Annotated in this window: 106 protein-coding genes, 3 tRNA genes, 1 other RNA gene and 1 pseudogene (1 of these 111 only partly in view); 56 read left to right on the forward strand and 55 right to left on the reverse strand. The window is 73.5% G+C overall.

What is annotated here, in order from left to right; all coding sequences use genetic code 11:
- A pseudogene (locus tag AC1DXT_RS07965) lies at positions 1-3005 on the forward strand (hypothetical protein); the annotation flags it as partial.
- 2 nt (positions 3006-3007) lie between these two features.
- On the opposite strand, the gene AC1DXT_RS07970 reads toward AC1DXT_RS07965, so the two are convergent.
- The 3 genes from AC1DXT_RS07970 to upp form a co-directional block, all read right to left on the reverse strand.
- A complete protein-coding gene (locus tag AC1DXT_RS07970; RefSeq protein ID WP_477060830.1) occupies positions 3008-3673 on the reverse strand; it encodes an SDR family oxidoreductase in 666 nt (221 codons plus the stop codon).
- A gap of 50 nt (positions 3674-3723) precedes the next feature.
- The gene (locus tag AC1DXT_RS07975; RefSeq protein ID WP_477060831.1) at positions 3724-3990 is read right to left on the reverse strand and encodes a hypothetical protein; all 267 of its coding nucleotides are present in this window, start codon (positions 3988-3990) and stop codon (positions 3724-3726) included.
- Positions 3991-4183: 193 nt separating this feature from the next.
- Entirely contained in the window at positions 4184-4819 is a 636-nt protein-coding gene (upp, locus tag AC1DXT_RS07980; protein ID WP_477060832.1) for a uracil phosphoribosyltransferase, read from the reverse strand.
- A 40-nt stretch (positions 4820-4859) separates the two neighbouring features.
- On the opposite strand from upp, the gene tadA reads away from it, so the two are divergent.
- Positions 4860-5339 carry a tRNA adenosine(34) deaminase TadA gene (gene tadA / locus AC1DXT_RS07985; RefSeq protein WP_477060833.1) on the forward strand — a complete coding sequence of 160 codons (480 nt, stop codon included), beginning with the start codon at positions 4860-4862 and terminating at the stop codon, positions 5337-5339.
- Here the strand turns inward: tadA and AC1DXT_RS07990 are convergent.
- Positions 5327-6163, reverse strand: coding sequence for an NAD-dependent protein deacetylase (locus AC1DXT_RS07990; protein ID WP_477061622.1), 837 nt, complete (start codon positions 6161-6163; stop codon positions 5327-5329). The genes tadA and AC1DXT_RS07990 overlap by 13 nt on opposite strands.
- Positions 6164-6251: 88 nt before the next feature.
- Here AC1DXT_RS07990 and AC1DXT_RS07995 point away from each other — a divergent pair.
- The 4 genes from AC1DXT_RS07995 to AC1DXT_RS08010 all read left to right on the forward strand — a co-directional run bounded on the left by AC1DXT_RS07995 (position 6252) and on the right by AC1DXT_RS08010 (position 10408).
- Positions 6252-6341 (forward strand) — tRNA-Ser (locus AC1DXT_RS07995).
- A 554-nt stretch (positions 6342-6895) separates the two neighbouring features.
- Positions 6896-9103 carry an anaerobic ribonucleoside-triphosphate reductase gene (gene nrdD / locus AC1DXT_RS08000; RefSeq protein WP_477060834.1) on the forward strand — a complete coding sequence of 736 codons (2208 nt, stop codon included), beginning with the start codon at positions 6896-6898 and terminating at the stop codon, positions 9101-9103.
- A gap of 2 nt (positions 9104-9105) precedes the next feature.
- Positions 9106-9723: an anaerobic ribonucleoside-triphosphate reductase activating protein gene (gene nrdG, locus AC1DXT_RS08005; RefSeq protein ID WP_477060835.1), complete on the forward strand. Its 618-nt coding sequence runs from the start codon at positions 9106-9108 to the stop codon at positions 9721-9723.
- Between the two features lie 64 nt (positions 9724-9787).
- On the forward strand, positions 9788-10408 hold the full coding sequence (locus AC1DXT_RS08010) for a hypothetical protein (RefSeq protein WP_477060836.1): 621 nt from the start codon (positions 9788-9790) through the stop codon (positions 10406-10408).
- Positions 10409-10448: 40 nt separating this feature from the next.
- Here AC1DXT_RS08010 and AC1DXT_RS08015 read toward each other — a convergent pair whose 3' ends face one another.
- From AC1DXT_RS08015 to AC1DXT_RS08025, 3 genes are read right to left on the reverse strand one after another with little or no spacing between them, the layout of a single operon-like run.
- Positions 10449-11072, reverse strand: a complete 624-nt coding sequence (locus AC1DXT_RS08015; protein ID WP_477060837.1) for an FMN-binding negative transcriptional regulator — start codon at positions 11070-11072, stop codon at positions 10449-10451.
- A gap of 24 nt (positions 11073-11096) precedes the next feature.
- Complete coding sequence (locus AC1DXT_RS08020; RefSeq protein ID WP_477060838.1) at positions 11097-11972, reverse strand: RNA polymerase sigma-70 factor; 876 nt, start codon at positions 11970-11972, stop codon at positions 11097-11099.
- 10 nt (positions 11973-11982) lie between these two features.
- Positions 11983-12573, reverse strand: coding sequence for a carboxymuconolactone decarboxylase family protein (locus AC1DXT_RS08025; protein ID WP_477060839.1), 591 nt, complete (start codon positions 12571-12573; stop codon positions 11983-11985).
- A gap of 159 nt (positions 12574-12732) precedes the next feature.
- On the opposite strand from AC1DXT_RS08025, the gene AC1DXT_RS08030 reads away from it, so the two are divergent.
- On the forward strand, positions 12733-15891 hold the full coding sequence (locus AC1DXT_RS08030) for an eCIS core domain-containing protein (protein WP_477060840.1): 3159 nt from the start codon (positions 12733-12735) through the stop codon (positions 15889-15891).
- 152 nt (positions 15892-16043) lie between these two features.
- Here the strand turns inward: AC1DXT_RS08030 and AC1DXT_RS08035 are convergent, their stop codons facing one another.
- From AC1DXT_RS08035 to AC1DXT_RS08135, 21 genes are all read right to left on the reverse strand, one after another.
- Complete coding sequence (locus AC1DXT_RS08035; RefSeq protein ID WP_477060841.1) at positions 16044-18653, reverse strand: DUF6519 domain-containing protein; 2610 nt, start codon at positions 18651-18653, stop codon at positions 16044-16046.
- A 1-nt stretch (position 18654) separates the two neighbouring features.
- Entirely contained in the window at positions 18655-20751 is a 2097-nt protein-coding gene (locus tag AC1DXT_RS08040) for a phage tail protein (protein ID WP_477060842.1), read from the reverse strand.
- Positions 20748-23168, reverse strand: coding sequence for a baseplate J/gp47 family protein (locus AC1DXT_RS08045; RefSeq protein ID WP_477060843.1), 2421 nt, complete (start codon positions 23166-23168; stop codon positions 20748-20750). The genes AC1DXT_RS08040 and AC1DXT_RS08045 overlap by 4 nt, the downstream gene beginning before the upstream one ends.
- Positions 23165-25684 (reverse strand): baseplate J/gp47 family protein, encoded by a 2520-nt coding sequence (locus tag AC1DXT_RS08050; RefSeq protein ID WP_477060844.1) that lies wholly within the window; start codon positions 25682-25684, stop codon positions 23165-23167. Before AC1DXT_RS08050 ends, AC1DXT_RS08045 begins: the two co-directional genes overlap by 4 nt.
- On the reverse strand, positions 25681-26064 hold the full coding sequence (locus AC1DXT_RS08055; RefSeq protein WP_477060845.1) for a hypothetical protein: 384 nt from the start codon (positions 26062-26064) through the stop codon (positions 25681-25683). Before AC1DXT_RS08055 ends, AC1DXT_RS08050 begins: the two co-directional genes overlap by 4 nt.
- A complete protein-coding gene (locus tag AC1DXT_RS08060) occupies positions 26061-26393 on the reverse strand; it encodes a hypothetical protein (RefSeq protein WP_477060846.1) in 333 nt (110 codons plus the stop codon). Before AC1DXT_RS08060 ends, AC1DXT_RS08055 begins: the two co-directional genes overlap by 4 nt.
- A 1-nt stretch (position 26394) precedes the next feature.
- Complete coding sequence (locus tag AC1DXT_RS08065) at positions 26395-26877, reverse strand: phage baseplate assembly protein V (RefSeq protein ID WP_477060847.1); 483 nt, start codon at positions 26875-26877, stop codon at positions 26395-26397.
- Positions 26874-27977 carry a contractile injection system protein, VgrG/Pvc8 family gene (locus AC1DXT_RS08070; protein ID WP_477060848.1) on the reverse strand — a complete coding sequence of 368 codons (1104 nt, stop codon included), beginning with the start codon at positions 27975-27977 and terminating at the stop codon, positions 26874-26876. Before AC1DXT_RS08070 ends, AC1DXT_RS08065 begins: the two co-directional genes overlap by 4 nt.
- Complete coding sequence (locus tag AC1DXT_RS08075) at positions 27970-28245, reverse strand: hypothetical protein (protein WP_477060849.1); 276 nt, start codon at positions 28243-28245, stop codon at positions 27970-27972. The genes AC1DXT_RS08070 and AC1DXT_RS08075 overlap by 8 nt, the downstream gene beginning before the upstream one ends.
- The gene (locus AC1DXT_RS08080) at positions 28242-28862 is read right to left on the reverse strand and encodes a hypothetical protein (protein ID WP_477060850.1); all 621 of its coding nucleotides are present in this window, start codon (positions 28860-28862) and stop codon (positions 28242-28244) included. The genes AC1DXT_RS08075 and AC1DXT_RS08080 overlap by 4 nt, the downstream gene beginning before the upstream one ends.
- Positions 28856-29062 (reverse strand): hypothetical protein, encoded by a 207-nt coding sequence (locus AC1DXT_RS08085; RefSeq protein ID WP_477060851.1) that lies wholly within the window; start codon positions 29060-29062, stop codon positions 28856-28858. Before AC1DXT_RS08085 ends, AC1DXT_RS08080 begins: the two co-directional genes overlap by 7 nt.
- Positions 29059-31005 (reverse strand): ATP-binding protein, encoded by a 1947-nt coding sequence (locus AC1DXT_RS08090; RefSeq protein WP_477060852.1) that lies wholly within the window; start codon positions 31003-31005, stop codon positions 29059-29061. Before AC1DXT_RS08090 ends, AC1DXT_RS08085 begins: the two co-directional genes overlap by 4 nt.
- Entirely contained in the window at positions 31002-32201 is a 1200-nt protein-coding gene (locus AC1DXT_RS08095) for a Pvc16 family protein (protein WP_477060853.1), read from the reverse strand. Before AC1DXT_RS08095 ends, AC1DXT_RS08090 begins: the two co-directional genes overlap by 4 nt.
- Positions 32198-33151: a hypothetical protein gene (locus tag AC1DXT_RS08100; RefSeq protein WP_477060854.1), complete on the reverse strand. Its 954-nt coding sequence runs from the start codon at positions 33149-33151 to the stop codon at positions 32198-32200. Before AC1DXT_RS08100 ends, AC1DXT_RS08095 begins: the two co-directional genes overlap by 4 nt.
- The gene (locus tag AC1DXT_RS08105; RefSeq protein WP_477060855.1) at positions 33148-33828 is read right to left on the reverse strand and encodes a hypothetical protein; all 681 of its coding nucleotides are present in this window, start codon (positions 33826-33828) and stop codon (positions 33148-33150) included. The genes AC1DXT_RS08100 and AC1DXT_RS08105 overlap by 4 nt, the downstream gene beginning before the upstream one ends.
- Before the next feature lie 40 nt (positions 33829-33868).
- Positions 33869-34372, reverse strand: a complete 504-nt coding sequence (locus AC1DXT_RS08110; RefSeq protein WP_477060856.1) for a phage tail protein — start codon at positions 34370-34372, stop codon at positions 33869-33871.
- Position 34373: 1 nt separating this feature from the next.
- Positions 34374-36272 carry a phage tail sheath family protein gene (locus tag AC1DXT_RS08115; RefSeq protein WP_477060857.1) on the reverse strand — a complete coding sequence of 633 codons (1899 nt, stop codon included), beginning with the start codon at positions 36270-36272 and terminating at the stop codon, positions 34374-34376.
- A gap of 209 nt (positions 36273-36481) precedes the next feature.
- Complete coding sequence (locus AC1DXT_RS08120; RefSeq protein WP_477060858.1) at positions 36482-37246, reverse strand: AfsR/SARP family transcriptional regulator; 765 nt, start codon at positions 37244-37246, stop codon at positions 36482-36484.
- Positions 37247-37393: 147 nt separating this feature from the next.
- Positions 37394-38128, reverse strand: a complete 735-nt coding sequence (locus AC1DXT_RS08125; protein WP_477060859.1) for a phosphatase PAP2 family protein — start codon at positions 38126-38128, stop codon at positions 37394-37396.
- A complete protein-coding gene (locus AC1DXT_RS08130; protein ID WP_477060860.1) occupies positions 38128-38805 on the reverse strand; it encodes a phosphatase PAP2 family protein in 678 nt (225 codons plus the stop codon). Before AC1DXT_RS08130 ends, AC1DXT_RS08125 begins: the two co-directional genes overlap by 1 nt.
- 44 nt (positions 38806-38849) lie before the next feature.
- Complete coding sequence (locus AC1DXT_RS08135; RefSeq protein ID WP_477060861.1) at positions 38850-39725, reverse strand: L,D-transpeptidase; 876 nt, start codon at positions 39723-39725, stop codon at positions 38850-38852.
- Between the two features lie 178 nt (positions 39726-39903).
- On the opposite strand from AC1DXT_RS08135, the gene AC1DXT_RS08140 reads away from it, so the two are divergent.
- The 5 genes from AC1DXT_RS08140 to AC1DXT_RS08160 all read left to right on the forward strand — a co-directional run bounded on the left by AC1DXT_RS08140 (position 39904) and on the right by AC1DXT_RS08160 (position 45263).
- Positions 39904-40290, forward strand: coding sequence for a YciI family protein (locus AC1DXT_RS08140; protein ID WP_477061623.1), 387 nt, complete (start codon positions 39904-39906; stop codon positions 40288-40290).
- Positions 40291-40309: 19 nt separating this feature from the next.
- Complete coding sequence (locus AC1DXT_RS08145; protein ID WP_477061624.1) at positions 40310-41506, forward strand: RNA polymerase sigma factor; 1197 nt, start codon at positions 40310-40312, stop codon at positions 41504-41506.
- 5 nt (positions 41507-41511) lie between these two features.
- A complete protein-coding gene (locus tag AC1DXT_RS08150; protein ID WP_477060862.1) occupies positions 41512-42306 on the forward strand; it encodes a tyrosine-protein phosphatase in 795 nt (264 codons plus the stop codon).
- A 130-nt stretch (positions 42307-42436) separates the two neighbouring features.
- Complete coding sequence (locus tag AC1DXT_RS08155) at positions 42437-44323, forward strand: AAA family ATPase (RefSeq protein WP_477060863.1); 1887 nt, start codon at positions 42437-42439, stop codon at positions 44321-44323.
- A 10-nt stretch (positions 44324-44333) separates the two neighbouring features.
- Positions 44334-45263 carry an Fpg/Nei family DNA glycosylase gene (locus AC1DXT_RS08160; protein WP_477060864.1) on the forward strand — a complete coding sequence of 310 codons (930 nt, stop codon included), beginning with the start codon at positions 44334-44336 and terminating at the stop codon, positions 45261-45263.
- Between the two features lie 10 nt (positions 45264-45273).
- Here AC1DXT_RS08160 and AC1DXT_RS08165 read toward each other — a convergent pair whose 3' ends face one another.
- From AC1DXT_RS08165 to AC1DXT_RS08175, 3 genes are all read right to left on the reverse strand, one after another.
- On the reverse strand, positions 45274-46797 hold the full coding sequence (locus AC1DXT_RS08165) for a vWA domain-containing protein (RefSeq protein WP_477060865.1): 1524 nt from the start codon (positions 46795-46797) through the stop codon (positions 45274-45276).
- Between the two features lie 207 nt (positions 46798-47004).
- On the reverse strand, positions 47005-47823 hold the full coding sequence (locus AC1DXT_RS08170; RefSeq protein WP_477060866.1) for a hypothetical protein: 819 nt from the start codon (positions 47821-47823) through the stop codon (positions 47005-47007).
- A complete protein-coding gene (locus tag AC1DXT_RS08175; RefSeq protein WP_477060867.1) occupies positions 47820-48461 on the reverse strand; it encodes a DUF1684 domain-containing protein in 642 nt (213 codons plus the stop codon). The genes AC1DXT_RS08170 and AC1DXT_RS08175 overlap by 4 nt, the downstream gene beginning before the upstream one ends.
- A gap of 55 nt (positions 48462-48516) precedes the next feature.
- Here AC1DXT_RS08175 and AC1DXT_RS08180 point away from each other — a divergent pair, with 55 nt between their 5' ends.
- From AC1DXT_RS08180 to AC1DXT_RS08195, 4 genes are read left to right on the forward strand one after another with little or no spacing between them, the layout of a single operon-like run.
- Complete coding sequence (locus AC1DXT_RS08180) at positions 48517-49440, forward strand: LLM class F420-dependent oxidoreductase (protein ID WP_477060868.1); 924 nt, start codon at positions 48517-48519, stop codon at positions 49438-49440.
- Positions 49441-49459: 19 nt separating this feature from the next.
- Positions 49460-50044 (forward strand): CDP-alcohol phosphatidyltransferase family protein, encoded by a 585-nt coding sequence (locus AC1DXT_RS08185; RefSeq protein ID WP_477060869.1) that lies wholly within the window; start codon positions 49460-49462, stop codon positions 50042-50044.
- Positions 50041-50913, forward strand: coding sequence for a phosphatidate cytidylyltransferase (locus AC1DXT_RS08190; RefSeq protein ID WP_477060870.1), 873 nt, complete (start codon positions 50041-50043; stop codon positions 50911-50913). Before AC1DXT_RS08185 ends, AC1DXT_RS08190 begins: the two co-directional genes overlap by 4 nt.
- Positions 50910-52133: a lysophospholipid acyltransferase family protein gene (locus AC1DXT_RS08195; protein WP_477060871.1), complete on the forward strand. Its 1224-nt coding sequence runs from the start codon at positions 50910-50912 to the stop codon at positions 52131-52133. Before AC1DXT_RS08190 ends, AC1DXT_RS08195 begins: the two co-directional genes overlap by 4 nt.
- Here the strand turns inward: AC1DXT_RS08195 and AC1DXT_RS08200 are convergent.
- From AC1DXT_RS08200 to AC1DXT_RS08215, 4 genes are all read right to left on the reverse strand, one after another.
- On the reverse strand, positions 52076-53323 hold the full coding sequence (locus AC1DXT_RS08200; RefSeq protein WP_477060872.1) for a glycosyltransferase 87 family protein: 1248 nt from the start codon (positions 53321-53323) through the stop codon (positions 52076-52078). The genes AC1DXT_RS08195 and AC1DXT_RS08200 overlap by 58 nt on opposite strands.
- A 155-nt stretch (positions 53324-53478) precedes the next feature.
- A complete protein-coding gene (locus tag AC1DXT_RS08205; protein WP_477060873.1) occupies positions 53479-53661 on the reverse strand; it encodes a hypothetical protein in 183 nt (60 codons plus the stop codon).
- Positions 53662-53740: 79 nt separating this feature from the next.
- Positions 53741-54373 (reverse strand): LytR C-terminal domain-containing protein, encoded by a 633-nt coding sequence (locus AC1DXT_RS08210; protein ID WP_477060874.1) that lies wholly within the window; start codon positions 54371-54373, stop codon positions 53741-53743.
- Positions 54370-54666 carry a type II toxin-antitoxin system VapB family antitoxin gene (locus tag AC1DXT_RS08215; protein ID WP_056087555.1) on the reverse strand — a complete coding sequence of 99 codons (297 nt, stop codon included), beginning with the start codon at positions 54664-54666 and terminating at the stop codon, positions 54370-54372. The genes AC1DXT_RS08210 and AC1DXT_RS08215 overlap by 4 nt, the downstream gene beginning before the upstream one ends.
- A gap of 270 nt (positions 54667-54936) precedes the next feature.
- On the opposite strand from AC1DXT_RS08215, the gene AC1DXT_RS08220 reads away from it, so the two are divergent.
- Complete coding sequence (locus AC1DXT_RS08220; protein ID WP_477060875.1) at positions 54937-57534, forward strand: rhamnogalacturonan lyase; 2598 nt, start codon at positions 54937-54939, stop codon at positions 57532-57534.
- A gap of 180 nt (positions 57535-57714) precedes the next feature.
- Positions 57715-58188, forward strand: coding sequence for a hypothetical protein (locus AC1DXT_RS08225; RefSeq protein ID WP_477060876.1), 474 nt, complete (start codon positions 57715-57717; stop codon positions 58186-58188).
- 173 nt (positions 58189-58361) lie between these two features.
- Here the strand turns inward: AC1DXT_RS08225 and AC1DXT_RS08230 are convergent, their stop codons facing one another.
- On the reverse strand, positions 58362-59441 hold the full coding sequence (locus tag AC1DXT_RS08230) for a fatty acid desaturase family protein (protein WP_477060877.1): 1080 nt from the start codon (positions 59439-59441) through the stop codon (positions 58362-58364).
- A 147-nt stretch (positions 59442-59588) separates the two neighbouring features.
- The gene (locus AC1DXT_RS08235) at positions 59589-59792 is read right to left on the reverse strand and encodes a cold-shock protein (protein ID WP_028049733.1); all 204 of its coding nucleotides are present in this window, start codon (positions 59790-59792) and stop codon (positions 59589-59591) included.
- A gap of 274 nt (positions 59793-60066) precedes the next feature.
- Here AC1DXT_RS08235 and AC1DXT_RS08240 point away from each other — a divergent pair, with 274 nt between their 5' ends.
- Positions 60067-60474 carry a YchJ family protein gene (locus AC1DXT_RS08240; RefSeq protein WP_477060878.1) on the forward strand — a complete coding sequence of 136 codons (408 nt, stop codon included), beginning with the start codon at positions 60067-60069 and terminating at the stop codon, positions 60472-60474.
- On the opposite strand, the gene AC1DXT_RS08245 is transcribed toward AC1DXT_RS08240, so the two are convergent.
- Positions 60471-61154: an NUDIX hydrolase gene (locus tag AC1DXT_RS08245; RefSeq protein WP_477060879.1), complete on the reverse strand. Its 684-nt coding sequence runs from the start codon at positions 61152-61154 to the stop codon at positions 60471-60473. The two genes, AC1DXT_RS08240 and AC1DXT_RS08245, sit on opposite strands and share 4 nt — an antisense overlap.
- An 86-nt stretch (positions 61155-61240) precedes the next feature.
- Here AC1DXT_RS08245 and AC1DXT_RS08250 point away from each other — a divergent pair, with 86 nt between their 5' ends.
- Genes AC1DXT_RS08250 through AC1DXT_RS08260 form a run of 3 tightly spaced genes read left to right on the forward strand, consistent with a single transcriptional unit; the run spans position 61241 to position 64694 of the window.
- Entirely contained in the window at positions 61241-62245 is a 1005-nt protein-coding gene (locus AC1DXT_RS08250) for an SPFH domain-containing protein (RefSeq protein WP_477060880.1), read from the forward strand.
- A gap of 1 nt (position 62246) precedes the next feature.
- The gene (locus tag AC1DXT_RS08255) at positions 62247-63134 is read left to right on the forward strand and encodes a diacylglycerol kinase catalytic domain-containing protein (protein ID WP_477060881.1); all 888 of its coding nucleotides are present in this window, start codon (positions 62247-62249) and stop codon (positions 63132-63134) included.
- Positions 63135-63173: 39 nt separating this feature from the next.
- Complete coding sequence (locus AC1DXT_RS08260; protein ID WP_477060882.1) at positions 63174-64694, forward strand: ATP-dependent DNA ligase; 1521 nt, start codon at positions 63174-63176, stop codon at positions 64692-64694.
- Between the two features lie 4 nt (positions 64695-64698).
- On the opposite strand, the gene AC1DXT_RS08265 is transcribed toward AC1DXT_RS08260, so the two are convergent.
- Positions 64699-65973 (reverse strand): ABC transporter substrate-binding protein, encoded by a 1275-nt coding sequence (locus tag AC1DXT_RS08265; RefSeq protein ID WP_477060883.1) that lies wholly within the window; start codon positions 65971-65973, stop codon positions 64699-64701.
- Positions 65974-66126: 153 nt separating this feature from the next.
- Here AC1DXT_RS08265 and AC1DXT_RS08270 point away from each other — a divergent pair, with 153 nt between their 5' ends.
- The 4 genes from AC1DXT_RS08270 to AC1DXT_RS08285 are packed head-to-tail and all read left to right on the forward strand — an operon-like array spanning position 66127 to position 67927.
- The gene (locus AC1DXT_RS08270; protein ID WP_477060884.1) at positions 66127-66699 is read left to right on the forward strand and encodes an NADPH-dependent FMN reductase; all 573 of its coding nucleotides are present in this window, start codon (positions 66127-66129) and stop codon (positions 66697-66699) included.
- A gap of 19 nt (positions 66700-66718) precedes the next feature.
- Positions 66719-67063 (forward strand): hypothetical protein, encoded by a 345-nt coding sequence (locus AC1DXT_RS08275; protein WP_477060885.1) that lies wholly within the window; start codon positions 66719-66721, stop codon positions 67061-67063.
- Positions 67060-67512, forward strand: coding sequence for a helix-turn-helix transcriptional regulator (locus AC1DXT_RS08280; RefSeq protein ID WP_477060886.1), 453 nt, complete (start codon positions 67060-67062; stop codon positions 67510-67512). The genes AC1DXT_RS08275 and AC1DXT_RS08280 overlap by 4 nt, the downstream gene beginning before the upstream one ends.
- Positions 67513-67522: 10 nt before the next feature.
- Entirely contained in the window at positions 67523-67927 is a 405-nt protein-coding gene (locus AC1DXT_RS08285) for a VOC family protein (protein ID WP_056087586.1), read from the forward strand.
- Positions 67928-67930: 3 nt separating this feature from the next.
- On the opposite strand, the gene AC1DXT_RS08290 is transcribed toward AC1DXT_RS08285, so the two are convergent.
- On the reverse strand, positions 67931-68572 hold the full coding sequence (locus tag AC1DXT_RS08290; protein ID WP_477060887.1) for a hypothetical protein: 642 nt from the start codon (positions 68570-68572) through the stop codon (positions 67931-67933).
- 163 nt (positions 68573-68735) lie between these two features.
- Between AC1DXT_RS08290 and AC1DXT_RS08295 the strand changes: the two genes are divergently transcribed.
- Both AC1DXT_RS08295 and AC1DXT_RS08300 read left to right on the forward strand, forming a co-directional pair.
- Positions 68736-69974 carry a BaiN/RdsA family NAD(P)/FAD-dependent oxidoreductase gene (locus AC1DXT_RS08295; RefSeq protein WP_477060888.1) on the forward strand — a complete coding sequence of 413 codons (1239 nt, stop codon included), beginning with the start codon at positions 68736-68738 and terminating at the stop codon, positions 69972-69974.
- A 251-nt stretch (positions 69975-70225) separates the two neighbouring features.
- The gene (locus AC1DXT_RS08300; RefSeq protein ID WP_477060889.1) at positions 70226-71608 is read left to right on the forward strand and encodes an MBL fold metallo-hydrolase; all 1383 of its coding nucleotides are present in this window, start codon (positions 70226-70228) and stop codon (positions 71606-71608) included.
- Between the two features lie 23 nt (positions 71609-71631).
- On the opposite strand, the gene AC1DXT_RS08305 is transcribed toward AC1DXT_RS08300, so the two are convergent.
- Genes AC1DXT_RS08305 through sqr form a run of 3 tightly spaced genes read right to left on the reverse strand, consistent with a single transcriptional unit; the run spans position 71632 to position 73738 of the window.
- The gene (locus AC1DXT_RS08305; RefSeq protein ID WP_477060890.1) at positions 71632-72147 is read right to left on the reverse strand and encodes a DsrE/DsrF/DrsH-like family protein; all 516 of its coding nucleotides are present in this window, start codon (positions 72145-72147) and stop codon (positions 71632-71634) included.
- A gap of 27 nt (positions 72148-72174) precedes the next feature.
- The gene (locus AC1DXT_RS08310) at positions 72175-72489 is read right to left on the reverse strand and encodes a TusE/DsrC/DsvC family sulfur relay protein (protein WP_477060891.1); all 315 of its coding nucleotides are present in this window, start codon (positions 72487-72489) and stop codon (positions 72175-72177) included.
- Positions 72470-73738: a type III sulfide quinone reductase, selenoprotein subtype gene (gene sqr, locus AC1DXT_RS08315; protein WP_477060892.1), complete on the reverse strand. Its 1269-nt coding sequence runs from the start codon at positions 73736-73738 to the stop codon at positions 72470-72472. Before sqr ends, AC1DXT_RS08310 begins: the two co-directional genes overlap by 20 nt.
- 334 nt (positions 73739-74072) lie before the next feature.
- Between sqr and AC1DXT_RS08320 the strand changes: the two genes are divergently transcribed.
- Entirely contained in the window at positions 74073-75035 is a 963-nt protein-coding gene (locus AC1DXT_RS08320) for a patatin-like phospholipase family protein (protein WP_477060893.1), read from the forward strand.
- 60 nt (positions 75036-75095) lie between these two features.
- Here AC1DXT_RS08320 and AC1DXT_RS08325 read toward each other — a convergent pair.
- From AC1DXT_RS08325 to AC1DXT_RS08345, 5 genes are all read right to left on the reverse strand, one after another.
- Positions 75096-75180: transfer RNA gene (locus AC1DXT_RS08325), tRNA-Ser, on the reverse strand.
- 74 nt (positions 75181-75254) lie between these two features.
- Positions 75255-78455, reverse strand: a complete 3201-nt coding sequence (locus AC1DXT_RS08330) for a beta-phosphoglucomutase family hydrolase (RefSeq protein WP_477060894.1) — start codon at positions 78453-78455, stop codon at positions 75255-75257.
- A gap of 130 nt (positions 78456-78585) precedes the next feature.
- Positions 78586-79149, reverse strand: coding sequence for a DUF2510 domain-containing protein (locus tag AC1DXT_RS08335; protein WP_477060895.1), 564 nt, complete (start codon positions 79147-79149; stop codon positions 78586-78588).
- Between the two features lie 38 nt (positions 79150-79187).
- Positions 79188-80651: a Si-specific NAD(P)(+) transhydrogenase gene (gene sthA / locus AC1DXT_RS08340; protein ID WP_477060896.1), complete on the reverse strand. Its 1464-nt coding sequence runs from the start codon at positions 80649-80651 to the stop codon at positions 79188-79190.
- Positions 80652-80719: 68 nt separating this feature from the next.
- Positions 80720-81541, reverse strand: a complete 822-nt coding sequence (locus tag AC1DXT_RS08345; protein ID WP_477060897.1) for a DeoR/GlpR family DNA-binding transcription regulator — start codon at positions 81539-81541, stop codon at positions 80720-80722.
- Positions 81542-81613: 72 nt separating this feature from the next.
- Here AC1DXT_RS08345 and melA point away from each other — a divergent pair, with 72 nt between their 5' ends.
- Both melA and AC1DXT_RS08355 read left to right on the forward strand, forming a co-directional pair.
- A complete protein-coding gene (gene melA / locus AC1DXT_RS08350) occupies positions 81614-82915 on the forward strand; it encodes an alpha-galactosidase (RefSeq protein WP_477060898.1) in 1302 nt (433 codons plus the stop codon).
- Positions 82912-83763 carry a class II fructose-bisphosphate aldolase gene (locus AC1DXT_RS08355; RefSeq protein WP_477060899.1) on the forward strand — a complete coding sequence of 284 codons (852 nt, stop codon included), beginning with the start codon at positions 82912-82914 and terminating at the stop codon, positions 83761-83763. Before melA ends, AC1DXT_RS08355 begins: the two co-directional genes overlap by 4 nt.
- Positions 83764-83770: 7 nt before the next feature.
- Here AC1DXT_RS08355 and AC1DXT_RS08360 read toward each other — a convergent pair whose 3' ends face one another.
- Positions 83771-84838, reverse strand: a complete 1068-nt coding sequence (locus AC1DXT_RS08360; RefSeq protein ID WP_477060900.1) for an amidohydrolase family protein — start codon at positions 84836-84838, stop codon at positions 83771-83773.
- Positions 84839-84975: 137 nt separating this feature from the next.
- Between AC1DXT_RS08360 and AC1DXT_RS08365 the strand changes: the two genes are divergently transcribed.
- From AC1DXT_RS08365 to ffs, 7 genes are all read left to right on the forward strand, one after another.
- A complete protein-coding gene (locus AC1DXT_RS08365) occupies positions 84976-85860 on the forward strand; it encodes an SIS domain-containing protein (RefSeq protein WP_477060901.1) in 885 nt (294 codons plus the stop codon).
- Between the two features lie 43 nt (positions 85861-85903).
- Entirely contained in the window at positions 85904-87226 is a 1323-nt protein-coding gene (locus AC1DXT_RS08370) for an ABC transporter substrate-binding protein (protein WP_477060902.1), read from the forward strand.
- Positions 87227-87228: 2 nt separating this feature from the next.
- The gene (locus AC1DXT_RS08375) at positions 87229-88197 is read left to right on the forward strand and encodes a carbohydrate ABC transporter permease (protein ID WP_477060903.1); all 969 of its coding nucleotides are present in this window, start codon (positions 87229-87231) and stop codon (positions 88195-88197) included.
- A complete protein-coding gene (locus AC1DXT_RS08380) occupies positions 88197-89072 on the forward strand; it encodes a carbohydrate ABC transporter permease (RefSeq protein ID WP_477060904.1) in 876 nt (291 codons plus the stop codon). Before AC1DXT_RS08375 ends, AC1DXT_RS08380 begins: the two co-directional genes overlap by 1 nt.
- A complete protein-coding gene (locus tag AC1DXT_RS08385) occupies positions 89069-89980 on the forward strand; it encodes a carbohydrate kinase family protein (protein WP_477060905.1) in 912 nt (303 codons plus the stop codon). Before AC1DXT_RS08380 ends, AC1DXT_RS08385 begins: the two co-directional genes overlap by 4 nt.
- Positions 89977-90906 (forward strand): 1-phosphofructokinase family hexose kinase, encoded by a 930-nt coding sequence (locus AC1DXT_RS08390; RefSeq protein ID WP_477060906.1) that lies wholly within the window; start codon positions 89977-89979, stop codon positions 90904-90906. Before AC1DXT_RS08385 ends, AC1DXT_RS08390 begins: the two co-directional genes overlap by 4 nt.
- Positions 90907-90914: 8 nt before the next feature.
- Positions 90915-91011: signal recognition particle sRNA small type (gene ffs / locus AC1DXT_RS08395), an RNA gene on the forward strand.
- On the opposite strand, the gene AC1DXT_RS08400 is transcribed toward ffs, so the two are convergent.
- On the reverse strand, positions 91010-91435 hold the full coding sequence (locus tag AC1DXT_RS08400; RefSeq protein ID WP_477060907.1) for an Lrp/AsnC family transcriptional regulator: 426 nt from the start codon (positions 91433-91435) through the stop codon (positions 91010-91012). The two genes, ffs and AC1DXT_RS08400, sit on opposite strands and share 2 nt — an antisense overlap.
- A 79-nt stretch (positions 91436-91514) precedes the next feature.
- Between AC1DXT_RS08400 and AC1DXT_RS08405 the strand changes: the two genes are divergently transcribed.
- The 7 genes from AC1DXT_RS08405 to AC1DXT_RS08435 all read left to right on the forward strand — a co-directional run bounded on the left by AC1DXT_RS08405 (position 91515) and on the right by AC1DXT_RS08435 (position 98253).
- The gene (locus AC1DXT_RS08405) at positions 91515-92129 is read left to right on the forward strand and encodes a LysE family transporter (protein WP_477060908.1); all 615 of its coding nucleotides are present in this window, start codon (positions 91515-91517) and stop codon (positions 92127-92129) included.
- 172 nt (positions 92130-92301) lie between these two features.
- On the forward strand, positions 92302-92994 hold the full coding sequence (locus tag AC1DXT_RS08410) for an ABC transporter ATP-binding protein (RefSeq protein WP_477060909.1): 693 nt from the start codon (positions 92302-92304) through the stop codon (positions 92992-92994).
- The gene (locus AC1DXT_RS08415) at positions 92991-94349 is read left to right on the forward strand and encodes an FtsX-like permease family protein (RefSeq protein WP_477060910.1); all 1359 of its coding nucleotides are present in this window, start codon (positions 92991-92993) and stop codon (positions 94347-94349) included. The genes AC1DXT_RS08410 and AC1DXT_RS08415 overlap by 4 nt, the downstream gene beginning before the upstream one ends.
- Positions 94350-94383: 34 nt before the next feature.
- Positions 94384-96639, forward strand: coding sequence for a DNA polymerase III subunit gamma and tau (locus tag AC1DXT_RS08420; protein ID WP_477060911.1), 2256 nt, complete (start codon positions 94384-94386; stop codon positions 96637-96639).
- Positions 96636-97064, forward strand: coding sequence for a VOC family protein (locus tag AC1DXT_RS08425; RefSeq protein WP_477060912.1), 429 nt, complete (start codon positions 96636-96638; stop codon positions 97062-97064). Before AC1DXT_RS08420 ends, AC1DXT_RS08425 begins: the two co-directional genes overlap by 4 nt.
- A gap of 10 nt (positions 97065-97074) precedes the next feature.
- Positions 97075-97674 (forward strand): recombination mediator RecR, encoded by a 600-nt coding sequence (recR, locus tag AC1DXT_RS08430; RefSeq protein ID WP_056087653.1) that lies wholly within the window; start codon positions 97075-97077, stop codon positions 97672-97674.
- Between the two features lie 12 nt (positions 97675-97686).
- Positions 97687-98253, forward strand: a complete 567-nt coding sequence (locus AC1DXT_RS08435; protein ID WP_477060913.1) for a DUF5063 domain-containing protein — start codon at positions 97687-97689, stop codon at positions 98251-98253.
- Positions 98254-98329: 76 nt separating this feature from the next.
- On the opposite strand, the gene AC1DXT_RS08440 is transcribed toward AC1DXT_RS08435, so the two are convergent.
- Genes AC1DXT_RS08440 through AC1DXT_RS08450 form a run of 3 tightly spaced genes read right to left on the reverse strand, consistent with a single transcriptional unit; the run spans position 98330 to position 101563 of the window.
- Entirely contained in the window at positions 98330-99394 is a 1065-nt protein-coding gene (locus AC1DXT_RS08440; protein WP_477060914.1) for a hypothetical protein, read from the reverse strand.
- 55 nt (positions 99395-99449) lie between these two features.
- Entirely contained in the window at positions 99450-100583 is a 1134-nt protein-coding gene (locus AC1DXT_RS08445; RefSeq protein ID WP_477060915.1) for an ABC transporter permease, read from the reverse strand.
- Positions 100580-101563 carry an ABC transporter ATP-binding protein gene (locus AC1DXT_RS08450; protein WP_477060916.1) on the reverse strand — a complete coding sequence of 328 codons (984 nt, stop codon included), beginning with the start codon at positions 101561-101563 and terminating at the stop codon, positions 100580-100582. Before AC1DXT_RS08450 ends, AC1DXT_RS08445 begins: the two co-directional genes overlap by 4 nt.
- 172 nt (positions 101564-101735) lie before the next feature.
- Between AC1DXT_RS08450 and AC1DXT_RS08455 the strand changes: the two genes are divergently transcribed.
- From AC1DXT_RS08455 to AC1DXT_RS08505, 11 genes are all read left to right on the forward strand, one after another.
- Positions 101736-103010: an aspartate kinase gene (locus AC1DXT_RS08455; RefSeq protein ID WP_477060917.1), complete on the forward strand. Its 1275-nt coding sequence runs from the start codon at positions 101736-101738 to the stop codon at positions 103008-103010.
- Positions 103011-103014: 4 nt separating this feature from the next.
- The gene (locus tag AC1DXT_RS08460) at positions 103015-104064 is read left to right on the forward strand and encodes an aspartate-semialdehyde dehydrogenase (protein ID WP_477060918.1); all 1050 of its coding nucleotides are present in this window, start codon (positions 103015-103017) and stop codon (positions 104062-104064) included.
- Positions 104065-104349: 285 nt separating this feature from the next.
- Positions 104350-104709, forward strand: a complete 360-nt coding sequence (locus tag AC1DXT_RS08465) for a GntR family transcriptional regulator (RefSeq protein ID WP_477060919.1) — start codon at positions 104350-104352, stop codon at positions 104707-104709.
- A complete protein-coding gene (locus AC1DXT_RS08470) occupies positions 104706-105605 on the forward strand; it encodes an ATP-binding cassette domain-containing protein (RefSeq protein ID WP_477060920.1) in 900 nt (299 codons plus the stop codon). Before AC1DXT_RS08465 ends, AC1DXT_RS08470 begins: the two co-directional genes overlap by 4 nt.
- A complete protein-coding gene (locus tag AC1DXT_RS08475; RefSeq protein ID WP_477060921.1) occupies positions 105602-106342 on the forward strand; it encodes a hypothetical protein in 741 nt (246 codons plus the stop codon). The genes AC1DXT_RS08470 and AC1DXT_RS08475 overlap by 4 nt, the downstream gene beginning before the upstream one ends.
- Before the next feature lie 69 nt (positions 106343-106411).
- Entirely contained in the window at positions 106412-107314 is a 903-nt protein-coding gene (locus AC1DXT_RS08480; RefSeq protein ID WP_477060922.1) for an ABC transporter ATP-binding protein, read from the forward strand.
- Positions 107311-108072, forward strand: coding sequence for an ABC transporter permease (locus AC1DXT_RS08485; protein WP_477060923.1), 762 nt, complete (start codon positions 107311-107313; stop codon positions 108070-108072). The genes AC1DXT_RS08480 and AC1DXT_RS08485 overlap by 4 nt, the downstream gene beginning before the upstream one ends.
- Positions 108073-108318: 246 nt before the next feature.
- Positions 108319-111597, forward strand: a complete 3279-nt coding sequence (locus AC1DXT_RS08490) for a glycoside hydrolase family 48 protein (RefSeq protein ID WP_477060924.1) — start codon at positions 108319-108321, stop codon at positions 111595-111597.
- 130 nt (positions 111598-111727) lie between these two features.
- Entirely contained in the window at positions 111728-113068 is a 1341-nt protein-coding gene (locus tag AC1DXT_RS08495; RefSeq protein WP_477060925.1) for a sensor histidine kinase, read from the forward strand.
- Positions 113056-113724: a response regulator gene (locus AC1DXT_RS08500; protein ID WP_477060926.1), complete on the forward strand. Its 669-nt coding sequence runs from the start codon at positions 113056-113058 to the stop codon at positions 113722-113724. The genes AC1DXT_RS08495 and AC1DXT_RS08500 overlap by 13 nt, the downstream gene beginning before the upstream one ends.
- Positions 113721-114584, forward strand: a complete 864-nt coding sequence (locus AC1DXT_RS08505; RefSeq protein WP_477060927.1) for a DUF4097 family beta strand repeat-containing protein — start codon at positions 113721-113723, stop codon at positions 114582-114584. Before AC1DXT_RS08500 ends, AC1DXT_RS08505 begins: the two co-directional genes overlap by 4 nt.
- Positions 114585-114641: 57 nt before the next feature.
- On the opposite strand, the gene AC1DXT_RS08510 is transcribed toward AC1DXT_RS08505, so the two are convergent.
- A tRNA-Pro gene (locus AC1DXT_RS08510) sits at positions 114642-114715 on the reverse strand.
- Positions 114716-114763: 48 nt separating this feature from the next.
- On the reverse strand, positions 114764-114843 hold the 3' portion of the coding sequence (locus AC1DXT_RS08515; RefSeq protein ID WP_477060928.1) for a metallophosphoesterase. It continues 871 nt past the right edge of the window; only the last 80 of its 951 coding nucleotides appear in the window; its start codon lies beyond the right edge, outside the window — the gene reads right to left on this strand; its stop codon occupies positions 114764-114766.

Raw genomic sequence — 114843 nt, forward strand, 5'->3', positions numbered from 1 at the left:
GTGCGGGAGCTGCGGGAGCCGGCGGTGCAGCGGGTGGCGGCGCCGCGGCGGCCGGCTCGGCGGCGACGGCCGGGGTCGGCGCAGCGGCGACCGGGGCGGTCGGTGTGGTCGGAGCCGGCGCGGCGGGCGGTGCGGCAGCCGCCGGAGGCGTTGCGGCGTTCCTGGCCGCGATCCCGCTCGGCGCCGCCGCGATCACCGTGGGCGGGGTCGCGCTCGCGGCCGTGGCGGTCATCAGCGTGGCCACGCTGCTCAGCTCGCCGGACGGCAGCACCGCCACGGCGACGACCTCTCCGAGCGCCAGCCCGAGCACCCCGACGCCCGAGCCGTCGGCGTCGGCCGGGGCCGGGGTCGTACCTCAGCCGACGGACATCCCGACGCCGGAGCCCACCGAGCTGCTGCCCGACGAGATCGTGCTCGACGAGGACGCCGGGGAACCCGACGGCGCGCTGACCGCGAGCGTCCCCGGCTCCACGGACTCCACCGACCCGACGGATCCCACCGACCCGACCGATCCCACCGACCCGTCGGATCCCCCGGCTCCGACGCCCGCCGACGTGGCGGTCGAGCTGCCGACCGGCGGTCTGGCGCTCGAGGCCGGCCTGGGCGGTCAGGAGCTCGCGGTCGTCGTCCGCAACAACGGCGGGACGGCGGCGACGGACCTCGTGGCCGAGGTGACGCTCCCGGAGGGTGTCGTGCTCGACGGCGTCGCGTCCGCCGCCTTCTCCGGGCTCTCGGCCGGGCGGTTCGCCGTGACGGCGTCTGCCGGCTGGGTGTGCGTGGCAGGCGACGGGACGAACCTGGCGCGCTGCACGCTCGACGCCCTGCCGGCGCGGTCGACGTCGGTCCTGCCGCTGCGCGTCTCCATCCACGAGTCGTTCGACCGGTCGGACGGCGAGATCGGTCTGCGTGTCCTGGGCGCCGGCATCCAGTACGTCGCGCCGCCGATCCGGCTGGTCATCGCCGCGTCGCCCGCCCGACTGACCCTGCGCACCGCGCCCGCCACGATCCCGCTGGTCGCCGGACGGACCCGGCAGCTGGACCTCCCGGTGGCCAACGTGGGCGGCACCGGCCTGCCCGCCGGTGCGGCTGCGGTGTCCGTCGTCCTGCCCACGGGTGTCACCGGCGCCGCCGCACCCGGCTCGGCGTGGACCTGCAGCGGGACCACCGCGCTCGACTGCCGGACGGTCGCCGTCGGTGCTCGCGCGGACGCACCCCTGTCCCTCCGCCTCACGGCGGGCTCGCCCGACGTCCTGACCGCCCGCTCGCTCGTGCTCCAGTTCGCGCCGAGCGGTCGACTGTCGTCGGAGACGGTGACCGTGCCGTTCACGCTGCAGCGTCCTGCCGCTCTGGCGGTCAGCGGCCAGCATGCGGCGGTCGTCGCGCTCGGCACCCCCACCACCGTGCCCCTGACGGTCACGAACACCGGCGAGCTGCCGGCCGAGGGCGTGCAGGTGACGCTGCGACCGGACGGCCTCGGCTTCGGCTCGCCGGCGACTGTGAGCGGCGCATGGAGCTGCTCGGCGGGCACGGCCCCGACCGTCGTGTGCACGGCGGCGCGGATCGACCCCGGTGCCACGCTCCAGCTGCCCCTCACCGTGCAGGCCGTCGCGGGTGCGTTCCCGGCAGGTGGCGGTGTCGTCACGGTCCAGGCTCAGGCGCCCGACGCTGACGCTGCCGCCCCGTTCCTGGTGGCGGTCGCCGTACGCGGGCCCGTCCTCGCCCTCGGCCAGCACGATCCCGAGGTGCTCCTGCGGACCGGCGGCACCGGTGAGGCGACCTTCACGGTGACGGCGACCGGCGCCGACGCCGCCGGGACGGTCGCCACCCTCCGCCTGCCCGTCCAGGTCTGGGCCGTACCCGGCGCCGCCGCGGATACCGGGTGCACCGTGTCGCCGAACCGACGCACGGTCACCTGCGCCCTGGGCACGGTGGAGGTGGGCACGCCCGTCCAGGTGACCGTCCGCGTCACGTGGCAGGGGAGCGCCAGGGAGAACGCCTCGGTCACGGTCACCGCCGCCGGCGCCGCGGAGGTGCGGGCAGAGAAGCCGGTGCAGACCGCGTCGGCCGGGCTGGACGTCCGTGCGAGCTTCGCGCACGCCGACGTGACCGAGATCGGTGCACCGCTGCTGTCCTGCAACCCGGCCGCGCCGGAGTGCGTCTCGGCACTCACCAAGGGCGACCGCGACAACAACTCGCTCACCATGGTGCCGCTCGACGAGGCACCCCCCGCCCCGAAGACGCCACGCACGAAGGTGCCGGTGTCGTCGACCGCGCGGCTCGTCGTCCCGGCCGGACGAGAGATCGTCTTCGCGGGGCTGTACTGGTCGGCCAACGTGGGCGAGCACGACAAGTTCAGCGACCCGCTGGAGTCGGCCCGGCTGCGCGGACCCGGAGGGACGTACACGGATGTCACCGGCACGGTGATCGCCCAGCCCACCGACAACGCGAGCCGGCAGTACTACCAGTCGTTCGCGGACGTGACGGACCAGGTCAAGCGCGGCGGCGCGGGCGACTGGTCGGTGGCCGACGTGGCCGTCAGCAAGACCGCGACCGACAAGGACCGGACCTACTACGCCGGCTGGTCGATGGTCGTCGTCTACTCCGACCCCGGCTCGGCCGCCTCGGTGACGGTGTACGACGGCGGTAAGTGGATCGGGACGTCGGCCGCGGCGGCCGCGTTCGAGTTCGCCGCCGAGGCGGGCAGCACCGCCCGGATCGGCGTCGTGGCGTGGGAGGGCGACCGCACCAGCGGCGGTGACCGTCTCGTGCTGGGCGACACGTGCCTGGGGAGCGCGCACCCCCTCGTGCCGTCCGGTGGGGTGAGCGGCAACGCGTTCGACTCCACCGCGACGGGCTGGCGAGCGGCCAACTCGCTGGGCACCGATGCCAAGGGCTTTGCCGAGGTGACGCTCGCGTGCGACGTCAGCTCGTTGACCGCCACGACGACCGGGGACCAGTACCTCATCGGCGCGATCACCCTGCGGTCCGCGCCCCCGGTCGGCTGACCTCAGACGGAGCTGTCGGTGACGGCGGCGACGGCCGCGTCGACGGGCACGACGCCCCCGACCAGCTCCAGGGTCAGCCCCGCCGACCGCGTCTCGTGCAGGAGGGCCACCAGCACCGCGGCCACGTCGGCTCGGGTGACGGAGCCGCGCGGGACGGACGAGTCGAGGAGGACCGCACCCGTCGGGTGCTCGTTCGTGAGCGCACCGGGGCGCAGGATCGTCCAGTCGAGGTCGCGCGTCCGCAGGTCGATCTCGGCGGCGCGCTTGGCGACGAGGTACGCCGCGAACACCTCGTCGGTCCCCGCCGGTGGTGGTGCACCGGCTCCCATCGACGAGACGAGGACGTAGCGGCGCACGCCCGCCTGCTCGGCGCCGTCGGCCAGCAGCGCGACGGCGGCACGGTCCACGGTGTCCTTCCGCGCGGCGCCGCTGCCCGGTCCGGCCCCTGCCGCGAACACGACGGCGTCCGCACCGGAGATCGCCTCGGCCACGTCCAGCGCGTTGGCGCGCTCGAGGTCGAGGACGACCGCCTCGGCACCGTCCGCGGAGACGTCGTCGACGTGCGCGAGCTGCCGGACCAGCGCGACCGGGACGTCCCCCCGCGCGGTGAGCCCGCGGGACAGGAGTCGCGCGATCTGACCGTGGCCCCCAGCGATCGCGATGCGCATGCCCTCCACGGTAAGGACAGGTGCTCCGACCTGCGACCGGGGGAGTGTGCTCAGCCGGCGTCGCCCGAGTCGGCGAGGACGTCGAGGAGCCGCAGGTGGCTGAGCCGGTCGCCCAGGCGGTGCACGTCGTCGGAACCGGCCGGCGCCAGCGAGAGGGCGGTGTAGGTGTCCGCGCCGGGCAGCATCTCGGTGGCGAACTCGCGCAGCACCTCGGCCACCTCGGCCAGGTCACCGGGCGCGCGGCTGGTCCCCTCGGGCAGGCTCACGTACAGGAGCAGCCCGGGTTGGGGGCGGGGCAGCGGGGTGGGCAGTGCCATGAGACGTCTCCGGGTGCGCAGTGCGCGGCTGGTCGGGCCACGCTCGGGGTCAGGGCCTGGGGGATCAGGACCGATGACACGCGCACGGATACGCGGCGACGAGGCGCAGCGCAGACGTGGTCATGGGGCGACTGTCGCACGCCCGCTCGTCGTCACCAAGGAGGATTCGTCGCCGTCCCAGGGAGTGGACGCCTCAAACGACGCCGTACAGCCGGTCGCCCGCGTCGCCGAGCCCCGGGACGATGTACGCCTTGTCGTTCAGGCGCTCGTCGACGGCCGCGACGACGATCGACACGTCGGCCCGGTCACCGACCGCCTGCTCGACCACGGCCAGGCCCTCGGGCGCGGCCAGCAGGCACACCGCGGTGACGTCCCGGGCGCCGCGCGCCAGCAGGAAGTCGATGGCGGCGACCAGGGTGCCGCCGGTGGCCAGCATGGGGTCGAGCAGGAAGCACTGGCGGCCCGACAGGTCGTCCGGGAGCCGGTTGGCGTAGGTGATCGCCTCGAGGGTCTCCTCGTCGCGCTGCATGCCCAGGAAGCCGACCTCGGCGGTGGGCAGGAGGCGGGTCATGCCGTCGAGCATGCCCAGCCCGGCGCGCAGGATCGGCACGACGAGCGGGCGCGGGTCGGCCAGCTTGACGCCGGTGGTCGAGGTGACCGGGGTGACGATGTCGACCGACTCGACGTGCACCTCCCGGGTCGCCTCGTAGGCGAGGAGCGTGACCAGCTCGTCGACCAGGAGCCGGAAGGTGGGCGACGCGGTGTGGACGTCGCGCAGGACGGTGAGCTTGTGGGCGACCAGGGGGTGGTCCGCGACGTGCAGGCGCATGGGCTCAACCTACCGGCGTCGGGTGCGCCATGATGCCTCCATGATCGAGCCCCGCCGTCCGGAGCAGACGGCCGACGCCTGGGCGATGGGCCGCGCGCTCGACGAGGCGCGCCGCGCGGTGCTCACCGGCGACGTCCCGGTGGGTGCCGTGGTCCTCGGGCCGACCGGGGACGTCGTCGGCCGAGGACGCAACGTGCGCGAGGCCCGGGACGACCCGACGGGGCACGCGGAGATCATCGCGCTCCGCGCGGCGGCCGAGACGCTCGGGCGGTGGCGGCTGGACGACTGCACGCTCGTCGTCACCCTGGAGCCCTGCCTCATGTGCGCCGGCGCCACGGTGCTCGCGCGGATCCCGCGGCTGGTGCTCGGCGCGTGGGACCCGAAGGCGGGGGCGTGCGGGTCGCAGTGGGACGTGGTGCGCGACCGGCGGCTGAACCACCGCGTCGAGGTGGTCGGTGGCGTGCGGGCCGAGGAGTGCGGGCTGCTGCTGCAGCGCTTCTTCGAGGCTCAGCGCGACTGAGCGGGCGTCGGCAGCGTCTCGGCCAGGTCGGTCAGCGTCTCCGAGGTGCCCGCGTCGAGCGTCACCGCCGCGTACTTGTCCCCACGCGTCGCCCCGCGGTTCACGACGACCACCGGCTTGCCCGTCTGAGCCGCGTGCCGCACGAACCGCAGCCCCGACTGCACGCTCAGCGATGACCCGGCCACGAGCAGGGCATCGGCCCCGTCGACCAGCGCGTACGCCCGCTCCACCCGCTCGCGCGGCACGTTCTCCCCGAAGTAGACGATGTCCGGCTTGAGCATCCCGCCGCAGGCGCTGCAGGCCGCGACGACGAACCCGCTGGTCTGCTCGATGACGGCATCGGCGTCCGGGGCGATCTCGATGTCGGCGACAGCCTCCGTGAACCCGGGGTTCAGCGTGTCCAGCCGGTCGGCCAGCTCCGCGCGGGAGATCACCGTGCCGCAGGACAGGCACCGCACCCGGTCGTAGCGCCCGTGCAGGTCGATCACGTGCCGGGAGCCCGCCGCCTCGTGCAGCAGGTCCACGTTCTGCGTGATCAGCCCGGCGACCACCCCGCGGTGCTCCAGGGCGGCCAGCGCGCGGTGGCCGGCGTTCGGCATGGTCCGGTGCACGTGCCGCCAGCCGACGTGGTTGCGGGCCCAGTAGTGCCGGCGGAAGGCCTCGTCCGACGTGAACTGCTGGAACGTCATCGGGGTGCGCGGCGGGGAGTCGGGGCCGCGGTAGTCGGGGATGCCCGAGTCCGTCGACACCCCCGCGCCCGTGAGGACCGCCAGGCGGTGGCCCGCGAGCACCTCGACGACGTCCGCCAGGGATCCGGCAGTCATCGGGACGGCGTCGTGCGCGGTGCTCACCCGACCACCGTACGACGCCGATTCGGAGGACAGGCTCCCGACCAGGTACCGTTCTCCCCGAGGTAGCGTGTCCGAGCGGCCTAAGGAGCACGCCTCGAAAGCGTGTGTGGGTGAAAGTCCACCGTGGGTTCAAATCCCACCGCTACCGCCAGCCGAAGGGCCCCACCCGCGTGATCATGCGGACGTGGGGCCCTTCGTCGTTCCCGATCCTCCGTCTTCGCGCGCGTCGCCGATCGAGGCCACTCCTGGAGCTCGTCGAGAAAGTGGGGCGGTCGGGCTTCGATCGGGCTCGACACGGTGGTCGGCGACGACCGTCACGTGCGTCGCCATCCGCGACGTCGTGGTCGACTCTCCACACGGGGACAGAGAGTCGGACGGGCGCTTCTCGAGCACGTGCTCGGCCTGTGCCGGCGGCAGGCGAGGGCCTGCGCGCGACACGCCGCGACCAGAGAGTTTCACCCGCCCTGACGTGCCCGGACGCGACCCGCGCCCACGTCGCACGCGCCGGCCCTCGGCAGGATCGGCACCCCGTCTGACCTCGGCAAGGACACCCATGCAGATCCCACATCTTGTGCCGTGCCACCGCGTCGGACACCACAGGTTGTGTCGCGACCCCCCGGCGTAGGCCCTTCGTCCCAGCTGCCGGGCGAGACGGCCAGCACGCTTGCGCCCAACGCCGCCCACCAGGACCAGGAGCCGTTCGACATGACCACCTTGGACCCCGCGCCCGTCGTCGCCTCGGCCGCCACCAGCACCTTCGTGGTCCTCAAGCGGGACGGCCGGGCGCTGCCGTTCGAGACCTCGCGCATCCACGCCGCGCTCACCAAGGCGTTCGCGGACGTGTACGGCGAGATCGGACCGCTGCACGAGCTGCACCTCGTCGAGCTCGTCGACCAGGCGATCTCCGAGCTTGCCGCACGGTTCACCGGCGAGGTCAAGATCTACGAGATCCAGAACGTCGTCGAGCACACCCTGCTGGAGTCCGGGCTCGGCGAGGTCGCCAAGTCCTACATCGACTACCGCGTGCAGCGTGACCTCGCCCGCAGCAAGGCGCGCGACGTCAACCACTCGGTCGGCCAGCTCGTCGCCAAGGAGCACTCGGTCGTCAACGAGAACGCCAACAAGGACTCCGACGTCTTCAACACCCAGCGCGACCTGACGGCCGGCGCCGTCGGCAAGGCGATCGGGCTGCGGATGCTGCCGCCGCACGTGGCGAACGCCCACCAGAAGGGCGACCTGCACTACCACGACCTGGACTACCACCCGTACGCGCCGATGACGAACTGCACGTTGATCGACTTCAAGACGATGCTCTCGGGCGGCTTCCGGATCGGCAACGCGCAGGTCGACCCGCCCCGCTCCATCCAGACCGCGACCGCACAGATCACGCAGATCATCGCGAACGTCTCGTCCAGCCAGTACGGCGGCTGCTCGGTCAACCGGATCGACGAGCTGCTCGCTCCGTACGCCGAGCAGAACTTCGCCAAGCACCTCACGGATGCCGACAGGTGGATCGAGGACGAGGCGCGCCGACGCGAGTACGCACTGGAGAAGACTCGCAAGGACATCTTCGACGCGATGCAGTCGCTCGAGTACGAGATCAACACCCTGTTCACGTCGAACGGCCAGACGCCGTTCACGTCGGTCGGGTTCGGCCTCGGCGAGGGCTGGTTCGAGCGCGAGATCCAGCGGGCCATCCTCCAGATCCGCATCATCGGCCTGGGCGCCGAGCGGCGCACCGCGATCTTCCCCAAGCTCATCTTCACGCTGCGTCGCGGAGTCAACCTGGCTCCGACGGACCCGAACTACGACATCAAGCAGCTGGCGGTCGAGTGCGCCACCAAGCGCATGTATCCCGACATCCTCAGCTACGACAAGATCGTCGAGATCACCGGCAGCTTCAAGGTCCCRATGGGCTGCCGCTCGTTCCTGCAGGGCTGGTCGGACGAGACCGGTGCCGACGTCGTCGAGGGGCGCATGAACCTCGGAGTCGTCACCCTGAACATCCCCCGCATCGCGCTCGAGACCCGTGGCGACACGGCCGCGTTCTGGGCCCTGCTCGACCAGCGTCTGGCGACCGTGCGCGACGCTCTGCTGTACCGGATCGAACGCTGCAAGCAGGCCATCCCCGCGAACGCCCCGATCCTGTACGTGCACGGCGCGTTCGGTCAGCGCCTCGCGCCCGACCAGGACGTCGACGCGCTGTTCCGCGGCGGCCGCGCGACCGTGTCCCTGGGGTACATCGGGCTGTACGAGGCTGCCGCCGCCTTCTTCGGCGGCGCATGGGAGTCGAACCCCCAGGCGAAGGAGTTCACGCTCGAGATCCTGCGCACGCTGGGCGCCCACGCGAAGTCGTGGACCGCGACGCACGGTTACCAGTTCAGCGTGTACTCGACCCCGAGCGAGTCCCTGACCGACCGGTTCGCCCGGCTCGACAAGGCGAAGTTCGGGCCGGTCGCGGACATCACCGACAAGGACTACTACACGAACTCGTTCCACTACGACGTGCGCAAGGCGCCGACCCCGTTCGAGAAGCTCGACTTCGAGGCCGCGTACGCGCAGCACACGTCGGGCGGCTTCATCCACTACTGCGAGTACCCGGTGCTGCAGCAGAACCCGAAGGCGCTCGAGGCTGTCTGGGACTACGCCTACGACCGTGTCGGGTACCTCGGCACGAACACGCCCATCGACCACTGCCTCGAGTGCGACTTCAGCGGAGACTTCCTCCCGACGGAGCGCGGCTTCCGCTGCCCGGCCTGCGGCAACGAGGACCCTCGTACGTGCGACGTGGTCAAGCGCACGTGCGGCTACCTCGGCAACCCGCAGCAGCGCCCCATGGTCCGCGGGCGGCACGTCGAGATCTCCTCGCGGGTCAAGCACATGGACGACGACGATTCCCGGGTGGCGCACTGACCATGGCCAGAACTCCGCGGCCAGGGCAGTGGCGGTCGGACCTGCTGAGCCAGGACCGCGTTGCCGACTACAAGCCGTTCGTCATGGTCGACGGCGAAGGGGTCCGCTGCAGCCTGTATACCAGCGGATGCCCGTTCGCGTGCGTCGGCTGCTTCAACGAGGCCGCGTGGAGCTTCCGGTCCGGGCAGGTGTTCGACGAGCTGCTCGCCGACCGGATCGCGGACGACCTCGCCCATGAGGCCGTGCAGGGTCTGTCTCTGCTCGGCGGGGAGCCGTTCCTGAACACCGACGTGTGCCTCCGGGTGGTACGCCGGCTGCGCCGCGAGCACGGCCGGGCCAAGGACGTGTGGTGCTGGACGGGGTACACGTTCGAGGAGCTGCTCGGCGAAGCCGACGCGGGCCAGGACGACAAGGCTGCGCTGCTGGCCGAGCTCGACGTCCTGGTCGACGGCCGGTTCGAGATCACGCAGAAGGACCTCACGCTCGCATTCCGCGGATCCCGCAACCAGCGGGTCCTGGACGTGCCGCAGTCCTTGGTGCAGCGGCGCGCCGTCCACCGGGAGGGGCTGGCCGACGGCGCAGTCCTCGCCCCGGTGGTCGAACGCCGAGCGATGATCTGAGTCGCGCCGGTTCCACGGCGGTGGCAACCCGGCGGGCCGCGCGCCAGCGCGCCAAGATGGCCGCGTGATCCTCTACGCGCAGACCCCGGGGCGCCGTGCCCGCCAGATCGTCAGCGACCTGCTCGTCGTCTGCTGGGTGGTCCTCTGGGTGCGGGCCGGGCTGTGGGTGCACGCGGTGGTCGGTCGGCTCGGTGCTCCCGGGCGGACGCTCGAGGCCGCCGGGTCGTCGCTGTCGGACAGCCTGACCTCGGCCGGGGACACCGTCGCGCGCGTCCCGCTGATCGGCGACGACGCGCAGGCCCCGTTCACCGCGGCGGGTGGCGCCGCGGACTCGATCGCACGGGCCGGTGTCGAGGTCCAGGACGGGGCCGACCAGCTCGCGCTGCTGCTCGGGCTCACGATCGCCGCGGTCCCGGTCCTGCTCGTCGTGACGCTCTGGCTCGTCTCCCGCATCCGGTTCGTCAGCCGTGCACGGGCGGCCACGAGCATCCTCGACTCGGCCGCGGACCTCGACCTCTTCGCCCTGCGGGCGCTCGCGACCCAGCCGGTCCGCGCGCTCGCCCGCGTGAGCGACGACCCGGCGGACGCGTGGCGGCGTGGGGATGCCGAGGTCGTGCGTGCGCTGGCGTCGCTCGAGCTGGGCGCGCTCGGCCTGCGAGCACCCGCGGAGGCGACGGCGTCCTAGCCACCAGCTTCCGGCGTGGGATCAACCCCTGCGACGGCGCTCAGTCGCGGCTGTCCAGCGCTCGACGCATCTCGGCCGCCAGGGCGGCGTGCAGGTCGAACGGATGCCGGTCCAGCTCGTCCGCCACCGCGGCCACCACCTCGGGTGCCTTGTTCTGGCTCAGCTTGCGCAGCATGCGGACGCCGCGCACGTGCAGCCGGAGCCCGACCGTTCCCCGCGCCACCGCGCGGGCGGACTCGTCGTAGGCGGGCAGGAGCCGCGCGCCCTCGTCGGCCCCCTCGAAGTGCTCGACCAGGCGGCAGAGCACGGCGTAGTTCTCCTCCGGCGACAGCACCTCGGGCCGGCACGTGAGGTGCGCGGTGACGTGGTTCCACGTGGGGACGAACTGGCCCTCCGGGTACCACCGGGTGGAGACGTACCCGTGCGGGCCCTGCAGGATCACCAGGACGTCCGAGCCGTCGAGCCGGTGGTTCTTCTCGTCCGGCCGACCGAGGTGGGTGACCAGTGCGAGCTCGTCGTCGCCGGTCTGGTCCCACAGGACCGGGTAGTGACTCGCGGACAGTCCCGACTCCGTCGAGGTGACGAGGGCCGCCCAGGGGTACTCCTCGACCAGCCGCCGGAGCTCGGAGCGGTCGGTCGAGGTGAACGCCGGGTTCTGGAGCACGTGCCGATGATGGCACGGCGCCCGTCACCGGCCGAGGGAGGTCTCCTCGTCGAGCCGGCCGAGCTTGTCGGGGTTCGCGACCGAGTAGACGTGCGTCACGCGCCCGTCGGCGACCGTGACGCCGGCGACGCCGACGAGGTGCCCGTCCAGCTCCATCCGGACGGCGGGCTGCCCGTTCACCCAGGTCAGCGAGGCGCGCAGCGCGCCACCCGCCTTCGACATCCCTCCGACGAGGTAACGCGCGAGCCGGTCGGCCCCGACGATCGGCCGCCGGGCCGCGCCGCGAACCTTCCCGCCGCCGTCGGCGACCGCGACGACGTCGGGCGCGAGGACGTCCATGAGCCCCTGGAGGTCGCCGGTGTTGAGCGCCGTGACCAGCTGCCCCACGACGTGCTCGTGCTCGGAGCGGACGACGCGCACCCGGGGCCGTCGTGCGGCGACGTGGCCCTTGGCCCGGTGCGCGATCTGCCGGACCGCCGCAGGGGTCTTGTCGACGACCTCGGCGATCTTGTCGTATGGCACGTCGAAGACCTCACGCAGCACGAACACCACGCGCTCGGACGGTCCCAGCGTCTCCAGCACGGTGAGCATCGCGAGGGACAGGCTCTCCGCGAGCTCGACATCGTCCGCCACGTCGGGGCTCGTCAGCAGAGGCTCGGGCAGCCACTCGCCGACGTAGTCCTCGCGGCGGCGGGCCACCGTCCGGAGGTGGTTCAGGGCCTGCCGCGTCACCACCTGGACGAGGTAGGCGCGGGGCTCGCGGACGTCCGAGCGATCCACCGACGCCCACCGGAGCCAGGACTCCTGCAGCACGTCCTCGGCGTCTCCGGCCGAGCCCAGCAGCTGGTACGCGACCGTGAACAGCAGGTTCCGGTGCACCACGAAGGGGTCGCTGGCCACGTGCGCGAGCCTACGGCGCGCCCTGGACGGAGGACCGGACGCCGAGCGGCGGCAGCCCGCACGCCGCCGCGAACTCCTCCGAGTGGATGCCGAGCGCGAGGTTCATCCGCGCCGACATGTTCATGAACGCCACTCGCGCGGCGAGCTCGACGAGCGCCGCGGGACCGAGCTCGGCCAGCAGGGCGTCCGAGAGCTCGTCGGTGACGGCGGGCGGTGTCAGGCTCGCTGCCTCCGCATACTCCATCACCCTGCGCTCCCGCGGGCTGAACAGGGACGACTCCCGCCAGCGGGGCACCTCCCGGACCTTCGCCTCGTCGAGCCCGTGGTTGTGCGCGAGGAAGTAGTTGAAGTCGAGGCAGAAGGTGCAGCCGACCGTCGCGGCGGCGGCCATGGCCGCGTACGACGCGAGGTCCCGGTCGAGCTCGCGCCAGCCCTCGACCTTGCGCCCGACGCCCATGGTGTCCTTCAGCACCCGCTGGTGGTGCCACAGCACTCCCAAGGAGTCGGGCACCTGACCCAGCATCTTGCGGGCGGCGAGCTTCACGACCGCACCGTAGGCGCCGGTGATCTCGGTCGGGGGGACACGGTTCTGGGGGGTCATGGCTGCTCCTTGGTCGATGGTTCGACATGGAGACACCGACCGGTGCGTGCGTGTGACACCCCGCCTCGGTTCGCCGCCCCCGCTCGTCGGCGGAACCCCTGACCGTTGTGCCGCGACCTGTGCAGCGGGACGATGGGTCGGGACAGGACGGAGCTCTCCGTGGCCTACTCGCACGCAGTCGCGACGCCGGAGCCGAGCACCGCGCGCGACGCCCGGCAGCCGTCGCACGAGCGTGAGACCTCCCCGACACCCCACCGCCGGCACGGGCAGGAGCACGAGCTCGACCGGTTCGCCGCCCGCGCCGTCTCCGGGCCCGGCCGACCGGTCGACCCGACGGCCCGCGCACGCGTCGAACGGGCGACAGGCGCCGACCTCTCCGCAGTCCGGCTGCACACCGGTCCGCTCGTGCGCGTCGCCGCTCGCGCGGCCGGCGCCTCGGCCTTCACGCTCGGTGACGACGTGGCCGTCGCCGTCGGGCCGGGGCAGGAGGTGCCGCAGCGGCTTCTCACGCACGAGCTGGTCCATGCCGCCCAGCAGGCGCGACCGGGTGCCGCGACGCCGACGCAGGCGGAGCACCAGGCCCGCGGGTTCGACGCCGGCACCGCGGCGCCCGGAGCGCTCCTGGGGACGGGTGCGGCCTACGTGGCCCACGCGGCGACGGACTGGCTCCAGTCGACCCCCGACGTCCGCGCCTACGGCTACAGCGAGCTGCTCGACGAGCTCAACGCGGTCGACGAGTGGCTGGGTCGCCAGGTCGAGAGCTCCCCCGAGGACGACCGGATGCGCGAGGCGAAGGAGGCGATCACCGCCGAGCTGCGCCGGCGTCAGGGCGCGATGCAGGCGCCGGACCGGCCACGGCCGCGCGGCAGGCGAGGACGCGGGCGAGCGGGCGCCGCACCCGACCAGCTGCCGGCGCAGACCGAGATGCCCCGCGTGCTGCGGGAGCAGACGAGCACGCAGCTGACCGATCCCGCGGAGATCCGCGCCGAGGTGGACCGGATCTCGTCGTGGTTGCAGCGCCCCGACCTGACGCGCGCGGACCGGTCGATCCTGCGGCAGGAGCTCGCCACCCTGGCGCCCGGCCTGGCGGCGGACCTCGCGGGCGCCAGCGCGGAGCGGCGTCAGGCACGGCTGACCCAGGCTCTCTCGCCGTCGTCGGCGGGGGGCCGCACGGGCCTGCTGACGAACCTCGCGATGATCGACTCGATCCGGCCGTACCAGGAGCAGCCGGGGATGGCGTACGTCATGCAGGGCGGGGAGCTCATCGTCTTCCCGCAGGAGACCGCGGACCGGGTGCGGGCGCAGGCGCTCGCCGCGCTCACGGAGGCCGCGCGGCAGGCGCGCCAGCTCAACGAGAGCAGCCAGTTCCGCATGGGCGAGCACATGCGGCTCAACTACGAGGATCAGCCCTACGTCGGGTTCGTGGTGAGCCTGGTGAGCGGCGAGGACCCGGTGGACGTCCAGTCCCGCATGCTGGATCCGCTCTCCGACTCGAACATCGCGCTGAGCCGGATGCGTTCCGCGCAGGAGCGAGGCTCGCTCGAGGCGATGGGCGACGCCGTCCTGACCGCCGTGGAGAAGGCCGACGAGGCCCAACGCATCGTGCTGGCCGGCATCGACCGTGCCGTGGCTGCGGCCGGCACGGTCGTGCAGGGTCTGACGATCACCCGCAACCTCTCCGCGGCGATCGCCCTGTCGATCCTCGCCATCGTCGCGGCGCCCGTGGTGGCCGCGGGGGTCGCGGGGACGGGCGCGACGGGCCTGCTCGCGACGGGCCTGACGGCGGTCGGCACGAGCGGGGTCGTCGGGGCCGGCGGGTTCGGCATGGGTTTCGTCGGCGGCGCCGGGGGTGAGCTCGCGGCGGGGCGCAGCGTCGAGCAGTCCCTGGGCACCGGGCTGGACGAGGGCATCCGCGTCGGCAAGCAGGGTGCGGCGATCGGGCTCGGCGGCGGTGCCTCCTTCGGCCTCGCGCGCAACCTCGGACTGGGCGCGGAGGGTCTGTCGGTCGGGCAGAACCTGTGGCGGGGAGCGGTCTCCCAAGGCGTGGGGGGCGGACTGGGCGGCACCGCGAGCGGCCTGCTGCAGGAGCCGCCGGAGGGCCGGACCCGCTCCGAGATGGCTCTCCAGGGCGGGCTGACCGGGCTCGGGCTCGGCGCCTTCGGCGGGGGCACCGGTGCCGTCGCCCGGACGCTCGGCTCGCCCGCGGCCCAGTACGCGCTGGGCGTCGGCGCGCCCACGCTCGCGGCGGGCGGCGTCCGGTACCTCGAGACGGGGGACTGGTCGCAGGCCGCCCAGTCGAGCGCGGTGGCCCTGGCCGTGGGCAGCGCGGGTCGCCTGCAGGCCAGCGAGCGGGCCGCGGCCCCCCGCGACGCCCGCGGCTACACCCCCGGCGAGGCACGCGCGTTCGAGTTCGGGCGGTCGGCGATGCAGACGGGGCGCGCGTACGCGATGGCGGGGGCGATGGGGCTCGCCAACGCGTCGCCGGCGTTCCGGATGGCAGAGACCGGAGGCTCGTACAGCCTGAGCGACCCGCGCACCGGGGCAGGCTCCGTCTCGTCGAGCACGGTCCAGCCGCCGGTGCAGCAGGCGCCGGTCCCGGCAGCCACCACCACGGCGCCCACGACGACCGCACCCACGACGACGGCAGCGACGACGGCGCCCACGACGACGGCACCGACGACGACGGCGCCCACGACGACCCCGCCGGTCGCGACCCCCGTCGCCACCACCGCGCAGACCCCGGTCGCGCCCGTCGCCGTGTCGCAGGCGGCGTCCGCCGTCGCGTCGCAGCAGGTGGGCACCACGGCGCAGAGCGAGACCAGCTTCGCGGGCGTGAACCAGGCGACGGCTCCGTCGACGCCGCTGCGGTCGGCGCCCGTGGCCGCGCTCGAGGCCAGCCAGATCCCGGGTGTGCGCACCATGGCGGGAACCCACTCGTCGTCACCGCGCGTCCGCGCCGCCGCGGGTGTCACCGGAGCCGACTTCGAGTCGGCCCACGTCCTCGCCCAGACCATCGGGGCGGCGATCAACGCGGTACGGCCCGGCGCCTACAGCCCGGGACGCGCGCTCGCGATCCTGCTGCGCCCGCCGGTGCACAGCGCGTACGACCAGGGCTGGATCCCCCAGTGGAACCAGCGGGTCGCCACGGGGCAGCGCACGACGCTCGGGGATGCCCGTGACCTGCTGCGCAACGCCATCAACGGGATCCCGAACAACGTGATGACGCCGCAGGAGAGGGGCGACCTCTGGTTCGCGCTCGACACCGAGATCAACGCCCTCGGGCTCCCACTGAACCTCGTGCTCTTCGGCGGACCCTGACATGAGCGAAGGGCGCCGACGACGTCGGCGCCCTTGCGCTCCGGACCAGCCATGCGAGGATTCGAACCCCACAGCGCTTCGACACGAAGGTCGCGGCTGCCGCTACCGCACGTGAACAGCATGCCCGGAAGACTCCACGCTAGACCCGGGCCTCACGGCACGCAACGCTCCGTCGTCACGGACGGCGGCACGTCGAACGCCTGGAACCCGTCGAGGTTCAGCACGTCGCTGACGTGCCGCAGCAGGCGGTTGCGGCCGGGTCCAACGTCCGTGACCAGCACGCCGGTCCGGAAGTCACCGGTGAGGTCCAGGCCGCGGACCAGGAGGAACGCGCCGAGCTCGCCCCAGACGCGCACGGCATCGACCGCCGACCCGTCGGTCGACCCTCCGGTCCTGGTCAGCGCCGCGTGGTTGTCCACCATCGTGAGGCTGTCGACGTTGCCCACGTAGATCGCGTGGCGCTGCCGGGTCCAGAACCACGGCACCCGGCAGACGACGTTGTTGCCGCTCACCACCACGCGCTCGGCGACGAGCCGGTCCCGGCCCGGTGCCTTCAGCCCCACGTGGATGCCCTGCACCGCCCCGATCACCGCGTTGCGCTCGATCGTCACGAGGTCCGCGCGCGAGCCGCCAACCACGATGCCCTGGCCGATCGCCCGGACGTCCTTGACGGCGGCGGCGAGGAAGCGGCCGGCCGCGGTGCCGACAGCCACCTCGTGGCCCTCGGTCAGCGTCGCGACCGTGAAGCGCGTGAGCGCCTCGCGCACGGAACGTTCGCGCACGAGCCGTCCGGTCGTCGTCCGCTTCGCCCACTCCGCAGCGACCCGCCGCACGTCCGCCGCGCCGGTCGCGCGCAGCTCGCGCCCGTCCGGCAGGGCGATGACGCGACCCGAACCCCCACCCGCAGCACCCGTCGTCGGGTCCGGCCGGCCCACCTCGTCGTCGATGACGAGGTGGCGCGCGACGAACCGTCCGAGCTCGCGGGCGACCAGGCGGTGGACGGAGTCGTTCGGCGGTCGCGTGGACGCCGAGAGCACCACGTCGTTGTCGACGACCGTCGAGCGCTGGGCGGAGGCGATGAGCACGCCGACCTGCTGGTCGCCGATCTCGAGACGGTTGCCCCGGATCTCCACCGAGCCGGGATCCCCCAGGTGACCCTCCTCCGTGCCGGGCGCGACGTAGATGCCGGACTGCGCGCGCGCACGACCGTCGGGACAGTGGACCTGGCAGTCGTGGACCCGGATGCGGTCGCCGCCCAGGAACGTCAGCGCGCCCAGCAGGTGCTCCTGGCCCGGAGGTGACTCGCGCGGCAGCGCGGACTCGACACGGAGGCGGGAGACCTCCACGTCGCGGCAGTCGCTCGCGACGAGGACCGCCTCGTGCCGCCGGGCGACGAGCACCGTCGCCGGTCCGACCCCCTCGACGACGATGCGCCGCTTGCCGGTCACGGTCAGGGGTGCGCGCAGCGGGTACGTGCCCGCTGCGAGGCACAGCTTGCCGCCGTCGTCGGGCAGCGCGTCGAGCGCAGCCTGCAGGTCGTCGCCGGGAAAGGCCACGACCGTGCACGTGCCGCAGCGGAGGTCGACGAGGGAAGGGAAGGTGCGCCGGCAGTCCACGAGCACCGTCATCGAGTCGAGGTCGACGACCGCGAGGGGTGCGCACGCGTGCACCGCGCCGTCGGGGGCGGCTGCCGTCCGCGTCTCCACCGCGTCGGAGGCGCTGCCACGGACCCGGCTGCCCCACCAGTCGCCGGGGAGGTACGTGCCGGGGTGCGCGGTGAACGCGATGCCGACGTCGGCGCCGCCGAGGGTGGCGGTCACCCCGCCGGCCGCGCCGACCACCTGGCCGTCCCAGCGGCGCAAGCACGTTCCGGGGAGGGTGCCGGTGACCGGGCTCGCGGTCGCGAGAGTGACGCGATCGCCGCCCGCGCCCGGCGTCACCACCGAGACCACGTGGAGGGCTCCGTGGTCACGCCGGTCGGCGCGCCGGTCGAGCGTCGACACCTCCACGAGGTCACCCGGTCGGAACGCGACCGCAGGTGACGGGACCAGGGTCACCGCCGTGCCGGCCACCGTGGCGGCGACGGCGTCGCCACCGTCCGCGAACGACCAGGCGAACCGTGCCGTGCTCTCCGTGCCGCCGTCGATCACCTCGATCCGCAGGAGGCCGTCCGGGAGCTTGCTGCGCGGGTCGTCCGGAGGTGCGCACGGGTCCGCGCTGGCCGGCGCGGACGTGCGGGTGACGTCGAGCGTGCCCGTGCTGAGCGGGGCGGGCAGGGGCGCGGACCCGCACTCGGGTGACGTCGTCGGGACCGCACGGACGCGCCAGCCGACGCGCGTCCGGGTGGTCGTGTCCACGCCGTCGAGCGCCGGGTCGAGCAGCGACTCGTCCTCCGCCGCCTGGACCTCCTCGACGAACGCGTCGAGGTACAGGATCGCCAGCCCCGTCGCGGGCAGGGCCGGGATGTTGGGCTGCCCGGCGTACGGCAGCTCGGCGTCGTTGCGCGCCGCGAGCCCGTCGACCCACATCACCCCGGGCTGGATCCGCAGCCGGCCGCCGACGACGTCGACCCGGAACGCGCTGCTCCCGCGCGGCACGCCGGCGAAGCCGATGGCGTCGCGCGCGAGCCGTCGTGCGTCGCGGGCCGACCCGTCGAGGCTGAGGTTCCAGTCGGTGTCCAGCAGGACGCGGCCCTGCTGCATCCGTGCGGAGGTCCACCGGTCCGCGGACCGTAGCGGCACGCTCGTGAAGTCGCCGGTCATGTCAGTCCTCCGGGTGCGCGAGGCTCAGGTGCGGGTGCACCGTCATCGGGGTCGTCTCGTGCAGCCGCTGGCCCAGACGCAGGGCGAGCGGTCCACGACGTGCGTGGTGGTAGGCGCCGATCTCGCCGCCGTCGCTCGCGCCCGTGAGGAGCGCGTGCGGTGGCCCGTCCCGGACCGACCCCGGGCTGCCGAGCACGGGCGCCCAGTACCCGGCCGAGTCGAGGCCCAGCCCGCCCATCCGCGGGAGCGGCCCCGTCAGGCAGCGGTAGCCCGGCGGGTGCGACTGCGGCTCGTCGACCGGGCCGAGGTGGCAGTGCCGCACGCACCCGGTCGACGTCACCGTCGACCGCAGCGCGGCGGTGAAGAGGCAGTCCGTGACCCAGACCTGACCCGCGCCCACCGGGCCGACGAACGTCACGCCCGTGGCGACGAGGTCGGGCGGGAAGCGGTCGGCGGGCGCCAGCGCAGGCCGACCGGGGGTGCCTCCCGGGGCGCCACCGCAGGGCATGCTCGCCGCGCCGAACCCGTCGACCACGCAGTCGACGAGCTCGATCGGGAACGCCGACAGGTCCGCGCGGACGGGTCCCAGCAGGCAGCGGCTGGCGGTGAGCCGTGTCGTCCACGCGGTCGGGTCGAGCACGACGGCTCCGCCCGACGTCGTGTCGAGAGTGAGCCCGACGAGGTCGACCGCCGCCATCGTGGGGCCCACGCGCAGGTCACCGTCGAGGAAGAAGCCCGAGAGCTCCACCTCGACGCCGGTGAGCCGCAGGTCGAGGTCGCCCACGACCACGGGCGTGGCGCCGACGGGCGCGACGACCCGCCACCGCCGCAGCGTCGGCGCGCCCGTGACGGGGGCTGCCGGGGCCGCGAGCCGGTCGCTGGTCAGCAGGCGGATCTCCACCTGCGGTGCGTCCGGCTCGCTCGTGGAGACCGTCGCCGCCGTCGCGGTGGCGAACGCCGCGGCGAGCGTCGCGACCACCGTCTGCCCGGGCGGGTGCGGCCCGCCCGAGGGGTCGACGACGACCACCACGCCGACGTCGTCGCGCAGCTGTGCCGTGCTCGCCGCGGGCCCCAGGCGTCCAGGGACCGCGCGGTAGAACGTGGCTCGCAGGGTGCCCGTCACGTCGGCCGCGGGGACGACGACGCCGCGCGCGGGGTCCACGAGCACCTGCCCGGCCAGGGGCGCGGGGGCGCCGACGGCGGGCAGCCCCGTGAGGCCGATCCGGGACCACGGCAGCGGGGTGCCGTCGACGGTCAGGCGCAGGAGCGCGGGCCCGCCGGCGTCGTCGCGCGTGAGGGGATGGTCGACGCCGAGGGCCCACACGGGCCCGTAGCTCACGTCACCGAGGGCGTCGACGACCCGCCACGTCGCGCGCACGGGGAGCGCCCCCGCCTGCCGCGGGCCGCGTGGCTCCGGTGGCACGCCGGGCGGGCGCTCGTCCTCGGCGTCGCTGGCGATCTGCAGCGGGCGCGGGCGCAGGTACAGGGGTGCGGCGGCGCCCAGCGGGTGCAGCGCGAACCGTCCGCCACCGAGGGGGGCCACCTGCACGTCCTCGTAGCCCAGCACCTGCCACGGGTGCACCCGGGCGGTGACCGCGGCGGGGTGGTACGGCCCGCCCGGGGTCACCGACCGGCGTGCGGGGTCGAGGCCGGTGCCCAGCAGCAGGTGCTCGCCCCGGCGGAGGTCGAGCGACGCGGTGCGCAGCACGGGATGGCGCAGCTGCTGCGTCCACACCGTCGCCGTCCATCCCTCGACGACGCGGGTGGGCCAGCCGGTGACGACCTCGGCGAAGTCCTCGACCGACCCCGGTGTGCCCTTGCGACGCCGCAGGGCGGTCGCGTACGCGATCTCCCGGCGTGCGGCGTCGGGCGGCAGGCCGAGCAGGGCCGCGAGGTACGGCAGGGCCCACTCGGCCGCGCTGTCCGGCCACGCGTCGTCGAGCACCGAGTCGACGTCTGCCGCCAGGAGCAGCCACTGCTCCTCGAGGGCGGCGAGCAGCGCGAGCACCGGCGGCGTCGGGTCCTGGGGCGGCCACGGCTGGAGCGCTGCCGGCGGCAGCATCCGCAGGAACCGCGGGGACGGCAGGTCGGGGCTCACGCGACCACCACCCTCACGTCGCCGACGCTGAGCAGCTCGTAGCGCTGCGCGGGCGTGCGGGCGATCGCCGCCTCGGCCGCGGAGGGGGCGCGCACCCCCGGCGCGACGACGAGCGCCAGCACGCCGAGCACCCCGGGGACGGTGTGCACGACGGCCATCACGTCGCTGGCGTCGAGCGGGACGCCGAGCTCGCGCGGCTGCGGAGCCAGCGGCCCGGCCCGATCCGTCAGCACGGCCGCCACTGCGGCACGGACCGCCTCCCGCTCGCGGCGCGGGTCGACCGCGACCGTGATCGTGACGCGGACCGCGCTCGCGACCCCGGCGCAGACGCACAGGGCCACGGTCGTGTCGCGGCGCGCGTCGAGGTAGCCCGCCATGGACGCCAGCTCCGCCGCGAGCGGTGCGCGCACGCCCGTGGACGTCAGTCGCAGGGACGCCACGTGCAGGCCGACGCGCCGGCAGGGGCAGCCGGCGGGTCCGGCACCGCGCCACGCGGCCGCATGGCTGGTGCCGGGGACGGTCAGTGCCAGGTCGGCGAGATCGGTCATCGAGACCACCCGGTCGAGCGCGCGCACCCGGGCGGCCGCCCCGCGGCGCATGCGCAGCGGCTCCTCCTGGTCCGCGGCACCCGTCGTCCGGCCGACCCCGGCGACCTTGCGGACGCCCTTGACGCTGCCCAGCAGGGTGTCGATCCGGGTGGCGTCGAGCTCGCCGCCCAGGCCGCCCCCGACGCGCCACGTGCCTGCCACGTCGCCTCGCGGCAGGGCGCCCGCGACACCGTCGCCGAACTGCAGGACGAGCCGGCCGTCCGCGGCCAGCCGGGTGCTGAACACCTGCTCCCCCGGGCCGCGACCGTAAAGGCTGCCGACCTCGCTGAGCTCGACGCCGTCCACGCGGACGGACAGGCTGCTCGTCACCTCGCCCGAGGGCGCGACGTCACCCGTCACCGGGCCCGGGACCACGCTGGTGCCGCCGGTCGTGGTCAGCGGTCCGCGCGTCGTGGTGCCGTGGCGCACGGCGACCAGGTTGGCCGTGGCCTCGGCCGTCGCCGCGGTCCCCGTGAACGGCGTCCCCAGCACGAGGAGCATCCCGCCCTCGTCGGTGGGCGTGTCCTCGGCGTCGAGCGAGCACGACGCCAGCTCCCAGCCGGCAGAGGTGTGCACCGCCAGGCGCCCCGGGACCGCCGCGGGCCGCGGGTGGATCCGCAGCCGCCGCACGCCCGGGGCCAGGGGCGGCAGCTCGTGGTGCTGCGCGACGACGCGCGGGTCCACGAGCGCCACCTCGACGCTCGGGTTCCGCAGTGCCTCCGGCAGCTCCTGGGCCAGCGTCACGCGCCCCACCTGGTGCTTGGTCCCCGGAGCCACCGACCACGCGAGGACGTCGACGCCGCTCACGGTGGTCACGTGCGCACGCGAGGCGTTCCACACGACGATGCCCACGCCGGGCGTGACTGCGCTCGCGTCCACCACGAGCAGCTGCGTGGCGGTCACCGGGGCCGGCTCGCTGCCGTAGTCCACCGCTGCGGCGGCAGCGGCACCTGCCGTCGTCACGTACGAGAGCTTCTCGAGGCGGTGGGCCAGCGCGAGCGTCGCGCGCACCCGGTAGGCGGCGTACGTGGTGCCCGGAGCGGGTGCCAGGAGCGTGTCGAGCTGCCGGTCGGTGGTGAGCAGGCACGCCCCGAGGTCGTCCGTGCGCTTGGTGATCCGGACGGTCCCGCGGACGGTTCGCGTGGCGGTCGCGCCGCTGAGGACGACCCCGAGCCAGTGCAGCCACGCCCCCCACACGGTCGGCATCGCGACGTAGGTCGTGGGCCTCTCGGCGACGAGGAGCACGCGGTCGCCCGCCGAGTAGCCCGGGTCGGCGAGGAGCCGGAGCGCACGTCCGGGGGGCGCCTGCGGGCTCGGGACGGCGGTGACGGCCAGCTGCGCCCAGTCGGCGCGCAGCGCGGTGTCGGCGATCGTCTCGAACGTCTGGGCCTCGGTGGTGGCGGTGCCGGGTGCCTGGACGCGCGTGCCCGCCGGGACCGAGGGGCTCGCGCCCGCGTCGGTCGTGCAGCGCACCCAGCCGCGCGCCGCCACGCGCTGGGCGGGCCGGTAGCCCAGCAGGTCGGTGGTGCGGCGCAGGTCCGTCCAGTCCTGCGCCGTGCCGAGGTAGCGCTCCCCTGCGGTGAGCTCGGTGTGCGCGGCGACGGAGTCGGCGACGCGCGCCCACAGCTCCGCGACGAGGACGACCGCCGGGTCGCCGGCCACGTCCAGACGGGATCCGAGGGTGGGCCCCGTCCCGGTGTGCACCTCGGCGGTCGCCGCGAGCAGCGCGTCCCGCAGCTCGTCGCGGTCGGCGAGGCGCCGGCGCAGGCGGGAGAGGCCAGGGGGCGGGTCCGGCCGCGGGACCAGCGGACGGGGCTCGGGCGCACTCATCGTCCACCCTCGATGCTCAGCTCGATGCGCCCGCGGTCCGGCGCCGCGGGATCGTCGTCGCACACCGGGATCTCGGCCGGACCCATGACGAGGACCCCCTCGAGCGTGCCGGGTGGGTCGGAGAGCCGCCGGGCCTGCGTGACGCGCACCGCGTCGACGCCGGGCACCGCCGCGACCCGTGCCACGACCGCCGAGACGTGCAGCGCGGTGCCGAGCGCCAGCTGCTCCGGGTCGAAGACCGCGTCCGGGCGCCCCGGCCGCAGGGCCGCGAGGATCCGGACGCGTGCGGTCGCGGTGTCCGCCGACGGCGTCAGGCAGACCGTGAGGGCGACGAGCAGCCCGACCGGGGTCGCCGGGAGCGCGACGGTCTCGGTCCCCGCCATCCGGACCGCGTCCAGCACGCGCCCCACGGCGGCCGTCACGGCCGTGTCGTCGCCCTCGACCTGCGGCTCGACCGCGACCACACCGACGGGCCACGAGCCCGACCACGACCGCCGGGCGGCTGCGCGCGCGGCACCCGGTGCGCGCACGGCGAACTGCGGCAGGTCGGCGACCAGCACGGCGCGCCGCGGCACGGCCGCGTACGCCTGCGGGGCGTCGCGTCGCACGGTGTCGAGCGGCATCGCGGCCGCGCCGCCCGTGCCGGGCGTGACGTTGCGCGCGGTGACCCTGTCGTCCGGCGGGAGCCACAGGCACGGCTGCCCCACGGGCGACGAGGTCCGCAGGAGCCGCGTGAGCGTGCCGGCGGCGATGTTCCCGGACGTCCCGGCGCCGACCTGGTAGCGCACCGTCACGGCGCTCGACGTCGGCGGCACGAGCCCGAGCGCACCGGTGCGGAACCGCAGGCGCGGTGGCTCGTCGTCGTCGTGGTCGACGGCGACGCTGAACCCCTCGAGCGGTGCCCGGAGCAGGCTCGTGACGCGCGGCGCGCCGACGACCGTCCCGCTCGGGAGGACCACCCTGGTGTCGACCTGCCACGGGCGCCCGCCCGGTGCGCACGACAGCCCCTCGGCCGCCGCCGCGACCAGGTGGTAGTCGGAGACGCGCGAGGTCGCCGGGTCCGGACGTGAGCCGGTGAGCGGGTCGAAGGGTGCGACCGCGCCGACACCGTCGACGCACAGGCCGTGGTGCGCGGGGAGCAGCCCGAGCCGCGCGACCCCCACCCGGGGCGTGCCGCCCGACGGGTCGATGCTCACCGGCACCGGGCGCCGCAGCGCGTCGACGCCGTCCCAGAACACCCGGACCAGCGGGAGGCCCGGCGTGAGCGGGTCGTCGATCGCGACGACGTGGGTCACGCGCACCACCTGGGCGGGGTGGCTGACCAGCGGCACGCGGGTCTGCCCACCGGACCCGTCCGCCGGTGGCCACGCTCGCGCGCGCCGCGCCCAGGACTCCTGCTCACCGGCCGGTCCGGGGGCGACGACCTCGAGGGCGAGCAGCGATCCCACCGGGAGCCAGGTGGCGAGGGGGATCCCGTCGCCGGGGACGGGGCGGACGAGGACCGCGCTCGTGGCCCCCGCGGTCAGGACGGCGTCGGCCTCCGCCCAGTCGTAGAGCGCGACCTCGCCGTGCGACGAGCGGACCGTGACGGGGGTCTCGGTCTCGAGCGTGAAGTGTGCTGCTCCGGGCGCCTCGGCCGGGTCACCCGGCGCCTCGGTCGCCAGGTCGCCGGGCTGGACGACGAACGTCGCGTCCCCCGGGCCGGCGTTGTGGTGGCGCACCTGCACCTGCACCACGGCCGCCGCGCTCGTCGCCGGCGGCACCGCGAAGTCGACGAGCCGGGCGTGGCGCGTCACCGAGGCGCGTCGCCTGGCCGTCGGCAGCCAGGACTCGGTCGCCACCCGGTCCTGCCGGTACGCGAGGAGGTCGCCGAGGTGCGCCATGAGCTCGAGGAGCGTGATCGTGAGGTCGGCGGGCGACTCGTCGGCGCCGGGGGACAGGTGCCGCAGGCGTTCGAGGAGCATCGCGCGCAGGCCCGTGTAGTCCCGCGCGAGYGTGTCGTAGTCCGGCGGCGTCAGCGGGGACGGCTGGGCCGGCACCGTGACGCAGTCCGGTGCGTCGCCGCACTCGGGACGCAGCCGCACGGGCAGGTACCGCCGCAGGGGGTCCAGGCCGAGGCCGAGGACGGCGAGTCCCGCGGGATCGACCCCGAGCCGGTACGGCGCCCGCCCAGGGAGCGGCGCACCGACCGCGGCGACCGGCAGGTCGAGGTGGGCGGGCACGGGGATGCCGTCCGGGTCCGTGCCGGCGGGGACGAGCGTGCCGGCGCCCGTGACGGACACGGCCGGTGCGCCGGGACCGCTCGTGAGGGTCCACAGCGCCGCCGCGGTGATCGCCGCCGGCGGGTCCCCGTACAGCCAGACCGACACGGTCCGCACCGCCCCCGAGGCGGTCGCCGACGCCGCGCGCAGCCCGAGCACCGTCGCCGGGGACGCGAACAGCGCGCGCGGTCGCAGCACCGCCGTGGCCTCCGGCTGCTGCGGCCGCGTCCACGCGTCGTACGGCCCCGCGGTCACAGCGCGGCCGCCGGGAGGGTGAGGGTGACCTCGCGGGTCTGCCCGGCGGGCTTGGGCCGGTAGACGACCACCGCCGACAACGCGGAGTCGTCGACCCGCACCTGGACGTCCACCACGTCCAGGCGGTCGCCGAGCGACTCCGCGAGGCTGCCGCGGGCTCGGGCGCGCACGGTGCCGGCGACATCCGGCGACAAGGGCTCGAACAGCGTCGACGCGCCGAGGCCGGCGCCGAATCCCGGGCGGTGCAGCCGCTCGTTCGGGCCGGTGAGGAGCACGAGGCGGACCAGGTCGTCGAGATGCTCCAGCGGCGCGCGCGTCACCAGCCGCCAGGCCGGTCCGACGACCCACGGCTGCGCGGCGTACCGGCGGGGCGAGCTCACGTGGCCGTCACCTTGCCCTGGACGGAGCTGATCTGGAGGCTGCCCTGCGGGGCCGACGCCGCGCTCATGCACAGGCCCGTGCTCGAGTCGAGCAGCACGGCCGTGCCGCCCGCGGTGACCCGGGTGGCGGGCCCCTGCCACTGGACCGTCGTGCACGGGCTCGGGGTGTTGCCGATCATGAAGGAACAGCCCGCGATGCTCGTGGAGTCCGACGCGACGAGCGCCGCCGACCTGTCGATCTTGAGCGCGCTCTGGCTCGCGGTGAAGGACGCCTGACCGCCGTGCGGGCACGAGGCCACGGTCGCCGTCGTCAGCACCTTGCCGCCCACGTCAGCTCACCACCAGGGCGCCGTCGTTGATGTCCACGGACGAGCCCTCCATCGTGATCGTCGCGCCCTGCCCGTTGTCGATCGAGATGCCGTTGCCGTCGAGCGTGATGACCGGCCCCTCGGAGCAGGTGATGGTCAGGGCCGTCTGGTCGTCCGACAGCTCGAGGCGGTGCCCGCCGGGCGTGAGGATGATCAGCGTGTCCGGCCCGGCCCCCTCGACGCCCGCGCCGGCGCCGTAGCTGGCCCCCGACCAGACCGGCGGCGCGGACAGGTCGCCGCGGGGCCACTGGACGAGCACCGCGGCGCCGACCGGCGGGACGACGGCGAAGCCGCAGCCGTCGCCGGCGTAGGGCAGCGCCGGCGTGCACCAGCCCGTCGCTCCCGAGAGCACCTCGGGCACCTCCGCCTTGATCCGGCACTTGCCGTCGGGGTCGTCGTTGTCGGTCACGACCCCGGTGAACAGCCCCGTGTGGTCCTGGCTCACAGCCCCACCCCCGCTCCGACCGCCGCCACGAGCCCGCCGAGCCCACCGGCTGCGCCGGGATCGCCGAGGGCGTTCCGCACCAGGCCCAGTGCCTGGGTGTGGCCGCCGGGCGTCACCGTGTGCCGGACCGACCGGACCAGCCACGGGCCGTCGAGCGCCTCGCCCAGGCCCGCCACGGTCAGCGTCCGGCGCGCGCGCACCAGGGGTGCGTCCGGGGTGGCGAGCGTCACCGTGAGGGTCGCGCCGAACGCGCTGCGCTCGGCCATGGCGGTCGCCGTCGTGGCGGCGTCGACGACCGACATCCCCGCGGCGGCGTTGGTCCGGACCAGCGTGACGCCCCCGAGCGACCGGGTGCCCATGGCGTGGCCGGTGCCCGGGTCGCTCGCCACGTCGGTGTCGGCGGTGCCGGGGACGCTGCGCGTGACGTGCACCTCCTGCCCGGCGAGCAGCTGCACGGAGGCGCTGGCGCGGCCGCCGTGCTCGCCGTAGCCGAGCGCCACCCGCGCCTGCGGCTCCGCGGTCGGGTCGATCTTGCGGAACATGCCGGTCGGGACGCCGTCCACCGACTCGACGTACACGTCGAACCCGTTGCGCGCGGCGAGGCCCTTGAGGAACGTCCAGTCCGTCGCGGCCTGCTGGGGCGAGTACGTGTCGGAGTCCGCGCCCGTCGGGGTGCTGTCCACCTGGGCGGTCAGCCCGTGGTCCTCGAAGATCGTGCGAGCGATGGTCGCGTCCGTGGTGTCCTGCCAGAGGCGCTGGACGTCGCGTCGGTCCAGCTCGACGCTGCGGTCCATCCCCTCGACCGTGAGCGTCGACGCACCGCCGGGGGCGAACGACCAGCTCGCGCTGACGCTGCGTGCGTCGACCGCGCACGAGGTGCCCCCGCGGGACACCTCGACGGTGAACGGCTCGGCGGGTGCGACGAGCGCGTCGAGCGGGCTCGTCCACGTGCTCCGCGGACCGGTCTCCATGGTGACCGCGATGCTCACCTTGGCGGGGCTCCCGAGCGACTCCTCGAGCGTGACGGTCTGCACGAGGAGGAGCTGCTGGGCCGTCAGCGGGGACCCGCCGACGGTGACCACGGTGCGCGTGTCAGGCATCGGGCACCGCCAGCAGGGTCCCGGGCTCCTCGAGGGCGAGCGCGTCGGCGACGGGGTTCGCGTCCGCGATCGACCACCATCGCGTGCTGTCGGCGAGCGCCGCGTCCGCGAGCAGGTCGAGGCGGTCACCGGCGCGGACGGGGTAGCGCACGTCGGCGGGCGGCGCGACGCTCACCCGCGGGGTCACCAGGGGGCGGGTCGTCCCGTCGTCCTGGGGGACGTCCAGTCGGGCCTGTCCCGAGTACCGGCCGTGCGTCGGGGTGCTCACAGCATCAGCTCCACTCCCTGGGCGATGCCCACGACGGCGGACGCGGTCCGGACGGCCTGGTACGCGGTCGCCATGACCTTGGCGAGCGTCATGTCGGACTGCAGGTCCCGCTCCCGGAGCACGGTCAGCGCCAGGTCGACCGTCGCCTGCACGGGCTGGAGCAGCCCGTCGAACCCGGTCTCGCGCACGGTCATGCTGTCGATCCGGACGGGCACGATGCGGGTGACGCTCCACGCGAGGACGACGAGCGGCAGCGTCGGCGCCGGGACCGGCTGCGCCCCCGCACCCCCGCCGAGGGCCCCCGCGACGGCGCCGACGAGGGCGGCGAGCCCCCCGCCGCCCGGCTCGAGCATCGCCTCCATCGTCGCGAGCAGCGGAGCGATGCCGAGGGCGCCCGTGAGCGGCTTCTCGAGCGCGCCGAGGGCATCCAGCTCGATCTTGAGCGTGTACGACTCGGTCGGGGGGCCCGCGACGCGCAGTCCCGACCCGGACCCGCCGCCCTGCTGCACCCGCAGCACCCGCGTGACCTCGGCCGGCGTGTACTGGAACGGGACGAGGCTCGGCACCATCCCGGCCACGGGGTCGGAGAAGGACAGGAGCATCCCGCGGCTCAGCACGGCTCCTCCCGCGGTCCGGGCCGCGCGGCGACGTGTGCCGCGACGGCTGCGGCCACGTCCGCCTCCGGGCCGGCCGGCCACGCGCCTCCCGCGAGCACGGCCTCGAGGGCGGGTCGCAGCAGCCCGGGCAGCGGCTCGGCGCGGACCTCCACCCGCAGGTCCGCCACCTCGCCCGCTCCGCGCGGCAGGCCGGCGGTCACCGACGGACCCCCGTCGCTGCGGAGCGCGCCGTGGGCGGCCGCCGGTTCTTCTCCAGCTCGCGCCCGACCGCCGCGGCGAGATGCTCGTCCCGGACGCGGGTCCCTGCAGCGATGGCGCTGACCTCTGCCGCGAGCGCGGCGGAGCGGATGGCGGCCCCGGAGAGCTCCTCGCGGGCCACCGTGGCGCGGCTCGCACCGTCCTCCAGCATCGCGTCCGGCAGGTACCGCGCCCAGATCTCCTCGCGCTGGGCGTGGTCGGGGAGCTCGAACCGCACGGCGAGGCGGATGCGCCGCGCGAACGCGTCGTCGAGCGCGCCGGGGCGGTTGCTGGTGAGCACCACGACCCCCTCGTGCAGCTCGATGCGCTGCAGGAGGTGGTCGATCTCGAGGTTGGCGTAGCGGTCGCGGGCGTCGGTGACCTCCCCGCGCTTGCCGAAGAGCCCGTCAGCCTCGTCGAACAGGAGCAGGGCCCCTGCCGTCGCCGCCTGGCTCAGCACGGTGTCCAGGTGGCGCTGGGTCTCCCCGAGCCACTTGCTCACCACCTTCGCGAGGTCGACGGTCCACAGGTCACGGTCGAGCGCGGCGGCGGCAGCCTCGACCGCGGCCGTCTTGCCCGTGCCGGACGGCCCGTGGAACAGCGCGATCACCGCCCGACCCCGGGCGCCGTGCAGCCCGAGGGCCGCGTGCGCGGCGGGGGACCACCGGGCGTGCGCGAGGAAGTCGGCGAGCGCGTCCTGCGTCGTGCGGGGCAGGACGAGGTCCTCGAGACCGACCGACGCCGCCGAGCGGCGCGCCAGGCCGCCCGGGTCCTGCCGCGGGTGCGCCCGGAGCGCGGCCGTGACGTCGTCCGGTCGCAGCGGGCGGTCGAGCGCCCCGGCCGCCGTGGCGGCGTCGGCGACGACCTCGCCAATGGTCCGCTCGGCGAGGGGCAGTCGTCCGGCGAGGTCGGCGAGCACCGGCCCGGAGGCGCGCAGGCCGGCGCGTCGCAGCGCCGCCCGCCACACCTGCACGGCCGCGTCGAGCGACGGGGGCGGGACCTCGACGGCGTGCCAGCCCGCCGGTGAGGCGCACGTCGGCCCGCCGAGCGCGAGCACGGTTCCCTCGGGCGGCGGGGTGTCGTCCTCCAGGAGCACCGCGGGCAGCTCGTGGCCGAGAGCGCGCAGGAGCGCAGCCGCGGGCGCGGGACGGGGCACGGGTGCGACGGCGATCCCGAGGAGGCTCGCGACGGCGTCCCGCACGGGCGCCCGGTCGTCCGGGACGGCGCAGCGCACGAGCACGCGGGCGTCCGCGTCGAGGAGGCGCCGCACCCGCGCGGCGACGCCAGCCAGCCGGGGCGCCACGGGACCGGTCGCGGGCGCCGGCGCGCGGTCGCCCGCGAGCACCGCCACCGTCGCCGCGGGCAGCCGCAGGGGCGTCGCGGCGTCGGGGACCGGGTCGAGGAGGCCGGACCGGACGAGGGGGTGGTGCTCGCCGATGACGAGCGGGACGCCCACCCCGACCGGCGCCAGCACCTGCGCGAGCACGCCGAGGGTCGCGTGGCGGCGCGTCGAGTCGTCGTGGACGCAGCCGAGCAGGACGGCGACCTGCGGGTCGACCGCGCTCCACCACGTCGCGGCGAGCACGGCCTCGTCGGCCCGGGTCAGCCCCGCCACGGCGACCAGCCGCGCGAGCTCGCCCTCGCTCGGGAACGGGAGCAGGTCGAGCACGGGTCGGTGATCGACGACGCCGACGGCGGCCGCGGCGCGCGCCGCTGCGTCGGGGGCCTGCGCCCACGCGCCCTCGTACCGGCGCAGGACCTCCACGCACGCCGCCGCGAGGAGCGTGCGCCACGCGGCGAGCCGCGGGTCGGCCAGCCCCGCCGGGACGGCCTGCGCGGTCGGTCGCGACCCGGCCACCGGCCAGCCGTCGGTCGCCTGCGGGCTGCGCGTGCTGGTGCTGGTCACGGCGCCACCGCCAGGTCGGTCGGTGGGCCGGAGACGGTGCCCGACCGCAGGCTGACCGGCACGGTGCCCGCGGCGCTCACGAGCCCCGTGAGCGGGGGCACGACGACCGTGACGTGGGTGGGGTCGACAACTGTGCAGGGCACCTGCGTGCCGCCGAAGTAGGCGTCGGCGCCGTCCCCGACGTGGCGGACGGTCAGGGTCGCGACCGCTCCGACGACGAGCGGCGCCGCCGCGGCCACCACGGCCGGCACCACGGTCACGACCGCGTGGCCGCTGCCGGCCGGCAGCCCGTCGGCGAGGTTCGTCACGACGAGCACGCGTGCCCCGGGGGCGAGCGCGTCGTCGGGCAGCCGGACGACGATCCCGTCGCGCGACGGCGCGTCCACGAGCCGCCACGGCCCCGTGCTGTGCGGCTGGCTCGGGGGGCGGCCGTCGGTCGGGTCGTCCGGGTCTCCGACCAGACGGCCGAGGGTGACCTCGTGCGTGTCGGCCACACCGCGGACGGTCACCGCGATGTCGAGGCCGGCGTGCGCGGCGCCCGGCCGCACGGCGGTGACCACGGGCGCCAGGGACGGGGCCACGCCCACGCGGCGCTCGAGCACCGGCGGCCCGGCGGTGAAGGGGGTCTGGGTGGGAACCGTCACGAGCGTGACGACGTACGCGACGGTCAGCCGCACGGCTGCGCCCCCGGCGCCCCAGATCGCGGTCACCGTCTCGAGCGGCACCTGCTCGAGCGAGATGCGGAGCGGCTCCACCAGACCGTCGAGCGACGGCGCGACGTCGGAGAGGGTCCGGGCAGGTGCTGTCGCCACGGGCGTCGCGCCCCCGAAGATGGCGTTCTCGTGCAGGGCCGACATCAGGGCGGAGAGGCCCGCGTGCACGACGTCGTCCTCGGTGCCGGTCTCGCTGAGCTCGCTGGCGACCGCCGAGAGCAGGTAGTGCAGCGTCAGCGCGAGCGGAGGGCTCCCGCGCCGCGTCCGCCACCCCGTGGCCGGTGGCTCCATGTTGGCGTAGGCCGGTGCGGGCTCCAGCTTGTACAGGAACCAGTTGAGCCGGGCGTCGTCGCCCGGGCGGTCGAGCGGGCCGACGGTGACCCCCACCGGGGTGGCGAGGCCCTTGAGCGCCTCCGTGGTGACGACCCGCAGCACCTCGTCGACTCCCGCGAGGACGGGCGGCCCGGGCGTGAAGAGGCTCACCAGCCACCGCCGCGCCGGGCCGTCACGCCGGCCTCGATCGCCCGGCAGCCCGCGAACGGGTCGGTCGGCGCCTCCGGGGCGGAGACGATCACGTCGATGCGCCCGATGTGCACGGGCGGTGGCGCGGGTGGCGCTGTGCGGACCACCGCGGGCTCGCCGGGCCGGGCGGTGGGCTCGCGGGATGCCGGGTGGGCGCCTGCCGGTTCGGCCGGCTCGCGGGCGGGAAGCGCGCGCGACCGCGGTGGGGGGACGGCCGCCGCCGACACGTCCGCGACGGTGCGCGTGCTCGGGTCGCCTTCACCCGCGGGGCCCGGTGTGCGTCCCGGCGCGGTGGGTGCAGCGCGGTCGTCCGCGTGCCCGCCCGACGTCGGCGGGCCTGCGGCGGGCACGAGGTCCGGGACCGCGTGCGGCGGGGTGCGCACGGCGGGGACGGGAACGGCCGGCGCCTGCACGCCCGTATGCCGGGGCGGGCGGGTCGGCGTCGCGCGTGTGTCCGCCGGCGCGGACCTGGCCGCCACGACCCCGACCGCCGGGTGCGCGGCGGGCTGCAGGAGACCGCGGGTCGGCGGCTCGACCGGAGGCGCCGTGGGTCGCTCGCGCGGCGGGACCGGCGACCCGGCTGCCGCGGCGGGAGCCCGGGGTGCCTCGTGCGCCCCGGCGGGCTCCACGGCGACCGCGGTGGGACGGGGGAGCACGGGCGGCGACGCGGGCACGATCGCGGGCGGCCGGGCGTCGGAGACCTCCCGGGTGACGACGACCTCGGGCGGTGCGGCGTCGGGCCGCTCGTCCTGGACCACCACGGTGGGCGGCAGTCGCAGGGGTGCGGCAGGCAGCGCGACCCGCGCGGCGAGGCGACCGACCGACCGCGGGACGGATCCCGTCGCTCGCGACGGAGCGGGCTCGCCCGCCGGGGCCGACGGCGCCGCCAGGTTCCCGTCGGCGGTGGTCACTGCTCCCCCCGGGCGAGATCCACGAGGCGGCGCCGACGGTCGTCCGGAAGTGCCTCGATGACCTCGAGGTCCCAGCCGTACCGTGATGCCAGCACGTGCACGTCGTGGTCCAGCTCGGCGGGCACCGCGGCGAGCTCGCGCAGGACCAGCGCGACGACGTCGACGTCCACCTCGAGAGGGCTCCGGCACGCGGCGCAGTCCGCGTGCAGCGGACCGCTGAGCGACCCCTCGACCCTCGCGAGGTCGTCGAACGTCCCGCCGGCACCCACGCAGCACCGGCGCAGGAGCGCCTCGGGGTCACCGCGAGCGGCGAGGACGTCGGCCCAGGTGGGCTCCCGGACGCCCGCACCGGCCCCCGTCCACGCGCTGCGCCGGTCGTGCTCGCCGACGTCCGCCCGGGACAGCGGGAGGGTGGTCCGTTCGCCGCACGCGGGGCACACCACGGTGTGCTCGAGGGGTGTGCCGACGACCTCCTCGTGCAGCGTGAGGAGCGCCCGGTCGGCGAGGGAGACCGGCAGGTCGGCGGGGTCCGCGACGCCCGCGGCCGCGAGGTCGTCGGCGGGAGGCCACGCGCGCAGGGCCGCCACGGCCTGGTCGAGCAGCGCGCGAGAGCCGGCGAGCGCGCTCGCCAGGGCGGCGGTGCGGCTGCGGCGCGGGTGCTCCACTGCGACCGCCACGGTCGTGCCTCCTCACCCCGTTCGTCGGTCCGGCCCCTGCTCAGACGGCCACCTCGGCCGGTTCGGTCACGGCGACGTCGCGCTCCCAGCCCTCGAGCTCGAGCTTGATGCTCGTGATCGCGATGGCCGCGGCCGACGCGTCGAGGGCCGGCAGCGCCTGGTAGTCGGAGACCCAGCAGCGGTAGAGCTTGTAGCTGAGGACCTTCTGACCGGCCTCGTTGAAGACGTCGACGATGAGGTCCTTGCGGAAGTCCTTGAGCGAGATCCCGGGCTGCGACAGGCTCGAGACCTTGGCGGCCCACGCCTCGAACGCGAGGTCGTGCGTGACGCCCCGCTCCAGGGTCACGGCGTCGTACGTGGTCAGGCCCGGGCTCTTGCGGTCGTGGCTCGGGTCTCCGCCGACGCGGTGCGAGACGGGCGCCGTGGTCCGCTTGAGCGGCGACATCTTGGACAGGCCCGCGACGTAGACCCCGTCCCACTTCACCCGGAACATGTGGCTCTTGTAGGGGTCGAACCGCGTCGCGTTCACGCTGAACTCGGCCATGTCACTCTCCCGCCTGGCTGAGCTGGGTGATGGTGATGAAGATGAACTCGGCCGGTTTGAGCGGCGCGAACCCCACGACGACGTTGACCCGGCCGTTGTCGATCTCCGTCTGCGGGTTCACGGACGAGTCGCAGATGACGAAGAAGCTGTCCGACTCCGACCGGCGCTCCGACTGCTGGAAGGCACCCTGACGGAAGAGGCCGCGCATGAAGCCGCCGACGGCCAGCCGCAGCTGCGCCCACAGGTCGGGGTCGTTCGGCTCGAACACGGCGAACTGCGTGCCGAGGTACAGGCTCGCGGAGAGGTAGTCGGTCAACCGGCGGACCGGGACGTACTTGGAGTCGCTCTGCAGCACGTCGCTCCCGGCGAGGGTGCGCGCGCCCCACACCACCGTGCCGGCCCCGGGGAACGTCCGCAGGACGTCGATGCCGAGCGGGTTGAGCTCGCCGGACACGTCGTCGTTCGTCGGTGCCGTGACGCCGACGATGCCCGCGATGCCGGCCTCGAGACCCGCAGGCGCCTTCCAGATCCCCCGGTTGGCGTCGGTGCGCGCCATGACGCCGGCGACGGCTCCGCTCGCCCCGAAGCCGTCGGGTCCGGCGTCGGGGGTGACCAGGCGCGGCCAGTACACGGCGCCGTGCGCGCCCTGCGCCCGGAGCAGGTTGGCGGCGGTCTTCAGCTGGGCGGGGTTGAGGCCCGCCTGCGGGTCGACGACGTAGAAGGCGTTCTGGCGACGGCAGTAGTCGAGGGCCGTGTTGACCGACGCGGTGTCGGCCGTGGTCACGCCCGGCAGGCACAGGAGGTTGAACCGCGGGAAGTCCAGGGCGTCGAGCGCGAGCATCCCCTGCCCGACCGTGCCGGACACGATCTGCGCGGCACCGACCGTCGACCCGTCGGACCCCGTGGCGAGCGGGGAGAGCGCCGCGACGGCCGGTCGGTAGGCGGCGCTCGCGCTCACCTCCGACCCGCCCCGAGCCACGCCCAGCCCGAGGTCCGCCGACGCGTCGTTGATGCCGATGAGGCCGACGACGACCGCACTGTTGAGGTCGCTGGTCTTGCTGGTGAGCACCAGGTTGCCGCCCGAGATGTTCGCGACGACCGGCCAGATCGAGCCCGCCGCGTTGATGTGGTCGCGCACCTCGGCCAGCGTGTGGGACTGCGGCGGCGACTCCGCGGGGAACAGCACGAGGTCCGTGGCGGGCCCCTGGTCGACCGACAGCCGCAGGGCCTTGCCGCTGACCGAGACGTTCGCAGGGGCCAGGGCGCCGGTCGACCGGCCCGCCGACGGCGCGGGGGCGGCGGCACCGGTCACCGTCGCCGTCACCAGCGTGCTCGCGTTGAGCACGGTGCCGACGTACCGCGTGGATGCGGGCGACATGGAGAGCTCGGCCCAGGTCTCCCTGGTCGTCACCGACGCCGGGCCGCCGCCGGCTCCGGGCGCCCACTCCGTGAGGACCAGCGTGAACCGGTCGGCGGGGAAGTCCTGGGCGGCCACCACCTCGACGAAGACGCCGCTCTGCGCCGCCGTGCCGGCCCCGGCACCGTTGGCCCACGCGCCGCGCGACCGCGCGGTCAGGGTCACCGTCAGCCCGTTCACGGCGGGCAGCGCCCGCAGGGCCGCGCCCGCGCCCGCGCCGAGCGCCCGCACGATGATCGCCTGGCTGCCTCCGTTGGCGAAGAAGTGCCCGACGGCGTCCCCCAGGGGCTGCGCCGTGCTGATCGGGTCCCCGAACTGGCGCAGGTAGCTCGCGTAGTCCGAGAGCCGCACCGGCGTGTCTCCGGGGCCCTTGCGCGCGGCGCCGACGAAGGCCGTGACGGAGGTCGAGACGCCGGTGATGGTGGCGTTGCCCGACTTCTGCTCGCGGACGTACACCCCGGGGTAGGTGGTCTGCACGGACACGGTGGCCTCCAGATCGGCTGCGCAGGCGCCGGGCAGGCGCCGGTTCGACGAGTCTTCTCCGGGCACGTCGTCCGACCGTGCCCCGGCTGATCGCACGATGTGGCCGCCCGCGTGCACGCCTGGTGGCGACGGCGTGCTCCGAACGTCTCCGGAGCGTCTCCGGAACGTGCTCGGAGCGTCCCCGCAGGGCGCGCCGGGACCGCGGGCGGTCAGGCCTGGAGCGACCGGCGCCGGGAGTCGAGCCGCACGAGCGGCGCCACGCTCACGGGCAGCATCGCCTCGAGCTGGCGTCCCGGCCGCAGGCGCAGCTCCGACCAGAGCAGGTCGCGGTACCGGGAGTAGTGGCGCAGGGCCTCGGCGACGTTCCCCTCGGCGAGGTGCGCCGAGATGACGATCCGGTGCGCGCTCTCCCGCAGGGGCTCCACCGCGGCGGCCGCCAGGGCGGCGGCGAGGGCGCCGGCGGGGCGCCCCGCGTCGAGCTCGGACCGGGCGAGCCCCTCGAGCGCGTGCAACCGCAGCTGCCGCAAGGACTCGCGGTGCACGTCGAGCCAGTCGAACGACCAGTGCGGCAGGAGATCCCCCTCGAGCAGCCGGACCGTCGTCGTCGTGGCGCGCACGGTGCCGTCCTGCGCCGCGTCGGCCAGGCGACCCACGTCCCGGAGATCGGTCTCCACGTCAGCGGCCAACGACACCTGCTGGTGGTCGCGCTCGACGAGCCCCGGTGCCTCGCGGTTGAGCCGCCACAGGGCGCGGCGCAGGGACGACGTGGCGTCGGTGTCCGGGCGTTCAGGCCACATCGCGCTCGCGGCGCTCGTCCGGGAGCGGGGCCGGTCCTGCACCGTGAGCCAGGCGACGAGGTGCTGGCCCCCTTCGGAGAGCGGCACGTCGCGGCCGTCGACGACCACGCGGAACTGGTGGAGGACCTCGACGCGCGGGGCGGCGACACCCAGCCGGGGTTGCGGGATCGCAGGCACGGCCACCTCCCCCCGGGGTCGCGCTCGTCCACGGATCCTCGCGCCCGCGCCACCGTTGCCGTACGCGCCGAGGTGTCCGTCTCGTGACGTATGTCCCTCGTCACCCTAGCCCCGGCCGCAGGACCGGGAGAAGGGGGCGCCGGCCGGTCAGCGGTGGCTCAGGCGCCGGTCCGCCGTCGACGTCCCGGCGTCGGCCGAGGACGTGTCCCGGCGCAGGTAGTTCCACGCGAGGAACGCGCACACCAGGCCGTTGAGCATGCCCATGGACACGTCCGTCAGGCTGTGCATGCCGCGGTAGAGCCGGGCCGTCCCGACGGCGATCGGGATCAACAGGCAGACGACCGTCACCACGATGCGCAGCGCCCGGTTGCCGATGCGCTGGGCCAGCATCGCGAGCACCACGTAGAACGCGGTCGACGCACCCGTGTGGCCGCTCGGGTAGCTGGAGGTGGGCGGCGACTCGTCGAGCTTCTCCACCTCGGGGCGCTCGCGGCCGACCACCAGGGCGGCCGTCATGAAGACGAGGGCCTGCACGGCGATGGCCTGCGGGGGGATGATCGCCACCCACCACTGCTTGGTCCGCCACCAGAACAGGGCCACGAACAGCACGCACGCGCCGATGATGAACTCGGTGGTGCCGATGGCGGACAGGACCGCGGTGACGGCGTCGAGCGTCTCGGTGCGCTGCGCCACGAACCACTCGTTGACGACGGCCTCGCCCGGCAGGTCGTCCAGGGGGCCGGTGATCAGGAACCCGACGCCGACGACCACCACCCACAGGCCTACGGCCGGCAGGAGGACGCGGACGGCGAAGTCGCGCCACGCCTCCTTGCGGGTGGGCGCCGAGGAGTCCAGCTCGTAGCGGTGCAGGAAGGTGTGCATCACGTCTCCTGGTCGGGGGCGGTCGCGGACCAGCCGCTGTAGCCGAGGTAGGACGCACCCGCGAGGGCAGTCCCGAGTGCGAACCCTGCGACGACGTCGGAGGGGTAGTGCACGCCGAGCATCACCCGGTCGAGGCCGGTGAGCAGGGTGCAGGTGGCGGCGACGACAGGGACGACGACCCGTCCGCGACGGCCGAGCAGCGGCCACACCAGCAGGGTCAGGGTCAGGGCGACGGCCGCGGTGTTCGTCGCGTGGCCGGACGGGAAGCTCGACCCGGGGGCGTGCTCCAGGGCGTCGTCCACCACCGGCCGCGCCCGCTGCACCAGCCCCTTCGCGCCCAGCTGCAGCGCCCAGGCCGCCATCACCGTGAGGAACGCCCACAGCGCCCGGGTGGTCAGGCCGTGCCGCCGCCACACCCAGACGCAGACCAGGGTCGCGACGAGGTTGACCCACTTCGCCTGGAACGCCTGCTGCCAGACGATCAGCGCCTGCTGCAGGTCCGGGTGGGCGCGCGTGAAGTCCGTCGCCGCCGCGATGGCCTGCTGGTCGAGGCGCAGGACGTCGTCCACCTCGGCGCGCACCACGTACGCGAGCACCGCCACCGGGACCGTGAACGCGACCCCGAACGCGGCGGCGCGCAGGAGCGCACGGCGGCGGACGAGGGGCAGCGGTCGCATTCCCGGAGGTTAGGTGTGCCGCGCGCAGACCGCGCGTCGAACGGTCAGCCGACCGTCGTGACGACCGTCCCGGCGGGCGCCTGCCACACCAGGTCGAGCACCTCGTCGCCCACCCGGACGCAGCCGTTGGAGACCGCACCCGTGCCGCGCAGGGTCGTGGTGTGGATGGCGGTCACGGCGGTGCCGGTCGGCTTGTCGTAGTGGTCGATCGTCTCGCTCTGCGTCGACAGCAGCAGCACGCGCGGCGTGGTGGTGCCGGGCTCGAGCCAGCGGGTGCCCAGCAGGAACGCGGGGACGTGCGGTGTGGGGGTCGCGGGCGCGCCGGTCGCCTTGACCGGCAGCACGTGGGTGGTCGTGCCGTCGTCGACCGTGATGGTCTGGGCGGCCACGTCGACCTGGATGGACCAGTCGGTGCCGGCGGCCTCGGTGTCACCCGCGTCGATCCACACGCTGCGGCCGTTGACCTGCGCGACGTCCTGGCTGGGCAGCGCGGAGCGGGTGGCCGCCATCACGCGCAGCCACCGGCCGCGCTGGTCGATGACCGGGAGCGTGGTGCGGACCTCGAGCGTCAGGGCGGGGACGACGCCGACCGGTGCCCCGGCGGGTGCGGCGCGGGCGGCGGTGTCGCGGGCCACGATCGCGGTCTGCCAGCGGCCGAGCGCCGGGTCGTCGTTGGCGCGCTGGGGGAGCCCGTCGGTGCCGGGCAGGCCGGGGACGACGTGCAGGAGGTCGATGACCGGCAGCGCGGCGAGGTCGGCGGCGGGCGGCGCGGGGACGGCCGGCGGGGACGCCTTCTCGACCGTGACCGGGGCAGCGACGACCACCGCGGCGGGAGGGGCGGCCACGGGCGCGTCCGCGCACGCCCCGGCGAGTGCCAGGACGGCCAGCGCGGTCAGAGCCGCGATCGTCGTGCGCACCACCCGCACACCCCCGTCGTCCGGGCCATCGTGCGCCCCGCCGAGCCCGACGGCCAACTCGGCACCTGTCGCCGCCGCCGGATCCCCGACAGGATGCATGTCGAGAACCCGCCCGCGGCTCCGACCACCCCACGAGAGGGGCCGCCGGGCCCCGAGAGACGGAGTGCACACCGTGAAGTACATGCTGCTCATGAACTACTTCGTCGAGGGCGTCCCCCCGATCGACCAGTGGGCTCCCGAGGACGTGCAGCGGCACATCCAGTTCCAGCACGACCTCGGCGCCGAGCTGGTGGCCAGCGGTGAGTTCGTCGACGGGCAGGGTCTCGCGTGGCCGGACTCCGCGAAGTTCGTGACGAGCGACGGGGTGTCCGCCCCGGTGGTCACCGACGGACCGTTCCCGGAGTCGAAGGAGTTCCTGGCCGGCTACTGGATGGTCGACGTCGAGGACGAGGCCCGCGCCGTCGCGATCGCCGCGCAGGCCTCGGCCGCCCCCGGCCCCGACGGCGTCCCGATGCAGCAGGTCTTCGAGGTCCGCGCCCTGATGGAGGCGCCTGCTCCTGTCGAGTGACCCGCCCCTCGAGGACCTGCTGCGCGAGCTGGCGCCGCAGGTCCTCGGCGTGCTGGTCCGCCGGTCCGGGGACCTCGCGGACGCGCAGGACGCGCTGCAGGACGCGCTGCTGGCCGCGACGACGCAATGGCCGGCGCAGGGCGTGCCGGACAACCCGCGGGCGTGGCTGGTGGTCGTCGGGCAGAACAAGCTGGTCGACCGGTACCGCAGCGAGGAGGCGCGACGCCGGCGCGAGGAGCTCGTCGGCACCATGGAGGCCGTCGACGCGGGGGACGCGATCGAGACCGACGACTCGCTCCTGCTGCTGTTCGGCTGCTGCCACCCCGCGCTCAGTCCGGCGTCCGCCGTCGCCCTCACCCTCCGCTCGCTGGGCGGGCTGACCACCGCGGAGATCGCCCGCGCCTTCCTGGTGCCGGAGACCACGATGGCGCAGCGGCTCAGCCGGGCGCGCAGGGCGCTGCGGGAGCTGGACGGTCCGTTCCGGATGCCGTCGCCCGAGGACTACCCCGCCCGGCTGCGAGCGGTCCTGCGCGTGCTCTACCTGATGTTCAACGAGGGCTACGCCAGCACGACGGGCTCGTCGGTGGCCCGCGCCGACCTCGCCGCCGAGGCGCTGCGGCTGGCCCGCACCCTGCACGGCAGCCTGTCCGAGGACCCCGAGGTGGCGGGCCTGCTCGCGCTCGTCCTGCTCACCGACGCCCGCCGCCCCGCCCGCACGGGACCGCGCGGCGAGCTGGTCTCGTTGACGGACCAGGACCGCGGGCTCTGGGACCGGGCGATGATCGACGAGGGGACCGCGCTCCTCGAGGACGCCCTGGCGCGGGGCGCGGTGGGGGAGTACCAGCTGCAGGCCGCGATCGCCGCGGTGCACGACGAGGCGCCGAGCACCGACGGGACCGACTGGCCGCAGCTGCTGGCCCTGTACGCGCTGCTCGAGCGCGTGACGGGCAACCCGATGGTCACGCTCAACCGCGCGGTCGCCCTCGCCATGGTCCAGGGCCCCGACGCCGGGCTCCGGCTGCTGGCCACGCTCGACGACCGGCTCCCCGGGCACCACCGGCTGGCGGCCGTCCGCGGACACCTGCTGGAACGCGCGGGCCGGCCGGGCGAGGCCGCCGACCAGCTGCTCCTGGCCGCGCGCGGGACCACCAGCCTGGCCGAGCGCGACTACCTGCTGGTGCAGGTGGCACGGCTGCGCCACGGTTCGGCATCCTGAGGCCCGTGGCCGCCGACCCGCACGTCCTGTTCTCACCCGCCGTGACCAACCTGCGCGACCTCGGGGGCCGCGCCACCGCCGACGGCGGGACGGTCGCGACGGGGGTCGCGTTCCGCTCGGCCGAGCTGGCCGACCCGTCGGTCGGCACGGACGCGGTGCTGGCGGGGCTGCGGATCAGGACCGTGGTGGACCTGCGCACCGAGGCGGAGCGGTCGAGCCGCCCCGACCGGATGCCCGCGGGTGCGCGGCTGCGGGTGCTCGACGCGCTCGCGGACCTGCCTGGCGGTGCCGCGGCCCAGCTCCCCGCCGTGCTGGCAGGCGCTGGTGCCGACGCCCTCGCGGACCTCGACCTGGCCGGGCAGATGCTCGCCGTCTACCGGCGCCTCGTGATCGGCGAGGCCGCCCGGCAGGCGTACGCGGGACTGGTCCGCACGGTGATCGACGCCGAGCGCCGGGCGGTCCTGTTCCACTGCACCGCGGGCAAGGACCGCACCGGGTGGGGGACGACCGTCCTGCTGCTGGCCGCGGGGGTCGACGAGGAGGGCGCGATGGAGGAGTACCTCGCGGTCGGTCCCGCGGTCGGCGCGACGTACGCGCCGCTGCTCCAGCAGGTCGGTGACGCCGGCGGGAACCCGGACGACCTGCGCCCGCTGGTGGAGGTGCGTGCGGAGTACCTGGAGACCGCGCTGGCCCTCGTGCGCGAGCGTTTCGGGTCGTTCGAGGGGTACCTGTCGGCCGGTCTCGGGCTCGGGGCCGTCGAGGTCGAGGCGCTCCGCAGGACGCTGCGCACGGACGGGTGAGCGTTGGACCGTTCGGGTGGTCCGATATGTCCGATCTTGCCGACTCACCCGGTCGGGCCGACCATGGGCGGATCGCACCTCCCGCGACGCAGCGTCGTCTGAACCCAGGCGCCGAGGGAAAGGCACGCCTGTGGCCGACGAGATCGTCTCCCCCATCCGACGGGGTGCGCACGACATCGCGCTCGAGCGCGACCGGGTCCGCCGCAAGCGCGTGTACCGGTTCGCCGCGTTCGTCATCGCCGTCGAGGCGTACGTCATCGGCAGTGCGCTGCTGAACCGGCCGCTGCTTCCCCCGATGCCGCAGATCGACCCGCTGATCCTGGTCCCGGTGCTGTTCTTCGCGGCTCTGCTGGTGCTCCTCGTCGGTACGCAGGTGGGCACCGCCCGTTCCCCGCACGTGGTCTACCGGCCCGAGCAGGTGGACGTCCGGCTGGACGACGTCATCGGCATCGACCCCGTCAAGGAGGACGTGCGCCGCTCGATCGACCTGTTCCAGACGCACAAGCAGTTCGCCGAGCAGATGGGTGGGACCCCGCGCCGCGGCCTGCTGTTCGAGGGCCTGCCGGGCACCGGCAAGACGATGACCGCCAAGGCGATGGCCGCCGAGGCGGGGGTGCCGTTCCTGTTCGTCTCGGCGACGTCGTTCCAGTCGATGTACTACGGCGCCACCGCCAAGAAGATCCGCGCGTACTTCAAGGCGCTGCGCAAGGCCGCCCGCACGGAGGGCGGCGCGATCGGGTTCATCGAGGAGATCGACGCGATCGCCATCCGCCGCGGTGGCCTGTCGTCCGCCGCGGTGGCCACGAGCCCGTTCGACGCCTTCCGGGTCCCGCACGTGGTCACCAACGCCGTGATCAGCGAGGGGACGGGCGGCGTGGTCAACGAGCTGCTCGTGCAGATGCAGTCGTTCGACCAGCCCACGACGTCCGACAAGCTCGTCAACTGGTTCATCGCGCGCGCCAACCTGCTCCTCCCGGTCGCCCGTCAGATGCGCCAGCGCAAGCCCGTCAAGGCTCCGATCCTGCTCATCGCCGCCACCAACCGCGCCGACTCCCTCGACCCGGCCCTGCTGCGTCCGGGGCGATTCGACCGGCGGCTCACGTTCGCGACGCCCGACGCGGTCGGTCGGCGGGCGCTCGTCGACCACTTCCTGGCACGCCGGTCCACGGACTCCGAGCTGGACGACACGGCCCTGCGGGACCGGCTGGCAGCCGCGACGAACGGCTGGACACCGGTGATGATCGAGCACCTGCTGGACGAGGCGCTGGTCAACGCGCTGCGCCGCGGCTCGATGGCCATGACGTACGCGGACATCGAGCACGCCCGGATCACCGAGATGGTGGGCATCGGCCAGCCCGTCCGGTACACGGAGGCCGAGGAGCGGCTCATCGCCACCCACGAGGCCGGCCACGCGGTCACCGCCTGGCTCGCCGCCCCCAACCGCACGCTCGAGGTGCTCACGATCGTCCGCCGCGGTGACGCCCTCGGGCTGCTCGCGCACGGTGACTGCGAGGAGGTCTGGACGCACTCGCACTACGACCTGCGTGCGCTCGTGCAGATCGCCATGGGCGGCTGGGTGGCCGAGGAGCTGTTCTTCGGCCAGACGAGCACCGGTCCTGCCGGGGACCTCGCGTCGGCCACCCGCACCGCCGCGCAGATGGTGGGTGCCGCCGGCATGACGGGGTCGCTCATCTCGTTCGCCGCGACGCCGCACGACCTGGTCTCCGCGGTGCTCAGCGACTCCCAGGCCCGCGCGCAGCTGGAGGCCGTCCTCGACGACGCCCGCAGCACCGTCCGCCGCCTGCTGTCCCGGCACCGCCACCTGGTCGAGGCGCTCCGGGACGCCCTGCTCGAGCGGCACGAGCTCATCGGCGACGAGATCACCGCCGTGCTCGAGTCGGCCGCGCTGGCGCAGCAGCAGATGCTGGAGCGCCAGGAGGACGAGAAGAGCGCAGCGGTGGCCGCCGGGGCTGCGGCGCAGGCTGCCATCGCGGCGGAGCGCCTGCGGGTCGCCTAGCCTTCGGAGCGTGCCCGAAGGTCATACCGTCCACCGCATCGCCCGTCAGCTCACGCAGGACCTCGTCGGTCGGCGACTGGCTGTGACCTCGCCGCAGGGCAGGTTCGCGGCCGGCGCGGCGCGGATCGACGGGCAGGTCATGGTGTCCGCGGACGCGGTGGGCAAGCAGCTGTTCTGCACGTTCGAGTCCGGTGACGTGCTGCGCGTGCACCTGGGCCTGTACGGCGCGTGGGACTTCCACGGGTCGCTGACCCCGCTGACGCCCGGTGGCTTCGCGGCGGGCAGCATGGGGGCGCCGCGGCTGCGCCGGGCCGTGCGGATGGGCGAGGACGAGCGGGAGGGGCCGGCCGACGAGGGTGGGCTGGTGGTGTTTCCGCCGCACCCGGTCGGTCAGGTCCGCGTGCGGCTGGCGAGCGACGCGACGGTCGCCGACCTGCGGGGTCCGTCGGCGTGCGAGGTGCTCGACCCGGGCGGGGCGGCTGCGGCGATCGGCCGGCTCGGACCGGACCCGGCGTCGACCGACGACCCGGCCGCCGCCGGGGAGGTCGTCGTGGACCGGCTGACCTCCCGGAACGTCGCGGTGGGCCAGCTGCTCATGGACCAGACGGTGGTCGCCGGGATCGGCAACATCTACCGCGCCGAGCTCCTGTTCCGCGCCCGCCTCGACCCGCACACCCCCGGCCGCCGCGTCCCGCGCGAGGTGGCCCGCGCGCTGTGGGACGACTGGGCCGTCCTGCTGGCCGACGGGATCGAGCGGGGCTACATCCTGACGCGCGAGGACCTGTCGGCAGCGGAGCGCGCACAGTCCGCCACGGACACCACCCTGCGGCACTGGGTGTACCACCGCACCGGGCTGCCGTGCCTGGTCAGCGGCACCCCGGTGGTCGTCGAGGAGATGGCCGGCCGCAAGCTGTACTGGTGCCCGACCTGCCAGGTCTGACCGACGGCGTTCAGCCGGTGATCTCCCGGTAGGTGTCGATCAGGGTGACGAACTCCGACCGCAGGCCGTAGGGGTCGTCGCCGAGGGCGGCCTGGGCGCGTTCGCGTGCCCGGGTGGGGTCGGCGTCGTCGGCATACTGCGAGTCGGTCACCGCGAGGCCGAACTCGACGACCGCGGACGCGAACCTGAAGTCGGCCGTGGGGCTGGTGTCGTAGGCGCTGGCTCGGGCCGGGAAGACGACCTCGGTGCTCGTGGTGGTGCCCGGGTTCTTGTAGCGCACGTGCACGGTCAGGAAGTCGCTGGAGCTCCCGGTCTCGGTGTTCTGGTAGTCCAGGTCGTCGTCGTGGCGCGACTCGCCTCGAGCCGGGACCAGCTCGTAGAAGGCGGTCACTGCGTGCCCGGCGCCGACGTCGCCGGCGTCCTTGGTGTCGTCGTCGAACTCCTCGTCCTCCAGGCGGCGGTTGTCGTAGCCCAGCAGCCGGTACTCGGCCACGGTCGCGGGGTTGAGCTCGACCTGGACCTTGAGGTCCTGGGCGACGACGAACATCGTCGAGTCGAACTCGTCCACCAGGACCTTGCGCGCCTCGTCGAGGGTGTCGATGTAGGCGTAGTTGCCGTTCCCGTGGTCGGCGATCGCTTCCATGGTGTTGTCCTTGAGGTTCCCCATCCCGAAGCCGAGCACGGAGATGTAGACGCCCGACTTGGCGTGCTCCTCGATCAGGTCGGTGAGCTGCTCGGGGGTGGACGGGCCGACGTTGAAGTCGCCGTCGGTCGCCAGGATGACCCGGTTGTTCCCGCCCTCGACGAAGTTCTTCGCCGCGAGCTCGTACGCGGTCTGCAGGCCCGCGGCGCCACCGGTCGACCCTCCTGCCTGCAGCTCGCGCAGGATCCGCACCAGCTCGCCGCGCTCGTCGCCTCGCAGGGAGTCGGCGAGCACCTGCTCGCTGCCGGCGTAGGTCACGATCGAGACGGTGTCGTCCTCGTCGAGCTGCTCCACCAGCAGCTCGAACGAGTCGGCGAGCAGCGGCAGCTTGTTCGGCTCGTCCATCGAACCGGACACGTCGAGCAGGAAGACGATGTTGTTGCCCCGGCTGGTGGCCTTCGCGGCCGTGGCCTGCACGCCGATCATCGCGAGCTGGTGGTCGGGCGCCCAGGGCGCGTCCGCGATCTGCGTCGTGACGGTGAACGGGTCCACCGCGCTCGGGTCGGGCGTCGGGTAGTCGTAGTCGAAGTAGTTGACCAGCTCCTCGATCCGCACGCCCTCCGGCGCGACCCCCTGGCGCAGCTGGCGGCGCAGGTTGCTGTAGGACGCGGTGTCGACATCGGAGGCGAACGTCGACAGCGGGCTCGTCGTCACGTCCTGGAACGGCTGCTCCGGGGAGTCGTCGTACTCCTCCTGCTCGTCCACCGGGACCTGGCGCCAGTCCTCCGGCGCGACGGAGTCGTCGTAGGCGATGCCCTGGTCGTACGAGGCGTCGGTCGAGCCGTCCGTGCTGCAGGCACCGAGCGCGCCCAGGAGAGCGACCACAGCCACGGCGGCAACCACGCGGGTGGGTGCCTGTGTCCGAGTGAATGACCGACCGCGCATCAGTGCCTCCAGTGATCGAGGACTGAAGCGTCTCGGTCCGCGAGGACCGGGACCAGCACGGCACGGTCACGCGACCGCGCCGTTCAGGTAACGATCACCTGGCATCCAGCCAAACCGAAACATGGCCGTGACCAGGGGAAACAGACATCCCGGTCAGTCCAGCCCCAGCAGCGCGCGCCAGGTGCGGTGGTGCTCGACCGTGACGCCCTCGTAGCCGGGGAGGGTGCCGAAGGCGTCGGCGACCAACGCGGTCTCCGCCTCCAGCACGACGGGGCCCTCGTCGATGAACGTGTACTGCGCGCCCCCGGCCACCTCGGCGGTGTCCGTCTCGACCCCGACGGTGAACGGCAGCCCGGCCGACGACGCCGCGACGACCGCCGGGGCAGCGAGCGCCACGATCCCGTCGGGCCCCTGTGCGTGGTCGCTGAACGCGACGACACCCACCCGCGCCACGCGCGCGAGGACGGCGTCGAGCAGCGTGCCCCCCTCCCACGCCTCGTGCGCCAGCCACCACGGCGTGTCGACGCCCAGCCCGGCGCCGGCCGGGAGCGCCGCCAGCACGCCGTCGAGCAGGGTGAACCACTGTGCGCAGAGCCGGTCACGGTCGGTGGACCAGGTGGGCGTGGCCCACGGCTCGACGTCCAGCTGCAGGCTGTCGCTCGGCCCCGATCGCAGGGCCGTGAGCGCCCAGGTCACCGCGAGCGACGGCTGACCGAGCCACCCGGGGTCGCCGCCGAGCGGACCGACCGCCACCCCGGCGGCCTGCAGTGCTGTGGTCGCGGCACCGAACCAGTCGCCGACCGGTCCCTCGTCGGCGGCCCACGGTGCGGAGAGGAACACGCGCTGGATCGCGCGCTCCTGGCAGAAGGCGACGAGGGCGGCGGGTTCGGCGGGTGCGTAGTCGCGTCCGCGGGCGTCGACGGACCGCGGGACGGGGTTGTCCCACGCCCACATCGAGGTCAGGGCGCTCATGCGAACACCCGCTCGCCCACGGGGACCTCCGCGGCGAGCGTGTTGGCGCGGGTGGCCAGCGGGCAGGTCCACGCGGGGTCGTAGGCGCAGGACGGGTTGTAGGCGAAGTTCAGGTCGACCACGAGCCGTGTTCCCGCCATGCCGAGATCCGCCCCCTTGATGGTGTCCAGCAGGTACCGACCGCCGCCGTAGGTGTCGGGCGACGCGTCCTTCACGGGCACGAACAGCCCACCGGCGTACCCGCGGAGCCGCCAGACCGCGAGGGTCCCGAGGCCGCCCACCTCCACGTCGGCGATCCGCTCGAACGGCACCACGCCGTCGGTCCCCGTGCTCACGTCCAGGCGCTGGGCGGGGGCGGGCCGGATCTCGCACTCGAACCGGTAGGCCGCGTCGTACTGCGGGATGTCGAGGCCCTCGAACGACGCCTTCGCGGCGGCGTCGAGCGGGGATGCCGGGTGCTCGGCCAGCAGCTCGTCGCGCCGCTGGACCCAGATCGCGTGCGCGGAGGACGGGTCGTCGGCGGACATCCGGCGGACGTCCGCGTAGATCGCGGCCACGCGGCGGCGCCAGTCGGCGACGGCGAACGGCTCGTCGGCGGGATGGCGGCCGGGCGCGATGACGGGGAATCCAGCGTTCACCGCCCCACCGTCGCACGGTGCGCTGCCGCGCGGCGACTGTGTGAGGCTGGTCCGCATGGATCTGCGCATCTTCACCGAGCCCCAGCAGGGGGCCTCCTACGACGACCAGCTGGCGGTGGCCAAGGCGACGGAGGAGCTCGGCTTCGACGCCTTCTTCCGCTCCGACCACTACCTGCGGATGGGCGACGGCGACGCCCAGCCCGGTCCCACGGACTCCTGGACCACGCTGGCGGGGCTGGCCCGTGAGACCAGCCGCATCCGGCTGGGCACCCTGGTCTCGTCGGCCACCTTCCGGCACCCCGGCGTGCTCGCCATCCAGGTGGCGCAGGTGGACCAGATGTCGGGCGGCCGGGTGGAGCTCGGTCTGGGCGCCGGCTGGTTCGCGCAGGAGCACGCCGCGTACGGGATCCCGTTCCCGGAGAAGCGGTTCGGCCTGCTGACCGAGCAGCTCGAGCTGATCACCGGCCTGTGGAGCACGCCGGCGGGGGAGCACTACGACTTCGCCGGCGAGCACTACACGGTGAAGCACTCGCCCGCGCTGCCGAAGCCTGTGCAGTCGCCCGTGCCGATCATCGTCGGCGGGAGCGGGCCGAAGCGGACGCCCGCGCTGGCCGCCCGGTACGCCGCCGAGTTCAACATGTCGTTCCCCGCGCCGGCCGACGTGGAGGGTCGCGTGAAGACCGTCCGGGCGGCCTGCGAGGAGGCCGGCCGCGACCCGTCGACCCTCGTCTTCTCCGTGGCACAGGTGCTGTGCGCGGGGCGCGACGACGCGGAGGTGGCCCGCCGGGCGGCCGCGATCGGGCGGGACGTGACCGAGGTGCGGGCCGTCGGGTTTGCCGGCACGCCGACCGCCGTCGTCGACCGGATCGGGTCCTACCGCGAGCTCGGCGTGACGCGCGTGTACCTGCAGGTGCTGGACCTGCACGACCTGGACCACCTGGAGCTCGTGGCCTCGGAGGTGGCGTCGCAGCTGGGCTGACGCCCGCTAGGGTCCCGGCATGCGCGGCCTGTACGCACTCAAGCCCTGGTACACCCGGCGACTCGACGGCATCGTCCGCTGGGCCGAGGACCGGGACGTGTCCCCGGACGTCTTCACGTGGCTCGGCGTGCTCAGCGCCGCGGCCGCGGGCGTCGCGATCGCCCTCGGGTCGTGGCCCCTGGCGCTCCTGCTGCTCGCCGGGCGTCTCGCGGGCGCCAACCTGGACGGGGCGGTCGCCCGGGCGCGCGGGGTGTCCCGGCCGTGGGGATTCGTGGTCAACGAGATCGGCGACCGGGTCAGCGACCTGCTCATGTTCGCGGGCCTCGCTGTGCTCCTCGGGCGGCTGCAGGGCGGTGCCGCGGTCGTCTTCGTGCTCGTCGCGGCCGTCGTCGCGACCCTGCCCACGTTCGTGTCGCTCGCCGGTGCGGGGGCCGGTGCACCACGGCTCAACGGGGGACCGTTCGGCAAGACCGAGCGGTGCCTCGCGGTGGTGCTCATGGTGGCGGCGCCAGGGCTGTCGCCGCTGCTGCTGGCGGTGACGGTCGGGCTGTCGCTGGCCACCGCCTCGACGCGGCTGCGGCAGCTGCGCCGGGTCCTCGCGTGATCCCGGAGCTCGAGCTCCACCTGCGTCTGGCCGCCTGGCACCTCGACCTCGAGGGGCGGGCGGTCTGGCTGCTGACGGTCAGCGTGGTGATCCTCGCGGTCGCGGCGATCCCGGTGTTCCTGTCAGGCAGGCCGGAGCTGCGCCGCCGCTGGACCACCTGGGCGCTGATCCTGCCGGTGATCGGCATCCCGATGTGGCTCGGACCGGGCCCGACGGCGGTCCTCGCCGCGCTGCTGGCCCTGCAGGCGGTGCGCGAGTTCGCCGCGATGGTCCGCCTGCCCCGCGCGGAGACCACCCTCCTGCTGGTGCTCGCCGTCACCTATCCGATGGCGGCGTGGCTCGCCCCCGACCTGCTCGCCCTGGTGCCCCTGGTGGCCCTGCTCTGCGCGGTGCCCGCACTGCTGACCGGGGACTCCGAGCGCGGGCTCGAGCGCGCCACGCTGACCGCCTTCGGGTCGATCTGGCTGTGCTGGTCGCTCGCCAACCTGGTGCTCGTCGGCAGCGACGCGTACCTGCTGTGCTTCGCGGCGGCCGCCACGGACATCGCGGCCTGGTGCGGCGGCACCGGCCTGCGCCGGTTCGCCTGGGCGCGACGACCACTCTCCCGGCTCAGTCCGAACAAGACCGTCGGAGGTATGGTCGGAGCCGCCGTCGGCGCTGCGATCGTGCTGGTCGTGCTCGATTCCGCCTCGCCCGGCCTGTACGTCGCCGTGCTGCTCGGGAGCGTCGGAGGAGACCTGTTGGAGTCCATGGTGAAGCGCCGCGCCGGGGTGAAGGACGCCGGGGCGTGGCTGCCCGGGTTCGGCGGCCTGCTGGACCGCGTCGACTCCCTGCTGCTCGTGCTCCCGCTCGCGGCGGTGCTCGCATGACCGCCCGTCGCCGGGTCGGCCTGCCGCCCGGGTTCAACCTCGCGGGCGCCGCGCGGCACACGTTCTGGCGCAACGTCTTCCACCTGGTCGGCGGGTACAAGGTGCGCGGGGCGGCGCCGTACGAGGCGATGGTCATCGTCGCCAACCACAGCTCGCACGCCGACACCCCGGCCCTGATCGCCGCGTTCCCCGCGCCGTACAAGCCCGTCGTCGTGGCGGCCGAGGACTACTGGTTCGACAAGGCGTGGATGCGCCTGGGGCTCAAGCTCGCCATCGGAGCGGTCCCGGTGCACCGCAAGGGCGGCGGGGGATACGCGGGGCTGGTGGAGGGCGCCCAGGCGGTGCTGGGCACCGGGTCCAGCCTGCTGGTGTTCCCCGAGGGCACGCGCAGCACGGACGGTCGCCTGGGCGAGCTGCGCAGCGGGGCCGTCCGGATCGCGCGCGAGTTCGACGTCCCGATCCTGCCGGTGGCCATCGTCGGCACCCACGACCTGCTGCCCAAGGGCGGCCGCCTGCACCCCGGCCCGGTCGAGGTGCGTCTCGGTCACCCGATCCAGCCGGAGGACCTCGACGACGACGACATGTCCCCGGTGGTCCACCAGCTGGAGGCCCTGCTGGCCGAGGGGCCGGCGACGTGGTCCGAGTCCCGCACGTGGCAGGTGCTGCACCGCGCGATGGAGGGGAAGGCCGGGATGGCCGGCGCCGCCGCCTGGGGGTTCGCCGAGGGGATCAGCTGGCCCGTGACCATGGAGATGTACCTGGCGGTCGTGGGTGTCGCGAACCCGCGCCGGATCCTGCCGGCCGTCGGGTGGCTGACGGCGGGGTCGGTGGCGGGCGTGCTGGTCACCTCCGAGCTGACCCGGCGCGGCATGCGCCCACCGGCACCCCTGACCACAGCGAGCATGCGTGCCGCGGCGGCGGAGCACATGGCGGTCGGCGCGCGGGGCGTCTGGAAGCAGGCGGCCAACGGCGTGCCGGTCAAGCTCTACGCCGCAGCCGCAGGCGACGCGGGCGTCCCGCGGATCCCCCTCGCCGTGCACACCGCGGGCGCCCGGGGGGCGCGGGCGCTGGCCATGGGTGCCGGCATCGGCGGGGCGGCGGCGATCGCGCACCCGGTGCTGCGGCGGTTCTACGTGCCGTACCTCGGCGTGCTCGGGGTCGGCTACGCGGCGGGGCTGGCGCTCGTGATCCGGTCCTGGCGGCGCAGAGCCTCGGGCTGATCGTCGGGCAGCGGCCGGACCAGCGCGATCACCGTGTGCACCAGCAGCGCCACGAGGGCGACGTTGCGCGCGGCGAGCACGATCGTCACCGCGGGGGCGCCGAGGACCACCCCGTCGTAGAACCACGGGAACACCACCTGCGTCGCACCGGCGATGCCGAGCACGAGCCACGCGGTGGTCCGCCAGCCGGGCAGCCGCAGCGCCAGCGCGACCGCGACCGGCGGCGCGAGCCATCCCATGTACTGCGGCGAGCCCACCTTGTTGAACACGATCATCGCGAGCGTCAGCAACATGGCCCCCCGGACCAGCAGCTCGGTGCGCACGATCCCGCCGGACCACAGCCGGTCACCCAGCTGCTCGCGACGCCACCAGAGCAGCAGCGTCGCCGCGCCGAGCGCGAGGAAGAAGAGGGCCCCGAGGACGTCCGCGGCGCCCTGCGTGCCGGGCCCGTGGAGCTCCCAGGTGACCAGCGGCTCGTTGAGCACCCGGGTGACGGAGGGTGCCCAGAGCGCGGTGACCAGCCAGGGCGTGGCGCCGGGTGCCTCGATCTGCAGCCCGCGCTGGTCCTGCTCGGTGAGGAACGACATCACCTGGGGCAGCCCGCCGAGGGCCGCCACCGTCCCGACCACCACCACGCTGACCACCGCGGCCGGGACGACCACGCTGCGCCACGGCCGACGCACCGCCAGGAACACGGCGATGAGGAGCGCGCCCGGGGCCACCTTGACCCAGGCTGCGGCCGTGAGGAGCGCCGACGTGATGCGGGGGTGGTTCAGCGCGAGGGTCAGGGCGACGACGACCACCGGGGCGATGACGGCGTCGAGCCGACCCATCGCGACCGGGCCGAGCAGCAGCAGGAACGCGAGCCACCACCACGCGCCGACGGTCGTCGTGCCGCTGCGGGGCAGGCCGGGGCGGCGCACCTGGAGCAGCACCGCCAGCGCGGCCGCGTCGAGCAGGGTGACCAGCAGCGCCCACACGTCGGCGTACGACGACCCGCCGCCGGTCCCGCCCAGCGCGGCGAGGAGCATCGGCACGATGGCGCCGACCGGGTAGACCCACGTGCCCGAGAGCACGGGCCACTGCCCCTCGTTCAGGCCGAGCCACATCCAGTACCGGTAGAGGTCCAGGTCCCAGAACGCGTCCTGGGGGATGAGCACGAGCCCGACCAGCGCCAGCCACCCGTGCACGAGGATGAAGGCGACCCAGACGGCAGTCGGGGAGTGCAGCAGTCGGCGGAGCAGCGCGACCTCCGGGGTGCGGGGCCCGTGGGGAGCCGGCGACGAGGCAGGGCTCCCAGGCTAGCCCGCGCGTGGTGGCCGGGGTGGCGCTGTTCCCTGTGAGATCAGGGAGTCCGACCTGGATCCAGCGGCGGCGGCACGGTGCCGGTGGTGGCGCCGGCGACCGGGAACACCGCTGGGCGGGTGGCATCGAGGTAGGCGTCCGCCGACTCGACGTCGTCGGGCGCCGGCGGGGCCTCGGGGGCCGTCTCGGGAACGGGATCGGGGCCGTAGTGCGACTCGGTCATCGTCGACCTCCCACGTCGTCCGCGGTCGGCGACCGCGGTCATGCCTCCACCGTCGCACGACCACGGGGGCGCCGCACGATCAGCCTGCGGCGGGGGTCTCCGTCACGGCCGGGGCCTCCGGGGCGACGACCTGGTCGAAGGGGGTGCAGCCCTCCGGGGCGACGAGCGGGACGGCGGGGTCGAGCACCACGCCCTCGAGGGGGTTGAGCTCGGCGAACTCGCCGCCCAGCGCCAGGTCGACGGTGGCGTCGGTGCGGGCGTCGAGGACGAGCACCGCCCCGTCGACGTGCGCAGCGAGCGTGTATGCGTGGGCCACGCCCGCCGTGCCGAAGATGATGCGCGCCGTGCCGTCGTACGTGGCGGGGGCGTTCTCGGTGACCACGATGACGAAACCGCGTTCGGCGAGGCTCGCCGCGGTGGCGCCGGCGAGGCCCACCCGGGTGGTCGCGTTGTAGACCTTGACGCCGACCTGGGCGGCGGGCACCGGCAACGCGCCGGCCGGCGGGCACGGGTACGGGTCCTGCGTGGCGGTCGGGGAGGGCTCGGCGGCGAACTCGCGCGCGAACACCGGGAGGTTGAGGCTGCCGGTGAACACCGCTGCGGCGCCGAGGCCCGCCAGCGCGAGACCGGCCAGCAGGACGCCGAAGATGACGGCCTGTCGCTCGTGCATGTGCCGACGACGCAGCTGACGGCCGCGGTCCTGCTCCGTCACTTGACCACCAGGACCCGTGCGTGCAGCAGCGCGCGCTGGTGGAGCGCGGCCCGGACGGCCCGGTGCAGGCCGTCCTCCAGGTACATGACGCCGCGGTACTGGACCACGTGGGCGAACAGGTCGCCGTAGAACGTCGAGTCCTCCGCGAGCAGCGCGTCGAGGTCGAGCGTGCGCTTGGTCGTCACCAGCTCGTCGAGCCGCACCTGGCGTGGCGGAACCTCGGCCCACTGCTTGGCTGTCTCGAGCCCGTGGTCCGGGTAGGGCCTGCCCTCGCCCACCGCCTTGAAGATCACGGTTGGGAGTCTAGGTGACGGGCAGGTCGCCCGTGCCCACCCTGCGGGTGACCTCTCCGGCGAGCGTCTGCGACCGACGGATTGGATAGCGGTTTCCGTCGTCGGGAGCGCTCCCGACGACGGAATCCGGCGAATGTCGCAGGCCGGGTTGACTCGGGTGAACCAGGCGATACGGTCGTGGGCGGTCGGGGTCAAAGGCGCCCCCGACTTCCCCTCTCGTGAGCACGCACTCGACGTGGGGGACGCCTAGCCGATTGAAAGGATTCAAAGATGAGTCTGCTGCAACGACGAGGACGAACGCTCACCGGGACCGCGCTGCTTGCCGGCTCGGTGCTGCTGGTCGGGGCGCTGACGACCGCCCCCGCCTCCGCCGCACCGGCGAGCGGGACGCTCGGGCACGGACCGACCAAGGGTCCCGACGGGCTGACGCTCGAGCGCCTCGATCGCGGGCTCGTCGCGGCGGTCACGGGCGAGGGCGTGTTCCTGTCCTGGCGGCTGCTCGCCACGGAGGTCACCGGGGCCACGGCGACGGGCCTGACCGGCCCCGACTTCGCGGTCTACCGCGACGGCACGAGGCTGGGCACGGTCTCCGACTCCACCAACTTCGTCGACCCCGCCGGCACCGCGACGTCCCGCTACCGGGTCGCCGCCGTCGTCGACGGCGCCGAGGTCGACGGCGCCGAGGCGACCCCGTGGGCGCAACCGAGCCTCGACATCCCGCTGCACAAGCCCGCCGACGGGGTGACCCCGGTGGGCGAGGCGTACACCTACTCCGCCAACGACATGTCCGTCGGCGACGTCGACGGCGACGGGCAGTACGAGTACATCGTCAAGTGGGACCCGTCCAACTCGAAGGACGTGAGCCAGGTCGGCTACACCGGCAACGTCTTCGTCGACGCCTACGAGCAGGACGGCACGCAGCTGTGGCGGATCGACCTGGGCGTGAACATCCGCGCCGGGGCGCACTACACGCAGTTCCCCGTCTACGACTACGACGGTGACGGCAAGGCCGAGCTCATGATGAAGACGGCCCCCGGCAGCAAGATCACGCGGTACGCGGCCGACGGCTCGGTGGCCAGCGAGAAGTTCGTCTCGATCCCCGAGCGCGACCGTGACGCGGGCGTGACCGACACCACCGACTACCGGCTGAGCAAGCAGGGGTACTTCGACCACCTGGTCACCATGCTCCAGGGCTGGAGCAGCCACCCCGAGGTCGTCGCCGGGCACTGGCCGTCGACGGTCGAGGCCGCGCTGGGCATCGCGCCGCAGTACGCGTACCCGCTGTCGCAGCAGGACGCGACGGCGCTGGCCACCTACTTCGTCGACGTCTACGCGCCCGCGCGCAGCGCCCGCAACGTGCTGCGCAACTTCGAGGGCTTCATCGTCGACGGTCCCGAGTACCTCACGGTGTTCGCGGGGGCGAACGGCAAGGAGCTCCAGACCATCGACTACAAGCCCGGCCGCGGAGACGACGGCCTGCTGTGGGGCGACTACGCGATGGCCCGCATCGAGCCCGGCAACCGGGTCGACCGCTTCCTGGCCGGTGTGGCCTACCTCGACGGGCAGACTCCCTCGGCGGTGTTCGCCCGCGGGTACTACACGCGCACGACGCTCGTCGCGTACGACTGGGACGGCAAGAAGCTGAAGGAGCGCTGGTACGTCGACTCCGGCCACGTGCCGATGACCAACCCGTTCAACGACGGCCCGCACGGCCGCGACGGCACCGACCCCGTCTACGGGAAGATCACCACGCAGGGCTTCCACTCGCTGTCCGCGGCGGACGTCGACGGGGACGGCAAGCAGGAGATCGTCTACGGCGCGGCGACGATCGACGACGACGGCTCCGTCCTGTACTCGTCGTTCGACACGCTGCCGGCCGGTAGCGCCGCACCGGGCCAGGTGGTCCGCCTCGGGCACGGCGACGCCATGCACGTGACCGACATCGACCCCGATCGCCCTGGTCTGGAGATCTACACCGCCCACGAGGGGGCGACGTTCGCGCCCTACGGCATGGCCCTGCGCGACGCCAAGACCGGCGAGGTCCTGTTCGGCGTGTACTCCGGCAGGGACACCGGCCGGTCGATGGTCGGCGACGTGATCCCGTCGCTGCGCGGGCTGGAGGTCTGGGCGAGCCTGCCCGGCGGCACCGACTCGCTGGGGCTGTACTCGGCGTCGGGCGTCGTCACCCCCGGCCCGATCCCCGGCACCAACATGAGCATCCGGTGGATGCCCGACGGCACCACGCAGATCGTCAACGGCTCCGCCGCCCAGGACGTCACGATCGACGACTGGACCCGCGGCCGCCAGCTGACCGCCACGGGCACGCGCTCGAACAACGGCACCAAGGGCAACCCGTCGCTGGTGGCGGACGTCCTGGGCGACTCGCGCGAGGAGCTGCTGGTCCGCACCGAGGACTCGTCGGCCATCCGGCTGTTCACCAGCACCGGGTTGAGCCACACGAAGATGTACACGCTCATGCACGACCCGCAGTACCGCGTCGAGGTGGCCCGCCAGCAGACCACCTACAACCAGCCGTCGTACGTGGGCTTCTACCTGGCCTCCGACACGGACTACACGCAGGTGCCGGTGGCGTCCTTCTACGCGCCGGGCAGCATCGACGCCCTGCGTGACGCCACCGAGGCGCAGATCGCCGCCGGAGCAGTGAAGGGTGTGGCGGCCGCGGGTCTGCTCGCGGCGGTGGAGGTGGCCGACAAGGCGGCCGACGTCGGCAACGAGAAGGTCGCCGTGAAGTCGCTGAAGGCCTACATCGAGCTGCTCACGCCGCGTACGCGTCTGTCGACGGTCACTCCGGCCGCGCGGGCGATCCTCGGGTACCAGGCGCAGCAGGTGATCTCGATGCTCGACTGAGCATCGCAGGGGCTGCGTGGGCACGCGCGGCCCGGAGGGCGCCGACCGGGGTCATACCGGCCGGCGCCCTTCTGCGTGGGTACCCGGTGCGATCCACCGACCGAGAGTTCACGTCTCACGGGCTGTGGAACAGTTCGGTCCGTGACGACTTCGACCCCCGACGCAGCCGAGCGGATCGACTTGGGCATGGTGTGCTCGTGCGGCGAAGACGGCCGTGCCGAGGTCGACGAGATCATCGTGCGTGCCACCCGCCGAGTCGCTGCCGGCGACGGCGCCCTGATCGGCCGCCCCGTCGAACCGACCCGGTTCGTCTCTGGGCTGATCATGTCGCTGAGCTCAGGGCTCGACCCGGGCATCGACATCACGTCGATCGCCGCTGACCAGTGGTTCGGGATCCAAGCCCAGGAGTACAAGGGTGCGAAGTTCGTCGTGCAGTGCGACGAGGTCGAGGGTGGTCTGGCTTGGCTGTACCTGGTCGCTCGCGCACGCGCCGACGAGCGGACGCTTCGCAGGGCACTGGCCGCCTCCGAGGCGGAGGGCCGGAGTGAGGCAGAGATTGCCGGCACCCTGGGGGATGGCTTCGACTACGCCGAGCTGTTGGAGTACCGCACCTGGGAGAAGGCCCGTCTGATCCGCACGAGCGACGACGCGTAGCTCCACCAGCCGCGGGCCACGGGCTTGGCGCATGCTCCAGCGACAGGAACGAACCCGTCGTTCGCTCTCCTAGCGGGCAGCCGCACCGGGGGTTCGTCAGAGTCGTGCACCCTCGCCAATACAAGAAGCCCCCGCCGCCCGGAAGGGCGGCGGGGGCTTCGTGGAGTGGAGCGTCAGACGCGGTACATCGCGGTCATCGGGCAGTTGAACGGGTCGCGGTCCGGCTTACCGACAGTGTTCAGGTACTTCACGATGATCGTGTACGAGCGCGGCAGCGACACCTGCACGTACGGGATGTTGTGCTCGCGGCAGTAGGCCTCGACGATCGGCTTGGCGCGGCGCAGCGACGGACGGGGCATCGACGGGAACAGGTGGTGCTCGACCTGGTGGTTGAGCCCGCCCATGAGGATGTCGACCCACTTGCCGCCGCCGATGTTCCGGCTGGTCAGCACCTGGCGGCGCAGGAAGTCGAGGCGCGAGTCCTTGGGGATCAGGGGCATGCCCTTGTGGTTCGGGGCGAACGAGGCGCCCATGTAGAACCCGAAGACACCCATCTGCACGGCCAGGAACACCAGCGCGATCGGCCAGGACATCGTCAGGAACACGAGCGCGGTGCCACCGACGAGGCGGACGGTCATCATGACGATCTCGGCGGCGCGGTGCTCCAGCTTGTCCCGCGACGAGAGCCGCTTGACGGCTGCCACGTGCAGGGCGACGCCCTCGAGGAACAGGAGGGGGAAGAAGAACCAGCCCTGGTGGTTCAGGTACCAGACGGACAGCTTCGACGTCCGCTTCGCGGCCTGGTCCGGCGTGAAGGCCAGCGCCTCGAGCTCGATGTCCGGGTCGTAGTCGATCTTGTTCGGGTTGGCGTGGTGGCGCGTGTGCTTGCGCTGCCACCAGCCGTAGCTGAGGCCGACGAACAGGTCGGCGAGGACCAGCGAGGTCCAGTTGTTGGCGCGGCCGTCGGAGAAGATCTGGCGGTGCGCGGCGTCGTGGCCCAGGAACGCGACCTGCGTGAGGATCACGGCGGCGGCGAACGCGACGGCGATCTGCCACCACGAGTCACCCACCAGGATGATCGTGGCGATCAGGCCCAGCACCGCCAGCACGGCGGCGGACAGCCGCACGGCGTAGTGGGCGGGACGGCGCTTCATGAGGCCGGCGGCCTGCACGGTCCGGGTCAGCTCGGTGAAGTCGCTGACGGCTCTGTCACGGGGTCGCGCGGGTGTGGGGGTAAGCGTCGAGGAGCTCATGGGCATCCGTCCTGTCGGTCGTGCGAGGGTGCGCGGCGCGAGTGCGGTCGGAGATGAGCGGGATCGGGGGCGCCTCGGTGATGATGCGACGAGACCCCGGCCACAAGGCCGGGGTCTCGTGCGTTGGAGCTATGAGCTCAGATCAGCTCAGAGAGGCGTGATGTTCGACGCCTGCGGGCCCTTGGGGCCCTGCGTGACCTCGAACTGGACCTTCTGGTTCTCCTCGAGCGTGCGGTAGCCGCTCGTGGTGATGGCGCTGTAGTGCGCGAAGACGTCGGGTCCGCCGTCCTCGGGGGCGATGAAGCCGAAGCCCTTCTCGGCGTTGAACCACTTCACGGTGCCAACAGGCATGATGTTCTCTTCTCTCACGTGCGGTATGGACAACTCCCGGGTGACCGGGACCGGTATTCACGGTGTTCGTCGTCCGTCTCCGAGGTGGTCCTCGAGAACGTCCTGCCAAGTTTCCTTGGCCGTCATGACAAGCGATTCACTGCGACTACAGGCACAACCGTACGGCAACATGGCTCTGACCGGAACGTGGGACGCGAATCGGTCTGCTCACACTCCCCGCCGCGGACGGCGGGAACTGTTGCTAGGTTCGCCCGGACGACGAGGCGGGAGGCCGATGAGCGAGCACGACGACCGTTGTCCGTGCGGGTCCGGCGACACGTACGGCGACTGCTGCGGGCAGTACCTCTCCGAGGGGCGCCGAGCGCCGACGGCCGAGGCGCTCATGCGCTCCCGGTACACCGGCTTCGCCACCGGGGCCACCCACTACCTGCTGGTCACCTGGCACCCGAGCACGCGCCCCGACGAGCTCGAGCTGGACGTGAACATGGTCTGGCGTCGGCTGGACGTGGTCCGCACCGACGCGGGCGGCCCGTGGGACGACACCGGCACCGTGGAGTTCGTCGCGCACTACCGGCTCGAGGACGGCACCGCGATCGGCCAGCGCGGACGGCTGCACGAGACCAGCCGGTTCGTCCGCGAGGACGGTCGCTGGCTGTACGTCGACGGCGGCATCGACGCCTAGCCCCCGTCGCGCGTGAGCGGCGGGTGCAGCGCGATGGTCGGGCCGCCGCGGTAGAGGGCGGCGGGGCGACCGGGGCCGTCGACGACGGTGCGTCCCGTCTCCGTCAGGAAGCCGGCGGTGCTGGTGACCTTGCGGTGGAAGTTGCGCGGGTCGAGCGCCACGCCCCAGACGGCCTCGTACACGTGGCGCAACTCCGAGACGGTGAACTCCGGACCGCAGAACGCGGTGGCCAGCGATGTGTACTCGAGCTTGGCGCGGGCGCGCTCGACCCCGTCGGCGAGGATCGCGCGGTGGTCGAACGCGAGGTCGGCCTCGAGGGCGTCGGCGACGGGGACCCAGCCGGCCGCCGCGGCGTCGCCCCCGGCACGCGCGTCAGGCAGATCGGGGGCCAGCGCCAGGTAGGCGACGGAGACCACGCGCAGGCGCGGGTCGCGGTGCGGGCTGCCGTACGAGCCCAGCTGCTCCAGATGCGCGCCACCGCGCTGCAGGCCTGTCTCCTCGGCCAGYTCGCGGGTCGCGGCGTCGACGAGGTCCTCGTCGGGGCGCACGAAACCGCCGGGCAGCGCGGGCCGACCGAGGAACGGCTCCTCGCCGCGGGTGACCAGCAGCGCGTGCAGCGCCTCGTCCCGGACCGTGAGCGCGACGAGGTCCACGGTCACGGCGAACGGCGGGAACGGCATGCGGGTGACTTTATATCGTCAGATTGACGAGAACAAGCAGCACTGGTTAAGGTCGATATGACGATAAATACTGGAGAGGACCTGAGATGGCCACCATCAAGCGTTACCCGTTCGCCCGCCACCTGCGCACGGCGCCCACGTCGCACGTGCTCCACCTGCACGCCGGGCGGCTCCGGCACGACGGCGCGGGGCTGGCCTTCTGGTTCCGGCCCCTTTCGGCGGTGATCAGCGAGATCCCCGTCGACGACCGCGAGCTGCCCCTCGTGGCGCACGCCCGCACCGCCGACTTCCAGGACGTGGCGGTCCAGGTGACCGTGAGCTTCCGGTTCGAGGACCCGGCGCTGGTGGCCGGACGGCTCGACTTCGCCATCGACCCGGACACCGGGCGCTGGACGGGCAACCCCCTCGAGCAGGTCGCGCACCTGCTCAGCGAGCTGGCGACCGGCCAGGTCATGGACGCGCTCGCCGGGATGACCGTGCTGGAGGCCGTGACCTCGGGCGGCGGTGCGCTGCGCAGGTTGGTCACCGAGGGGCTGCGCGCCGACGAGCGGCTGGCGTCGACCGGCATCGAGGTGCTCGGCGCTCGCATCGGGTCGGTACGTGCCGAGGCGGACATGGAGCGGTTCTTGCAGACGCCGGCGCGCGAGCAGGCGCAGGGCGAGGCCGACAAGTCGACCTTCGAGCGCCGGGCCCTCGCGGTGGAGCGCGAGCGGGCCATCGCCGAGAACGAGCTGGCCAACCGGATCGAGCTCGCGCTGCGCGAGCAGCAGCTGGTGACCCAGGACGGCGCGAACGCCCGCACCCGGGCGAGCGAGGCGGCGGCCGCCGCGCTGATCGAGGCGAACGCCGCGGCGGAGCGGCAGGGCCTGCTGGCCGAGGCGAACGCGCACAGCACGCGGATCGTCGGCGAGGCCGAGGGCGCCGCCGAGGCAGCCCGGCTCGCCGCCTACGCAGGCGTGGACCGCGAGGTGCTCGCGGCGCTGGCGATGCGGGAGCTGGCCGGCAACCTGCCGAGCATCGGCAACCTCACCGTGACGCCCGACCTGGTGACCGGCGCGCTGGCCGGGCTGGTCGGCGCGAAGGGGGCGTGACGTGGTCCTCGCGCCCCGGGTCGTCGTGGTCCATCGGCGCACCGAGCTCGACGGGCTGCTGGAACGGCACGGCACCCGGGGGCAGGCCGAGTTCTTCCTGCGGACGCGCGGGCGCAGCCTCGCCGACGTGCAGGTGCGGCACGACGCCCAGGACGCGGCGCTCGGTGAGGTCCGCGCGGCCGTCCCGGGCGAGTGGCGCCGCGGCGACGTCGAACGGGAGGACCTGTACCGCTTCGGGTTCGAGCCCGGTGACGTCGTCGTGGTCGTCGGGCAGGACGGGCTCGTCGCCAACGTCGCCAAGTACGTCGGCACGCAGGTCGTCGTCGGGATCGACCCGGAGCCCGGCCGCAACGCGGGCGTGCTGGTGACGCACCGGCCGAGGGAGACGGCAGACCTGCTGCGGGCCGTCGTCCGGGGGACCGCCCGGGTGCAGTCGCGGGCCATGGTGAGCGCGGCCCTCGATGACGGGGAGTCGCTCGACGCGCTCAACGAGGTCTTCGTCGGGCACCCGAGCCACCAGTCCGCGCGGTACCGGATCGCGGCGGCGGGCACCGTCGAGTCGCAGTCGTCGTCGGGCCTGATCGCCGCGACCGGCACAGGGGCCACGGGATGGGCGGCGTCCATCCAGCGCGAGCGGCGGGGAGGGGTCGAGCTCCCCGGGACCGCCGACCGCGCGCTCGCCTGGTTCGTGCGCGAGGCGTGGCCGTCGCCCTCCACAGCGACGTCGTTGACCGCCGGGCGGCTGGTGGACGGCGAGGCCCTGACGGTGGTCGTGGAGTCGGACGCGCTCGTGGTCTTCGGCGACGGTCTCGAGGCCGACCGGCTCACCGCGACCTGGGGGCAGACGATCACGCTGGCGCTCGCGGACCGGACGCTCCAGCTGGTCTGAGCGGCGGCGGATGTCGGCGGACGGCGGGAGGATGCCGACATGCTCTTCGCCGACCTCGCGACGACCTCCTCCGCGCTGGCCACCACCCGGTCGCGCCTGGCCAAGCGGGCGCTCCTGGTCGACCTGCTGCGGCGCACCCCGGCGGAGGACGTCGGCATCGTGTCGCGGTACCTCGGCGGTCAGCTGCGGCAGCGGCGGACCGGTCTCGGTTGGCGGTCGCTGACCTCGCTGCCGGCGCCGACCGACACCCCGAGCCTCACAGTCGCGCAGGTGGACACGGCGTTCGAGGCGATGTCGCTGCTGGTCGGACCCGGTTCCGGCACCGCGCGGAGCGCGCAGGCGGCGGCGCTGTTCGGGGCCGCGACGCCGGACGAGCAGCGGCTCTTGCGGGGGCTGGTCAGCGGCGAGCTGCGGCAGGGGTCGCTCGACGCGCTGCTGCTCGACGCGGTCGCCGAGGCCGCGGGCGTGCCACCGGACGTCGTGCGCAGGGCGGCGATGATGGCGGGGGACACCGAGCCGGTCGCGGTCGCCGCCCTGACGTCCCCGGACCCGGCGGCAGCGCTCGCGGCCTTCACGCTGGTGGTCGGGCGGCCCGTGCGCCCGATGCTCGCGCAGTCGGCGCCGGACGTCGACGGCGCCTGGGCGAGCCTCGGTCCGGGACCCGTGGTGGTGGACAGCAAGCTCGACGGCATCCGCATCCAGGTGCACCGGCAGGGCGACGACGTGCGGGTGTTCACGCGGAGCCTCGACGAGATCACCGACCGCGTCCCGGAGATCGTCGCGGTGGTGCGGGCCATGCCGGCGTCCGAGCTCGTGCTGGACGGGGAGGCCCTGGCGGTCGGTCCGGACGGGCGGCCGCGACCGTTCCAGGAGACGTCGGCCCGTTCCGCGACGAAGGACTCCGAGGTCGCCGCCGCTGTGACCCTGACGCCGTTCTTCTTCGACTGCCTGCACGTCGACGGTGTCGACCTGATCGACGCCCCGCTGCTCCGCCGGCTCGACGCGCTCGATGCCGTCGCCGGGGCCTCGGTCGTGCAGCGCGCCGTGACCGCGGACGTCGAGGTCGCCCGCACCTACTTCACGGACACGGTGCGCGCCGGCCAGGAGGGTGTCGTCATCAAGGCGGCCGACGCCCCCTACGAGGCCGGCCGGCGCGGGGCGGCCTGGGTCAAGGTCAAGCCACGGAACACCCTCGACCTCGTCGTGCTCGCGGTCGAGTGGGGCTCGGGGCGGCGGCACGGGCTGCTGTCGAACATCCACCTCGGCGCTCGCGACGGCGACGGGTTCGTGATGCTGGGCAAGACGTTCAAGGGGATGACCGACGAGATGCTGCGCTGGCAGACGCAGCGGTTCACGGAGCTGGCGACGTCGTCCCTGGACGACTGGGTGGTGCACCTGCGGCCGGAGCAGGTGGTGGAGATCGCGTTCGACGGGCTGCAGCGGTCGAGCCGGTACGCGGGCGGGCTCGCGCTGCGGTTCGCGCGGGTGGTCCGGTACCGGGACGACAAGACGGCGGCCGAGGCGGACACGATCGAGATGGTGCGAGCGCTGGCGGTCTGACCGGTCAGCGCGCGTCTGCGGCGAGCTGCGTCTGGGCGGCGAGCAGTGCGTCCAGGGTCGTCGGGTCCTCGACGAGCTCGAGCATCCCCGCCCACCAGGCACGCTGCACCTCCGCGGGCATGAGGTCGCCGGCGCCGAAGCGGGTGACCTCGGCCTGCGTGAGCTGCTCGGCGATGGAGCGGGCGACGGGGTCGGCGTAGGAGTCCGGCGGGACGTTCCGGTTGGCGGACGTGTAGCCGCCGAGCTCCACCCACGCGGTCTGCGCGTCGGCGCCCGCGAGGAACGCGAGGAACGACCGGGCGGCGGGCGTGTCGGTCATCATCACGACGACATCGCCGCCGACGGTGATCGCGCCCGCGTTGCCGGGATCGACCGCGGGGAACGAGAAGAAGTCGTAGCCCTCGCCCGGGACCAGGTCCGGGTACGCCGAGGTGATGAACCCCTGGGCGAACGAGGCCATGGAGTACAGGGCAGCGGTCGACGGGTCGGTGTACAGCGGGAGGACCCCGTCGGCGTCGCTCGTCGTGAGGATCGCCTCGGTGCCTCCCAGCACGTACCCCGGTGTGGTGACGAGCGCGGCGAACCTGTCGAACGCGCCCCGGACGCAGGCGTCGGTCCACGGGATCTCGGCGGCGACCCACTGGTCGTAGCGCGCCGGGCCGCAGGCGCCGAGCACCAGCTGCGACACCCAGTCGGTGAGCGCCCAGCCGGAGCCCGGACCTTTCGGCGCGACGACGGAGAACGGGGTGCGGCCCTCCGCGACCATCCGGTCGGCCAGCGTCGTCAGGGCGTCCCACGTCGCGGGGACGTCGTAGCCGTCGGCCGCGAACGTGCGCGGCGCGTACCAGACCGTCGCCTTGCTCGACACCTTGGCGAACACCCCGTACAGCTCGCCGTGGTCGCTGCCGAGGCCGAGCCAGGCCGGTGAGTAGTCCTGGTCGAACTGGTCGACGGCCAGCGGGACCAGCACGCCCTCGTCGGCGAGGTCGTGCAGGAGGCCAGGGTTCGGCAGGACCGCGAGGTCGGGCGGGTCGTCGGCCTCCAGGCGCGTGGCCAGGTCGCGCGCGATGTCCTGTGAGCCCTGCCAGTCGACGACCGCGCCGGTGTCGGCCTCCCAGGTGGACGCGACCGTCGCGAAGGCGTCGTACTCGGGGCCGCTCCACAGCCCGACGACGTCGACGTGCTCACCGGCGAGCTCGGGCTCCGGCGGTGTGCAGGCGGCCATCGCGACCGCGGCGAGCAGCCCGAGGGTCAGTCCGGCCCTGCGACGAACGATCATCGTGGTTCCTGGGGATCAGCTCCGGAGCGCCTGCCGTCTCGCAATGTACTCAGCGCGCCGCGGACGTAGCGTGGAGAGCGTCAGGTTCGTGCACTCGTCGACGTCGACGGCCGGCCTCACGACCACGGTCGCCGGGAACGGAACGGAACACCCATGCCTCGCACCTACACGGTCGGGTACTTCGTCGGAAGCCTCTCGTCCACGTCCATCAACCGGGTCCTGTCCAAGGCGCTCATCGGCCTGGCGCCCGACGACCTCGAGTTCGTCGAGCTGCCCATCGGCAACCTGCCCCTGTACAGCCCGGACTTCGACGCGGACTACCCGCCCGAGGCCGCGGCGCTCAAGGCGTCCATCGGTGCCGTGGACGCGGTCCTGTTCGTGTCGCCGGAGTACAACCGGTCCATCCCCGGGGCGCTGAAGAACGCCATCGACTGGGCGTCGAGGCCCTGGGGGCAGAACTCCTTCGACCACATGCCGGCGGCGGTGATCGGGGCGTCCATCGGCCAGATCGGCACCGCGGTGGGCCAGCAGAGCCTGCGCGCGGTCCTCAGCTTCTGCAACGCCCGCCAGATGACGTCGCCCGAGGCGTACATCCACTTCTCGCCGGACGTGTTCACGCCGGACGGCGCGGTGCACGACGCGTCGACCGCCGACTTCCTGCGCGCGTTCATGACCGAGTTCCGCGACCACCTGGTCCGCGTCCTCACGGTCCTGCCGCGCGGGTGAGCCGACCTATGCTCCCGGCGTGAACCTGTTCCGACGCTCGACCCCGTGGACCCTGGCCGACGCCGTCCAGCGGCACGCCCGGGTGCCCGGAGTCGAGGCGACGTCCGCCCTGCAGGTGGGGGACGCGGTGAAGCTGGTCGTCGTGCCGCGCGACGGGCTCGAGGAGCGGGTGTGGGTCCGCGTCACCGCCGTCGGCGACGAGGAGCTGGTCGGGACCCTGCGCTCCGACCCGGCCGAGTTGCGCGGGCTGCACGCGGGCGACACCGTGACGTTCGAGCGCAGGCACGTCCTCGCGATCGCCCGACGGGAGCCGTCCGACAACCCCGAGACGCCGTCGGGGCCCGATGCTACGGTCGGAAAATGACCCCGGAGGAGCTCGAGAACCTCGCTCACCTGCGGCGTGCCCGGGACCTGATCGACCGCGACTACGCCCAGCCGCTCGACGTCCCGACCATGGCCCAGAAGGCGCTGATGTCCCCCGCGCACTTCTCCCGGAAGTTCCGCGCGGCCTACGGCGAGACGCCCTACAGCTACCTGATGACCCGCCGGATCGAGCGCGCGATGGCGCTGCTCCGCGCGGGCATGAGCGTGACGGACGCGTGCATGGCGGTCGGCTGTACGTCGCTCGGCTCGTTCAGCTCCCGGTTCACCGAGATCGTCGGCGAGAGCCCCACGGCCTACCGGCGGCACGAGCACGCGGCGGTCAAGGCGATGCCCACGTGCGTGGTCAAGACGCACACGCGGCCGGCTCGGGACGGATCGAGCGGGACATCGAGCAGGATCAGAGAAGCACCGGCTGAGGCCGCGTCCTAACGTCGTCGTCATGACGATCTCACTCCAGTACACCAACGTCACCGTCAACGACGTCGACGAGGCGATCGCCTTCTACGGCGACGCCCTCGGCCTCAAGGTCCAGAACGACGTGTCCTCCGGCGAGCACCGCTGGGTGACCCTCGGCACCGACGCCCAGCCCGGCCTCGGCATCGTCCTGTCCGACCCGCACGCCGGCCGCTCCCAGGCCGACGGCGACGTGATGCAGGAGCTGCTCACCAAGGGCGTCCTGCCGATGCTCGTCTTCAGCACCGACGACCTCGACGCCACCTTCGAGACCCTGCGCTCCTCCGGTGCCGAGGTCCTCCAGGAGCCGATCCAGCAGGACTGGGGCCCGCGCGACTGCGCGTTCCGGGACCCGTCGGGGAACATGGTCCGGATCAACCAGTCCTCCTGACTGTCACGCCCCGGCGCGGGGCTCCACGAAGGTGCGACGGCCGTACTCGAGCCACGCAACGAGGTAGAGCACGCCACAGAGCGAGCCCACGACGGCCGTGACGGTGGCGCCCGCGCCGGTCGCGTTGGCCACCAGCGCTCCGAGGGTGCCCGCGACCAGGGCGTTCACCACGTTCACGAACATCGACGTGCTGCCGAGCACGTGGCTCACCGTGGAACGACGCAGACCCATCGTGTAGGTGCCCATCAGGCCCGCGCGGCCGTCCTCCCACGACGTCACGAGGTAGTCGGCGACGCCGGGGTCGAGGGCCACGTACGCCGCCCGGATGCGGTTCATGCCGAGGATGAGGGCGCTGTCGTCGTGGCTCGCGTTCATCACGCGGACGGCGGTCAACGTGCCGAGGATCAGTGCGGCGGACGCGAGCCCGATCGACAGGATCCGGAACGGGGTCCCGAAGCCGGACGTCTGCGCGACGAGCGCCAGCACGACGAGCGACGCGGACACGACGGTCAGGTGGATCGTGATCCGGCTCATCACCTCGGACCACATGGTGCTCCGCGTGCCCAGCAGGCTCCAGTGCTCGGTGGCCAGGATCTGGGCGCGCACCGCCGGGGAAGGGATCGGGGGCGGCTCGGGTGCGGGCATCGTCGTCTCCTTCCGGCGCTGGGAGTCACGCTAGGGGGTCGACGACTCGCGCGTGCGACGCCGCAACCGCGTGCGCGCACCGTGCGCGTCCGCAGCTCTGCGGCCGGGTGGTGGGCTAGCGTCGGCGCGTGCGCCCCGTCCGCTGCTCCCTCCGGCTCGGTCGATGACCACGGCCACCGTCATCGGCGGTGGACCCGCGGGGCTGATCGCCGCCGAGGTGCTGGCCCGCGCCGGTGTCACGGTCACGGTCTACGACCGGATGCCCTCGCCCGGCCGCAAGTTCCTCCTGGCCGGCCACGGAGGGCTGAACATCACGCACTCGGAGGATCGCGACCCCTTCCTCGCGCGGTACGGCAGCGCCGCCGAACGGCTCGCGCCGATGCTCGAGGTGTTCGGCCCGCAGGACCTGCGCGACTGGTGCGCCGGCCTGGGCGAGCCGACGTTCGTCGGGTCGAGCGGGCGGGTGTTCCCGCGGTCCTTCCGCGCCACCCCGCTGGTCCGCGCGTGGTTGGCGCGCCTGGCCGACCTCGGCGTCCGGATCGAGCGGCGGCACCGGTGGCTCGGCTGGACGGACCACCCCGGCGGCCTGCGGTTCACCGGGGCCGACGGGGCGGAGGTCGAGGTCACGAGCGACGTCGTGGTCTTCGCGCTCGGCGGGGCGTCCTGGCCGCGGCTCGGCTCCGACGGCGGCTGGCTCGGCCCGTTCTCCGAGCGCGGCGTGGCGGTGACACCGTTGCGGCCGGCGAACGTCGGGGTGCGGGTCGACTGGACCAGCACCTTCGCGGACCGGTTCGAGGGGACGCCGCTCAAGCACGTGGCCCTGAGCGTCCGCGGCCACACCGGACGGCCCGTGCGTGGCGACGCGATGGTGACCCGGACCGGGCTCGAGGGCGGCCCGGTCTACGCGATCGGCGCGGCGATCCGCGACGCCGTCGACGCCGACGGGCACTGCGTCCTCGAGGTCGACCTCCGACCTGACCTGACGGTCGAGCAGCTGACCGAGCGCCTGCAGGAGCGTCGCCGCCCGAAGGACTCGGGCTCCACCTGGCTACGCCGCTCGATCGCTCTCGACCCGGTCGGCATCTCGCTGCTGCGCGAGTCGAGCGGGGGACCGCTGCCGGGCGACGCGGCCACGACGGCCGCGCTGGTCAAGTCCGTACCGGTGAGGGTGACGTCGCCGATGCCGATCGGCCGGGCGATCTCGACCGCGGGCGGGATCGCGTGGGACGAGGTCGACGAGTCGCTGATGCTGCGCCGTGTTCCGGGAACGTTCGTCGCGGGGGAGATGCTGGACTGGGAGGCGCCCACCGGCGGCTACCTGCTGCAGGCGTCGTTCAGCACCGGCGTCGTCGCGGCGCAGGGCGCGCTCGCGTGGCTCTCCGCCCGGGTCGCGCCGGCCTGACCTCGCGACGTCGGGCGAGCGAGGGAGGAAGAGCCTTTCGAGCTTCTGCACGGCGAGGGTGCCCGGCTCGCCGTCGTCCGGCTGGCTGACGGCGTCACCATCGCGTCGAGCCGCTACTCGCAGGTCTGGCACAGAACGTCCCCTGTTCGAACGGCGGGACCTCCGGCCCTGTCCGTCGACCGGCGCGGTCAGGGAGCCTGATCGTGCGGGGGTGGTTCGCGCCGGCGGGTGCCGGAGGCGGGAGTCCTGAGGTGGACGACAAACAGACAGTCCTCACGTTCCTCGGCGCAGCGGGGACCGTCACCGGGAGCGCGTTCCTGCTGGAGCACGACGGGCACCGCCTGCTCGTCGACTGCGGTCTCTACCAGGGGGAACGCAAGTGGCGCCGGCTCAACTGGGAACCGTTCGCCGTGCCCCCCGAGAGCATCGACGCCGTCGTCGTCACCCACGCCCACCTGGACCACTGCGGGTATCTCCCCGTGCTCGTCCGGGACGGGTTCCGCGGACCGGTGTGGCTCACCCCTGGTACGAGTGCGTTGTCCGCCATCGTCCTGCGGGACAGCGGTCACCTCAACGAGCGGGACGCGCAGTACGCCCGCGCCGGCGGGTTCTCCCGTCACGACCCGCCGCTGCCGCTCTACACCGTGGCCGACGCCGACAACGCCATCGACCGGTTCAGGTCCGCCGACTACGGCGAGGAGATCGACCTCGGTGGCGGCGTCCGCGCGGTGCTGTCGTCGGCCGGCCACGTGCTGGGCTCGGCGAGCGTCCTGGTCTGCGCAGGAGACGCACGGGTGCTCTTCTCCGGCGACCTCGGGCGGACCTCGCACCCGGTGCTGCCCCCGAGGGCGTCCCCGCCTGATGCGCGCACCGTCGTCATCGAGTCCACGTACGGCGACCGACGACATCCCTCGGTGAACGTCGAGCACGCGGACCTGGCCGATGCGGTGCGCCGGACGATCGCTCGTGGGGGGTCGGTGCTCGTCGCGGCGTTCGCCATCGACCGGACCGTGCTGGTGCTGAGAGCGATCTCGGATCTGCTGCAGCGCGGGGCGATCCCCGAGGTGCCCGTCATCGTCGACAGCCCCATGGCTCTGGCGGCACTGGACGTCTACCGGGAGGCCGCCGCGCGGGGTGACCTGAAGGAGGGGATCGGCCCCGACCTGGTCGACCTGCCGACCCTCCGGCTCGCGCGGAGCCCGGGCGAGTCGATGGAGCTCAACCAGCCGCGCTCGCCGTGCATCGTGGTCTCGGCGTCCGGGATGGCGTCCGGAGGGCGGGTGGTCCACCACCTGCGCGAATGGCTTCCCGACCGGCACAACAGCGTCGTCCTCACCGGCTTCCAGGCCCAGGGGACGAGGGGTCGCGCCCTGGCCGACGGAGCCCGGGAGGTCAAGCTCTTCGGGAGGTACGTGCCCGTGCGCGCGGAGGTGGTGCACGACGACGAGTTCTCCGTGCACGCCGATGCCGACGAGCTGGTGCAGTGGCTCCGGGAGATGACGACGGCACCCGACACGGTGTACGTCGTGCACGGCGAGGAGCAGGCCGCCCACGCGCTCGCGGACCGGATCCGGGACGACCGCGACTGCGCGGTCACGGTCCCGCGCCGCGGCGAGAGGGTGCTCGTCGACTGACGGGTGCGCGGAGAGCAAGCCTCCTAGATGAAGAGGAGCTGGGCTCCGTCCGTCTTCTCGATGAAGTCGCTGGCGCTGATGATGCCCTCGACGTCCGGGTCGAGGTCGTCGAGCGTCAGGTGGTTCATGTCCGCGGACAATCGGCACGCCCACAGGTGGCCGCCGGACGCGACGATCTGCTCGAGGAACTCGGGCACGTCGGGCACGTCCAGGTCGGCGATCGCCTTCTTCAGCCGGGAGGTGGCCATCGCGGTCATCCCGGGCAGGCCGCCCAGGCCCTGCGGCATGTGCGTGGCGGTGTTGCCGAGCATGGTGAACTTCAGGTCGCCCATCGTCGCCTTGGTGATCATGTCAAGGCCCCAGAACGTGAAGAAGAGGTGGGTCTCGACCCCCTCGCCCAGGGCGGCGTTCGCCAGGATCAGGCCGGGGTAGGCCATGTCGAGGTTGCCCTTGGAGCAGATGATCGCGAGCGTGCGGCCGCTGGGTTCGTCGGCGCCGAACTGAGGGACGACGGCGGGCTCGGTCTCGGTGGTGGTCATGGCAGTGCCTCTCGTCGTCGTGCCGGGTCAGACGCAGCCCACGGGCTTGGGAAGGCCGGCGACGTACGCCATCTTCTTGGCCGGCTTCTGCGGGAAGAGTCGGAACAGGTCCTTGACCGGAACCCCGCTGCCGGCGGACGCCCGCCGCAGGGTCGCGGTCTCGCCGCGCTGCGCGAAGTCGTCGCGCAGGAAGGTGAGCACCGCCCGGTGCTCGTCGGTCAGGGTCAGGCCGATCTGGGCCGCCAGGACCGAGGCGAGCTCGTCGTCCCACTCGGACAGGTCGGTGAGGAAGCCCTCCGCGTCGACGTGGACCTGGTGACCGTCAAGCGTGGTGACCGGCATGGCGCACCTCTTCCTCGGGCGTGGTGGTGGGGACGTGCTTGCCGACCATCGACATGGCCGGAGCGAGTGGCATCGGGCGTCCGGGCAGCAGGACGTTCCAGTAGACCCAGCGGAACGCGAGCTTCCCGAGGTGGTTGGTCCGCGTCTCCTTCAGCAGGCTCATCGGTCCGACGTAGGGCGCCGGGAACGTGCCGGGCAGCGGTTCCGTCTCGTAGTTGAAGTCGAGCAGGAGTGCTTTGCCGTCGCCGGACTCGACGAAGCAGTTGGCGTGCCCGTCGAACGAGTGGGTCATCGGGCGACCCGCAGCGAGCTCGACGAGGTTGTCGACCAGGACGTCCACGGAGAAGTGCGCGACGGATCCGGCCTTCGAGGTGGGCAGGTCCGCCGCGTCACCCACCGCGAAGATGCGCGGGTCCGCGGCGGACTGCATGGAGTGCTTGTCGACCGGGACGAAGCCGAGCTCGTCGCCGAGCCCGGAGCGCGTCACGAACTCGGCGCCCATGTGCAGCGGCACCGTGACCAGCAGGTCGAAGGGCACCTCGCGGCCGTCGTAGGAGACCAGCGTCGTGTCCTCGATGTGCTCGACCAGGAAGTCGGGCTCCACGCGCACCCCGCGGTCGGTGAGCATCGAGCCCAGGTGCGCGGACGCGACGGGCTTGGTGAAGGCTCCGTCCAGCGGGGTCACGAAGACCAGCTCCGTGTTCTCGCGCAGCCCGCGCCCACGCAGCCAGTCGTCGGCCAGGAACGTGAACTCGAGCGGAGCGACCGGGCACTTGATCGGCACGTCCGTGATGTGCACCACCAGGCGCCCGCCACGGAAGCCCCGCAGCGCGCCGGCCAGGGCCTTCGCCCCGTCGAGCGTGTAGAAGTCGAAGATGCTGCGCCGCCACTCCGGACCGAGCATTCCCGGGGTCTGGTCCGGACGCAGAGTCGCTCCGGACGCGATCACCAGGTAGTCGTAGGGGAGCAGGCGTCCGTCCAGCAGCAGCACCTCGCGGGCCGCGGCATCCACGCGGTCGACGCCCTCGAGCACCAGCTCCACGCCGTCGTGCACGAACGCATGCCGCGACCGGACCAGCCCCTCGGCCGAGCCGCCGAACGGCACCCACAGGAAACCCGGTTGGTACGGGTGGGCATCGTCCCGGTCGACCACCGTGATCACCCACGTGTCATCCAGCCGGCGTCGCAGCTTGTTGGCCACCATCGTCCCGGCTGTCCCCGCGCCGAGCACCACCACATGCCTGGTCATCGCGGGTCACCGCACGAGGTGCACGCGGCCGTCCCTGCTGGGGCCATCACGCTCACTCCCTCGGGCGAGGGCGGAGCCGCCTGGCGGCGGACGCCTCATCGCGCGTTCTCAGCCTTCGTCGGGCGCTCGGGGGCGGGTAGGGCAGAAGGTCCCGTCCCCGTTGTCTGACCGTCGCGGCTGTGCGACAGTTCCGGAGATCGACGATCCATCGGCAGGAGGTGAGACCCGTGAACGCAGTGTCCACAGTGGTGCTCCCTCGCAGCCCACGATCGCGCGACTGACGTAGTCGCCACCGGGAGCGCCCACCAGGCAGCTCTCCCGAGAGGCGACTCCCATGAACACCCCACCTTCCTCACCCCTGCAGTCCCCGTCGACGACGGCCTCCGACCGGGATCGGTCGCAGCTCGACGCCACGCGCCGGGTCCGCGGTGCCGGCGAGCGCGCGGTGGTCCTCGGCGGCGGCGGATCGACAGGCAACGCCTGGCTGATCGGCGTCGTCGCGGGCCTGTCCGACGCCGGGCTCGACGTGACCACAGCCGACCTGACCATCGGCACGTCGGCCGGTGCGACGGCCGCGGCCCAGCTCGCCGGCGCGAGCCCGACCGAGCTGTACTCCGCCACCCTTGCCGCTGCACCCCCGCGACGGACCGGTCCGGCTGGTGCCGGGTCGGTCGCCGACCACCTGGAGAAGTTCACGCGGATCATCTCCGCGTCCGAGGACCACGCAGACCTGCGTCGAAGGATGGGCGCAGCGGCACTCGCCACGGCCGCGGCGTCGGACGGCTCCTGGCCGGAGCGGTGGCGCGCCGTCGTCGCAGCGCGGTTGCCCACCGAGGACTGGCCGCAGCGCAGGGTGCTCATCACGGCCGTCGATGCCCGGACCGGCGACCCGGTCGTGTTCGACCGCGACAGCGGGGTCGACCTGGTCGACGCCGTCGCCGCAAGCACGTCCGGCGGCGGCTCCGCCTACGGCATCGGCGAGGGCTGGTTCATCGACGGCGGCTACCGCGCCAACGCCGAGAACGCCGACCTGGCAGCCGGGCACCGCAGGGTGCTCGTGCTGTCGCCGCTGGGCGGCCGCTCGCTGTACCCGCCCGAGTGGGGCACGTACCTGGCAGCGCAGGTCGACGAACTCCGCGCAGGTGGGAGCAGGGTCGAGACGGTCGTCCCGGACAGCGCCTCCGAGCACCTGTTCGGCGCCAACGCGATGGATCCGTCGCTGCGTCCGGCTGCCGCGCGCGCCGGCCACGACCTGGGCCGAGCGCTCGCCGGCGAGCTCATCGAGTTCTGGCGCTGACGGTCGGCCTCCCGCATGGCGAAGGGCCCGTGAGCAGCTGCTCACGGGCCCTTCGGTGCGCGGAGGATGGGGGATTCGAACCCCCGAGGGCTTTCACCCAACACGCTTTCCAAGCGTGCGCCATAGGCCACTAGGCGAATCCTCCTGGTCAGCAGAGGCACGACTACCAACCCCGTGCCTTCCGACGCCGCACAAGAGTACCCGAACCTGCGGGGCCTCTCAGACGGCGGGCGACGAGGCGCGGGAGGTGACCGGCTCGTCGTCCACGGGCGCGTTGTCGTCGCTCGTGTGGAAGACGCCGGAGAACGACACGGGGTAGCCGGACGACACGGTGAACGGCTCCCCGTGGTGGGACGCCGACACCGGTCCGCCGCTCAGGACCGTGTACGTCACACGCTCCGGCTCGATGTCCACCTGGAGCACCGAACCGCGGATCCGGAGCGGGAACCGCAGTCGTCGTCCGCGCGTCGGGAGCATCGGGGCGAACCGCGTGCCGCGCCACCGGTAGCCGGCGAACCCCTGCACGAGCGCCATCCAGGTGCCCCCGGCGGAGGCGACGTGCACGCCGTCCTGCAGGTTGCCAGCCGTGTCGGCGATGTCGACGGCGACCGCGTCGACGAGGTACTCCTCGGCGGTCCGGTACTTGCCGACGTCGACCGCGGCGATCGCCTGGATGCACTCCGACAGTGACGAGTCGCCCGTGGTCAGCGGGTCGTAGTACTCGAAGATGCGGAGGCGCTCCTCGGCCGTGAAGCGGTCGGGCAGCAGCACGGTGGCCAGCACGACGTCGGCCTGCTTGATGACCTGGTGCCGGTAGATGTGCAGCGGGTGGTAGTGCAGCAGCAGCGGGTACTTCTCCTCGGGGGTGCCCGCGAAGTCCCAGAGCGGCAGCTCGAGGAAGTTCTCGTCCTGCAGGTGCACGCCTGCCTTCTCGTCGTACGGCACGTAGATCCGCTCGGCGGCGCGCCGCCACCGGCCCTCCTCGTCGTCGCGCAGGCCGACGCGCTCCACGAGCCGCTGCAGGTCCGCCGGCCACTCGGCCCGCAGCCGCGCCACCGCGTCGGCGGCCGCCTGCATGTTCTGGGCCGCCATCACGTTGGTGAACAGGTTGTTGTCGACGACGGTCGAGTACTCGTCGGGCCCGGTGACCTTGTGGATCACGAACTGACCGTCGAGCCGGTCGGAGAAGAACCCGAGGTCCACCCACATCCGGGCCGTCTCCACGAGCAGCTCGGCACCGTGCTCGACCAGCAGCTCGGTGTCACCCGTGACCTCGACGTACTGCTCGAGGGCATACGCGATGTCGGCGTTGATGTGGTACTGCGCGGTGCCCGCCGCGTAGTACGCGGACGCCTCCTCGCCGTTGATGGTGCGCCACGGGAAGAGCGCGCCCGAGCACCCCACCTCGGCCGCCCGGCGTCGCGCGTCGGGCACCATGCGCACGCGGTGCATGAGGAGGCTGCGCGCCACGTCCGGGGACGTGTGGATGAGGAACGGCAGCAGGTACGCCTCGGTGTCCCAGAAGTAGTGGCCCTCGTAGCCGGTCCCGGTGAGGCCCTTCGACGGGACGCCGTGGCCCTCGCTGCGCCACGACGCCTGCAGCAGGGCGAACTGGCTGATGTGCAGCGCCTGCTGCGCGGCGCTCGCGCCCTCCCACACGATCTCGCTGCGTCCCCAGAAGTCGGCCACCTCGCGCTCGTGCTCCGCGACCACGACGTCCCGCCCCGCCGCCCGCGCCTGGTGCAGCGTGAGGCTCGCCCGGTCCGCCAGCACGGCGCAGTCCTCCGCGCCGTAGTGGTAGCCGAGCCACTTCGTCAGCCCGACGGTGACGCCGACCTGGGCGTCCACCTCGACGACGACGGTCGCGCGCGTGGCGTCCAGCGACGTGCGGACGTGGGCGAGGGCCGGCGTGTCGAGCTCGTGGTCCATGGCTGCCGCCACGGCGAGCCCGCTGCTCTGCGTCCGGTAGGTGCGCACGACACGCATCCCGTCGACCTGCTCGACGTCCGGCCGCAGTCCGTCGTGGGCGAGCGCGCGGCTCTGGCGGGGGTCCAGGCCGACCTCGTCGGTCGGCGCGGTGGTCGCCGGGGTCACGAGCTCGGAGGAGACGAGGAGCCGCCCCGGCGCATCCAGGGCCGTCACCTCGTACCGGATGCACGCGAGGTGACGACGAGCGAGCGACACGAGCCGCTCGGTGTGCACGCGGAACCGCCGCCCGTCGCGCAGGCGGAACACGACCGTGCGGGTGAGCACTCCGCGGTGCATGTCCAGGACGCGCTCGAAGGTGTCGACCTCCGTCGTCTCGCAGGTGACCGGGTCCTCGTCGACGAGCAGCCGCATCGTCGTCCCGTCCGGCACCGGCAGGATCGTCTGACCCGTCGTCGCGAAGCCGAACGCCGTCTCCGGGTACATGATCGGCCAGGTCTCGTGGAACCCGTTGAGCAGGGTGTCCGGGGTGATCGAGGGCGTGCCCTCCTCGAACGCCCCGCGGATGCCGAGGAACCCGTTGGACAGGGCGAACAGCGTCTCCGTCTGCTCGACGAAGGCAGGGTTGTAGGACCGCTCGACGAGCTGCCACGGGTCGGCCGGGTAGTCGGAGGAGGCCGCGACGATGCGCCGCGCCGCCGCCATCAGGCGGTGGCGCCGAGGTCCGGAGCGGTGCACCGCCTCGTCAGGAGCGGCGAGCAGCTCGCCGAGGTCGTCCACGACCAGGTCGGCGCCGTTGGCCCGGAGCTCCTCGGTGTGGTTGTCGCGGTTGACGCCGATGACGAGGCCGAACGCTCCGGCTCGGCCCGCCGCGACGCCCGCGACGGCGTCCTCGACGACGACGGCACGCTCGGGGGTCACGCCGACGCGGCGCGCTCCTTCGAGGAACCCGTCCGGGGCAGGCTTGCCGCGCAGCCCGAGCTCGAGGATCGTCTCGCCGTCGACCCGGGCGTCGAACAGGTTCGCGATGCCCGCCGCCTCGAGGGCCGCCGCGCAGTTGCGGCTGCTCGAGACCACGGCGGTCCGCAGGCCGGCCTCCCGCAGCTCGCGCACCCAGGCGACCGACCCGGGGAACGCCTCGACCCCGTTCCGGGCGATCTCGTCCTCGACGAGGATCTGCTTGCGGTTGCCCAGCCCCCACTCGGACTGCTCCTCGGCCGGCGCGTCGGGGGTGCCTGGCGGGAGCGTGATGCCGCGGGAGGCGAGAAAGTCACGGACGCCGATCTCGCGCGGCTTGCCGTCGACGGCGGAGGCGTAGTCGGACAGCTCGTCGAACGCCGGCAGGTGGGTCCCGTGGGTCGAGTCCCACTCGGCGAGGAACTCGTCGAACATGCGCTTCCACGCCGCCGCGTGGACCGTGCGGGTCGTGGTGAGGACGCCGTCGAGGTCGAAGAGGACCGCGTCGAAGTCGCGCAGCGAGACGGGCGAGGTCATGGCGATCCTCCGCGGCCGACGCCCGCCACCGCCCGGCTGGCCGTTCAGTCAGGTCGGGGCGCCGTACGAGTTCGATCGTGGGGACTCGCGCCCGTCCCGTCAACAGTCACGGTGCCGGTGCGACCCGGCGTCACTCGTCCCAGGTGAACGTGACCACGTGCTGCACGGCGGAGTCGATGTCGAGCTCCACGAGCAGGGGAGTCGACACGCCGTCCTGCCACAGAGCGGTCCCGGAGCAGGAGAGCACGAACGACTGAGCACCCGGTGAGGGCCGCCGGACCGTCGCGCGGTTGTCCTGGGCGATGGTGAGCCCGCTGACCGAGGTGAGCGGGATCTGACCCCCCGTGACGTTGGCCTGGGAGGTCGCGACCGCTTCGGCGCCGAGAGACTCGCACGTCACGGTCGACAGCGACGACACCTCGGCCTTCGCGCGCTGGTTGAGGAACACCGGGATGGCGATCGCCGCGAGGATCATGAGTGCGAAGAAGCCGCCGACGATGCAGACGGCGACGATCGCCCCACGGGATCCGCTCCTCGCCGGTGCCGGTGGCCACGCGGCCTGCTGCGGAGACCACGCCGGTGCTGCCGCGGCGACGGCCGGTCCGCGGTGCTCCGTCCACGTCACCCCGTCGTACCAGCGCACCCCCGCCGGGTTCTCGGGGTCGGGGTACCAGCCGGGCTGGGCGGTCGTCATGATCCCGACATCGGCACGCGCCGGACCGCCCTGAAGCGTCAGAGGCTGAACCGGGCCACCTGGCGGATCTTGTTCGTCGCGTCGAGCGCCGCGACCTTGTACGCCTCGGACAGGGTCGGGTAGTTCAGGACGGTGTCGACGAGGTAGTCCACCGTCCCGCCGCACGCCATGATCGCCTGCCCGATGTGCACCAGGTCGGTGGCGGAGGTCCCGAAGATGTGCACGCCCAGCAATTCGCGCGTCTCGGTGTGGACCAGGAGCTTGAGCATCCCGTAGGAGTCGCCGACGATCTGCCCGCGGGCCAGCTCGCGGTAGCGCGCGACGCCGACCTCGTACGGGATGGTCTGCGTGGTCAGCTCCTCCTCGGTGCGGCCGCAGTAGGAGATCTCCGGGATCGTGTAGATGCCGATCGGCTGCACGGACTGCAGCTCGCGGGCCGGCTCCTCGAACGCGTGGTACGCCGCCAGGCGCCCCTGGTCCATGCTCGTCGCGGCGAGCGCGGGGAACCCGATGACGTCCCCGACCGCGAAGACGTGCGGCACCGCGGTGCGGTACTGGTCGTCGACCGCGATGCGCCCACGGGAGTCGGCACTCAGGCCGGCGGCCTCCAGGTTGAGCGCGACCGTCTGCCCCTGCCGGCCGGCGGAGTACATGACGGCGTCGGCCGCGATCCGCTTGCCGGACACCAGACGCGTCACGGTCCCGTGCGTGTTGCTGTCGACGCCCGCCACCTCCTCCCCGAACCGGAAGGAGACCGACAGGTCCCGCAGGTGGAACTTCAGCGACTCGGCCACCTCGGGGTCGCACATCTCGAGCATGGCGGGCCGCTTGTCGATGACGGTCACGCGGGTGCCCAGCGCCGCGAACATCGACGCGTACTCGATGCCGATGATCCCGGCGCCGACCACCACCATCGAGTTGGGCACCTTCTCGAGCGCCAGCACGCCGTCGGAGTCGAGGACGGTGCGCCCGTCGAACTGCACGGTGTCGGGCCGGTGCGGACGCGACCCGGTGGCGATGACGACGAACCGCGCGGTGACCTGCGTGCGGCGGATCCCGTCGTCGTCGAGCACCCCGAGCGTGTGGGCGTCCACGAACGAGCCTGTGCCGCTGAGGATGTCGATGTGGTTGCGCAGCAGCTGGGCCCGGATGACCTCGTGCTCGCGGCCGATCACGTGCTGGGTGCGCGCGAACAGGTCCTCCATCGTGATGTCGGACTTCACGCGGTAGCTGGCGCCGTACACCTCGCGCTGCGCCATGCCCGTCAGGTACATGACGGCCTCGCGCAGGGTCTTGCTCGGGATGGTGCCCGTGTTGGCGGAGACGCCGCCCATCATGTGGCGGCGCTCGATGATGGCGACCTTGTGCCCGAGCTTCGCGGCCGCGATCGCCGCCTTCTGCCCGCCCGGGCCGGTGCCGATGACCACCAGGTCGTAGTCGTAGCGAGTCTCCGCCGCCTCGTGCGGCACGCCGGCCTCGCCGGGAACCCCGTCAGTCGCCATACCGGCAGTCTGCCCACAAAGCAGGCACCGCGTGAGTCGGGCGAATCACCGGTGCGTGAACGGTGGGGCTACAGCTCCACGACGATCACGTCGACGCCCGCGGCCACGATGCGGGCCAGCTCGTCGGGGTCGGCGGTCGTGTCGGTGACCAGGACGTGCACCTGCGCCAGGTCGGCCATCTTCGCCAGGGTCACCCGTCCGACCTTGGACCCGTCGGCGACGACGACCACGCGCTGGGCGTGGCACACCATCGCGTTGTTGGTGCGGGCCTCGGTCTCGTCGTGGGTGGTCGCACCGCCCGCGGCGCTGATGCCGTCGGTGCCCAGGATCGCGGTGCCGACGTTGATCGCGTTGAACGTGTTCTCCGCCAGGACGCCGACCGCCTCGAAGGACGTGGACCGGACGACGCCGCCGGTCATGATCACCTTGAGGTTGGGCCGCGAGGCGATCTCCATCGCGGTGGTCAGCGCGTTGGTGACGATGGCCAGGTCGGGCCGGTTGGCCAGCACCTTCGCCACCTCCGCGGTGGTCGTCCCACCGCTGATCGCCACGCTGTACGGCCCGGTGGGGATCAGCTCCGCGGCGCGCCGGGCGATCCGCTGCTTGGCCAGCCGGAACTGCGAGTCGCGCAGCCGCACGGGCACCTCGGTGCGGGCGGTCGCGAACGCGCGGGCGCCGCCGTGGGTCCGCACCAGCAGGCCCTGCTCCTCCAGGTCGGCCAGGTCGCGGCGCACGGTGGCCGACGAGACCCCGAGCGTCCGGGTCAGCTCCGCGAGCGTGACCGTCTCGCCCGACTCGAGCATGCCGAGGACCGCCACCATCCGGTCCGAGCGCTTGCGAGACGTCGCCCGCGGGACGTCCTCGGCCACCGACATCTGCCCCTCGCTCACTCAGATTGATCACTTCGACTGATCGAACGAGGAATTCTTGCACGAATCGATCAGCGCGGCGATCATCCCAGCATGGCCAAGATCGCGTTCGTCGGCGCCGGCAGCGTCGTGTTCACCCGCCAGCTCGTGGCGGACCTGCTGCGCTTCGGCGATCTCGACCTGGAGCTCGCTCTGCACGACGTCGACCCGGCGAGGCTGGCGGTCGCCGAGGGCACCGCCCACCGGCTGGTCGAGCAGCTGGGGCACCCGGCGCGGATCAGCGCCAGCCTCGACCGCAGGACGGCCCTCGACGGCGCCGAGTTCGTCATCAACATGATCCAGGTCGGCGGCATCGACGCGACGATCACGGACCTGGAGGTCCCGGCGCGTCACGGGCTCCGCCAGACGATCGGCGACACGACCGGCGTCGGCGGCGTCTTCCGGGCCCTGCGCACGTTCCTCGTGCTGACCGGGATCCTCGACGACATGCGCGCGGTCTGCCCCGACGCGCTGCTGCTCAACTACACCAACCCGATGGCGATGAACGTCTGGTGGGCCTCGGTCGTCGCCCCCGACATCCGCACCTACGGGCTGTGCCACTCGGTCTACTGGACCGCGCACGACCTCGCCGAGCTGCTCGGGCTGGACGTCGAGCAGACCCGGTTCCGCGCGTTCGGCGTGAACCACCAGTCCTGGCTGCGCGACTGGACGACGCTCGACGGCCAGGACCTCTACCCGCGGCTCGAGGAGCGCATCGCCGCCGACCCCGAGCTCGAGCGCCGGGTGCGCGTCGAGATCTTCCGGCGCATCGGCTACTACCCGACCGAGACCAGCGAGCACTCCGCCGAGTACCTGTCCTGGTTCCTGCGGTCCGACGCACAGGTGGACCGGTTCCGCATCGAGCCGCTGCAGTACCTGGGGATCAGTCGCGAGAACGTGGCCGAGTACGAGCGGGCCAGGGCGCTGCTCGACGCCGGCGCGGACCTGCCTCTCGAGGGCGGTGCCTCGGAGTACGCGCCGCAGATCATCCACTCGATCCTGACCGGCACGACGCGCGAGATCCACGTCAACGTGCCCAACCGCGGGCTCATCGACAACCTCCCCGCGGGCGCGGCGGTCGAGGTCCCCGCGCACGTCGACGGCTTCGGTGTGGTGCCGATCGCGATGGGACCACTCCCGGTCCAGTGCGCCGCCCTGAACCGGACCTACCTGTCCGTGGCCGAGCTCACCGTCGAGGCTGCCCGCACGGGCGACCCGCGTCTGGTCCGGCAGGCGGTGCTCGTCGACGGGAACGCGAGCTCGACCCTGACGCCCGCGCAGATCTGGGCCCTGTGCAACGACCTCGTCACCGCCCACGGCGACCTGCTGCCCGAACCTCTGCGGGCGCTCCTGTGACCGCTGCGCGCACCGCGGACCTGATCGCGGACGCGGTCGCTCGCGGCACCGCGGTGCTGGCGTTCAACGTCATCACGCTGGAGCACGCCGAGGGGATCGTCGCGGGCCTCGAGCGCGCCGGCCTGCCGGGGCTGCTGCAGGTCAGCGAGAACGCCGTCCGGTACCGGCAGGGTCACCCGGGTCCGCTCCTGGCGGCCTGCCACGAGCTCGCCGAGCAGGCGACCGTGCGCGTCGGCCTGCACCTGGACCACCTGCAGGATGCGGGGCTGCTGCGCGAGGGGGTGGCGGAGGCGGCTCGCTACGGCGTCTCGTCGGTGATGGTCGACGCGTCCCACCTCGGGTACGACGAGAACGTCGCGACGACGGCCGCGCTGACCCGGACCGCCCACCACGTCGGCCTGTGGGTCGAGGCCGAGCTGGGCGAGGTCGGCGGCAAGGACGGCGCGCACGCACCGGGGGTCCGGACCGATCCGGGGGAGGCCGCGGCGTTCGTCGCGGCCACCGGCGTCGACGGGCTCGCCGTGGCGGTGGGCTCCGTGCACGCCATGACGACGGCCACCGCGCACCTCGACCTCGACCTGGTCGCCCGACTGGCGGCCGCGGTGCCGGTCCCCCTCGTGCTCCACGGGTCCTCGGGGGTACCGCCGGCCACGCTGCAGGCCGCGGTCCGCGCGGGCATCCGCAAGATCAACATCGGCACGGCCCTCAACGTCGCCCTGACGGCGCAGGTGCGCCGGGCGCTGGCCGCCGACGACGGCCTCACGGACCCCCGTCGCTACCTCGGCCCGGCCCGGGAGGCGATCGCCGCCACGGTCGCCGCCACCTGCGCGACGATCCACGCCGCCTGAGGCCCGCTCAGAGCCCCAGCAGCCGCCGGGCGTTCCCCGCGTAGACGGCCTCGAGCACCGCACCCGACAACCCCAGCCCGGACACCGTCCACCGGCCCTGCGGCGGCACGGCCTCGCCCGGCGCGTAGTCGAAGGCCTCGTCGTCGGTCTCCAGGAACCGGAAGTGGGTGGTCAGCGCCTCGTCGGTCAGGGGGAACGCGTCGGTGCCGAACAGCACCCGGTCGCCGAACCGCTCCAGGAGGCGCCGGGTCCGCCGCGGCTGGCGCCCGAGCTCGGCCATGCGGCCGCCGAGGTCGACGTTCCAGTTCGGCGCGGCCGCGAGCAGGCGCTCGACGCGGTCGAGGTCCTCGGCGCAGCAGCCGACGTGGGCGCCGATGTACCTGGTCCCGGGCGTTGCGAGCACCAGCGTCTCCAGGGCGGTGAGCAGCCGGTCGAACGTCGGGTGCACCGAGTGGTCCCCGAACCACCAGTCCGGGTTCGCCTGCAGCTCGTCGATCCGCTCGTTGGTCTCGTCGACCGGGTCGAAGAACGCGACCGGGTCCGCGGTGTGGATGAGCACGGGCAGGCCCAGCGAGCCGGCCAGCGCGAGGACGCCGACCACGCGCGGGTCGTCGGGCAGCACGAGCGTGCCGGTGGCGTCGCGGACCGAGAGCCCGAGGTTCTTCCACACCTTGACGCCTCGGGCGCCTCTCCGGGCGCAGTCGCGCAGCTGCGCGGCGAGCAGCGCGGGGCCGTCGGGGCGGCCGAGCAGCTCCCAGTCGAGCTGGCAGAACGTGGCGAAGCGCGTCGGGTGCGCGCGGTCGTACCGGTCGAGGTTGGCCTCCAGCTCGTCGCCGTGCATGCCGTCGAGGTTGACCACCGTCGCCACGTTGCGACGGTCCATCAGGGCGAGCAGCTCCTCCACCGACGGCGCCGTCCAGCCCGGCGGGGTCAGCCACCGACCGAGGTGGTTGTGCACGTCGATGCAGGCCACGGCGCTGCGCTCCACCGACGTCGCGCGCACGGCGAGCCTGCTGCGGGGGTGCCAGGCGGCCAGGCGAAGGTGTGCCGCGGCGGTCCAGTCGGGCGTACCCACAAGGACGGTCCTTTCCCGGGCGCTCACGGATAGTGAGCGTTTGCCGCAGTTTCATTGCGGATCGATCAGTTCGGTACGCAGTATTGCGCACACGGCGCCGAGATCAACCCGGTCGCCGGAGCAGAGAGGCAGCACCCGTGAGCACCAGCACCACCGCGCGAGAGATCGCCACCCAGCCGTCCGTGTGGGCGCGCGCCCTGCGGGACGCCGCGACGACCGGCGAGATCCTCGGCCGTCCGGGCGACCGCGTCCTGGTGCTCGGGTGCGGCACCAGCGCGTTCGTCGCGGAGTCCGTCGCGGTGCTGCGGGAGCGCGCCGGCCTGGGCCTGACCGACGCCGCCTACGCCTCCGAGTGGCAGCCGGGCCGCACCTACGACCGCGTGGTGGCGATCAGCCGGTCGGGCACCACGAGCGAGGTGCTCGCCGCTCTCGACCTGGTCGAGCCTGGCACCGCCGTCGCCGCCGTCGTCGGGGTCTCGGACAGCCCGATCGCCCGCCGCGCCGACCACGTCCTGGTGCTCGACTACGCCGACGAGGAGTCGGTGGTGCAGACGCGCTTCCCGACGACGTTCCTGGCGATCGCCCGCACGGCGTTCGGCGACGCCACGGGCGGCCTGGTGGACGCCGTGCAGCGCGCCCTCGACGCTCCTCTGCCGGTGCCGGTCGACGGCATCGACCACGTCGTCTACCTCGGCACCGGCTGGACCTGCGGGCTCGCGCAGGAGGCCGCCCTCAAGGTCCGCGAGGCCGCACAGGCGTGGTCCGAGTCGTACCCCGTCCTCGACTACCGGCACGGACCCATCGCGGTCGCCCACCCAGGCTCGCTGGTCACCATCTTCGGCACGGCGGACCCCGCCATCGTCGCCGACATCGAGGCCACGGGCGCCCGCGTCCTGGCCACCGACGAGGACCCGCTGGTCCAGCTCGTGCAGGCCCAGCGGTTCGCCGTCGCGCTGGCCGAGAGCCGCGGCCTCAACCCGGACACGCCACGCCACCTGACCCGCTCCGTCGTCCTGTCCTGACCCGACCAAGACCCGCGCGCCACCGACTCGAGGAGACACGACGTTGACCCCCCAACGCTCGCACCGGAACCGCCTCGCCGCCCTGACGGCCGCCACCGCCGTCGTCGCGTCCCTGTCCGTGACCGCCTGCTCCGGCACCGCGCAGGGAGCCACCGAGCTCGACCCCGACGCCAAGACGACCATCACGTGGTGGACCGGCCAGGCCGACCAGGCCGAGACGATCCTCGAGGGGCTGGCCGCGGACTTCGAGGACCTGCACCCGAACGTCACCGTCGACATCTCCTCGGGCGCCCCGTCCACCGACGAGCTGCTGCAGAAGCTGTCGGCGGGCTTCGCCGGCAACACCTACCCCGACATCTCCTACGCGTACGGCTCGTGGGCCAGCGAGCTGCAGGCCTCCAAGCGCACGCTCGACATCACCGAGCAGGTCGCGGACCCGAGCGTGACGTGGGACGAGTTCCCGGCGGCGGCGCGCCAGACGGCCCAGCCGGGAGGCGGCACGACCATCGGCTTCCCCGCCGTCGTCGACAACCTCACCCTCATCTACAACACGACCGTGTTCGACGCTGCTGGTGTGGACCACCCGACCGAGGACTGGACGTGGGAGGACTTCCGCGCCGCCGCGAAGCAGCTCACCGACCCGAGCACCAACACGTACGGCTACGGCTACTCGGTGTCGGGCTCGGAGGAGACCACGTGGCAGTTCTGGCCGCACCTGTGGCAGAACGGCGGCGAGATCCTGTCCGACGACCAGAAGACGGCGACGTTCGACTCGGACGCGGGTGTGACGGGGCTGACGCTGCTGCGCGACATGGCGGTCGACGACAAGAGCATCTACCTCGACCAGACCGACACCAAGGCCGCCCAGCTGTTCGCCAGCGACCGGATCGGCATGATCACGTCAGGCCCCTGGACCCTGTACGACCTGCAGACGGCGAAGACCTCCTACGGCGTCGTGCCCCTGCCCGGTGTGGACGGCAACCACGAGAGCGTGTCCGGTCCGGACCTGTGGGTGCTGTTCGACCACAAGGACGCCAACCGCGCGCACTGGTCGTACGAGCTGACGAAGTGGCTCACGGCGGCCGAGCAGGACATCAGGTGGAACGTGGCCTACGGCAACCTGCCGCTGCGCTCGTCGGAGGCCGAGTCGCCGGAGTTCCTGGCCCAGGTCGACGCTCTTCCGGGTCTCGACGTCATGGCGGCCAACATGGTCAACTCCAAGCACGCCCGGCCGACCGTCAAGGGCTACGTCACTCTCTCCGAGGCCATCGGATCGGCGATCTCGCAGGTCATGCAGGGTCAGGGCGATCCGGCCGACGCGCTGAAGGAGGCCGCGGCCACGGCGACGCAGGGTCTCGGAGGGTGACGATGGCGAGCGCGACGGCCCCCGCCCGACGCCGTGGTGCGTTCCTCCCGCAGGCGCACGCCCCGCACGCCGCGGTGACCCGACCGGGGAGCCGCAGGGCGCGTCGGCGGGCCGGGCTGCAGGGCTGGGGGTTCGTCGCCCCGGCGATGCTCATCGTGCTCGGCCTGTCGATCTTCCCCGCGGCCTGGGCGTTCTGGCTGTCGCTGCAGAGCTGGGACGGCTTCTCGACGCCGACGTGGGTCGGGGTCGGCAACTACCAGCAGATGGTGACGGACGCCGCCCTGCGTGACGCGGTCGGGCACACCGTCCTCTACACGGCCCTGTTCGTGCCCGCCTCGGTGCTGCTGGGCATCGCGCTCGCCCTCCTGCTCAACCGGTCGCTGGTCCTCATCGGCTTCTACCGGACGGCGATCTTCCTGCCGTTCGTCGCGTCCGCCGCGGCGACCGGCATCCTCACCACCTACCTGTTCAACCCCCAGTTCGGGCTGGCCAACACGGTCCTGCGCGCGCTGCACCTGCCGCAGCAGGGGTGGCTGGAGGACCCCTCGCAGGCGATGGTCGTCATCACCCTGATGTCGCTGTGGGGGCAGGCCGCGTTCACCACCGTGATCTACCTCGCAGCGCTCCAGGACATCCCGGCCGAGCTGCTCGAGGCCGCCCGGATCGACGGCGCCAACCGGTGGCAGTCGTTCTGGCACGTGACGTTCCCGCAGCTGGCACCGGTCACGGTCTTCGTCACGGTGTGGCAGGTGATCGGGGCGATCCAGCTGTTCGACCTCGTGTACACCACGACGCGCGGGGGACCGCTCGACGCGACGCAGACGATCGTCTACTACCTGTGGCAGACGGCGTTCAAGAGCCTCGAGTTCGGCTACGCCTCGGCGGTGGCCTACGGCCTGTTCGCGGTGACGCTCGTGATCACCGGCGGGGTCGTCCTGTACTCCAGGCGCGCGAAGGTGGAGGCGTTCTGATGGCCGTGCAGATGCTGTCGCGCACGCCGGTCACCTCCGACGCCGCACCCCCGCGCCGGCACGGCCGCCGGCACTGGTGGTGGCACGTCCTGCTTGCCCCGGTGGCCCTGCTGTTCGCGCTGCCGTTCGTGCAGATGTTCCTCACGGCCCTGACGCCGGCGTCCGAGATCAACAAGTTCCCGCCCCGGCTGATCCCGTCGACCCTCACGCTCGACGGCTTCGCCAAGCTGTTCGCGGAGTCCGACATCCTGCGCTGGCTGCTCAACACGGTGATCGTCTCGACGGTCGGGGTCCTGTCCCACCTCGTGCTCTGCTCGCTGGCCGGCTACGGGTTCGCACGCCTGAGGTTCCCCGGCCGGACGTTCGGGTTCCTCGCGATCGTCGCCACGATCATGATCCCGACCCAGCTCCTCATGGTCCCGACGTACGTGATGTTCGCCAGGGTCGGCCTCATCGACACCCTGGGCGCCGCGATCGTGCCCTGGCTGGCCTCCGCGTTCGGGATCTTCCTCATGCGGCAGTTCTTCCTGTCGCTGCCCGCCGAGCTCGAGGAGGCCGCGGTGCTCGACGGCTGCTCGCGCCTCGCGGTGTTCTGGCGGATCGTCCTCCCGCTGGCCAAGCCGGCGATGGCGACCCTCGCGATCTTCACGCTGCTGGGCTCCTGGAACGACCTGGTCTGGCCGCTCATCGCGATCAACGACCCGAGCACCTTCACCCTCCAGCTGGGCATCACCAACTTCCAGGGGGACCGCCGCACCGACTGGTCGCTGCTCATGGCCGGCAACGTCGTCGCGACCCTCCCGCTCATCGCCTTCTTCGTGCTCGCCCAGAAGCAGTTCATCGCGACCATGACGTTCTCCGGGCTCAAAGGATGAGGCCCGTGCTGGTCGCCGGCGACGCCAACGTGGACCTCGTGCTGCGCGGCGATGTCGTGCCCCGGTTCGGGCAGGCCGAGCAGCTGCTCGACTCCGGTGAGCTGGTGCTGGGCGGCAGCGCGTCGATCGTGGCGTGCGGGCTCGCGCGGCTCGGCGTCCCGACGCAGCTGGTCGCGCGGGTGGGCGACGACGCGTTCGGCCGGTTCCAGCTCGACGCGCTCGCGGCCTCGGGGGTCTCCACGACGCACGTCGCCGTGGACCCGGACGTGCCGACCGGGTTGTCCGTGATCCTGTCCGCACCCGACGACCGCGCGATCCTCACCGTGCCGGGCACCATCCCCTCGTTGCGCGCCTCTGAGGTGCGGGCCGCGCTCTCGGCCACCGGTGCGGCGCACCTGCACGTGGCCTCGTACTTCCTGCAGCCGTCGCTCGCGGCCGAGCTGCCCGGCCTCCTCGAGGAGGTCCGCGCCGCAGGCGTCACCGTCAGCCTCGACACCAACTGGGACCCGGCGGGCCGGTGGGCGGGAGTCCTCGAGCTCCTGCACCTGGTCGACGTCTTCCTTCCGAACCTGTCCGAGCTCCGCGCCCTCGGGTCCGGTGCCGACGTCGACATCGCCCGGGACCTGGCCTCGCGCGGTCCGCGGGTCGTGGTCAAGGCGGGGGCCGACGGGGGTTGGTCGGTCGACGCTGCCGGGGCCGTCGCTCGTGCTCCCGGCCTGCCGGTCGAGGTCGTCGACACCACCGGTGCGGGCGACAGCTTCGACGCCGGCTACCTCGCCGCCCTCGCGCACGGGGTCGCCGACGAGGCAGAACGGCTGCGCTGGGCCGCGGCGGCGGGCTCGCTGTCCACGCTCGGCAGCGGGGGCACCGGCCGCCAGGCCACGCTCGCCGACCTCGGAGCCGCGTGATCACGGCCGCCGCGGTGAGCCCGTCGCTGGACGTCACGTACGTCGTCGAGGAGCTGACCGGCATCCAGCGCCCGCTCGAGGTGCACCGGGTGGCGGGCGGCAAGGCGCTCAACGCGGCCCGGGCGGCCGCGGCGCTGGGCTCCTCGGTGGCGGCCGTGGCCGTGCTGGGCGGTGGCGCGGGGACGACGGTCGCGGACCTGGCGCGCGCCGACGGGGTCGAGCTGCGGGTGGTCGACGGCGGCGGGCTCACCCGCACCTGCGTGAGCGTGCTCGCCCGGTCGGACGACGGGTTGACCGAGATCTACGAGCACGCGGTGCCGGTGCTGCCCGACGCCTACGCCGAGCTCGTCGACGTCCTCGACGACCTGCTCGCCGGGCGTCCCGGGTGGTGCCTGGTCAGCGGGAGCGTGCCGGCGTCGCTCGGGGCCGACGCCCTGGTCCGGCTGGCGGCGGTCGTCGCCCGCGCCGGCGTCCGCCTGGCCGTCGACAGCCACGGTCCCGCGCTGCGGGGGCTGCTGGAGGAGGCGTCGCCGGACCTCCTCAAGGTCAACCGCGCGGAGGCGTGCGAGCTCCTCGGTCTCGCCGTCACCACCCCCTTGGCGGCGATCGTGGACGCCCTGCACGCGCGCACCGGCGCCCTCGTCGTGGTGACCGACGGCGTGGCCGGGCTGCGGGCCACCGACGGCGTGCGCACGCTGCACGCGTCGTTGCCCGGCGTGGTCGGGACGTACCCGGTCGGCAGCGGCGACTCGCTGCTCGGTGCGCTGGTCCGGGCGCTCGACGAGGGGCTGGACCTGCCGGACGCGCTGCGGCTCGCGACGGCCGCCGGTGCTGCGAACGCCCTCGTGCCCGGGGCCGCCCGGTTCGACCTGTCGACGCTCGCGGGGCTCACCGACCGTGTCATCCTCACCGGCGGGACGGGTTAGGATTTCCGGCAGACCCCTCGTGCGGCGTCATCTCGCTGAACTCCCCCAGGGCCGGAAGGCAGCAAGGGCAGGTGAGCTCTGGCGGGTGTGCGGGGGGTCCTTTCTATGCCCGCAGCGCCAGGCGGGTGAACGTCTGACCCGCCCCGGCCTCGCGCTTGAGCCGGCGGACGAACAGGTCCAGCGCCGCCGGGTCCGCCACCACGGCGTGCAGCAGGTAGTCGTACGAGCCGGTGACGTGGACGGCGTCGAGCACCTGCGGGAAGCCCCGGCCCAGCGCGGCGGTGAAGGACTCGTTGCTGGTCCCGTCGGCGAGGCGCACCTCGACGAACACCTCGAGACCGGCGCCCGGGCGGGCGGGCGACTCGGCGGTCACGACCGTGAACCCGCGGATGGTCCCGGTCTCGACGAGCCTGCGGACACGGTTCGCCGCCGCGTTGGCACTGAGGCCCACCCGCTGCCCGAGCTCGCGGTACGGCAACCGCGCATCCGCGGTCAGCTCGCGGAGGATTGCGTCGTCGACAGAGTCCATCCGAGGATCATCGCAGTCGCGCGTGAGTTTCCGCAGAGTGCGCGTGACCGCTGACCCGTGCAGTGCGCAGGCTGAGCGCGTGTCGTCACCCCTCCTCCTCGGCGTGCTGGCCGGCCTGGCCGTGGCGATGCCCGTCGGACCGGTCGGCGTCCTCCTGCTGCGCACCGGCCTGGTCGACGGGGTCCGGGTGGCCGTCGGCGCGGCCTGCGGGATCGCGACCGTCGATCTCGCGTACGCGGTGGTGGCGGTCGCGGTGGGGGCGCCCGTCAGCCGCGTGCTGGACGAGCACGCGGCGCTCGTCCGGGGGATCGGTGCGGTGGTGCTCGTGGTCGTGGGGGCGGTGGGGCTCGTCGCCTCCGTCCGCGCCGCCCGCCGGCCGCTGGCGGAGACCGGTCCGTCCGCCGGGCCGTCGCCCCTGGTGGCGTACGTGCGCTTCGTCGGGCTCACCGCGATCAACCCGCTGACGGCGCTGACGTTCACGACCGTGGCGGTCGGGCTCGCCCTCGGCGTCGCCGGGACCACGTCGGTCGTCGCGTTCGTCGTCGGTGCGGGCGTGGCGTCGCTCGTCTGGCAGCTGCTGCTGGCGGTCGGGAGCGGGGTGTTCGGGCAGCGGCTCCCGCAGCGGGCGCGCGTGGTCGTCTCGGTCGTCGGGGCGGGTGCGGTGGTCCTGGCCGGGATCGCCCTGCTCGTCTGAGCTCGGGTCAGGAGACGGCCCCCGCATGCCGGCGGGCCAGTGGGTGGTTGGTGCCCCGGTCACCCGTCCGGCCAGGGGACGACGGGCGTCCGTCCCTGGGTGCAGGACGCGGCCCCACGGGAGGGCCCGCAGGTCGATGTCGTGCACGTACTCGGCCCGGCAGCCTGGCGGCATGAACACCGCCACCCCTCGCCTGTCCGCCCGCGGCCTGGTCAAGCGCTTCGGCTCCACCACGGCGCTCGCCGGCGTCGACGTCGACCTGCACGACGGCGAGTCGCTCGCCGTCATGGGCCCGTCAGGCTCGGGCAAGTCGACGCTCCTGCACTGCCTGGCCGGGATCCTGCCGCCCGACTCCGGCACGGTCGCGCTCGACGGGCTGCCGGTCGGAGGGCTGTCCGACCGCGACCGGTCGCTGCTGCGCCGCCGGCGGTACGGCTTCGTGTTCCAGTTCGGCCAGCTGCTCTCCGAGCTGCCGGCGATCGAGAACGTCGCGCTGCCCGCCATGCTGCTGGGGACCTCGCGGCGCGACGCCACCGAGCTGGCCGGCCGATGGCTCGGGTCGCTCGGCCTCGCCGGGATGGAGGGGCGTCGCCCCGGGGAGCTGTCCGGCGGGCAGGCGCAACGGGTGGCCGTGGCGCGGGCGCTGATCACCGGCCCCGCGGTCGTCTTCGCCGACGAGCCGACGGGTGCGCTCGACCAGGCGACCGGCCACGACGTCATGCGGATCCTCACCGAGACGACGAAGGCCGCGGGCGCGTCGCTGGTCGTCGTCACCCACGACAGCCAGGTGGCCGACTGGTGCGACCGGCGCATCGAGGTGCGCGACGGGCTCGTCGTCGGCGCGACCGCCGAGGTGCCGCGGTGAACGCCGTCCTCGCGCTCGCACCTCGGTTCCAGCGGGCGGGCGGTCGGGACGCCCAGGTCACGACGGGGCTCGCGATCACCGCGTTCGCCGTGACCACCGGACTCACCCTGAGCGTCGTCGGCGGCCTGCTGGGGTTCGCGTCCCGTGCGGAGCTGCCGGTCCCGCAGGGGCAGGGCGACGACCGCAGCGTCTACGTGATCCTCGCGTGGATCGCCGTCGTCCTCCTCGTGGTCCCCCTGATCACGCTGGCCGGCGCCGCCGCCCGCCTGGGGGTGGCTCGTCGGGACGCCCGCCTGGCCACTCTGCGCCTCCTCGGCGCGACACCCCGCGAGGTGGTCGGGCTCACCGTCGCGGAGACCGCGTGGCAGGGGTTCGTCGGCGCGGTCCTCGGCATCCTGCTCTACACCGCGCTGCTCCCCGTGTGCGCGCTGCTGCCGTTCCAGGGCACCACGTTCAGCGTCGCCGAGCTGTGGGTCGGGTGGGAGGGCTTCGCGATCGCGCTGGTGGCGGTGCCGGTCCTTGCCGCGCTGTCGGGGGCCTTCTCGCTGCGCCGCGTGAGCGTGTCGCCGTTGGGCGTCGCCCGGCGGGAGACGCCCAAGAAGATGACCTGGCTGCGTGCCGTCGTCGCCGTCGTCGGGATCGGCGCGTTCATGGTCGTCAGCTCTGTCGCCGGTGCCTTCGGTGCAGCGGCCGCGGCCGCGCTCATCGGGGCGTTGGCCGTCGGCTTCGCCACCCTGAACGCCGTCGGTCCGTGGGTGCTCGGCCTCGTCGGCAAGGTGCAGCTGCGTCGCGCGTCCACGCCCGCGCGGCTGCTCGCCGCCCGTCGGCTGCTCGACGACCCGAAGGGCGCGTGGCGCGTGGTCGGCGGCCTCGGGCTCGCCGGGTTCGTGGCCGGGGCGCTCGCCGTCCTGCCGTCCCTCACCGCGATCGACACCTCGCAGGACCCGCAGGGCGCGATCCTCATGGATGACCTGGTGACCGGCGGGATGGTCACGCTCGTCGTCGCCTTCCTGCTCGCCGCCGTGTCCGCGGGGATCGCGCAGGCCGCGTCGGTGCTCGACCGGCGCCGGGAGATCGCGCTGCAGAACCTCGCCGGCACCCCCGTCGAGCTGCACGACTCCGTCCGTCGGCGCACCGTGCTGGTGCCGCTGCTGTTCGTCGCCGTGGGGTCGGCGCTGACCGCGCTCGTCATGTTCTACCCGCTGCTCGGGCTGGCCGCCGTGGCGTCCCCGCAAGGACCCCTGATGCTCGTCGGGTTCCTGGTCGGCGGGTGCGCGCTGGTCTACGCGGCGACGGAGACGTCCCGCCCGCTGCTGCGGTCCGTGCTGGCCGACACGGTGGTGCGGGCCGACTGAACGTGTGTGGGTAAGGGCGTCTAGGGTTCGTGGCGTGACGACAGCCCTGTACCGGCGGTACCGGCCCGAGAACTTCGCCGAGGTGATCGGTCAGGACCATGTCACCGCGCCCCTGCGGCAGGCGCTGCGCAGCGGTCAGGTCAACCACGCGTACCTGTTCTCCGGCCCGCGCGGCTGCGGCAAGACGACCTCCGCGCGCATCCTCGCTCGCATCCTGAACTGCGCGGAGAACACCGAGGAGAACCCGACCGACACCCCCTGCGGCGTGTGCCCGTCGTGCGTCGAGCTGGCGCGCGGCGGACCGGGCAGCCTCGACGTGGTGGAGATCGATGCGGCCAGCCACGGCGGTGTCGACGATGCCCGCGAGCTGCGGGAGCGCGCCACGTTCGCGCCCGCGCGGGACCGCTACAAGGTGTTCATCCTCGACGAGGCCCACATGGTCTCGAACCAGGGCTTCAACGCGCTGCTCAAGATCGTCGAGGAGCCGCCGCCGCACATCAAGTTCATCTTCGCGACGACCGAGCCGGACAAGGTCATCGGCACCATCCGCTCGCGCACCCACCACTACCCGTTCCGCCTGGTGCCGCCGGACGTGCTGGTGCCCTACCTGCAGCAGCTCTGCGACAGCGAGGGCGTGCCGGTGGCCTCCGGCGTGCTGCCGCTGGTCGTGCGCGCGGGCGGTGGCTCGGTGCGCGACACGCTCTCCGTCCTGGACCAGCTGATCGCCGGCTCCGGCGGCGGTGAGGTCGGGTACGAGGGCGCGGCCGCGCTGCTCGGGTACACGCAGGCGTCGCTGCTGGACGACCTGGTCGAGGCGATCGCCGCCCGCGACGGGGCCTCGGCGTTCCGCGTGGTCGACCGCGTGATCTCCACCGGCCACGAGCCGCGGCGGTTCGTCGAGGACCTGCTCGAACGGCTGCGCGACCTCATCGTCATCGCGGCCTCCGGCGACGCCGCGGACGCCGCCCTGCGCGACGTCCCGACCGACCAGCTCGACCGCATGCGCCTGCAGGCCCGCCACCTGGGCGCCTCGGAGCTGTCCCGGTCCGCCGACCTGTGCAACGCGGCGCTCACCGAGATGACCGGCGCGACGTCCCCCCGCCTGCACCTCGAGCTGCTCATGGCGCGGCTGCTGCTGCCCGCGGCGGAGGACACCCGCTCGGGCCTCGGTGCCCGGCTCGACCGGCTGGAGCGCGGCCTGCCCGCCGACGGCGCCGCGGGGGTGCGCGTGCCGGTCGCCGGACCGCAGGCTCCCGCGCTGCCGGTCCCCGCCGCCCCACCCATCGCCGTCGCTCCGCCGGTTCCTGCTGTCGCACCCGTGGCCGTCGCGCCGCAGGCGGCTGCTGTCGCGCCCACGAGTGCGGGGACGAGCCCGCGTCCCGAGCCGGTGCCGACACAGCTTCCGCCACCCGTTGCCGCACCGACCGAGTCGCCTCGACCGACGGTTGCCCCGGAGCCGACGGAGGTGCCGGCCGAGTCGCCGACCAGCGACGCCGACGACGGCCCGCCGTGGGATCCCGCGCCGCCCACGGCTGTCGTCGAGCCCGTCGAGCCCGAGCAGGTCGCGACCCCCGAGCCGGCCCCAGCCCCTCCGACGGCACCGGAACCCGCACCTGCACCGGCCCCCGCCCGCGCCTCCTCCGGCGGACCGGACACCGAGGTCCTCCGCCGCCGCTGGCCGGAGGTCCTGGAGACGGTCAAGGGCCTGCGCCGCGTCACGTGGGCGCTCATCGACCCGCGGAACGCCCAGGTCGCCGAGCTCGACGCGACCACGCTGCGGGTGGCCTTCGACAACCCGGCCCTCGCCACCACGTTCCGCAACGGCGCGCACGCGGATGTCGTCGCCCGGGCCGTGCGGGAGACGCTCGGGTTCGACGTGCGGGTCGAGGGCATCCTCGCGGAGCAGGTGAGCGCCGCTCCGGCGGCACCGGCCACGACGCGACCCGCACCCGACGACCGCGCCAACCCGCGCGCGGTGACCCCGGCCGAGGCGGCGGCATCGTGGGACGACGAGCCCCCGATGCCCGAGCCCCCGGACGACGAGCCCGGCGAACCGGCCACCCCGGGCGCCCCGCCGCAGGACATCGCCCTGCCACCTGCCGGCACCGCTCGCGAGCGCGGTATGGCCGCGGCACGCGAGTCGGCGTCGCGGATGGTGCCCGGCGTGCCGGACGACCCCTCGCCGGACGACCCGGACATCACCTCGTCCAGCCTGATGGGCGCGCCGCTGGTCGCGCAGATGCTCGGCGGCACGGTCATCGACGAGCAGCTGGACGACGGCTCGTCGTGACCGACGCGTCGCCCGGTGCGTTGCACCACCTGGAGATCTGGGTGGGTGACCTGAGCGCGGCGGAGTGGAGCTGGGGCTGGCTGCTGTCGCGGCTGGGCTACGAGGTGCGCGACCGGTGGCCCGACGGCGTCAGCTGGGGACGGGACACGGGGCCCTACGTGGTGCTCGAGTCCGGTCCGGACGTGGCGTCGGCCCCGCACGACCGGCTCCGACCCGGCCTGAACCACCTGGCCCTCTGGGGCGGCTCGCGCGCGGACGTGGACGCGCTCGTCCAGGCCGCCCCCGCGCACGGCTGGTCGCTGCTGTTCGCGGACCGGCACCCCTTCGCGGGCGGTCCGCAGCACTACGCGGCCTACCTCGAGGACGCCCAGGGGTTCGAGGTGGAGCTGGTGGCGTCCGACGGCGGGACCCCACCGACCCCGTAGGCTGGCAGGCGTGTACGAAGGCGCGGTCCAGGACCTGATCGACGAGCTCGGGCGACTGCCCGGGGTCGGTCCCAAGAGCGCCCAGCGCATCGCGTTCCACATCCTCTCGGCCGATCCGGCGGACGTCCGCCGGCTGTCGGACGCGCTCACCGAGGTGAAGCTGCGGGTCCGGTTCTGCGAGATCTGCGGGAACGTCGCGCAGGAGCCGCAGTGCCGCATCTGCCGCGACCCGCGCCGCTCGCCGGTGACCATCTGCGTCGTCGAGGAGCCCAAGGACGTCGTCGCCATCGAACGCACCCGCGAGTTCCGCGGCAAGTACCACGTGCTCGGCGGGGCCATCAACCCGATCGCGGGCGTCGGCCCCGACGACCTGCGCATCGCCGGTCTGATGACGCGGCTCGCGGACGGCACCGTCACCGAGGTCATCCTGGCCACGGACCCCAACGTCGAGGGCGAGGCCACGGCCACCTACCTGGCGAGACTGCTGGTCCCCATGGGCCTGACGGTCAGCCGGTTGGCGTCGGGCCTGCCGGTCGGCGGGGACCTGGAGTACGCGGACGAGGTCACCCTCGGCCGCGCGTTCGAGGGCCGACGACGGATCAGCGCGTAGGGGAGCGGGCACATGAGCACCACGGCAGACGCCGATCTTCGCGAGATCGCCCAGGCGGTCGCGGCTGAGACCCGCAGCTACCTGACCACCATCACCGAGGTCGCCTCGGGCGCCAACCCGGACGCGTCCCTGCCGCTGCTGCTGCTCGCGGTCAGCGACGTGCTCGCGGCGGGCGCGCGGCTGGGTGCCACGACGGACGTGGTCCCCTCGGAGCGCTTCGAGCCTGACCTCGGCCCCGACCCGGACGTCGAGCCCCTGCGGGCCAACCTGGCCAACGTGTTCGAGGGCATCGACGAGTACGCCGAGGTGGTCGACCCGCTGCTGGGCGTCGACGTCCAGCCGGCGAGCGTGTCCGGCGACCTCGTCGCGATCGCCGGGGCGCTGGCCCAGGGCCTGCGGCACTACGAGACCGGCGGCGTGCTCGAAGCCCTCTGGTGGTGGCAGTTCTCGTATCTGTCCGACTGGGGCGAGCGCGCGTCGAGCGTGCTGCGCACCCTGCAGACGATGCTGGCGCACCTGCGGCTGGACGTGGAGGACGACGTCGCGGCCGAGGCGGAGTACGACGCGCTACAGCCGTAACCGGTCCAGGCGACGTAGGGGCACGGTCGCCGAGGCGGAGTACGACGCCCTGCAGCCCTGACCCGGCCGGGCGGTCTCAGGCAGGCTGTCGACGCGCGGCGAGCACGACGCCGACGGCGCCCAGGATCGTCCAGAACGCCACACCCCAACCCCAGAACGGCCCCGTGGCGACGGACTGCTCGATGTGCTCGTCGGAGACGATGCTGGCGCACTCGTCCAGCTGCAGGGGTGATCCGGCCCGCAGCAGGCGCGCGCCCCGGCGGATCCCGTCGAGCGGGTCGATGGGCCACGCCACCGCGCTGCGCCTCATCGGTCCCGGGTCCGGGGTGCCCGCGGCGTCGGCCACCAGGACGACCGGGTTGACCACCTGCACCCACCAGGAGCGCTCGGTGTGCGCGATCCGCCGGACGGCCGGCTCGTACCCGCAGGTGGGGTTGTCGGTGTTGGCCGGCGACGACGGGAGCACGGTGTAGACCTGCACCGGACCGGTCGTCGTGACCAGGGGGTTTGCGATCGCGACGAGCACCGGCGTCACCAGCGTCACCGCCAGGACGGCACCGACCGTCATGCGCACCACCCGCGTCGGCGCGCGCCCGGCGGTGGCCAGACCCTCCGCGACGCCACAGACCCCCGCGGCGAGCAGCGCGACCACCAGCGTCACGCGGACGACCGCGCTCGGGGGTCCACCACCGGCGACCAGCGTCAGGACCAGGAACGGGACGCCGGCGGCGACGAGGCCGCAGGTGCAGATCCAGCTGGCGAGCCACGTCCCCAGCGCCCGGTCGGCCGGTGCGGCCGTCACGGCGGGTGCGGTCGCGGTGAGCGTGGCGCCGGCGACCACGGCGCCGGCGAGCATCGTGAACGTGACGACCGCGAAGAGCGTCGGTCCCGGCGTCACCTCGAGCTCGCCGAACCCGAGGACCTGGCCGACCGAACCCGGGCCGGCGGCGGTGCCGGAGTAGCTGGTGACGGAGGGCAGCAGCCAGGGCAGCAGAGCGACCGCGACGAGCAGGACGCCGGCCAGCACGCCGCACCAGACCAGCAGCGCGCGCACCCATCGGGTGGTCCGACGACGGTGCCGGAGCTGGGTGGCCGCGACGGCGCGCGACCCCGCCCAGGAGACCCGACCGTTGCTCGACATCGGCACACCGTAGGGGCGAGCCGGGGTCGCGCACCGTAGCTGTCACCCGGTCGGCTCAGGCGACGCGCGTCCCCCGAGCCAGCGTGCGGGTGGGCACGTGCAGCCGCCGGACCGCGACCACGAACCCGCCGGCGCCCAGCAGCACGGACACGGCCAGCCCCCACGGCCAGACGGGCGTGCGCGAGGCCGTCTCGGTCCTGTCGTCGACCGAGGTCTGGTCGGTCCAGCACTCATCGAGCGGGATCGTGGGGCCCGCACGCAGCTCACGGACCCCGTCCCGGATGGCACCGAGCGGGTCGTTGACGTTGCCGGAGAACCTCGTGTACTCGGTCGTACCCGCGCCGTCCGCCAGCACGACGAACGGGTTGAGGCCCAGCAGCCACCAGGTGCGCTCCGTGTGGGTGACGGATCGCTCCTCGAGCCGGATCTCGCACTCGGCGTCGACCTCACCGGTCCAGTCCTGCGGGACGGTCGACACCTCGACGGTCTGGGTGCGCGAGATCGACGGGTAGGTGAGCCCGAAGAGGATCGGCGTCAGCAGGGTCAGCGCGGCGACCGTGAGGAACGTGAGCACGGTGGAGCCGGCCGTGCGCGCGGTGAGGGCGGAGAACCCCAGGCCGATGCCGCACACCGCGGCCAGCAGGACCGCGACCAGGATGATGACGCGCGGCAGCGCGGTGCCGGGCGTGCCGCCGAGGGCGAGTGCGATCCCGAAGAACGGCAGGCTGGCCACCAGGAACGCGCAGGCGGCGGCCCAGGCGGCGAGGAGCTTGCCGGCGGCGATCTCGGCCGGGGTCAGCAGGGTGACCTGCAGGGTCGCCAGCGTGCCGGCGTTGCGGTCCCCGTTGATGCCGGTGGAGGCCAGGGTCGGCGTGACCAGCAGGCCGAGGCCGAGCACGAGGAACGTGACGGCACCGAACAGCAGCGGGCCGTTGGTCGGCCGGTCGACGGACGACTCGCCCGCCGTGATCGCCGAGATGGCCCCGGACGTGAGCAGCGTGATACCGCCGACCACGACGAACCAGACGATCAGCGCGACGATCCACCGGGTCGAGCGCACGCGCTGCCGCAGCTCGAGGACCGCGACCGTGCGGACGCCGTGCCAGGTGAGCCCCCAGGTGGCCGAACGGGGTGCGCGAGGTGGCGTCGTCGACGGCTCGTGCTCGAGCTCGACCTCGGACATGGTCATCGCCGGTCCTCCTCGAGGGTCAGATAGGCCTGTTCGAGCGCCCCGCCGGCCGGCACCACGGACACGAGCGCGACCCCGGCGGCGACCGCGTCGCGGATCAGCTGCGCGGCACCCTCCTCACCGTCGACCTCGAGCAGCACGCCGCCGGAGCCGGTGGGGGAGACCGGCGCCTCGTCGGGCCGCCACGCCGCGCCGGTGCTGGTCAGCCAGGACGTGAGCGCCTCGACCGACAGCGCGCGGACGTGCCAGGAGCGGCCGCCGCCCGGACCGGCGTCGGGGACCACCGTGCGGCCGCGTGAGAGGAAGACCGCGTCGTCGGCCATCTCGTCGAGCTCGGAGAGGACATGGCTGGAGACCAGCACCGTGCGGCCCTCGTCGGCGAGCCTGCGCAGGAGGATCCGCAGGTCCACGCGGGAGCGCGGGTCGAGGCCGCTGGCGGGCTCGTCGAGGAGCAGGACCGCGGGGTCGTGCACCAGGGCGCGGGCCAGGCCGAGGCGCTGCTTCTGGCCGCGGGACAGGACGCTCGCGGGACGGTCGGCGAACTCGGTGAGGTGGACGGTGGCCAACAGCTCGGTGACCCGCTCGGCGGCCCTGGCCGCAGACAGCCGGTACGCGGCCGCGAACGTCAGCAGCACCTCGCGGGCGGTCAGGGAGTCCCACGTGCCGAACGTGTCGGGCATCCACCCGGTCCGCGCGCGGGCGGCCGGGCCGTGGGCGATCGGGTCGTACCCCGCCACCGTCACGGAGCCGGCGTCCGGGACGAGCAGGCCCGCCAGCACCAGGAGCAGCGTCGTCTTGCCGGAGCCGTTGGGGCCGACGAGCGCGGTGACCGCCCCCGCCCGCGCGGTCAGGTCGACGCCGTCCAGCGCCTTGACCTGCCCGAACGCCCGGTGCAGACCGCGCACCTCGATGCCGGCTCCGGGCGGGGGCGTCGCGGGTGGCGGTGCGGTCATGGTGTCGTCATCGACGGTGCTCGACATGGCGCCAACCTAGGCCTCGGCCCGGCCCCGGGGGAGCGTTCGGAGGCGGCGTCTGTGCAGGTGCTGTGGAGGGCTGAGCGGCCGTGATCCGCCATCTGAAACTCAGTGCCCACCTGATGGGCACGGCCGTACACTCGCCCGGTCCTGTCCGAGCCCGCGAAAGAGCTCTCCCGTGGCCTTGATCGTGCAGAAGTACGGCGGTTCCTCCGTCGCCGACGCCGCCAGCATCAAGCGCGTCGCGAAGCGGGTGGCCGAGGCGAAGCGCGCCGGTCACGACGTCGTCGTGGTGGTGAGCGCCATGGGCGACACCACCGACGAGCTCATCGACCTCGCCCAGCAGGTCACCCCGCTGCCGCCGCAGCGCGAGATGGACATCCTCCTGACCGCCGGCGAGCGCATCTCCATGTCGCTGCTGGCCATGGCGATCCACAACCTCGGCGTCGAGGCCAAGTCGTTCACCGGCCAGCAGGCCGGGGTGATCACGGACGAGTCGTACGGCAAGGCGCGGATCATCGACGTCACGCCCAGCCGCATCCGGCAGACGCTCGCGCAGGGGTCGGTGGCCATCGTCGCCGGGTTCCAGGGCGTCAACCCGACCACGAACGACGTCACCACCCTCGGGCGCGGCGGCTCGGACACCACGGCGGTCGCGCTCGCGGCGTCCCTCAAGGCCGACGTCTGCGAGATCTACACCGACGTCGACGGCGTGTTCACCGCGGACCCGCGCATCGTGCCGAACGCCCGCAAGCTCGACCGGGTCAGCTACGACGAGATGCTCGAGCTCGCGGCCAGCGGGGCGAAGGTGCTGGTCCTGCGCTGCGTCGAGTACGCCCGGCGGTACGGGGTACCGATCCACGTGCGCTCGTCGTTCACCACTCATACGGGCACCCTGGTGACGGACCAGCCCGCTGCCGAAGGAGAGATTGTGGAACAGCCGATCATCGCCGGCGTCGCGCACGACCGCAGCGAGGCCAAGATCACGGTCGTCGGCGTCCCCGACGTGCCCGGCAAGGCCGCCCGCATCTTCCAGGTGGTCGCCGGCGCGGGGGTGAACATCGACATGATCGTGCAGAACGTGTCGGTCGCCTCCACGGGCCTGACGGACATCTCCTTCACGCTGCCCGCCACGGACGGTGCCGCCGGCACGGCCGCGCTGACCGAGCACCAGCCCGACATCGGCTTCGCGTCGCTGCAGTACGACGACACGATCGGCAAGCTGTCGCTGATCGGCGCCGGCATGAAGTCGCACCCCGGTGTCTCCGCCAAGCTGTTCGCAGCCCTGTCGGACGCCGGCATCAACATCGAGATGATCTCGACGTCGGAGATCCGGATCTCCGTGGTGACCCGCGCGGACTCGCTCGACGAGGCGGTCCGCGCGGTGCACACCGCGTTCGAGCTGGACTCCACGGAAGACGAGGCCGTCGTGTACGGCGGGACGGGACGGTAGGGCCATGGGACTGAACATCGCGGTGGTCGGCGCCACCGGCCAGGTCGGCGGCGTCATGCGACGGCTGCTCGACGAGCGCGACTTCCCGGTCGACTCGATCCGCTACTTCGCGTCCGCGCGCTCGGCCGGCACCACGCTCCCGTGGAAGGGCACGGACGTCGTGGTCGAGGACGTCGAGACCGAGGACCTGTCCGGCATCGACGTGGCCCTGTTCTCCGCGGGCGGCGCGGCCTCGAAGGTGCACGCCCCGCGGTTCGCCGCGGCTGGTGCGCTGGTCATCGACAACTCGTCGGCGTGGCGTCGCGACCCCGAGGTCCCGCTCATCGTGTCCGAGGTGAACCCGGGTGCGCTCGCGGGGGCCGTCAAGGGCATCATCGCCAACCCGAACTGCACCACGATGGCCGCGATGCCGGTGCTCAAGGTCCTGCACGACGAGGCCGGCCTGCGCAGGCTCGTCGTCTCGACGTACCAGGCGGTCTCCGGGTCGGGCCTCGCGGGGGCCGACGAGCTGGACAGCCAGATCCGCGCCGCGGTCACCCAGGACACCCTCGCGCTGGTGCACGACGGGTCGGCCGTGACGCTGCCCGCGCCGGTCAAGTACGTCGCGCCGATCGCGTTCGACGTCATCCCGCTGGCCGGGAACCTGGTGGACGACGGCTCGTTCGAGACCGACGAGGAGCAGAAGCTGCGGCACGAGTCGCGCAAGATCCTCGACCTGCCCGGCCTGCTGGTGTCCGGCACCTGCGTGCGCGTGCCGGTGTTCACGGGCCACTCGCTGTCGATCAACGCCGAGTTCGACCGCGCTCTGTCGCCGGAGCGCGCTGCCGAGCTGCTGGCGACCGCGCCCGGCGTCCAGCTGACCGACGTGCCGACGCCGCTGCAGGCCGCCGGCCAGGACCCGTCGTTCGTCGGCCGGCTGCGCCAGGACGAGGGCGTCGAGGGCGGCCGCGGTCTCGCGCTGTTCATCAGCAACGACAACCTCCGCAAGGGCGCCGCGCTGAACGCGGTCCAGATCGCCGAGCTGGTCGCGGCGGAGCGCCTCACCACGGTCTGACGCAGCACCACGGCAACGCCCGCCCCCGCCGCGGGTGCGGGCGTTGCCGCGTCCACCCCGCAGCGTCCGCACATCCGAGCGTCCCGGCAACCGAACCTGCGGACGTTGCCCTCTCTCCCCACCGCAGCGTCCGCATGGTCGGGCGTCCCGGCGACCGGATCTGCGGACGTCCGAGGAAGTGGGTGCTCTGGCAGCCAGATGCTCAGACGTTGGCTCTTGTGCGTGCGTTGGGTTCTGTGGTTAGTTGGTCATGTAATGAACCATTGAACGGGCGGGAGGTGCACCGTGTTCGACGGTCGTGACCCCCTGTACGTGCAGATCGCGGACCAGATCCGCGCCGACGTCCTGTCGGGAGCCCTCGGAGCGGAGGAGCAGGTCATGTCCACCACGCAGTACGCGACGACGTTCCGGATCAACCCCGCGACGGCCGCCAAGGCGTTCACGGAGCTGGTCGACGAGGGCGTCCTCTACAAGCGCCGCGGCATCGGCATGTTCGTCGCGGAGGGCGCTCGGGAGCGTCTGCTCGAGCAGCGCCGGGCCACGTTCTTCGCGGACGTCGTCGAGCCGATGCTCGCGCAGGCGCGGGTGCTGGGGATCACGACGGACGAGATCGTCGCGCGGCTGACGACGGGGGACCAGCGATGACCGGGTTCGGCGTCGAGGTCCGCGACCTCACTGCCCGCTACGGCTCGACGACCGCACTCGACGCGGTGTCGTTCAGCCTCCGGCCGGGCGTGATCACCGGGCTGCTCGGCCGCAACGGCTCGGGCAAGACGACTGCGCTGTCGGTGCTGGCGGCGTTCCGCCGTCGGACCTCCGGCAGCGTCCTCGTCGACGGGGAGGACCCGTGGGAGAACGAGCGGGTGCTGGCCGGGACGTGCCTGGTGCGCGAGAGCGGTGATGTCGCCAACGACCAGAAGCTCAGGGAGACGCTCCGGTTCCTCGGGGACCGCCGCCCCTTCTTCTCCCGGCAGCTGGCGGACGCGCTGATGGACCGCTTCGAGCTCGACCCGCTCAGCCGGCCCGACCGCCTCTCGCGGGGGAAGCGGTCGGCGTTCGGTGTGGTGGTCGGGCTGGCCAGCCGAACCCCGCTGACCCTGCTCGACGAGGTCCACCTCGGCATGGACGCCCCCTCGCGGTACGCGTTCTACGACGCCCTGCTGTCCGACTGGGTGGAGCACCCGCGCACGATCGTGCTGTCCAGCCACCTGATCGGCGAGATCGAGCGGCTGCTCGAGGACGTCGTGGTGCTGGACCGCGGGACCGTGCTGACCGCGTCCGACGCGGAGACTCTCCGTGCAGGCGGCGTGACGGTCACCGGCCCGGCCGACGCGGTCACCGCGTTCGTCGTCGGGCGCGACGTGGTCGCCCGGCAGCAGCTCGGTCGCACCGCCCAGGCGACCCTCATCGGCGCGCGGCCCGACGACGCGGCCCTGGCCCGGCAGCACGGGCTTGAGCTCGGACCCGTGGCGCTCCAGGACCTGTTCGTCCACCTGACCGACCGTCCGGCCGGCGCCCCGACCACGGAGGAGTCCCGATGAGCATCGACGCGGCACGTCTCCCGACCCGCAGCTCCGTGCGTGCCACCGCGACGTGGCTGCTCTGGATGAACCTGTACCTGGCCGCATGGGCCTGGGGCATGGCGATCGTCGTCGTGGCCGGGGCGCTCGTGGTGATCAACCAGGTGGGCGAGGTCAACAACAGCGTCATGGCGTTCGCTCGGCAGGGCGCGATCTGGTTCCCGTTCTCCGTGCTCATCGCGATCACCGCCGCCTACCTGCCGGTCCACGTCGCGGCCGGGCTGACCCGGCGCAGCCTCGCGCGCGGGTCGCTGCTCGCCGCCTCCGGCCTGGCCCTCGTCTACGGGGTCGTGTTCGCCGGGCTGCTGGTCGTCGAGCGCGCCGTGTTCGACGCGTTCGGGTGGCAGTGGCGGATCGTCGAAGGGTTCTCGCCCGACAGCACCGACGTCGCGACGCTGTTCGTCAGCTCTGCGCTGCTGTTCCTCGTCGCCTACGTGTCCGGGCTGCTGGTTGGCATGTCCTACCAGCGGCTCGGCGGCTGGTGGGGGACCCTCGCGCTGCCGCTGACCGCCGGCCCGATCCTGCTGGTCTCGGCCCTGCTCGCACAGGACGCCGGTCCGTTCTCGACGTCCGCGTGGTTCGGCGGCGACCAGCCGCTCCTCGTGGGCGCCGCGGTGACCCTGCTGATCGCGGGCCTCATGGCGGTCGCGTTCGACCGCCTCACGCGCGGTGCGGCCGTGCCCAACCGCACCTCCTGACACGACCCGTCGTTCCGGGAACGGCCGTCGGCCGTTCCCGCGGCACCCCGCACCCTGAAGGAGCCCGCCATGCCCGTCATCCAGGTCGAGCACCTGCACAAGCGCTACGGCGGCACGGTCGCCGTGGACGACGTCAGCCTCGAGGTCCACCGCGGCGAGATCTTCGGCGTGCTGGGCCGCAACGGGGCCGGCAAGACCACCACCGTCGAGATCATCGGCGGGCTGCGTCACGCCGACTCCGGCACGGTCCGAGTCCTCGGACTGGATCCGCAGAAGGACCGGGAGAGCCTCCGGCAGGTCGTCGGCCTCCAGCTCCAGGAGAGCCAGCTGCAGCCGAAGCTGGTGGTCCGCGAGGCCCTCGACCTGTACGCGTCGTTCTACCCGGACCCCGCGGACCCGGCGCAGCTGCTCGACGAGCTCGGGCTGACCGACCGGGCCGGTGCGCGGTTCGAGCAGCTGTCGGGGGGTCAGAAGCAGCGGCTCTCGGTCGCGCTCGCCCTCGTCGGCAACCCGCAGGTCGCCATCCTCGACGAGCTCACCACCGGGCTCGACCCGCACGCGCGCCGCGACACGTGGGAGGTGGTCGAGCGGATCCGTGACCGCGGCGTGACGATCGTGCTGGTCACGCACCTGATGGAGGAGGCCGAGCGGCTGTGCGACCGGATCGCGCTCATCGACGCCGGCCGGGTGGTCGCGACCGGGACGCCGACGGAGCTGGTGGCGCGGGCGACAGCCGAGCAGGTGCTGCGGTTCCGCCCGTCCGCGCCGGTGCCGCCCGGGCTCCTCGACGGACTGGGCGCAATGACCCAGCGGGGAGGGGAGCTCGAGGTCCGCGGCCACGACAACGTCGTGCAGGACGTCCTCGTCGCGCTGGCCCGCCACGGCATCCGCCCCGAGAACCTGCGCCTCGAGCAGAGCTCGCTGGAGGACGCCTTCGTAGCACTCACGACTCCCGTGGAGGTCCGATCATGAGCACCACCGCACTGACCCGGTTGACCGTCGTCGAGTCCCGGCTGTTCGTCCGGGAGCCGTCGGGGGCGTTCTTCGCGCTGCTGTTCCCGGCCGTCCTGCTCACCGTCCTCGGGCTCGTGATGCCGTGGGCGGACCTGCCGTTCGACGACAAGGACCCGGTCCTGTCGCAGATCAACGGCATCACCGGCTACGCCCCGACCGTCCTCGCGCTCGCGGTCGCCACCGTGGCCCTGTCCACCTTCCCGACGACGGTCGCTGGCTACCGCGCCCGCGGCGTGCTCAAGCGGTTGTCGACCACGCCCGTGCCGCCGTCGCGGATCCTCGTCGCGCAGTTGCTGGTGAACCTGGGCGCTCTCGTGGTGGCCGCCGCACTCATGTACGTGCTCGGCGCCACGGTGGTGGGCGTGAGCGCGCCGGCCCAGCCACTCGTCCTGCTCCTCGCCCTGGTGCTCACCGTGCTGTCGGCGTTCGCGGTCGGCGCGGTGATCGCGGCACTGGCACCGACCGCCGCCGCTGCCACCGGGTGGGGGATGACCGTGTACTTCGCCTCGCTGTTCTTCGCGGGGGTCTGGCTGCCCCTGCCCCTGATGCCCGACGCGATCCAGACGATCGCCGGCTACACGCCTCTCGGTGCCGGCAGCGAGGCGCTCGCCGCGGCCTGGTACGGCCAGCCGTTCCCCACCGCGTCGCTGCTGGTCATGGCCGCCTGGACGGCCGTCGGGGTGCCGGTGGCGGCGCGCTTCTTCCGGTGGTCGTGAGGACCATGTGGTCGCGCTCCCACTCGAATCGTTTAGGAGTCTGGACGCTGGCTGTGCACCGCCGGAAAGTGGGCGCCGACCCGGCCGCCGTCTGCCCGGAGGCCCGCACCGTTGCGGGCCGTCCCGGCACCGTCGGCCAGTTCCTCCGTGCACCTCCGTCACCGCCCACGCGCGCCTGCGTGCGGGGCGCGGGGCGTACCCGCGACGACGCGGGGGCGCGCCCGACAGCCAGAAAGGTACGAGTAGATGTCCTCATCGACCCGACGGCGAGCTGCCTGGGTGGCCACGGCCACCCTGAGCGCAGCATCGCTGCTGGCCATCTGCGGGATCCAGCCCGCCATGGCCGCCGGCCCGGCCACCGTCTCGGTGCCGGCCGCTGCGCCCGTCAAGGCCGCCGTGGCCGACGGCGAGTACACCCAGCGGTTCCTCACCATGTACGACAAGCTCAAGGACCCGGCCAACGGGTACTTCAGCGCGCAGGGCATCCCGTACCACTCCGTCGAGACCCTCATCGTCGAGGCGCCCGACTACGGGCACGAGACGACGTCGGAGGCGTACTCCTACTGGGTCTGGCTCGAGGCGCTGTACGGCCAGGTCACCGAGGACTGGGCTCCGTTCAACCACTCGTGGGACACGCTCGAGAAGTACATGATCCCGACGAGCGCGGACCAGCCCACCAACTCGTTCTACAACCCGAACAGCCCGGCGACGTACGCCTCGGAGTTCAACCACCCGAGCAGCTACCCGTCGCAGCTGAACAGCGGCGTGACGTCGGGCAAGGACCCGATCGGCGCGGAGCTGAAGGCCACCTACGGCAACTCCGACGTGTACGGCATGCACTGGCTCGCAGACGTCGACAACAAGTACGGGTTCGGCGCCACGCCGGGGGCGGGCTGCGAGCTCGGCCCGACAGCCACCGGCACCTCCTACATCAACACCTTCCAGCGCGGCCCGCAGGAGTCGGTCTGGGAGACCGTCCCGCAGCCGTCGTGCGAGGAGTTCAAGTACGGCGGCACGAACGGCTACCTGGACCTGTTCACCAAGGACGCCTCGTACGCCAAGCAGTGGAAGTACACCAACGCCCCCGACGCCGACGCGCGTGCGATCGAGGCCGTCTACTGGGCCAACCAGTGGGCGACCGCGCAGGGCAAGCAGGCGCAGGTCGCCGGCACGGTGGCCAAGGCCGCCAAGATGGGCGACTACCTGCGCTACGCGCTGTTCGACAAGTACTTCAAGGCGGTCGGCTGCACCTCGCCGTCCTGCCCGGCCGGCTCCGGCAAGGAGAGCGCGCACGGCCTGCTCTCCTGGTACTACGCCTGGGGCGGCGCGCTCGACTCGTCGGCCGGCTGGGCCTGGCGCATCGGGTCCTCGCACGCGCACTTCGGTTACCAGAACCCGCTCGCGGCCTGGGTGCTGTCCACCGACGCGGCCCTGACGCCGAAGTCGCCGACGGCCAAGTCGGACTGGGCCAGCTCGCTGACCCGCCAGCTCGAGTTCTACAAGTGGCTGCAGGCCCCTGAGGGCGGCATCGCCGGTGGCGCGACCAACAGCTGGGACGGCGCGTACGCGACGCCCCCGGCCGGGACGCCGACCTTCTACGGCATGGGCTACACCGAGGCCCCGGTCTACAACGACCCGCCGTCGAACCAGTGGTTCGGCATGCAGGCGTGGGGCATGCAGCGCGTCGCGGAGCTGTACTACGCGTCGGGCAACGCGCAGGCCAAGGCGATCCTCGACAAGTGGGCCCCGTGGGCCGCGGCCAACATCACGGTCTCGGGCTCCACGTGGTCCGTCCCCTCGGAGCTGACCTGGACCGGCAAGCCGGACACCTGGAACGCCGCGAGCCCGGGTTCCAACTCGGGTCTCAAGGTCGTCGTCAAGAGCAGCGGCCAGGACGTCGGCGTCGCCGGCGACACCGCCCGGACGCTCCTGTTCTACGCCGCCAAGTCCGGCAACACGGCCATCCAGACCAAGGTCAAGGCCCTGCTCGACGCCATCTGGGCCTCGAACCAGGACCCGCTGGGCGTCTCGGCGCCGGAGACCCGCACCGACTTCGGCCGGTTCGACGACACCTACGTCGCGGGCGGCAACGGGGTCTACATCCCCGTCGGCTGGACCGGCACCATGCCCAACGGTGACGCCATCAAGCCGGGCGTCTCGTTCCTGGACATCCGCTCTTGGTACAAGCAGGACCCCCAGTGGTCCAAGGTCCAGGCGTACCTGGACGGCGGCGCCGCGCCGACGTTCAGCTTCCACCGGTTCTGGGCCCAGACGGCCGTCGCCGGTGCCATGGCCGACTACGACCGGCTGTTCTCGACGCCGACCCCGACCGACACGGTCGCCCCGAGCGTCCCGACCGGTCTGCTCGTCGGCACCACCACCGCGACGTCGGCCACGATCTCGTGGACGGCCTCGACGGACAACACCGGCGGCTCCGGCGTCGCCGGGTACGACGTGTACCGGGGCGGCGCGCTGGTCGGCTCCTCGACCACCACGTCGTACACGGACACCGGCCTGACGGCATCCACCGCGTACTCGTACACGGTCCGGGCGAAGGACGTGGCCGGCAACGTGTCGGCGGCGTCCTCGGCGCTCAGCGTCACCACCAAGGCCACGCCGACCGACACGGTCGCGCCGAGCGTCCCCACGGGCCTCGCCGCGAGCGCGGTCACCCAGAACAGCCTCACGCTGAGCTGGGCGGCGTCGACCGACAACTCGGGCGGCTCCGGCGTCGCCGGGTACGACGTCTACCGGGGCACGACGAAGGTCGGCTCCACCACGACGACGTCGTACTCCGACACCGGCCTCACCGCGGCGACGGCGTACTCGTACACCGTGCGCTCGCGAGACGTGGCGGGGAACATCTCCGCGGCGTCGAGCGCGCTCTCGGTGACCACGCTGCCGGCCACCACGACGGACACCATCGCCCCGTCGGTGCCTGCGGGCCTCGTCGCGACGACCGTCACGGAGACCAGCGTCGCCCTCACCTGGACCGCGTCCACGGACACGGGTGGCTCGGGCCTCGCCGGGTACGACGTCTACCGGGGGACCACCAAGGTCGGCACGCCGACCGCGGCGTCGTACTCCGACAGCGGCCTCACGGCGGCGACGGCGTACCAGTACACCGTCCGGGCACGGGACAACGCGGGCAACGTCTCCGCCGCGTCCTCGGCCCTCTCGGTCACCACGAAGTCCCCGACGACGACCAGCTCCTGCAAGGTGGCGTACACCGCCAGCAGCTGGAACACGGGCTTCACGGCCTCCGTCAAGGTGACCAACACCGGCTCCACGGCCCTGAACGGCTGGACCCTCGGGTTCTCGTTCGCCAACGGCCAGAAGGTCACCCAGGGCTGGAGTGCCGACTGGTCGCAGTCCGGCACGGCGGTCACCGCCAAGAACGCCGCCTGGAACGGCACCCTCGGTGCCGGCCAGAGCACCGACATCGGGTTCAACGGCTCCCACACGGGGACCAACACCAACCCGACGGCGTTCACGCTGAACGGCGCCACCTGCACCCTCGGCTAGTCGCGTGACGGACGGGCCGGTCCTCACTGGGAGGGCCGGCCCGTCCTGCGCGGGGTAGGGGAAACCCCACCGCGTGCTGGTGGGTGGTCAGGCTGTCAGCCGATCGCTCCGGACCCCTAGCGTCACTGTCATGACCTCACCGACGTCCCCGGGCAGCGTGTCCGACGACCTGCGCGTCGTCGCCCCCGCGTTCACCGACCTCCGCGCCCTGGCCGCGGCCCCCGTGTCGGTCGCGACGTGGCGGGGGATCTCGCAGCTCGTCGTCGGCTCCGTCGTCCTCCTGATCGCGGCGATCGGGCTCGCAGTCGCCCTGTCCGTGTCCCTGTCCCTGGTCGCGGTCCTGATCGGCATCCCGATGTTCGTCGCCACCCTGTGGGCGGGCCGGCCGTTCGCGCAGCTCGAGCGGACGCGGCTGCAGGCCCAGCTGGCGGTCGAGATCTCGGCGCCCACCTACCCGCGGCGTGACGGGGTCTGGGCCTCGTGGTGGGCGATCCTGTCCGACAGTCGCACCTGGGCGCACTCGGCCTACGTGGTGGTCGCGGGCCTGCTCCTCACGGTCCAGAGCGTCGTCGTCACGGTCGCCGGGGGGTTCGCGCTCGGCGGCCTGGTCTACCCGGTGGTCGCCGCGACGAACGGGCTCACCCATCCACCCTTCCCGCTGGTCCTCATGGTCCCGGCGGCGCTCGCCTGCGCCTGGATCGCGGCTCTGGCCGCCCAGGCCGGGTCCCTCGCGATCCTGCGCACCGGACGGTCCCTGCTGGGCGCCTCCGCACGGGCCGAGGCGCTCGAGGCGGCGCGGCAGGCGCAGGCCAGGGCCGCCCAGGCCGAGGGGCGGGCGGTCCAGCTGACCGAGACCCGCACGGCCGCGGTGGGTGCCGCCGACGAGGAGCGCCGCCGCATCGAGCGCGACCTGCACGACGGCGCGCAGCAGCGGCTGGTCGCGCTCGGCGTCGAGCTGGGCACCGCCCGACGCAAGGTGTCGAGCGACCCCGAGGCCGCCGCGGCGCTCGAGCACGCGCACCGCGAGGTCAAGGAGACGCTCGCCGAGCTGCGGGACCTGGTCCGCGGCATCCACCCCGCCGTGCTCACCGACCGCGGGCTCGACGCCGCCCTGTCCGCACTGGCCGCCCGCAGCCCGGTCCCGGTGCGCGTCGACGTGCCCGACCCACCGGCGCTCAGCCGCGCCAGCACCTCCGCACAGGCCGCCGCCTACTTCGTGGTCGCCGAGGCCCTCACCAACGCCGCCAAGCACGCCGACGCCCAGCAGGTGACGGTCACCGCCACCGTGAGCCCGGACGCCCTCCTGCGGATCGTCATCGCCGACGACGGCCGCGGGGGAGCGACCGCGGCGCCCGGCAGCGGGCTCGACGGACTGCGCAGCCGTGTCGCCGCCCTCGACGGCACGTTCGACCTGGACAGCCCGGCCGGAGCCGGCACCCGACTCACCGTGGAGGTGCCGTGCGCATCGTGATCGCCGAGGACTCCGTCCTCCTGCTCGACGGCCTGACCAGGCTGCTCGAGGCGGAGGGGCACCGGGTCACCGGCTACACCACCGCCGACGAGGTCGTCGCCGCCCTCGGGCCCGACGACGAGCTCCCCGACGTGCTGGTCACCGACGTCCGGATGCCTCCGTCGCACACCGACGAGGGCCTGCGGGCCGCGGTGCACCTGCGGAGCCTGCACAAGAGGCTGCCCGTCCTGGTCCTGTCGCAGTACGTCGAGCAGCGGTACGCCCGCGAGCTCTTCGCGGGGGACGTGCGCGGCCTCGGCTACGTGCTCAAGGACCGGGTGGCCGACGTGGACGAGTTCCTCGACGCGCTCGGCCGCGTGGCCGCCGGCGGCACCGTGATCGACCCCGAGGTCGTCGCCCAGATCCTCGCCCGGACCCGGCGTTCGGGCCTCGAGACCCTCACCCCGCGCGAGCGGGACGTGCTCGGTCTCATGGCGGAGGGCCGCTCCAACGCGGCCATCGCCGACCGTCTCGTCGTCGGGCTCCCGGCGGTCGAGAAGCACGTGACCTCCATCCTCACCAAGCTCGACCTCCCGCAGGCCGCCGACGACCACCGCCGCGTGCTCGCCGTCCTGCGCTGGCTGGAGCACGAACCCACGATCGGAGAACGACCATGACCACCACCCTGGAGCGGCCGGCCGCCCCCGCGGGTCCGACCCCGCGCAGCCCCGGCGCACGAGCCCTGACCTGGACCGGCGGGATCGTCGGCGGCCTCCTGCTGGTCTCCGCCGGCTTCAGCGCCGTCGACCTGCTGGTGCTGGGGTCCGACGACGCGACGACGCGGTCGGACACTGCCAGCTACGCGGCCGCGCCCGTGGTCGAGCTGGTCGCCGACGGCCACATCACCGTGACCACCGGCGGCGACCGCGTCGAGGTGGAGCGCACCGCGACCACCGCACTCACCCGGGCGCACTACTCGGTCGACGAGCTGGCCGACCAGCTGCGGGTGCAGTACCTCTGCGACTGGTGGCGGCCCGGCTTCTGCTCGGCGTCGCTCGACGTCACCGTCCCCGACGGCACCTCCGTGATCGTCCGCGCCCGGGACGGCTCTGTCACCGCGACCGGGCTGAGCGGCCCGCTCGACGTGCACACCAGCGACGGCGACACCGACGTCTCCGACATCGACGGCGACGTCACCGTGCGCGCCGCGGACGGCCGCACCGACGTCGCCGACGTCAGCGGCTCCGTGTCGGTGTCCTCCGCGGACGGTGCGATCACGGTCTCGGACGTGGCCGGCTCCGCCACCACCCGCTCCAGCGACGGTCGCACCGAGATCTCGGGCGTCCGCGGCGACGTCGACGCGCACGCGAGCGACGGGGACGTCACGGTGTACGGGACGGGGAAGGCGGTCGCTCTCGACATCTCCACGGCCGACGGCGGCCAGACGGTCGAGGGGTTGGTGGACCCCACCTCCTCCACCCACGTGCGGATCCGCGTCGCCGACGGTCACGCGGCCTACCTGCGACCACGCGGCTGAGCGCACGAGAAAGGCCCCTGATCAGCGGATCTGCTGATCAGGGGCCTTTCTCGTCTGTCGGGGTGGCGGGATTCGAACCCACGACCTCTTCGTCCCGAACGAAGCGCGCTACCAAGCTGCGCCACACCCCGTGGAGCCTGGCAAGGATAGCCGACGACCACCCGTGCGACGAAACCGGATCACGCAGCGACGAGCGTGAGGAGCGTCGCTTCCGGCCGGCACGCGAACCGGACGGGCGCGTACGGCGACGTGCCGAGCC

Source organism: Cellulomonas sp. P1_G12_2 (assembly GCF_056405535.1).

Bases quoted from the DNA above. Each gene is read 5' to 3' on its own strand.
- AC1DXT_RS08320 (WP_477060893.1), top strand. From the start codon at position 74,073: ATGAACACCCCACCTTCCTCACCCCTGCAGTCCCCGTCGACGACGGCC.
- AC1DXT_RS08265 (WP_477060883.1), bottom strand. From the start codon at position 65,973: ATGATCGTTCGTCGCAGGGCCGGACTGACCCTCGGGCTGCTCGCCGCG.
- AC1DXT_RS08450 (WP_477060916.1), bottom strand. From the start codon at position 101,563: ATGTCGAGCACCGTCGATGACGACACCATGACCGCACCGCCACCCGCG.
- AC1DXT_RS08375 (WP_477060903.1), top strand. From the start codon at position 87,229: ATGGCGAGCGCGACGGCCCCCGCCCGACGCCGTGGTGCGTTCCTCCCG.
- AC1DXT_RS08110 (WP_477060856.1), bottom strand. From the start codon at position 34,372: ATGGCCGAGTTCAGCGTGAACGCGACGCGGTTCGACCCCTACAAGAGC.
- AC1DXT_RS08125 (WP_477060859.1), bottom strand. From the start codon at position 38,128: ATGCACACCTTCCTGCACCGCTACGAGCTGGACTCCTCGGCGCCCACC.
- AC1DXT_RS08220 (WP_477060875.1), top strand. From the start codon at position 54,937: ATGAGTCTGCTGCAACGACGAGGACGAACGCTCACCGGGACCGCGCTG.
- AC1DXT_RS08185 (WP_477060869.1), top strand. From the start codon at position 49,460: ATGCGCGGCCTGTACGCACTCAAGCCCTGGTACACCCGGCGACTCGAC.
- AC1DXT_RS08490 (WP_477060924.1), top strand. From the start codon at position 108,319: ATGTCCTCATCGACCCGACGGCGAGCTGCCTGGGTGGCCACGGCCACC.
- AC1DXT_RS08475 (WP_477060921.1), top strand. From the start codon at position 105,602: ATGAGCATCGACGCGGCACGTCTCCCGACCCGCAGCTCCGTGCGTGCC.
- AC1DXT_RS08280 (WP_477060886.1), top strand. From the start codon at position 67,060: ATGACCCCGGAGGAGCTCGAGAACCTCGCTCACCTGCGGCGTGCCCGG.
- AC1DXT_RS08380 (WP_477060904.1), top strand. From the start codon at position 88,197: ATGGCCGTGCAGATGCTGTCGCGCACGCCGGTCACCTCCGACGCCGCA.
- AC1DXT_RS07970 (WP_477060830.1), bottom strand. From the start codon at position 3,673: ATGCGCATCGCGATCGCTGGGGGCCACGGTCAGATCGCGCGACTCCTG.
- AC1DXT_RS08440 (WP_477060914.1), bottom strand. From the start codon at position 99,394: ATGTCGAGCAACGGTCGGGTCTCCTGGGCGGGGTCGCGCGCCGTCGCG.
- AC1DXT_RS08385 (WP_477060905.1), top strand. From the start codon at position 89,069: ATGAGGCCCGTGCTGGTCGCCGGCGACGCCAACGTGGACCTCGTGCTG.
- nrdG (WP_477060835.1), top strand. From the start codon at position 9,106: ATGGCCAGAACTCCGCGGCCAGGGCAGTGGCGGTCGGACCTGCTGAGC.
- AC1DXT_RS08310 (WP_477060891.1), bottom strand. From the start codon at position 72,489: ATGCCGGTCACCACGCTTGACGGTCACCAGGTCCACGTCGACGCGGAG.
- upp (WP_477060832.1), bottom strand. From the start codon at position 4,819: ATGCGCCTGCACGTCGCGGACCACCCCCTGGTCGCCCACAAGCTCACC.
- AC1DXT_RS07975 (WP_477060831.1), bottom strand. From the start codon at position 3,990: ATGGCACTGCCCACCCCGCTGCCCCGCCCCCAACCCGGGCTGCTCCTG.
- AC1DXT_RS08045 (WP_477060843.1), bottom strand. From the start codon at position 23,168: ATGAGTGCGCCCGAGCCCCGTCCGCTGGTCCCGCGGCCGGACCCGCCC.
- AC1DXT_RS08495 (WP_477060925.1), top strand. From the start codon at position 111,728: ATGACCTCACCGACGTCCCCGGGCAGCGTGTCCGACGACCTGCGCGTC.
- AC1DXT_RS08445 (WP_477060915.1), bottom strand. From the start codon at position 100,583: ATGACCATGTCCGAGGTCGAGCTCGAGCACGAGCCGTCGACGACGCCA.
- AC1DXT_RS08335 (WP_477060895.1), bottom strand. From the start codon at position 79,149: ATGACGACCGCCCAGCCCGGCTGGTACCCCGACCCCGAGAACCCGGCG.
- AC1DXT_RS08025 (WP_477060839.1), bottom strand. From the start codon at position 12,573: ATGACCCCCCAGAACCGTGTCCCCCCGACCGAGATCACCGGCGCCTAC.
- AC1DXT_RS08130 (WP_477060860.1), bottom strand. From the start codon at position 38,805: ATGCGACCGCTGCCCCTCGTCCGCCGCCGTGCGCTCCTGCGCGCCGCC.
- sthA (WP_477060896.1), bottom strand. From the start codon at position 80,651: ATGGCGACTGACGGGGTTCCCGGCGAGGCCGGCGTGCCGCACGAGGCG.
- tadA (WP_477060833.1), top strand. From the start codon at position 4,860: ATGATCGAGCCCCGCCGTCCGGAGCAGACGGCCGACGCCTGGGCGATG.
- AC1DXT_RS08195 (WP_477060871.1), top strand. From the start codon at position 50,910: ATGACCGCCCGTCGCCGGGTCGGCCTGCCGCCCGGGTTCAACCTCGCG.
- AC1DXT_RS08035 (WP_477060841.1), bottom strand. From the start codon at position 18,653: ATGACCGGCGACTTCACGAGCGTGCCGCTACGGTCCGCGGACCGGTGG.
- AC1DXT_RS08235 (WP_028049733.1), bottom strand. From the start codon at position 59,792: ATGCCTGTTGGCACCGTGAAGTGGTTCAACGCCGAGAAGGGCTTCGGC.
- AC1DXT_RS07990 (WP_477061622.1), bottom strand. From the start codon at position 6,163: ATGACTGCCGGATCCCTGGCGGACGTCGTCGAGGTGCTCGCGGGCCAC.
- AC1DXT_RS08480 (WP_477060922.1), top strand. From the start codon at position 106,412: ATGCCCGTCATCCAGGTCGAGCACCTGCACAAGCGCTACGGCGGCACG.
- AC1DXT_RS08330 (WP_477060894.1), bottom strand. From the start codon at position 78,455: ATGACCTCGCCCGTCTCGCTGCGCGACTTCGACGCGGTCCTCTTCGAC.
- melA (WP_477060898.1), top strand. From the start codon at position 81,614: ATGGCCAAGATCGCGTTCGTCGGCGCCGGCAGCGTCGTGTTCACCCGC.
- AC1DXT_RS08205 (WP_477060873.1), bottom strand. From the start codon at position 53,661: ATGACCGAGTCGCACTACGGCCCCGATCCCGTTCCCGAGACGGCCCCC.
- AC1DXT_RS08295 (WP_477060888.1), top strand. From the start codon at position 68,736: ATGACCACGGCCACCGTCATCGGCGGTGGACCCGCGGGGCTGATCGCC.
- AC1DXT_RS08250 (WP_477060880.1), top strand. From the start codon at position 61,241: ATGGCCACCATCAAGCGTTACCCGTTCGCCCGCCACCTGCGCACGGCG.
- AC1DXT_RS08230 (WP_477060877.1), bottom strand. From the start codon at position 59,441: ATGAGCTCCTCGACGCTTACCCCCACACCCGCGCGACCCCGTGACAGA.
- AC1DXT_RS08285 (WP_056087586.1), top strand. From the start codon at position 67,523: ATGACGATCTCACTCCAGTACACCAACGTCACCGTCAACGACGTCGAC.
- AC1DXT_RS08485 (WP_477060923.1), top strand. From the start codon at position 107,311: ATGAGCACCACCGCACTGACCCGGTTGACCGTCGTCGAGTCCCGGCTG.
- AC1DXT_RS08435 (WP_477060913.1), top strand. From the start codon at position 97,687: ATGAGCACCACGGCAGACGCCGATCTTCGCGAGATCGCCCAGGCGGTC.
- AC1DXT_RS08410 (WP_477060909.1), top strand. From the start codon at position 92,302: ATGAACACCGCCACCCCTCGCCTGTCCGCCCGCGGCCTGGTCAAGCGC.
- AC1DXT_RS08180 (WP_477060868.1), top strand. From the start codon at position 48,517: ATGGATCTGCGCATCTTCACCGAGCCCCAGCAGGGGGCCTCCTACGAC.
- AC1DXT_RS08460 (WP_477060918.1), top strand. From the start codon at position 103,015: ATGGGACTGAACATCGCGGTGGTCGGCGCCACCGGCCAGGTCGGCGGC.
- AC1DXT_RS08170 (WP_477060866.1), bottom strand. From the start codon at position 47,823: ATGAGCGCCCTGACCTCGATGTGGGCGTGGGACAACCCCGTCCCGCGG.
- AC1DXT_RS08240 (WP_477060878.1), top strand. From the start codon at position 60,067: ATGAGCGAGCACGACGACCGTTGTCCGTGCGGGTCCGGCGACACGTAC.
- AC1DXT_RS08400 (WP_477060907.1), bottom strand. From the start codon at position 91,435: ATGGACTCTGTCGACGACGCAATCCTCCGCGAGCTGACCGCGGATGCG.
- AC1DXT_RS08305 (WP_477060890.1), bottom strand. From the start codon at position 72,147: ATGACCACCACCGAGACCGAGCCCGCCGTCGTCCCTCAGTTCGGCGCC.
- sqr (WP_477060892.1), bottom strand. From the start codon at position 73,738: ATGACCAGGCATGTGGTGGTGCTCGGCGCGGGGACAGCCGGGACGATG.
- AC1DXT_RS08270 (WP_477060884.1), top strand. From the start codon at position 66,127: ATGCCTCGCACCTACACGGTCGGGTACTTCGTCGGAAGCCTCTCGTCC.
- AC1DXT_RS08260 (WP_477060882.1), top strand. From the start codon at position 63,174: ATGCTCTTCGCCGACCTCGCGACGACCTCCTCCGCGCTGGCCACCACC.
- AC1DXT_RS08505 (WP_477060927.1), top strand. From the start codon at position 113,721: ATGACCACCACCCTGGAGCGGCCGGCCGCCCCCGCGGGTCCGACCCCG.
- AC1DXT_RS08140 (WP_477061623.1), top strand. From the start codon at position 39,904: ATGCTGCTCATGAACTACTTCGTCGAGGGCGTCCCCCCGATCGACCAG.
- AC1DXT_RS08070 (WP_477060848.1), bottom strand. From the start codon at position 27,977: ATGCCTGACACGCGCACCGTGGTCACCGTCGGCGGGTCCCCGCTGACG.
- AC1DXT_RS08470 (WP_477060920.1), top strand. From the start codon at position 104,706: ATGACCGGGTTCGGCGTCGAGGTCCGCGACCTCACTGCCCGCTACGGC.
- AC1DXT_RS08290 (WP_477060887.1), bottom strand. From the start codon at position 68,572: ATGCCCGCACCCGAGCCGCCCCCGATCCCTTCCCCGGCGGTGCGCGCC.